Raw genomic sequence first — 115,343 nt, 5'->3', positions numbered from 1 at the left:
ATGTAATTCCTGTTTAAATCCTTCTTGTCATTTCGACAATATTTTTCTATACATTTCTCCTTGGTAAATGTTCTTGTAAAACAATATACCCTTCATAAGCTGTGTAACCGAGTATAGCCATTAATCCGATATAACAAGCAAAGACTGTCCATTTCGTTTTCATATCAACTTTATAATAGTTTTCCTGTTGTCTCTTTTCTGTCTCCCATTCCTGTAATTTTCTTTCTGACACTTCAAACGCTTCTCTTATATGAATAATATGCGTTTCTTTTTCATCTTCATATGGAACGTAATCAAGTGGCTCAAACTTTGGTAAAAGATACTCTAACACTTCAATCTTTTGAAGTTCTCCTATTTTTAATTCTTTCTCTCTTTCTTTTTGCCTCAATACATTCATTTCATGTTGCATCATATATATATTTCGATGCACCGCACCAGTTTCTTTTAATTCCTCTTCAAGCCTTGCAACATATTCTTTCATTCCATCAATTCTATATCCTAATTCCTTAATTGGCTCATCTCTCTTTATTACTCTATATAATTCCATACAGCCGATAATAAAAATAAATCCTCCCAAAATACTTTTAAAGTAAATGGAATAACCGAGCAATATAATAAGGCCCGCTCCCCAAATCTTTGTACTTACAACTGAGATAATTCGTCCACCATCTAACGGAGAAACTGGAATCAAGTTAAAGAAGTTAATCATACTTCCAAGTAAAATAATTAATGCCCAAAATGGCTCTTTCGTTATTACATAAAGTGGAATTGCAGGTAAAAATGACAATAATCCGAAAAGAGGTCCCATATAGGCGATGTAAGCTTCATCTTTTGCATTTTTCGGCATTTCTTTCATCCCAATAAGAGCGCCCATAAATGGAATAAATATTGCTGGCGATGTTGGTATCCCTTTTCTTTTCGCAGCCCATAAATGGCCCATTTCATGAATAAACAACAAATAAATGAGCGCTACTCCAAATTTCCAACCATATATAACTGCGTATGCACCAAGTGATAGAAACATACTAAATACCGTTGAAAACTTTGCTAATTTAAAAATTGCAAATACCCACTTTAACTTAGAAAGTAAAAATAGCCCTATTGCAACAATAATTCCCCATAATCCTTTTTTATTATTTTTCATATTCCTCTCCTTTATCTCGCATTAATGAGTCATATTCATTCATTAAAGCTTTTTCTTTTCTCTATTATGACATATTTTTTTCTATCGTTAGAAATAATGTTTATTTAATCCATTTTTAGCCAAAAATATAAAAAAAGGAGGTGTATACGAATGAATTTACAGTCTCTCATAATAGGCGCTCTATCGTTTTTAGCTTCAACTCTTATTTTTTATACCGTTAGCTACGTATTATTATTAGATTTGTTGCCCAATCACGTATTTATTGCTATTATCGTCCTTTCCGCTCTTATGATTTCTTTTCTTATTACACGAAAATCAATGAATGAGCCATCTGCAAAAGCAAAGTAATAGAGAGGGGTGTTTTCCCCCTCTCTATTATCATTTCCTAGGAAAGGCCATATAGAATCCCGCTATTTGAGAGCTCCTGACCAGCGGGGGCCGCCCCCACCGCTTAAAGTTTCACTTTATCTTTGTAAATTCATTTTTTCACCATACTCTTTAACAATTTGAATGATATTTTGAAAAACACCTATTTTTTCTTTTTTTCTATTTAATATTTTCAAATCATAATTTTCATAATATGTTTCTAATGACTTTAATTGTGATTCTGAAGCACCTTTTATCGGAACAGTAGCATGCAATTCATACTGTTTATACCCTTCCTTTACCTTTTCACCTAAAACCATTTCACTCTCTTTTGCTCCAATTAATTTTTGAACTTTTTCCGGGAAAATGACTTGTAAATAGTATTCTTGTTCCTTCTCTAATTTGTTGTATAGTGATTGTGAAATCGTATAGCGTACCATATAATTCATTTTTTGATCGCCAGCTTTAATATGAAACGCGGTAATCTGCAAATCTTTTTTTGTTACTTCCGTTAAAGGACCTACCTGCATCTCATCTTCTTTTTGTTCTGACACATTTGGAAATATAGCCAAAAGCTTTTCCGTATCTTTTTTATTCAGCATATACATAGCTTTCTTATATTGTACCCATCCCCGTCTGTCTTCTCCTCTTAACCATGCATAATATGTTTCTTTTTTTCCATCTCTACTAATTTGTATTTCATATTCCGGTTCACCGAAGCTACCTGTTATTTCTTGTTTCTCAGCTTTATCCAAAATGTCCATTACTAACTTAGCTTCTGATTCCTGTAACTTTTTCTCTTTATGTTTTTTTTGTATAACGGTTATCCCTATTGTTTCTTTCACTTCATTCACCGTCTCTTCCACTTTTTTTGGTTCTTTTTTTTGCTCAACTTGACCACAAGATGCTAGTAACATAGCAAATAACAACAATACATATTTCCTTTTCAATTTAATCCTCCTTTTACAATAAGAAATTCTTATAATCTTCATATAAAAAACAAAAACGTGACACACTATAAAATAAGCTATACTAAACATTGAAAGGAGGTCTTTTTCATGTCCATTAATTTTCATGATGCAAATAATAAATACACATACGCACAGCGAAACGCCCATATTTCCTGGGGGGAAATGATAAAAAGTATTACAAATATACAAAACAAGCAAATCATTGATATCGGCTGTGGTGGTGGGATTTATACGAAAGAACTCGCCCTTATGGGAGCAACGAGTGTTGTTGGACTTGATTTTTCAAAACAAATATTACAGGCTGCAAAAGAAAATTGTAGCAGCTTTCCAAACATTTCATTCATTCACGGTGATGCTCATAGCGTCCCATATCCTAATGATACATTCGACATTGTTATTTCGCGCGCAGTTATTCATCATTTACAAGATATTCCTACATTTCTACGTGAAGCTTCTCGTATATTAAAGAAAAACGGTGTACTTATTGTACAAGACCGAACTATTGAAGATTGTACAATTCCTGGAAGCCCCGAACACATTCGTGGATATTTTTTCTCTACCTTTCCAAAACTCATTGAAATAGAATCAAAAAGACGGCCAAAAACCACCACGATACAACAAGAATTACAAAAACATTTTCTTCATGTGCTCCCCACTCAAACACAATGGGAAGTACGAAAAATACATGATTCTGTAGAAGCATTGCTACAGGATTTATCACCTCGAACAGGTCGATCCATTCTATACGAATTAACAGATCATGAACTTTCTCAACTTCTACAACAGATCCAGATCGCATTACAAAACACCTCTCCTATTATTGAAAGAGATCGGTGGACAATTTGGAGTGCCATGAAATTGTAAGGAAGGAAGCCTCACAAAATAATGTGAGGCTTCCTTCTTTCATAATCTAATTTTGCAACACTCTTGATATCCTCCACTTCTGGCCTGTGCACTTCCACACTTCGGACATACTAAATATCTAGACTGATTTGTCAACAAACTACCTTTTTGAAAGAGTAAAACTTCTGCTTGTTTAAACGAACGCGAATAATATAACCACATAAAACCAATTATAGCAATAATGCCAAATAATACTCCCATCGCAAGCATTCTAGTCACCTCTTTTGGTTTGTTCTGTCCAGCAAGTGGATTGTTGTATTATTCTCTGTAAATTCAAACAATCCCTTCTTTACTCCTACAAATATCAACTTTCTCTACAAATTTTACAATTCTATAAAAATTTCCACTCCCTTTTTACAATCCGATATTCATCACCCATTCAATTCAAAATAACGAATATCACCTTCGATATTTCTATATATGAATATATATTTCAGAAAATATATTGACTTTCTAAAAAAAACATGCAACAATACTGTCAGAATACTTGAATAAAAATTCATTGACGAGAACGAGTACGTTATAGGACTGTCCCCCAGAGAGTTGGCGATTTGCTGAAAGCCAACGTTCAGTGCGTAGCCGAAAATCATCTCCGAGAAGTAGAACCGAATGTTACAGTAAGTTCTTACCGGCTGTCCACCGTTACAAGGAACACGTATCATGTTGTACGTTGTAAAGCCGTATACATATAGACTCATTTCTACATGTATAAATTAGGGTGGTATCGCGGGTAAATATAACTCGTCCCTTTCTTTAGGGACGAGTTTTTTGTGTTCTTACAAATGAATTTTAAAAAAGGAGGAAAAACAATGAACACTGTATCAAAAAAACATATTTTTTTCACGGGTCTTATGCTATTTTCTTTATTTTTTGGGGCAGGTAATTTAATTTTCCCTCCCATGCTTGGACAAAATGCAGGTGAAAATTTTTGGCCGGCAATGATCGGATTTTTATTAACAGGAGTCGGTTTACCATTATTAACTGTTATTGCAATTTCTTTATCAGGAAATGGTATGCAACAACTCGCAAGTCATGTTCACCCATTATTCGGAATTTTCTTTACTGTAGTTGTATACATTGCAATCGGTCCATCTATGGGAATTCCACGTGTTGCAAATGTCGCTTATGAAATGGGCGTTAGTTCTTTCTTTCCAGAAACAATTCGCTCTAGTAGCCTAGCACTATTTTTATATACAATCATCTTCTTTACTATCGTATTTTGGCTTAGTTTAAATCCATCTAAGCTCGTCGATCGTATCGGAAATGTATTAACACCTATTTTATTGCTCTCTATTTTCTTATTATTTGTTAAAAGTGTATTTACACCACTTGGGCAGTCAGGTCCAGCAATGCAAGCGTATCAAACTTCTCCAATCTTCAAAGGTTTTATGGAAGGATACTTAACGATGGATACAATTTCAGCACTTGCATTTGGAATTATCGTGGTAAATGCAATTCGCTCTAAAGGTGTGAATGATCGTAAATCCATCGCTATCGCAACAGCAAAAGCGGGACTTATTGCCGCTACTGGTCTCGTACTTGTATATGGCGCACTTGGTTGGCTTGGTGCGACTAGCGTCTCTCTCGGATACGCTAAAAATGGAGGACAGCTACTCACTGTTATCGTACAACAATTATTCGGTCCATATGGCCTACTTCTACTAGCATTAATTGTTACACTTGCTTGCTTAACAACATGTGTTGGACTTGTATCTGCATGTAGTCAATATTTCTCAACATTATTGACTACATTTTCATACAAAACGTTCGCGAGCATCATTTGTGCATTAGGATTATTAGTTGCCAACTTAGGTTTAACGAAAATTATTGCCATCTCTGTTCCAATTCTACTTGTTGTATATCCAGTTGCAATTGTACTTGTTCTACTATCGTTACTTCATAAATATTTCGGCGGATATCGCTCTGTTTATGTAGGTGCTTTAATTGGGGCTGCAATCGTAAGCGTATTTGACGGATTAAAACAAGGTGGTATTTCAGTTTCATTTATCACACCATATTTTGAATTTATCCCTTTATATAATGAAGGAATTGGCTGGCTAATACCTTCATTAGCCGGGGCTATTATCGGCCTTACAATCGCTAAGTTAAGCGGTGCGAAAAAAGTTCCCTTAATAACCGATTCCCGCGAAGTAAAAGCATCCTAAAAAAACTCCCGAAAGGGAGTTTTTTACTTTTGATAAGCAGTATGATTAAAACTGCTTATTTTATACGCTTTCGTATAATATTCGATATTTGTATCCACTGTTTCTACTTTAACAACATCATAGCAATCTTCTTGCTTTACTAAGAATAAATAGTACTCTTCTGTCGCCTCAACAATTGCAATTTTATCTGTTTCAACATTATATTGTTCACAAAGCGCTTGTAATGCGTTCACATAATCCCCTAATTTTTTAGACTTATCCATGCCAAATATCGTTTGAACTAACATACACTCTCTCCCCTTTGTATGTACTGTTAACAACTTAATGTTAACGCTTACATTTATTAACGTCAATAAAAAGATTTGGCGTAAACTAATAATCAGTGGGATAGCCCCCCACTGATTAAAGTTTCACTTTATCATTTCGTCAATTGATGTCTAAACGCATAAATAACCGCCTGTGTCCGGTCACTTACATTTAGCTTATTTAAAATATTACTCACATGTGTCTTTACTGTTTTGAGGGCTATAAACAATTCATCTGCAATCTCTTGATTACTTTTCCCCTCTGCAATTAATAACAAAATTTCAGACTCTCTTTCTGTTAACTCCTCATGCAAAGGTTGTTCTTTCTTCTGACGCATACGAGACATCATTTTACCAGTAACTTTTGGCTCTAATACCGTTTCTCCATCATAAGTAGCTCGTACAGCGTCTGCTATATCACTCGCTCTTGATGTTTTTAATAAATAACTTGTCGCTCCCGCCTCAATAACAGGATACAATTTCTCATCATCTAAAAAGCTCGTTACAACTACAATTTTCGCTTCTGGCCATTCCTGAATAATAGCACGTGTTGCTTCAACCCCATCCATCTCATCCATGACAAGATCCATCAAAATAATATCTGGTCTTAATTGCAGTGCTAACTCTGAACCTTTTCTTCCATTTTCAGCTTCTCCAACTACTTCGATATCTGGCTGCGTTGATAAATATGCTGATACACCCATTCGAACCATTTCATGATCATCGACAAGTAACACTTTTATCATGATTCTCCCCCTCTCTCAATCATAATCGGTACTTTTACTTCTATTTGCGTCCCTTTAGCCGGGAAACTAAGTACTTTTAATGTCCCACCAATTTCATGAACACGCTCTTGCATTGATCTTAAACCATATGAACCAGCCTTATTCACTCCGACTTCAAATCCAACGCCATCATCAATGATTTTTAGAATTGCATATTGATCAATTTTCCGAAGACGTACTTCCGTTTTCTTCGCTTTCGCATGTCGTAAAGTATTGGATAAAGCTTCTTGCACAATACGAAATAAATGATCTTCTACACCTTTTTTCAATTCTATTGGCTCGATTAGCCATTCAATTTTCATATGTTGCTTTCGCGATAATTCCGTCAATAATTCTTCTATACCTTGTGTCAGTTTCTTACCTTCTAATTGTACAGGGCGTAAATGAAGAAGCAATGCTCTCATTTCCGATTGTGCATTTACAACCATATTTTCAACGAGCTGCAACTGCTTTGTCGTCGTTTCTGGAATTTCAGCTACTTGTTCATTAATAGCCGACATCATCATTGACATTGCAAAAAGCTGCTGACTTACAGAATCATGCAGCTCCCTCGCCAATCGATGCCTTTCTTGGGAAATCGCTTCTTGTCTCATCTCTTCATTCCAATGAGCTCGTTCATTCGTTACTTTTTGAAAGAGTCCAGCTTGCTCCTCTAATCGACGAGCAAGACCGATTACTTTTCGTTCCACTTCATGAAATTCATCATCTGCAGTAAACGAAACATCACTCGGAAAATTCCCTCGCTCTACTTCAAATAGAAAAGTATTTAATCCTTGTATACGCTGCTCTATATAGTAACCGATTGCATACCCTACAATTCCCCCGATAAGTAAACTTGTAGTCATAATAAACAAGCCAATTGGAACAGAAGCGATGGATTCTTTCCATAATAAATCATAAACTTGTTGCTCACTTTTCCATACATATACAATTGTACAAATAAGTGCGATACTAACTGAGGACAACATAGAGTAACGAATATACATCCACGAAATATTTTTTTGTTTCTTCATTATACTTTCCTCACTTCCGTATCGCCTACGACAAGCGAAGAAATAATTTTAATACGACGAGGAGCTTCTTTATACTGCTCTGTTCTAAATGTAACATTGCGATTAAACCCTGTTTCCTCATGTCCTGGCAGGAGCACACGTCCGACAATAACAGAATGATTTAATGACAGTTCAATATCATACGGCACATATAAACGAATATTACCTACTACACCTCGAATAACAATTACCGTTTCTCCTTCTGGAATCATGGCAGTTGTTAAATCTATTTCAACATCACAAGCACCATATTGAACATTAATATCCTCAAGTTCATAAATATGATCCATCATTCGTACATTACCTACAAACATATTTTTTAAATATGGTTCTGTACGATATATTTGCTTCTCTTCATCTATAATCCCTTTTTCTTTAATTTCAACCTTCATTGCTTTTTGCTGATGCCCTTGTTGAATCAGTTGATAACCAATTAAAGCTAAACAAGCAAATACGACAAGAACAAATGCTGCTGATGAAAATAAGAAGAATAATAATACGATACCACCAACAAATAAAAATACATTTCCCCGTACATAACGATTCTTTTTACGATAATGCCTTCCAAACATAAGCATAATAAATGCAAAAATGAGACCACCTGGTTCAAAATGTCCAAGTATCATATCAAGAAATAGACCAAATCCAAATATGATGAGGAGCATCCCCATTAATTGTGTTTTTGAAAAATGCTTCTTCATTTCAGCTCCCCCCTTCTTGTCACATATACATAGAAGAAAAGGCATTGCTTTCCAACACCTTTTCTCCTATCACTATATCATAAGCCTGTTTTATAATATACTACTATTATTTTGTTAACTCTTTCGTTAACGATACATCATTCTTTTCTTTCATTTCACGCTCAAGCTTTGCAATCTTCATATCAAATGTGTCACGTTCATGCCCCTCATTCATACGAGTTTCTATATCGCGAATATGATCTTCAATTTCTTCAAAGCGTAAGAACGGATTATTTTCATCCATTTTATGCATCGCAGTATTCATACGGCGATTAGCATGTGCCATATTTTCACGTGCCATTAATTCCATACGTTTCGCGTGCATTTCTTTTAATTTATTTTTCATCTCAGCAAGACGACGCTCTAACTCATCAATTTGCTCTACAACACCTGCATACATTTCTTCTAATCGAGTTACTTGCCCTTCATAATAAGCTACTTCTTCTAACGCACGCTCATGCAGTTGTAGTTCGCCTGCTTCTTGTGCGATGATCGCTTGCTTTGATCTTTTATTAACGAAATAACGTGCTTGCTCAAGCTCACGAGCGAAATTAGATTTTAATGTTTTATGGCGCTGAATTAACTTCTCAATTTTTGTTATTTCACGCTCACTATCTCGTAAATATTGATTTAACATAGCGATTGGATTTTTTCTTTCTTTCTCATCTAACACATTATGAAAATCTGCTAAAATTGCATCGCGTACACGTCCGAATAAAGATTGTTTCATTATAATCTTCCTCTCTTCTACTTTATAAATTTGATTTATTTTATATTAGTTTTTCATTAACTTGTTCCACTCATCTTCAAAGTTACTATATGGTTTAGAACTTTCTGGAGCAGAATCAACAACTACATCTTTTTCTTTTTTCCACTCACGGTATCCGTAGTATAAAACTACTAATGCTGCGATACCGATTAGTGCTGGGGAATGAGAAAGTGCAATGGATAAACCGATTAAACCAACAATACCCCAAGCTAACTTTCCAAAAAATGATTTAGCTCGCACAAATGATTTATAGCTCCAGTACACAACTCCTGCTCCGATTGCGAATCCTACAATACCAGCAAGACTACCAAGAGCAATTAAAGCCAAAATACCGGCCGCGATAAACGCTAGAAATTGTTTCATCTTGTGCTTGCCTCCCTTCGATTTGATACTCTTATCTTAACTATTTTTTCATGTTTCCATAACGAGCTTAAGAACCGTTTTTGACTCAGACTTAAGACCGAGTTGCATTCAGCCTTTTGTAAAAACATGCGGTAAGATCGGATGCTTTACTCTTTTATCGCACATAAAAAGCCGTACAGAGAATATTCTCTGTACGGCTTTCGTTACTATTCATTATGCTGTTTTATGATACTCTTTCTTTCCCGCTACTTTAGAAAACCTCGGGAAACCAATTAATATAGAAATGATTCCACATACTCCAACTAAGATTGGATAAAACGCATATGGCAACAATTCAATTGGAGATAACGCCGCAAATCCTGCTGCCGTTAACATTTGCGCACCATACGGAATTAATCCTTGCACACAACATGAGAAAAGATCTAATACACTCGCTGATTTACGAGGATCAATTTCATATTGATCTGCAATATTTTTCGCAAGTGGACCTGTAAAGATAATAGAAATTGTATTATTCGCTGTACACATATTCGTCATACTCACTAAGCCAGCAATACCAAACTCTGCTCCTTTTTTTGAACGAATGTTACGCGTTAAAATATTCATTAAATATTGAATGCCACCATTATATTGAATCAGTTCGACCATACCGCCAATTAAAATAGCTAGTAATACTAACTCCATCATACCGCCCATTCCAGTCGTTACACTTTTAAAGAAACTCTCTAACGTGTAACTTCCATCTAAAAGACCGATAACGCCAGATAGTACAGTTCCACCAGTTAACACGATAAGTACATTCCAACCAAGTAGCGCTGTAATAAGTACTCCTGCATAAGGTAAAATCTTTATCCAGTCAAAGCTATGCGCTTTAATCTGCGTATCGCTTCCTAAAGTGACGATTACTAAAAGTACAATTGTAATAATAGCTGCTGGTAATACAATTAAAAAGTTCGTTTTAAACTTATCTTTCATTTCTGTTCCTTGTGAACGTACAGCTGCGATTGTTGTATCTGAAATAAATGATAAATTATCACCAAACATCGCTCCGCCTACGACAGTAGCCATCGTAAGTGCAATTGAGATATCAGTTTGCCCACTAATACCTACAGCAATTGGTGCTAATGCAGCAATTGTTCCCATTGAAGTTCCCATCGCTAATGAAATAAATGCCCCTATAACAAAAATTCCAGCTACGATAAATCCTTGCGGTAAAATTGATAACGCTAAGTTAACTGTAGAATCAACGCCGCCCATCCCTTTTGCTGTTTCAGAAAACGCTCCCGCCAGTACAAAAATCAAAACCATAATCATAATATCTGGGTTCCCTGCACCTTTAGCAAATCGTTCCACTTTTACATTAAAACTTTCTTTACGATTCATTGCTAAAGCGACTCCTACAGCAATTGAAATCGCTACAAGTATCGGCAATTTATAGAAATCACCTGTAATAATTCCAGAACCAATAAATAGCGCCAAAAATATTCCAAGTGGTAATAAAGCCAAACCATTTCCTCTCGTTTCTTTCAAAGTACCATCTCTCCCTAGTTTCAACCTTTTTCTAATGAATAACAAAAGACCTCTTCCAATGAGAAGAGGTCTTATACATCTATAAGAAACACTCTTCTCATCTTTCAAGCACATGCTTGCTGGATTTGGCACAGCACTCTGAAATCGAGTCCGCTGCCGAGGCATCGTAGGGCCAGTCCCTCCGCCTCTCTTTATAAGAAGGTTTCATATTTATTTTTTAATAATAATTTCTTCCCTAACTTTACTCGCTTACAAAACAAAAGTCAATTATTTTTTGTATAGATTTTTTTGGTAATTATGCAAAAATTTGAATACAACAATCATTTTAACTTTTTGATTTCTTCTTCCAATATTGAAATCCAATAAAATTCACTATTCTTTATTGCAGCTATTATCCATTTCGTAGTGTACCAAGCTAACTCGTACTCTTCTTTTGTAACATCGCCACTTTTATAGGCATCCTCTAGCTCATCTTCATCTAGTACATACATCTTACCGTTCGGTAATAATACTACATCTAAATATAAATCATCAAAATACGGTAAACTACGTTCGTCTATTTCATATTCTTTCGCCACATCGATATAATATTGTACTAATTTTTTCTGATCATCTAACATAGCCGTAATCGCAAAGTTTTTCCCGTCTATGAAATATTGAATCCACGTATACTGATTGCCTGCAATACAAAGTTCTTTACCATCATATTCTTTACAACTTGGTTCTTTCACCTTTTTTATTTCCAGTATTCCTAGCATTCCCTCTTCTATTTGCTTAACCGTATAATCCTTCTCTATTAGTCGCTTCCACGAAGAACCGTCACCATATTTACGTTTCATTACGTCTACTCCTCTTCTATATACAGAAAAGCTCCCACATATTATGTGAGAGCTTGTTCATATTATAATTAAGCCGCTTGACCTTTTTCAGAAATCTCTTTCAAATAAGCTTGTCCTTTTTCAGCGTCATATTGACCTTCCCACTTAGACATAACTACAGCTGCTAAAGAGTTTCCTACAACGTTAACTGCTGTACGAGCCATATCTAAAATACGGTCAATACCAGCGATGAATGCTAAACCTTCAGGTGGAATACCTACTGTACCAAGTGTCGCTAATAATACAACGAATGATACGCCTGGTACACCTGCGATACCTTTTGATGTAACCATTAATACAAGTAATAATGTAATTTGTTGTGTAATAGATAAATCAATACCGTACATTTGTGCTAAGAAAATAGCCGCAATTGCTTGATATAAAGTTGATCCATCTAAGTTAAATGAATAACCTGTCGGAATAACGAAAGATGTAATTGCTTTCGGACAACCGAACTTCTCCATTTTCTCCATGATTTTCGGTAAAACTGTTTCTGAACTCGCTGTAGAATATGCTAAGATCAGCTCGTCTTTTAAAATCTTAAAGAATTGGAAAATGTTAATTCCAAATATTTTCGCTGTAAGTCCTAAGACAACTACGACGAAGAAGATCATTGCTCCATATACGACAATTAGTAATTTCCCTAATGGAATTAATGAAGCTAGACCGAATGTAGAAACTGTAACACCAATTAGTGCAAACACACCAAATGGTGCAAATTTCATAACTTGGTTTGTTACATAAAACATTGCATCAGCTACACCTTGGAAAAATTGAAGAACCGGTCTTCCTCTTTCACCAATTGCTGCTACACCTAAACCAAATAATACAGAGAAGAAGATAATAGCAAGCATATCTCCGTCAGCTAATGACTTCATAATGTTCGTTGGAACAATATTTACAAATGTATCTGCAAATGAATGACTTTGCACTTGCTCTGTCGTATGTGTATATTTCGAAATATCTGTCTTCGTTAACTGATCCATATTTACGCCTTTTCCTGGTTGGAAAATATTCGCAATTAATAGACCGACAATAATTGCAATTGTTGTAATAATTTCAAAATAAAGAATTGTTTTTCCGCCTAGTCGGCCTAGTTTTTTAACATCGCCAACACCAGCAACCCCAACAACAATACTTGCTACAACAATTGGTACAACGATCATTTTAATTAATCGGATGAAAATATCACCAATTGGTTGTAAATATTTCACAACCGCTGGATTATCAAAGAAAATCGCCCCAACTGCAATACCAAGCGCAAGTCCTATTAATATTTGCCATGCAAGTCCTATTCTTTTCATATTTGTTGTAACCCCCTCTTCGATGTGTCACTCTATCTCTCATTCTATCTCTATAAAAACATGAAATTAAGAGTATTACATATTATTCGACAATTCACTACATTTTGTCCCTGTTAAAAATCATAAATCAAAATTTTAAATCTGACAACAAAATAAGTTTGCCCGAACGCAAATAATTTTCTTGACAAAAACAAAACCCATGTCAGAAAACCTCACATGAGAACGATTCCTTATCAGTGTTTTATTGGATTCTCATCTAATATTTCACTATATAAAACAAACGTATTTTTCCCTTTATTTTACAACAAAAATTAAATAATACATCCTTTTTACATGAATTTTAAAAATCCATCTGCCGTGAAAATTATCGTTAAAAGACGATAATTTCCTACAAAACTTAGCAATTTTATAAAATTTTCTTTACATTATGGTTACAACGATAGACACCCTTCTTCTTATGATATATAACATTCATAGGGAAAGGAGCCAGACAACCATGAAAAAGAAATTTGCAGCGTTCAGTGTTTTAGCAGCAGGAACGATTTTTGTTTCTCCGTTTCTTTCACCCGCATACGCTGAAACGAATCAAGATAAATTATCTAATATTCAATCTGAATTAGAAGGAAAACAAAATGACTTACAAAATAAATCAGCCGAGAAAGAACAAATAGAAAAGGAAATTCAAGAATTACAAAAGAAAATCGACGACCTAACTACTTCTATTAATAAAAACGAAGCTGAATTAAACGATACAAAAAAAGAAATTAGTAAAACACAACAAGTAATCGCTGAAAAAAAGAAACATATAGAGCAATTACAAACAAACATAGATACGCGTCAGGAAGTTATTAAGCAACGTTTACAATCTATGCAAGAAAAACCTCGTACAAATATTATTACAGAGGTATTAACAAATTCTACAAACATTGCAGATCTTGTTGATAATATGTACTCTGTAAGTTTAATTTTAAACAATGATACAGATATTGTGAAAAAGCAGACAACTGACCAAAATGCTGTAGCAACTGAAAAAGAGGCTGTTGAGAAAAAAGAGCAACAATTAAAAGAATCCGAACAGAAATTAGTTCAAAAACAACAAGAGTTGCAAACGAATCAGCAACAGCAGCAAACCTTTATTAGTGATCTACATACGAAAGTAGCAAAAGTAGATTCAGAGATTGAAGGATTAGAAGAATCCAAAGGTATTTTAGAAAACCAGCGTCAAGCTGTTCAAAAAGCAATTGAAGAAGAAAAACGTGCCGAAGAGGCTCGTAAAGCTGAAGAAGCCCGCAAGGCAGAAGAAGCTCGTAAACAAGCTACTACATCTGCTCAAAAAGCTCAAGCAGCTCCAACACCACACGATACAAATATTGGCGGCTTTATTAAGCCAGCAGCTGGATCAAAAACTTCTGGGTTTGGCGTGCGCTCTATAGATAACCATAAAGGAATCGATATCGCAGCTTCAGGAACCGTACCAATTATTGCTGCTGCTGATGGCGTTGTTATTCGCTCAGAATTATCATCTAGTTACGGAAATGTTGTGTACTTATCTCACCGTATTAACGGAAAAACATACACAACAGTATACGCTCATATGAGTAGCCGTTCTGTATCTAATGGACAAACTGTAAAACAAGGAACTCAACTTGGATTTATGGGGAACACTGGTCAATCCTACGGACAGCATTTACACTTCGAACTTCACCTTGGAGAATGGAATGTCGGCAAAACAAACGCAGTTGATCCATCTCCTTATATCGGATTATAAAAAAACTCGGTGCATACCGAGTTTTTTTATTTCCACTTCACACACTATAGGCATTCCACATAGACTACAACTAAATGCCTATATTTTACGAGGTGAATCATATGAATACGCAATTACAACAAAAAATCGAAGAGGCTAGAGAAACTTATATTGGCCGGCTATTTACATTTGGTGGTTCAGCATTATTTTTAATCGGATCATTCGTAGCAGTCGTAACAGCCTATAAAGCATATAATCGTTTATTAAATACACCTACAGCATAATAAAAAGACGGAGATTTCTCCGTCTTTTTATTATGCAAACATTTTAAGTACGCCTATTGCATTTAAAAATACAATAATCACAGTTACTGGAATAACATAACGAAGCAAGAAGAACCAAATATTAAATAATGTTTTCCCTTTCGTTTCTGTAACTTCTAATTCTTTCATTAACATTTCTTTACTCATTTTATTTGGTACAAATAGCGAAATAGCTAGTACTCCTAACGGCAGCAATACATTACTTACCGAAAAATCGACGAAATCAAAGAATGTCTTACCAAATATTTTCACATCACTCATAATTCCAAATGATAATGCTGACGGGATTCCAACTGCAAAAATAAGAATACCAATTAATAACGATGCTGACGGACGCTTTTTCTCATTATCTTTCGCAACAGATGCTACTACAATTTCAAGCATAGAAATTGCAGAGGTTAACGTTGCAAAGAAGAATAAAACTAAAAACATAATGAAGAAAAATTGTCCAAATGGTATTTTCGCAAATACTGCTGGAAGGACGATAAACAGTAGTCCTGGTCCTTCAGTCGGCTTAACGCCTAATGCGAAAATCGCCGGGAAAATTGCTAATCCTGCAAGTACTGTAATAAAAACAGTTAAACTTACAATAGATGTTGCTGATTTCGCCAAATGTTCTTCTTTCTTCAAATACGAACTATACGTTACCATTACTGAGGCACCTACTGTTAGCGAGAAGAATGATTGTCCCATCGCGTATAAAATTGTATCTGCTGTAAGCTTTGAAAAATCAGGTTTTAAGAAGAACTCTACTCCTGCAAAAGCACCATCAAGTGTTAATGCACGAACAATGATTGCAATAAATAAAATAAATAATAGCGGCATCATATACTTACTTGCCTTCTCTATCCCTTTTTCTACACCTTTACTTACAACAAAAATTGTGCAAAGCATAAAGATAAATTGCGCTCCAATCGCGCTTACTGGATTTGAAATCGTTTCACCAAACAATCTCCCATAATCAACAACACCATTCCAGAAGCTACCTGTAACACTATAGTATAAGTACAGTAAAATCCATCCACCTACAACACTATAAAAAGATAGTACACTAAAACAAGTAACAACTCCCATGCGACCAATCCAAGGATATAACTTGCTATTTGGCACTAATACTTTATACGCTGTAACTGCCTCTTTTTGCGTACTACGCCCAATAACAAATTCAGCTATTAGAAGGGGCATACCTATAAATAAAGTTAATAGTAAAAATACAAGGAAGAATGCGCCTCCCCCGCCATTACCTGCAACATACGGAAATTTCCATATTGCACCAAGACCTACTGCGGCTCCAGCTGCTGCGAGTACAAAGCCTATTTTCGACGTCCATTGCTGTGTTTCTTTCATCATAAATTCCCCTTTTCTGAATATTTAAACTTTTATCAATTATACACTTTCATTTCATACTCGCACACCTCCTTTAGAAAATAAAAAAGTCCCCTACACGCAAATATGCATGTAGAGGACGATATATGTAATGTTAATACCGTGGTACCACCTCAATTGGATTGATAAATCCCACTTGTTCAAGTACAGGAAAATTCCGATACTCTATCCTTTTAACGGCGGAACCCGGGTTGCCTACTACAATGTTCAACATACCTCTCGCAAGCCCATTCTGTATATTTTATCGTACCGGGCTCACACCTTACCCCAGCTCTCTGAACGTATCAAATATACATACTCTTCTTGCTCATCGATTTCATCTATTGAAGTTACTAGTGATTATAAATTATATTTTTATAGTTGTAAAGTACAATTTATTCATTATCCTATATGAACTCTTCTCTCTAATTCTTGTAAAAACAATTCTCTTTTTTGTTCATTTTGAACATATATCGACTTTAATACCTCTTGCAACAATATATTTCTCTGCCTTTTCTCTATTTGTAATGCTTTCACTTTTACTCTAACTTCGTATAAAAAATCAAGATACGCTTCATACGCCTCATCATATTTATTTGCGATATCATCACGAATTTTTTTTGCAAGTTTCGGGCTCGCTCCTCCGGTAGAAACAGCCACATTCAGTAATCCACGATGAATCGCTGCCGGAAAATGAACATTACCACTTTCCGGGTTCGTAATAACATTTACTAATTGATTCTCTGCGCTATCTTCAGCAATTTGTTCATTTAATACAGCATCACTACTCGCTGCAACAACTAAAAAAGCGTCTTTAATATCACTTTTTTCATACTCCCTTTGATACCAACGAATTTTCTTTTCTTCTACAAGTTTCACTAAATTCGCATCCAATTCAGGACTTACCACAACTATATCCGCACCTTGTTTTAGTAAAGGAATAATTTTAAATCCCGCGACTTTCCCTCCACCAATGACAACAACACGTTTCTTCTCAACTCGCACTGTAAGTGGATACATATTGATCTCCCTTCAATAATTTCTTCGTTTTCTGAATTAACATATACTGAAACGCTTCATTCTTTCCTAAATACGGACTTATTTTTATCTCATCCAACTCATATTGGCGCACTTCTTTTTCAATATGTTTCATAAGTAAACCTGTAAATAACAAGTAAGGCAGCACAACGATGTTCTTTTCTTTTCGTTCTACAACTTCCTTTAACTTCTCCTCAAATTTTGGCTCGGCAGCCGCTAAATAACAAACTTCTACTTTTTTAATCTTCTCTTCTGTTTGAAATAAAGAAGCAATCCAGTTTATATCTCTTAATACTTCAGGATCACTGCTCCCTCTTGCAACGAGAAGTAGCGTCACTTCATTCTTATCTTCCTGTTCAATGCCACTTCCGCTATACACCGATTTAACAAGTGTTTCTGATACACCAAACGGGTTACCATAGGTCACTTTAACATTCGAAAATTGCTTAGTTAACTTCTCCAATTCAAACGGGATATCTTTTTTCACATGACCTGCCGCTAATAAAAAAACTGGAATAACAATAATCTCTGTAGCACCACGCTTCACACATGTACGGAACCCTTCATCAATAGTTGGATTCGCTAACTCTAAAAAACAAACTTCTTGAATACTCGCCTCTACACGGTTCATACATGACGTAATAAACGCAACTGCTTCTTCTTTAGCCGCTTTCAAACGACTTCCATGACATATATATAAGATGGCCTTCATTTTATAACACTCCGCTTACTTGATACGTACTTTCTGTCTGTTTCTCAAACCAATGGATTCTTTCTCTAAAACGGACCACTTCTCCAATTACAATCATGCTCGGATTTTGAATTTGTTCTTTTTTCGCAATATCTACAATTGTCCCTAACGTCCCTACAACCGTACGTTGCATAGATGTCGTTCCCCGTTCAATAATAGCAGCAGGTGTACTTTTATCCTTTCCATGCTTCATCAGTTGTTCACATATGTAGGGTAAATTACTAACCCCCATATATACCGCCAATGTCTCTACACCTTTCGCTAAATTTTCCCACTTCACTTCCTCTGCAGCATCTTCTTTCCTATGTCCCGTCACAATAGCAAAACTCGCACTTGCATCACGGTGCGTCACCGGAATACCAGCATAAGCAGGCGCAGCTATTCCAGCTGAAATACCAGGAACGATTTCAAATGGTACACCTTGCTTTGCTAACGCTTCAGCTTCTTCTCCCCCTCTACCAAATACAAATGGATCACCGCCCTTAAGCCTCGTTACAACTTTTCCTTTTTTCGCATATTTAATAAGAAACGTGTTAATTGTCTCTTGCTTCATCGTGTGATAATTTGGTAGTTTTCCGCAATAAATTAAATCTGCTTCGGGCTTTGCATAGGAAAGCAACTCTTTATTTACAAGGCGGTCGTACAAAATAACATCTGCCTTCTCAATACATTTCAACCCTTTCACAGTGATTAAATCTGGATCACCAGGACCCGCACCAACGATATAAACCTTCCCCATCATCTCTCCTCATTTCTACTATTAAAGTGAAACTTCCATCCTTATATACGAATGGAAGTTTTCATTATTTCGTATTACCTTTTCCTTACTCATGAATAACAAATGCCGCACCTTTTCGAATCTTCTTTTTTTCAAATAGGGAAATCTCCTTTACTTCTGGCAGCGGTAAAAAATGCTTTTCAAGCTCCATCTCCGCGAGCTTAAACGCCTGTTCTTCACTTTGAGCAACGACAACAATCGGAACAATACTATTTACTAACACAGCTTCAAATCGATATAAATCCATATTGTCCCTCCTAAGACGCTATTACTTCTTCTAGCACGTTATTTAACGCTATTTGTAATGTCTCTACACCAACACGGCCGACAAAATCATAAAACGTTTCAGCTGGTAATTTATTCTCTTTGAAATAACTTATAAATGATGCAAGTACATCAGGTAGATCCTCGCCATCTATTTTTCCTTTTAACTTTTGATTATAAGCACCACCATCTAACAACGTTCCACCTACATATATTTCAAATGCCTCAACAATTCCTTTTTCCTTCGTTTTCATTTTCACCCCTTGTAATCCAATGTCAGCAATTTGACGTTGACCACATGAATTCGGGCATCCTACCATATGAATACGAACCGGAACATCGAGTGCAATTTGTGTATCTAAGTATTCGGCGATTTTTCGCAATCTTTCTTTCGTTTCTACTAAAGCAAGATTGCAATATTCAATACCAGTACAAGAAACCGCATGACCAATAAACGATTTCGGACTTGCTGATATTGCTTCAAACAACGGCTCATTTAGTAAACCCGTCACATTTTTTGGCGGAACATTCGGAATAATGAAGTTTTGCGAATTACATGTACGAATTTGTCCATTTCCATACTGCTTAGCAATTCTTGCAATCTCAAACATTTCTTCTGCATGCAGACGTCCTACCGGCACATTAAAACCTACATATTTTAGTCCATCTTGTTTTTGGTCTTGGACACCATAGAAGTATCCCGCATTCCAACCTTTGAGAGCACTTTCCCCTTTACTTTGCAATGGTCCTGTATACTCTATTAGTTTCTCTTTAAACTTCTCTGCTCCCCAGTCTGCAACAAGAAATTTCAAACGGGCTAAATGACGTTTTTCACGATATCCAAAATCACGGAATATTGTAGCAATCGCAATCGCTACCGTCTTTACTTCTTCTGGTAAAACAAATACATCTAATTCATCAGCTAAGTATGGACGAGCTGATAATCCACCGCCTACTTTTATATGAAAACCAACTTTTTCCTCACCATCTATCTCTTTCTTTGCAGGTGTAAATGCAACACAGTTAATCTCTGCATTTGCTGAGTTATAAATGTTAGAACTAATAGACATTTTAAATTTACGTGGTAAGTTAGAAAACTCTTCATTATGTTGGAAGTAGTCATATACTTCTTTCACAATACCAGTTGTATCCAACAGTTCATTCGCATCAATACCCGCAAGTGGATTCCCTGTAATATTACGCGTTATATCACCACACGCTCCAGCTGAAGATAACCCCACTCGCGCTAACCTTTTAAAAATATCTGGAATTTGATGAATTTCTAACCAGTGAAACTGAATCGCCTGTCTTGTCGTAATATCTATTACGTCACGCCCATAATCCTCAGCGATAGAAGCAAGCACTTCTGCCTGTGCATTCGTAATAATCCCTGAAGGAATATTGACACGCATCATAAAATAACCAGCTTCTTTCGGTCTTTGTAAATACAACCCTGCCCATTTAAATGCGTCCCACTCTTCTTTCGGAATAGATTCGAATCCATTTTCAGCATAGTAAGGAATATCATTAAAGATTTCCAAACCATCTTTTTTTAACTTATTTTTCTCAGTCTGATTTAATTTTTCATTGTTAGCCCATACTTTTTCATAACTCATTTTTAAATCCCCCTATATAAAACTACGCTCTTGTAAGTACTTAACAATTTGTTCTGCACATTCTTCAATAGAATACTTATGCGTTTCTACAATTAATTCCGCTTGCTTTGGTTCCTCATACGGTGAATCAACACCTGTAAATTCCTTAATATCACCTTTTCTTGCTTTTTTATAAAGCCCTTTTGGATCACGTTTTTCACACTCTTCAATTGGACATTTTACAAACACTTCTATAAACTCATCTGCAGCTAATAGATCTCTAACTTGTTTTCGATCTACTCGAAATGGTGAAATGAACGCTGTAAGAACAACAGTACCTTGATCTACAAATAGTTTCGCTACTTCGCCAATCCGTCTTATATTCTCCATACGATCACTTTCAGAAAAACCTAAGTCTTTATTTAAACCGTGGCGTATATTGTCTCCATCTAGTACATAGTTTCCAATATTCTTTTCAAATAGTTTACGAGCAACCGCGTTCGCTACCGTAGATTTACCTGAAGCTGATAATCCAGTAAACCAAACTACAAAACTATGATGCCCATTTTTTACTCTTCTCTCATCTTTTGAAACAGATGCTGTATGCCAAGTAATATTCGTATCCATCTCATTCTCTCCCTATTCTGTTACTACTTCTTTTTTCAAACCTTTAATTAGTACTTCCACTACTTCTTTACGACTAAATGTACTTGGCGGAACCTCACCGTTTCTTAATAGTTCTCTTACTTTCGTACCAGATAAAATGACATGATCTTCTTTTCCGTGCGGGCATGTTTTCGTCGAAGCCATCGCTTCACATTTCGTGCAGTAAAAACTATGTTCAAAAAATAACGGTGTAATCCCTAACTCTTCCACTGTAAAGTTTGTAAAAATTTCTTGCGCTTCATAAGTACCGTAATAATCTCCTACCCCTGCATGATCGCGCCCTACAATAAAGTGCGTGCATCCAAAATTCTTTCTGACTAATGCATGAAATATCGCTTCCCTCGGTCCTGCGTAACGCATTGCTGCAGGAAATACACTTAAAAAGACACGCTCTTTCGGATAATAATTTTGAAGTAATACTTCATAGCTTTCCATCCTTACATCAGCAGGAATATCGTCCGACTTCGTTTCCCCAACGAGTGGATTTAAAAAGAGGCCATCTACAATTTCAAGAGCAGATTTTTGAATATATTCATGGGCACGATGCACCGGATTTCTCGTTTGGAATCCAACTACTGTTTTCCAACCACGTTTTTTAAATTCTTCTCTCGTTTCAATTGGATCTAAATGATAAGAAGGAAACGGATTATTTTCAAAACGTTTCGTAAGAATAGTTGCTCCTCCAACGTAAACGTTCGGTCTTTCGTATAATTTTTTCACTCCAGGATGAGCCTCATCCGTCGTTTTATACACTAGTAACGCTTCTTTTTCCTTATCTGGTACAAAAATATCTTCTATTTGAATGACACCATATACATTTCCACCGTTAACAAGTTTTACTTCCTCTCCAGCTTTTAGAGTCTCTGCTACTTCTTCTGTTACTGGTAATGTAATTGGTATACTCCATACGCCCCCATTAGCTAAACGAAGCGTTTCTACGACCGAATCATAATCTTTCTTTCCTAAAAAACCAGTAAGAGGGCTATATCCCCCTGTCGCTAATAGCTCTAAATCACTTAATGCAATGTTATCTAGCTGAATTTCTTTTTCAATTTGTGATACGTCGTATGTCTCGTCTACACGATTTATTAATTTGTTTACTGTACTCATTTTTCTATACCCTCTCTTAGCTTTATTTTCAAATTCATCTTATTGGTAATGAAGACCACATTCAGTTTTCACTTTCCCGGCCCATCTACCATCTCTCGAATCGCCACCCTCTCCTACAGGTAACGTACATTTCTCACACCCAATACTTGGATATCCAACATCATGCAATGGGTTATACGGCAAGCTATGTTTGTATACATATCGCCATACCTCTTTCCACGTCCAATGAATGAGCGGACAAACTTTAATAGATTGAAAGCGATGATCTTGATTTATAAACTTTGTATGCTTACGCGTTTCTGATTGTTCCCTCCTTAAGCCCGATATCCATGCTTTTTCCGCTGCTAATGATTTTTCTAACGGTAAAATTTTTCTAATTTTACAACAAAGATTCGGATTACTTTCCCATAATTTCTCACCATGCAGCTTCGCTTGTTCATCAAGTGTAAGTTCTGGCTGTTTTTCTATAATATTTAATGAAGGAAATCGTCCCCGCACTTTTTGAATTAATTCATACGTTTCTTGAAAATGAACATTTGTATCTAAAAATACAACTTTAGCAGATGGATTTACTTGGTTTATAAGATGCAGTAATACCATACCTTCTACTCCAAAGCTACATGCGTATACGATTTCATCTTTATACTCTTTATAAGCCCAACTTAAAACTGACAACGCGCCTTTCGTTTCATCTTCTTCCGAAAATGAAATGCCATTTTCATCCCACGTTTCATACGTCAACATGTTTTTTCCCCCTGTAAAAGCAAAAAGACGGTTTTAACCTCATAAAATAGGTTAAAACCGCCTCTAGTTTTTCTAGTCAGCGCTTTTTTTACTTTAAACGTACTTTTTCACTTTTCTCTAATTGAATGACTTTCCCATCTTGCACAACAATTGTAATTGAACCATATTTCATATCAGCAAGCATCGCTTGAATTTTCTCAGATACTTCCTCAAAATGTTCCCGTACGCTCACGCGAACAGCCCCCCTTTTTTATTCATAAAAAAAATCTTTCCCATTTCGAAAAGACTGTTCGGTAATATATTTTACCTTATCTTTCAAAATGGATTCCATTTTGCTGGATTTAGCACCTTGCTTTCTATAAGCAGGTTGCCGAGCTTCGTTGGGCCAGTTCCCTCCGCTTCTCTTGATAAGCTTTGTATTTGTATTTTATCACAATTCTGATTTTTTTCAATCCTAGTTTTCCGATATATTTTATTTATTTTATACCACCATTTAGAGGCCGTACAATTCTTACCTCAAAATCCAGCAAGAGAAAAGTGCCTTGCTGCCTGTAAACGCCCAATTGATGGGGACTAATAATTAGTGGGGAATGCCCACACTGATTATAGTTTCACTTTATAAAAAAGGAATTGCCCCTCAGAACAACTCCCTTTCCTTACTTAAACAAGTTCTTTAATACGTATGCGATCGTTCCCAATAATATTTTCATATGTTTCACGCTCTACAACAATTTGTGATGTTCCGCCTTTCGCGAAGACGACAGCCGGTCTACGAATCCGATTATAATTATTTGCCATCGAGTACCCATATGCCCCTGTACAAGAAATCGCTAGTAAATCGGCAGAAGCCACTTTCGGTAGAGTAATATCCCAAATCAACATATCTCCACTCTCACAGCACTTCCCAGCAATCGAAACGATTTCCGCATTCTCATCATTCCCTCGATTCGCTAACATCGCTTCATAACGAGCGTTATATAAAGCTGGTCTTAAATTATCAGTCATCCCACCATCCACTGATACATATTTCCGAATACCAGGAATGTCTTTCACAGATCCGACTGTATAAATTGTCGTTCCAGCATCACCTACAATACTACGGCCTGGCTCAACCCATATTTCTGGCAATGGATAATTACATACTGTAAATTGTTCTCTCACTGCATTTGTTACAGCTCGCACATATGTCTCAAGAGTTAATGGTGTATCTGACTCTGTGTAGCGTATTCCGAATCCTCCGCCCACATTTAGCACTTTTACTACATAGTTCGTTCGCTCTCTCACTTCTTCTAAAAATTGATGAAGAACTTCAATCGCTCGAACAAATCCAGCCGTTTCAAATATTTGCGATCCGATATGTGAATGAATTCCTAACACATTATAATTTGATTTTTGTAAAGCAAGTTCAATTGCTTGCATCGCTTGACCATTCGAAACGCCAAATCCAAATTTCGAATCATCTTGACCTGTTGTAATATATTCATGTGTGTGCGCCTCTACTCCAGGCGTTACACGAACTAATATGTTCACAAATTTCCCGTGTTGCACTGCTAAATCATGCAAAATTTCTAATTCCAAGAAATTATCTACGACAAAACAACCAACATTAGCCTGAAGAGCCATCACGATTTCTTCTTCTGTTTTATTATTGCCGTGAAAATGAATACGCGATGCTGGAAATCCTGCTTGAAGCGCAGTATATAATTCTCCTCCAGAAACAACATCTAATGACATATTTTCTTCACGAGCTACTCGGCACATCTCCATGCACAAGAACGCCTTGCTTGCATATGCTACTTGATAAGAGAAACCACTTTCTTTAAAAGCACGATGAAACGCGCGGCACTTTCCTCGAATAGACTCTTCATCGTATACATAAAGTGGTGTGCCGTATTGTTTTGCTAGCTGCGTCGTATCGCACCCTCCAATTTCTAAGTGTCCTTGCCCATTGATTCGGCTCGTGCCGTGTAAATACATTTGAATTCCTCCCTTATTTCCTCTAAAACTCATAACCCCAATCTTCTATTCATTGCAGCACGCTTTTAGATAGACAAAAAACGCGCGGAACAATGTTCACACGCGTTTCTTATTAGGAAAAATATATATTGAAAAAATAAACGAGTTGTTATCTCCTCAAAATAAGAAACCGCATCAACATCTCCAAATAGCTCTCCATAAAATAAATCTTATGACAGTACTACATTTATTCAATGCAGTCCCAATATATGAATAAGATGGTTATTCTTATATTTCGGCAATAGTCCCTTTCAACCTATGATCACAGATTCCATTAAATCTCCCATAGCTTACTCTTTCCTATCGCGGCCTCTACCTTTGAGAGTAGATGAGGTAAGTCTATTTAATTTTCAAACATCTAATTGTTGCTATTAACAATACCAAAGGACCATTTTATTTGTCAAACAATTTTTTATATTGTTTTTTTACAGTTTAGTTTTGTATCATCTGGTAAGCGCTTTACTAAAATCTTTGTCACTTCCCATTCGCCTTCTTCGTTATTAAATATAATCGTTACCTTCTCAAATGGTGGAGCAATTTTCCCAGCAACTCGTTCATACTTCGTCACTTCAATACTCGCTTGAAATAAATATGTACCGCTATACACTTTTTTTAAACTAATAATTTTAGGGCATTGATAAGGCTTCAAACTCCCATATTGTTTTTCAATCGCTTTATTTATTTTCGGAAATAAAACAGAATAAAGGGCATCTTCCATAAGAGGTGCATCATATTGGGCTACTGACACACTCGGTGAAGCAAAAAGTATAACACTACTGCATACTATAAAATATAATAATTTTCGCATTATAACCTCCGTATTATTACACGATTCTTTCTGCGCACGATAATTATCATACATAGAAACTCCGTTTTATTGTCTCCCTCTGCCCTTTTTCTACTCAATTATTATAAAAAAGCCCACAACTCTCTTTTATTTTCGTATAATGATACTCATAGTATAATAAACATAATAACAAAGGACTGTTCGTATATATAAAATGAGGCGCTAATCAAACCGGCCCACAAGAACTGTCATGCTTTTAGGAGAGGAGTATATTATGCTACAACGTCTGTTTCCAAAACTGCGATTCGCACTCATTGCAGTCGTTTTATTATGGATAAAAACATATATTGTGTACAAGCTAGCATTTGATATTAAAATTGATAATTTCTTTGAAGAATTTATGCTTTTTATTAATCCGCTAGCTGCGTTACTTTTATTTTTCGGTTTTGCTTTATTCGCATCTAAGCACCGAAACAGAATTATAATTGGAATCAGTTTTATACTGTCCTTTATTTTATTTGGAAATGCAATGTTTTATGGGTTTTATAACGATTTCGTTACGTTCCCAGTTTTATTCCAAACAAATAATATGGCTGATTTAGGGACGAGTATAAAAGAACTCTTTACGTATAAAACATTACTTTTATTTGCAGATGCAATTATTTTAATGTTTCTTTCGCGTAAATTTCCGGCATTTTGTGACAAGACGCCGCTTTCTCGCTCTGAGAAGCGAACTTTCTTTAGCGGTGTAACAGCTTTATTAGCACTACAAATTGTTGTTTCAGTTATTTATAAACCACAAATGTTCTCACGCTCATTTGATCGTCAAACAGTCGTGAAAAATTTAGGTTTATACACATATCATCTATTTGATATTACACTTCAATCTAAATCTTCGGCTGAACGTGTATTTGCAAGTGGTGACGGGTTCTCTGAAATTAAAAACTATACAGACTCAAAAGATAAGCAAGTTGATAAAAACTTATTTGGAGCTGCAAAAGGTAAAAATGTAATTTTGATTTCAATGGAATCTACACAAAGTTTTGTTATTAATAAAAAAATAAATGGAAAAGAAATCACTCCATTTTTAAATGAATTTATTAAAGATAGTTTTTATTTCGATAACTTCTATCATCAAACGGGACAAGGTAAAACTTCTGATGCTGAATTTATCGTTGAAAATTCACTTTATCCGTTAGACCGCGGTTCTGTATTCTTTACTCACGCAACAAATGAATATACAGCTACACCAGAGCAATTAAAAAAATACGGATATTCTTCTGCTGTCTTCCATTCAAACGATAAAACGTTTTGGAATCGTGATGTAATGTATCCTGCACTTGGATATGATCGTTACTTTAATTTAAATGATTACACAGGTACAGAACAAATGTCTGTCGGCTGGGGATTAAAAGATAAAGAGTTCTTTGAACAATCTATGCCAAAGCTAAAATCTTTACCGCAACCGTTCTATACAAAATTTATTACTTTAACAAACCATTTTCCGTTTCTTCTAAATCCAGAAGATCAATATGTTGATGAGTTTAATTCGGAAAGTGGTGTTGTAAACCGCTACTTCCCAACCGTTCGTTACACGGATGAAGCTCTTAAATTATTTATTAAACAATTAAAAGACGAAGGACTGTATGATAATTCTGTTATTGTCATTTATGGAGATCATTACGGCATTTCTGAAAACCATAACGCAGCAATGGCTCAGTTCCTTGGGAAAGACGCTATTACACCGTTTGATTCTATGCAATTACAACGCGTCCCTCTCATTATTCATGTACCTGGTCAAGAAGGAAAAATCATTTCTAAAGTATCTGGTCAAATTGATATTAAACCAACGCTACTTCATTTACTTGGTATTAAAACAAATCAATCCGTTGAATTTGGAACTGACTTATTTATTAAAGAAGAAAACCCACTTATGGTAATGCGTGATGGTAGCTTCGTTTCGGAAGATTATGTTTATACAAAGAACATGTGCTATAAACGAAATACAGGTGAAGAAGCAGACATTTCATTATGTCAACCGAATATTGAAAAAGCAAAAACTGAATTGAAACTCTCCGACAAACTCATTTATGGAGATTTATTACGTTTCGATCCTAACAATCGATATAAAACCGGAACAATGACAACGAAATTTGAGTAGTGCAAGAAGCAACTTTTATAAAAGTTGCTTCTTTTTTTACTTATTTCCCCAATCATTTCGCTATGAAATCTTTCACAAATTGGGAATTTCTTTCGTATGAGGAAGAAATTTATGGTATGATAAAATAAGTAAAATTTCATACACTAATTAAGAATTTATTACAGAAAGCAAGGGATCAGATTTTGTATAGAGCAGCTATTCCAAACTTATTTACGCTCGGAAATTTATATAGTGGATTCTTGTCAATCGGCTATGCATCTTTAGGATATTATAAATCAGCTGCTATTTTAGTACTTATCGGGATGATGTTAGATAGTCTTGATGGGCGTGTTGCTCGTTTATTACGTGTTGATTCACAAATGGGTAAAGAGCTTGACTCGCTTGCGGATGTCGTAACATTTGGTGCAGCACCTGCTGTTCTCATGTATTACACATCTTTCTCCAATTATGGAATCATCGGACTATACATAGCGGGACTATTCCCTCTTTTCGGAGCATATCGCTTAGCACGATTTAATGTAACACCATCTTCTACTTCAATGAAATATTTCACTGGGGTACCGATTACAGCAGCGGGAGGGCTTGTTGCTTTCTTAACATTATTTTCACATACCATTCCAAAAATCGTTCTTATTACAGTATTTGTAACGTTCGCATTTTTAATGGTGAGTCGTATTCGTATCCCGAGTTTAAAAGATGTACCAATTCCACGATATAGCATCATTATTACACTATTTTTAGTTGGGATCATTATCACAATGTACCAAACAGGGTTCGGTAATTTTTCTGTTTTCTTATTCATTGCTATTCCACTATATATTTTGTATATGCTATCTCAATTTCTTAGACAAAGACCATCTAAAAGAGCCAATAAAGAAAAATAAGAAAAACCTTCCGATTCCGGAAGGTTTCTTTTTATTTTGTAACTACTGCTTTTTGATTTACAGGTGTTACAGGCTCTTCACCGTTTAATACGGCTAAAATATTTCTTACTGCCATTTCAGCCATCGCATCACGCGTTTCGAATGTTGCATTTCCTACGTGAGGAGCAAGTACTACATTCTTTAATCCTTTTAGGTCTTCTGTAATCTTCGGTTCAAATTCAAACACGTCAAGAGCTGCTCCTTCAATTTCATTTGTTTTTAATGCATGAGCAAGTGCCGCTTCATTCATAATTGGTCCACGTGAAGCATTTACAATATACGCTGTTTTCTTCATCATTTTAAACTGTTCTTCATCAATCATATGATGCAATGTCGGATTATAAGCACAGTTAATTGTAATAAAATCTGCTGTTTGTAGTAATTCTTCCAATGTTACATATGTTGCTTCCAGTTCACTTTCAGCTTCAGGCTTTCGATTTGGTCCTGTATATAAAACTTTCATTCCAAACGCTTTTGCACGCTTTGCAACTGCCTTTCCGATTTCTCCAAGGCCAATAATTCCAATTGTCTTACCATGTACTTCGCGGCCTAAGAAAAATAATGGTGCCCATCCGTTAAATCCAATTGTACGACATAGCGTATCACCTTCAGGAATTCTACGTGCCGCTGCTAAAAGAAGAGCAAATGTTAATTCTGCAGTGGCTTCAGTTGATACTTTCGGTGTATTCGATACTATAATTCCTTTTTCGCCCGCATACGTGTAATCAATATTATCGTAACCAGCACCATAGTTTGCAACAATCTTTAAATTAGGTGCCGCATCAATAACTTCTTTTGTTACTTTTGTAGAAAGTAGGCTTAACAATGCATCTTTATCTTGTACACGCTCTGTTAATTCATCTAAAGAAATTAACGCCTCTTTATCGTACATTTCTACATCATGATCTTTTAATAGTTCTAATCCGATTGATGGAATTTTTCCTGCTACTAATATTTTCGCCACTACTAACACCTCTTCTATAAAAATAAGATATCTCTTATCTTTCATTGTAAGAAATCCACATATAAAAACCAAGGAATTTGATTATAGTTTTGAAAATCGACACTTTTCCATTAAAAAAGAGGAGATGCAAGTCTCCCCTCTTTTTACGCTTTTTCTTGCGATTCTTTTCCAAGCTTCACATCAATTGTTCCCTCTGCAACTGTATCGCTAATTTGCTCCTCAATAACTGACTGAGCGGTATTCGTTGTTTCAGAAGTATACGATTGTTGCTCTGCACCTTGTACATTTTGTTTCTTTTGTTGTTTTTCCATTTCTTACCCTCCTTTTTATTCTTTCTTATTTTGAACAAAAAGAAGGGTTTTCATCAAAAAATCATGTTCATTTTGAAATTGTTACTTCTTCTAGTAATCTCATCGTTCTTACTCGTTTCGTAAATGTAGCTATGTGAGTAATATCATGATTACGTAATGTCTTCATATTCTCTTCCACGTATTTTCCTAAATCATTCGGATAATGGGCATCTGAGGAGAGAGTAATCGGAACCTCATGCTTAGCTAATACTTGTAAATATAGCGGACTCGGACACATTTCGTGCACAGGATAGCGATAGTACAATCCCGCATTTATTTCCGTTGCCGTATTTGTTTCTACTAACGCACGCGCAATTTCCTTATAATAAGAAAGTTGTTCATTCTCATCTAACCGATAATTAAATACTTTTATGTTATCAAGATGAGCTATAATATCAAATAACCCAGAGTGAACTGCACACTCAACCGTTTTGAAAAACGTATCATATAAAGCGTATAAGTCATGTTCCTCAAAATATTCTTTCGTATCTGGATTATCAAATCCCCAGCCATTCAAAAAATGAACAGAACCAATTACATAATCAAAATCTCCTAATGCCAGTAAAGATTGTAATTCTTGTTCACCACCAATAAAATAATCCGCTTCAATTCCAAGTTTAAGCGTAACGCCTCTTTTACTCCATCTTTCTTTCGCCTCTTCAATTGCTTTTGTAAAATCATATAGTGACGCTATCCTTACTTGGTCTAACCATTCCTTCTGTAAACGTCCCAGCTTGGAATCACTAATATCGACATATTTTTCATAGTATTCTTTTGCTTCATAAAAACGGTATAAATGATCGACAATACCAACTTCTTTTATACCTTTTCGCAGCGCTTCTTCTAAATATAGATCAATCCATTTCGTTGTAAACGGCCCTTCTTTCACACGTTTTTGCAGGCGTTCTTGTGTTTTCACAAGCCATTCCATAGAATGTTTTTTTTCTTTAAGCGGTTCATATTGTTGTAGGGCTTCATTTATTTTAGCTAGCCATCCTATTGAATATGGTCCTTCTTCTAAATGAATGTGATAATCCACCTTCATCTACATTTCCCCCTTATAAAGTATCTATTTCTCTTCTGTCCCCTACTCTCGAAAGCTTCCCATTTCTTTCTGTCACTTCCTCCATAATATCTTCTAACGATATATTTTTTTCGGCTAATAAAACGAAGCAGTGATACAATACATCTACCATTTCTTTCACTAATTCTTCTTTGTCATTATTTTTAGATGCGATAATTACTTCCGTGCATTCTTCACCAATTTTCTTTAAAATTTTATCTTCTCCCTTTGAAAATAAGTAATTTGTATACGATTCAGGAAGTGGATTTTCCTTTCGTTCTTCAATTGTTTCAAATAATAATTTAAAGGCATTTTCCATATGTATCCCCCTATATAATTTTGTAGTGAAAACATGTTTTCTCTCCCGTATGACAAGCAGGTCCCACTTGCTTTACGACAACAACGATTGAATCTTGATCACAATCTAAATAAAGAGATTGCACATATTGGACATTTCCTGATGTTTCTCCTTTATTCCATAACGATTGTCTTGAACGAGAATAAAACCATGTTCTTTTCGTTTCTAGCGTTTTTTCATATGCTTCTTCATTCATATAAGCTAACATTAAAACTTCTTTTGTCCCTTCTTCAATTACAACTGCTGGTAGTAATCCTTTTGAAAAGTTAGGTTTCATAACCGCACCTCAACGTTTTCATTTCTTAATTTTCTCTTTACATCCTGCACTGTCGCCTCACAATAATGAAAAATGGATGCTGCAAGTGCTGCATCAACTGTTGTCTTTTGAAAAACTTCTATGATGTGATCAGCATGACCACATCCACCTGACGCGATGACTGGTACGGAAACACCGTTTGAAATTTCTTCTGTTAAACGAAGATCATATCCGTTTTTCGTTCCATCGGCATCCATACTCGTTAACAAAATTTCACCTGCCCCTAGCTCGGTAACACGCTTTGCCCACCCGATTGCATCCATTCCCGTATCAACTCTTCCGCCGTTCACATATACATTCCACTTATCTTCTGCTACTTTTCTAGCATCAATTGCTACGACAATACATTGTGATCCAAAGTGTTCTGCCCCTTCTTCAATTAGCTTTGGATTTCGCACTGCCGCTGAGTTGATTGAAACTTTATCTGCTCCGGCTCTTAGTAAATTGTACATATCTTTAACACTTGAAACCCCTCCTCCAACTGTAAGAGGAATAAATACTTTTGAAGCTGTTTTTTCTACAACATCTATAATCGTTTTTCTTCCTTCATACGTTGCCGTAATATCTAAAAATACAATTTCATCTGCTCCCGCATCATTATATAAAGCAGCTATTTCAACAGGATCACCGACGTCTTGTAATCCTATAAAATTTACCCCCTTTACGACTCGCCCTTCTTTCACATCTAGACATGGAATAATGCGTTTCGCTAACATAACTTTGTTACCTCTAACACTTCTTCTAAATCAATCGTTTTCTCGTAAAGAGCCTTACCAATTATGACGCCGTATATATTCATATCATTTAATTTTTTCACATCTTGTATAGATGCCACTCCTCCAGAAACAACAAGACGAATGCCCACGCTTTTTTGTAGTAACTCTAATTGCTCTACATTCGGCCCTGCAAGTGTCCCGTCTTTCGAAATGTCTGTAAACACAATCGTTTGAACACCTACATTCTCCATTTGCTTTGCTAAATCAATGTAAGAAATTTCAGATATATCAAGCCAGCCTCTCGTTGCTACGAAACCATTTTTCGCATCAATTCCAACAATGATTTTTTCTTTATATAGAAGAACTGCTTCTTCTAAAAATGTCCTATCATAAAGAGCAGATGTTCCTAAAATCACTTTATCTACACCTACTGACAATAACTTCTCTACCGCTACAAGTGATCGAATTCCTCCTCCAACTTGCACTGGAATACATACTTCCTTGCAAATCCTTTCAATAACGGACAAATTTACTGACTCTCCAGCAATTGCACCATCTAAATCAACAATGTGTAGTGTTTTCGCGCCCAATTTTTCGAATATAATCGCTTGCGCAACTGGATCTTCATTCATTACTGTTTCTTTACTAAACTCTCCTTGATACAGTCTAACGCATCGTCCTTCTTTTAAATCGATAGCTGGGAAGATCTCCATGCTTCTACCACCCCTTTGAAATTTTTCAACATTTGCATTCCAATGTCACCACTTTTTTCAGGATGAAACTGTGCGCCGTATATATTTCCTTTTGCTACAAAACCAGGTACTTTCACTCCATATTCACTTATCCCATACACAATCTTATTTGGACAATCTGCATAATAAGAATGGACATAATATACATAAGAACCATCTTCTACTCCATTCCAAAGCGCTATTTCCCCCTCTTTCTTTAACTCATTCCATCCCATATGTGGAATTTTATAAGGAACCTTTAACTTTCGAATCACACCTGGTAATAAACTTAATCCGTTACAGTCTTGTAGTTCCTCACTTTTTTCAAATAAAAGCTGCATTCCTAAGCAAATGCCAAGAAGCGGTTTTCCTGAACGCCCGACCTCTTTTAACACACAAGCTAAATCTTTTTCTTCCAATACATCCATCGCTTTTGGAAATGCACCTACTCCTGGTAAAATCACTCCATCACTTCTAAGAATCTCTTCTTTATCACTCGTTACGATGTACTCTGCTCCAATATATTTTAATGCTTGTTCTACACTACGAATATTTCCCATTCCATAATCTATAATGGCAATCAATTACAACATCCCTTTCGTTGAATTTACACCAGTAATGTTGGCATTTCTTTCGACTGCTTCTCTAAGCGCTCTACCAAACGCTTTAAATAACGCTTCAATTTTGTGATGTGTATTGCTTCCGTATAAAATGCGAGCATGTAATGTAATATTGGCAGCATGAGCGACTGCCCTAAAAAATTCTTCTGTTAGTTCTGTATCAAAATCCCCTAGCTTCGGATTCGTTAATTCTCCTTGAAATACAATATATGAGCGCCCGCTAATATCAATTGCGACAAAACCTAAAGATTCATCCATCGGTACATATGCTGAGCCGTACCTGTTAATCCCCTCTTTATTTTGCAATGCTTCTTTCAAACAATTTCCGAGTACAATTCCAACATCTTCAACTGTATGATGCGCATCAACGAATACATCACCTTCCGCCTCCACTTGTAAACCGAATCTTCCATGCCGTGCAAATAAAGTTAGCATATGATCAAAAAATCCAACTCCCGTTTGTACAGAAACGCTCTTGCCTTGATCAAGCTGCAAACTTAATTTTATTTTTGTTTCTGTCGTCTCACGTATTTGACTGGACTCACGCATTATTCTTCCTCCTCAAATCTTATTTGAATTGCTCTCGCATGTGCATGTAATCCTTCTTTATTGGCAAGTTCTACAATATGATGTTGTACATCTCTTAACGCTTCCTCCGTATAAGACAGAAAGCTTGATTTTTTTACGAAATCATCGACTGATAGCGGTGAGAAAAACCTTGCCGTTCCACTTGTCGGTAACACATGATTCGGCCCTGCTAAATAATCACCTAGCGGTTCCGGTGCATATGGTCCCAGAAAGATAGATCCTGCATGTTTCACATAAGCTAGAGCATTCATCGGTTCTTTTATATGTAACTCTAAATGTTCTGGAGCGATTTCATTCGATAATTGTAGTGCCTCATCTAAAGAAGGAACGATAAAAATAGCTCCATTTCTATTTATCGATTCACGTGCAATTTCGCTTCTTGGTAATGTTTCTAACTGTCTTTCTATCTCTTTTTCTACTTCTTTTGCTAACTCTATATTCGTTGTAATACAAATTGCCGTTGCTCTCTCGTCATGTTCTGCTTGTGATAATAAATCAGCAGCGATATATTTTGCATTGCCGGTTTCATCAGCAATAACTACAATTTCTGACGGTCCAGCAATCATATCAATATTTACGATTCCGTATACTTCTCGTTTCGCCAGAGCGACGTACAAATTTCCTGGTCCAACTATTTTATCCACTTTCGGAATCGATTCCGTCCCATATGCTAAAGCAGCAATTGCTTGCGCACCACCTATCGTATAAATTTCATCTACTCCTGCAAGGCTTGCAGCCGCTAATATATGAGGATCCATTCCCCCTTGCCTTGGTGGTGTCACCATTACAATCTTTTTCACACCAGCGAGTTTTGCTGGCAATACATTCATTAATACTGACGAAGGATACGAAGCAGTTCCGCCTGGCACATATACACCTACATTTTCTAACGGCCGAATGATTTGTCCTCTAATGATGCCTTCACTCACGCAATCGAATATGGATTGCCTTTTTTGCTTTTCGTGATACGAAATAATGTTTTTCTTCGCCTCTTGTAACGCTTCTAAAAATGAATTCTCTACAAACGTACTCGCTTGTTTTATTTCTTCTTCACTTACACGAAACTCTTTCATCTCCACACCATCAAACTTTTTTGTATAAAAAGATAGGGCCTCATCCCTACTCTCCCTCACATTTTGAACGATTTCACTTACACTTCTTTGAACAGTTTCTTCTATTATATTGGCGTTTTCTCGTAGCAATTTTATTTTTGATAGCGCCTGTTGAAAATCTTCACAAACTATCTCCATTACAAGTCCCCCTATTTTTCTGACAAAATTTCTTGCTCCATCATATTTACAATACTGAATATTTCGTCTTTTTTAGTTTTTAATGCAGCCTTATTTACAATCATTCGAGCAGATATAGAACACATTTCCTCAAATACAATAAGTCCATTTTCTTGTAATGTTTTTCCTGTTTCAACAATATCAACAATCGCATCTGCCAATCCCAGAATAGGAGCGATTTCTACAGAACCTTCTATTTTTATAATTTCTACATCCTCTCCTTTATCATGAAAATAGTTAGAAGTAATATGTGGATATTTCGTCGCAATACGTTTCTTCCGGTAACTCTTTGGGTTATAAGTAGGAATAGAAGCAACACAAAACTTACACACGCCTACTCCTAAATCCAACATTTCATAAATATCTTTCTCGTTTTCCATTAAAATATCTTTTCCAACGACCCCAATATCAGCTACTCCATGTTCTACATAAGTAGCAACATCTACTGCTTTCACTAAAATAAATGAGATATCTGTATTTTTACTTTGAAAGACAAGCTTTCGTCCTTTATTTTTGAGCTCTGAACAATCAATTCCAATCTGCTCAAAGAGTGGAATCACATGTTTTTCTAATCTTCCTTTCGTTAACGCAATTTGAATGTTACGCATGAAGTTTCTCCTTCTTTCTGGACTACCCATTTCTCTTTCCATACATATTCCACTAACGATTCGTTCTTTGCCTCAACGACCGTTACTATTTGATTTTTTCTTGCAAATTGAAAGGTGTCGTTTACATTAGAGAATAAAGATAGCTCTACTTTTTTCCCGTCCTTTTGAAGTAAATTTCGTAATCTTTCCGCTTCTGCTAATCTATTTAACTCATAATGAATGATAATATCTATTCTCTTTCTTTCATATGGTTTTTGCTGCTCTTGCAGCGCCTTCACAATTTGATTGACTTGCACCGCGAGTCCAACGGCCGGCTGCATTTCCCCAAAATTCCCAATTAACTCATTATATCTTCCGCCACTAACAATTTCTTCTCCAATTTCATATATATACCCTTTGAAAATAACACCTGTATAATAATCCAAATGTTGAATCATACCTAAATCAATTGATATGTAAGATCCATAGCCTAGTTTTTCAATTGCTTCATATATATCTTTCACTCTTGCAATAGCCATTTTCATTTCATTACTTGAGGCGAGTTTTTCTGCTTCCTCAATCACTTCTAAATTCCCAAATAGCCTTGGTAATTTCTCAAGTAATCTTACGGTTTCATCACATCGATCTAATTTCTTTTCTCTAATAAAATTTGATAGAGCAGCATAATTTTTACTTTCTATATACGTTCTAAGTACTTTCTCTTCTTCTTCATGAATGGAGAGCTTTTTTACAATACATTTATATAACTGCACTTGCCCAATCTCTATGGTAAAAGATTTCACCTTCACCTTTTGAAGTGATTGAATGACGCTTATAACACATTCAATTTCAGCTCTTACATTATCAATCCCGATAATTTCAATACCACTTTGCACAATTTCATTATATTTTCCGGTAAGGGACTCATTCGCTCGAAATACATTCCCACTATACGTCAGTTTAAGCGGCGTATCCCACCTCTGCGTTCCCATTACTCTCGCTAAAGGAATTGTCATATCTGGACGCAAGACGATAATCCGTCCCTTTTCATCAAAAAATTTATACATCTTTTCTTCATCTATCGGCCTGCTTTGAAAGGCAAAAACATCATAAAATTCAATTGTAGGTGTCCTTATTTCCTCATAACCTCTCTCTAAAAAAGTACGTCTTAATTTTTGCTCCACTTCTTCAATTAACGTACATTCTTCGAATAAATAGTCTCTCGTTCCATTTGGGTTTGCCCGTTTCCATTTTGCCATCTAAATGCTCACACCTTTCCCTTTCTAATGTATGCCTATTTCATTCACCTAAACCGAAAATAAAAAGAGCCTTGTAGACAAAATACCTACAAGGCTCTTTAGTAGAGTGTAGGTACAACGGGAATAACCCTTGTGCCTACACGTTTTCACGCTAGGTTCAAGGGCTTTATGTATGATGATGTAGTTGTGTAAGCATTTCAATAGATTGCACGATATTCATAATACTTACTCCCTTTCTCCTCTGATTTTTACATAGTATATAATACTTAATTCTGAATGTAAATACATTTTGAACATTCCGTTATTTCTTAATATAAAGCTACTTCCCTTTCATACTCTACAATTTCCTGTTCATATTGCATCGTAATACTAATTTCGTCTAGACCGTTCAATAATTTCTCTTTCCACATTTTCTCGATTGTAAAATGAAACCTGTACGTACTCGTTGTAATTACTTCATTCTCTAAATCTACTTCTATTTGTTCTCTCGCATCCGTTTTGGCAAGTTTTTCTCGCATTTCTTTATCCATTACAATTGGCAACATACCATTTTTCATACAATTCATATAAAAAATATCTGCAAACCCTCCGGCGATAATAACGCGGAAACCATAATCAGCAAGTGCCCAAGGTGCATGTTCTCTAGAAGAACCACACCCAAAATTATTACCTGTAATTAATATACTTGCTCCTTTTCTGTCTTGTGCATTAAGTGGGAAATTAGGGTTTTCATGTCGTTCATTATCATATCGCCACTCGTCAAATAAATATTTTCCAAATCCCGTCCTTTCAATTCTCTTTAAGTATTGCTTCGGAATAATTTGATCTGTATCAATGTTATCATTCATAAGTACTGCAGCAGTACCTTTATGAATACGAAATGGCTCCATCATAACTCTCCTTTCGAGTATCAACAAAATGACCATATAACGCAGCTGCTGCCGCCATTGCTGGGCTAACTAAATGTGTTCGTGCGCCCTTTCCTTGTCTTCCTTCAAAATTACGATTTGAAGTTGAAGCACAATGTTCTCCTTCAGGTACTTGATCTGGATTCATTCCAAGACACATGGAACATCCAGGTTCTCTCCATTCAAATCCAGCTTCTTCAAATATGTGATGTAGTCCTTTTTGCATCGCAGCTTCTCTTACTCTTTTCGATCCAGGTACAACGAGTGCTCGCACACCTTCTTTTACCTTTCTCCCTTTCACAACAGATGCAGCAATTTCTAAATCAGATAATCGAGAATTTGTACAAGATCCAATAAAGACATGCTGAACTGGAATTTCATAAGTGCTTTGCCCAGGGCTTAATCCCATATATAAAAACGCTCTTTCATCGTTTCCATCCTGTGTTTCTGGCAACTTTTCATCAATACGAACACCCATACTTGGATTTGTTCCCCACGTAACGTACGGTGCTAAATCTGTCACATCTATCGAAATATGCAAATCATAAATTGCGTCTAAATCTGTATAAAGTTCAGACCATTTTTTCGTGAAAGATTCATAGTCTTTCGGTGCATATTTACGTCCATTTACATACGCAAATGTTTTTTCATCTGGTGCGATAATACCAGCCTTTGCTCCTCCTTCAATTGCCATATTACAAAGTGTCATTCTCTCTTCCATCTCCATTGCCCCAATCGTCTCTCCGTAAAATTCCATTACGTATCCAGTTCCAACTGCTACACCGTACTTTGAAAGGAGATGCAAAATAATATCTTTTGCGTAAACGCCTTTCTGTAATTTTCCGTTTAACTCAATGCCCATCGCTTTCGGTTTTCGTTGCCATAGCGTTTGCGTTGCCAATACATGTTCCACTTCACTCGTACCAATACCAAATGCTAGCGCGCCAAACGCACCGTGCGTCGCTGTATGACTATCACCACAAACAATTGTTTTTCCAGGCTGCGTGAGCCCAAGTTCTGGTCCGATAACATGAACGATTCCCTGGTCTTCATCCCCGATATCCGCTAATGGCACCTGAAATTGTTTGCAATTTTCCCTAAGGGTATCCAATTGCTGCTTCGCAATACGATCGGTAATATTCCAAACATCTTTCGTTGGAATATTATGATCCATCGTTGCGAATGTTAAATCTGGTCTGCGGACCGTTCGATTTGTAAGCCGCAAGCCTTCAAAGGCTTGCGGTGACGTTACTTCGTGAACAAGATGTAGATCGATATATAATAAATCCAATCCATTTTCGTTTGTCGTAACTACGTGTCTTTCCCAAAGTTTATCTAGCAATCTTTTCCCCATTATCTCCCTCTCCCTACTAACGCTTGCTCTTCCATTTCTTGCATAACTGCCTTCGTAAATGAAGTTGTCGTTTCAGTCCCCCCGATATCTGCTGTACATTTTCCTAATTTAAGAACTGCAGAGATTGCGGATTCAATTGCACACCCTTCTCTCGTTAATCCGAATGATTGCCCAAGCATCATTGCAACAGAGCGCATCATTGCAATTGGATTTGCCTTATTTTTCCCGGCAATATCCGGTGCTGATCCGTGAATAGGCTCGTATAATGAAGGGCCTTTTTCCGCGTGACTAGCTGATGGCAGCATTCCTAATGATCCAGCTAATACGGAAGCCTCGTCACTCAAAATATCACCAAATAAATTTTCCGTTACAATTACATCAAACCGTCCAGGATTCCGAATTAATTCCATAGCTGCGGCGTCCACTAAAATATGTTCTAATTCAACACCTGGATATCGAAGTGCTACCTCTTCTGTTACAGTTCTCCATAGTTTACTAGACTCTAAAACATTCGCTTTATCAATAGATGTTACTTTTTTCTTCCGCTTACTCGCTAATTGAAAAGCATAAGAAACGATACGTTCAATTTCATGACGATGATACGTAAGTGTATCTGTTGCTACTTCGTCCGTTCGTTCTTTCGGATAAGAAAAATAAATCCCACCTGTTAATTCACGAACGACAACGAAATCAATTTCATCAGCCTTTTTTAATGGCGATAAATGTGCCGTTGCACTTTCTACCGTTACAGGACGAACATTCGCAAATACTCCAAGTCCTTTTCTTAAAGCTAATAATCCTTTCTCTGGTCTTTCTTTCGCACCATCCCACCTTGGTCCACCAACTGCTCCTAGTAGAACCGCATCACTTGCTAAACAGGCGGCAAGTGTTCGTTGTGGTAATGGTTGCCCATTTAAATCAATAGCCACACCACCAAAGTACTCATCTTGCAAATGAAAATGATGCCCATATAGCCTCTCTACCATATGCAATACTTCCTTTGCACTCTCCATAACTTCTGGACCAACACCATCACCAGCTAAACAAACGATACGTTTTTCCAATTTCAACACTCCTTTTAACTGAATTTTCGGAACTTTAATTTGATAGGTGAGGAAAGCTTCTCTCACCTATCAAACACTTATTTCACAAGCGCTATAAGAGATTTTAATTTCCCTGCTGCATGGACATACGCTCTTGCCGACGCTTCCAATACGTCTTGGGCAACACCAAAACCCGATACTTGATGCGTTCCTTCTTTTAATTCAACATGAACATGAGCAAGTGCATCTTGACCTTGTGTAATAGATTGTATGCGATAATCTGCCAATTCACATTCTAATCCTAAAATTCTTTGGATTGCATTGTAAATCGCCTCAATACTACCAGAGCCAGTGGCTGCATCTTCGTATACATTTCCTTCCTCATCTTTTAGTACAACTGTCGCGCATTGTGTACTATTTGATACGAAATGTACTTGTAATTGCGTAATGTTATATTGTTGTGCTGCAAATGCTGCTTCACCAAGCATAAGCGCACGTAGATCTTCTTCAGTAATTTCCTTTTTACGATCAGCCAATTTTTTAAATGCTTCAAATACCGCATCCCGCTCTTCGTTTGTAAATTCATAGCCAAGCTCTTTCATTTTTTCTGTGAACGCGTGACGTCCAGAATGTTTTCCAAGTACGAATAGATTTTGAGATTCACCTATTAGCGCTGGTTCAATAATTTCATATGTTGTCACTTCTTTTAAAACACCATCTTGATGAATGCCTGATTCGTGAGCAAATGCATTCGCTCCTACAATCGCTTTATTTTTCGGTACTACCATACCTGTTAAACGACTTACTAACGTACTTGTCGATTTAATCTCTTTTAGTGTCATAGAAGACTCCGCTTTATAGAAATCTCTTCGAATATGAAGCGCAACTGCAACCTCTTCTAACGCCGCATTCCCTGCCCTTTCTCCAATTCCATTAATCGTTCCTTCTACTTGCAGTGCTCCGCCTTCAACCGCAGCTAAGGAATTTGCTACTGCCATACCGAGATCATCATGGCAGTGACAAGAGAAAATTGCTTTTTCATACGAAGGAACAGATTCTTGTAAGTATTTAAATAGAGAATAGTATTCTTCTGGGTTCGTATAACCTACTGTGTCTGGAATATTGATTACATTCGCTCCTGCACGAATTGCAACTTCTACTGCTTCCGCTAAAAAATCTCTTGCTGTTCTTGTCGCATCTTCTGCAGAAAATTGTACTGTCGGGAATAAAGATTTTCCGAGTGTAACCGAGCGATGAATACTATCTAATACATCTTCTTTTGACATACAAAGTTTATATTTCATATGAATATCACTCGTAGCTAAAAATACATGTAAACGAGGAGATACAGCACCTTTCACAGCTTCATATGCTCTTCGAATATCACTTTCTTTCGCTCTAGCTAAGCTCATAACTGTCGCATTTTGAATTGTATTTGCGATCCGCTTTACCGATTGAAAATCCCCGTCGGAAGCTGCTGCAAAGCCAGCTTCCATGACATTAATACCTAGTCTCTCTAATTGCCTTGCAATTTGCAATTTCTCTTGTTCATTTAAATTCACTCCTGGTGATTGTTCGCCATCACGTAGCGTCGTATCCATGAACAAAATCTGCTTCATATTATTTAATCCCTACCTTTACACGTGGTTGTACGAATGGCATCATTTCACGTAATTTACGTCCAACTACTTCAATTTCATGTTCATTCTCTTTCTCATTTGTAGCCTGGAAATTCGGTCTTCCTGCTTTATGCTCCGCAATCCAGCCTCTCGCAAATGTACCATCTTGAATTTCCGCTAGTACTTCACCCATCGCTTTCTTCGTATCTTCAGTAACAACACGTGGTCCTGATACGAAGTCTCCCCACTGCGCTGTATCCGAAACTGAATATCTCATATTTTCAAGTCCACCTTCATACATAAGGTCAACAATTAGTTTTAGTTCATGTAAACATTCAAAATATGCAAGTTCAGGTTGATAACCAGCATCAACTAACGTTTCAAACCCTGCTTTTACAAGCGCAGTCACTCCGCCGCAAAGCACAGCTTGCTCTCCAAATAAATCTGTTTCTGTTTCTTCTTTAAATGTCGTTTCTAATACACCTGCTCTCGTCGCTCCAATTCCGTCAGCATAAGAAAGCGCCTTTTCAGTCGCAACTCCTGTTGCATCTTGATATACTGCAAACAGTGCTGGAACCGCACCGCCCTCACTAAACGTACGGCGTACTAAATGTCCTGGACCTTTTGGTGCTACTAGAAATACATCTACATTCGCTGGTGGTTTCACTTGATCAAAGTGAACATTAAATCCGTGTGCAAAAACGAGAGAATTTCCTGCCTTTAGATTTGGCGCAATTTCCGCTTCATATACTTCTGGTTGCAGTTCATCCGGTAACAAAATCATTACTACATCAGCTTTTTCCGCTGCTTCTGCTACTGTATATACAGAAAATCCATCTTCTTTCGCTTTATCCCAAGACTTTCCTTTTCTTAAACCTACTACTACATCAAATCCGTTATCACGTAAATTTTGCGCATGTGCATGACCTTGTGAGCCATATCCGATAATCGCTACTTTCTTTTCTTTTAATACATTTACCGTTACATCTTTTTCATAATATACTTTTGCCATTTTCATTTCCCCCTATATTTAAATGATTATTGAATTAACATAATTTGCTTATCTTGTTTCTTCATACTACGCGTAAATGCTGTTACACCTGTTCTAGCAATTTCTTTCAAACCATATGGACGAAGTAATTCAATTAATGCTTCTACTTTTTCCTGTGTACCTGTTACTTGCACAACTATGGAATCCTTCCCAACATCTATTACAGCGGCTCGAAACGGTTCAATTAAACTATATAATTCTGCTCTTGCTACTGACGTTGCGACTTTAATAAGTGCAAGTTCTCTTGCAATCATCGCTTCTTCTGTAATATCTGATACTTTCAGAACATCAATTTGCTTATGAAGTTGTTTAATTAACTGCTCAACTTGCTGTTCATTTTCAACGTGTACAACAATCGTCATCCGCGATACGTCCGATGATTCCGTATGACCTACTGAAATACTTTCAATATTAAAATGTCTTCGTGTCATAACACCTGTAATTCGGTTTAACACACCACTTTGATTTCGAACTGTCGCTGTAACAATTCTCTTCACCTTTTTTCCACTCCCTCCATTTGGTGAACACCTTTCCCTGGCGCAACCATCGGCATTACCTTTTCTGATTGAAGTACACGGCAATCAATTACGACCGGTTCTTGTAATTCAATCGCATGCTGTATTTGCTTCTTTGCAAGAAGTGGATTATCTATACGCACTCCTTTTATGCCATACGCATTCGCAAGAGCGACGAAATCTGGTTGACACGCCAGTAAAGAATGCGAATATCTTTGATTATAAAATTCATCTTGCCATTGTCTTACCATTCCTAAAGCTTCATTATTTAAAATAAATACTTTAACAGGCAATGAGTGTTCTTTTAACACACTTAATTCTTGCAGGGTCATTTGAAATCCAGCGTCACCGACAATTGCAATAACTAATTCTTCAGGCTTTGCAATTTGTGCACCAATTGCTGCTGGAAATCCAAACCCCATCGTTCCTAATCCTCCTGAAGTTACCCATTTATCTGGAGTTTTGAGCGGATAGTATTGAGCTGCCCACATTTGATGTTGCCCAACGTCTGTTGTTACAATCGCTTCTCCTTTCGTAATTTCATATAACAAATCAATTGCGTATTGAGGCTTAATACTTTCAGAATTTCGTTTATAAGAAAGTGGATACTTTTCTTTTCTACTCTTTAATAAAGAAAGCCACTTATAATGATTTTCTTTCTTTCCTTCTGGTTGAAGTAATACTTCCAACGCACGCTTAGCGCTTGCAACGATAGGAATTTCAGTCGGCACATTTTTTCCGATTTCTGCTGGATCAATATCAATATGTGCAACAGTGGCCTCTTTAGCAAAATAAGCTAAATTTCCAGTAAGACGATCATCGAATCTTGCACCTATATTAATAAGTAAGTCGCATTCATATAACGCCATATTGGCTGTGTAAGAACCATGCATTCCTCCCATCCCTAGAAAAAGGTCATCATCTGGCGGAAACCCACCAAGACCAAGTAAGGTATGCACAACAGGGATTTCATATTTACGAGCAAAACTTGTTAACTCTTTTGATGCTTTCGCATGCAATACACCTGCTCCAGCTAAAATTAACGGCTTGTTTGCAGTCTCAATTGCTTGTAATAATTTGTTTATTTGGAGTAGATTTGGTTCATAATTAGGGTTGTATCCTGGTAAATCCATTTGTACGTCATTACATCGTTCTCCTTGCTCTACTACCATATCTTTCGGAAGGTCAATAACGACTGGGCCTGGTCTTCCTGTTCTAGTAATATGAAATGCTTCTTTAATAATTCGAGGTAAATCTGAAGCCTTTCGCACTTGATAGTTATGCTTTGTCACCGGCATCGTAAGCCCCATAATGTCCGCTTCTTGGAAAGCATCACTTCCAATTAACGTTGTTGCTACTTGCCCTGTAAATACAACAAGTGGTAATGAATCAATCATCGCATCTGCTAGACCAGTAATAACATTTGTAGCACCTGGTCCACTTGTTGCAATGACAACCCCTGGATTACCAGTAATTCTGGCATACCCTTCAGCGGCGTGAATAGCTCCTTGCTCATGCCTTGTTAAAATATGCGGAATTTCACAGTCATATAGTGCATCATAAAGAGGTAAAACAGCACCACCAGGATAACCGAAAATTACTTCTACTCCTTCCTTTTCTAGCGCTTCTAACAATAGCTGTGCACCAGTTGCCAGTTTCTCTTCCGTTTTTGAAGACATTGTTCTTATAAGCCCCCTTTTAAAAACTTTTATCAATAAAAAAAATCCTACGTCCACACTCCAGCTATGTGCTGAAGGGACGAAAGATTTCGCGGTACCACCCTTCTTCGCAAGAATACTCTTGCCTCAGTGACCCATAAATGAGTCTAGCTAATAACGGAGCTACCGTCTAAGCCTAGACAAACGCTTCAGCTTAGCACTCAAGGGCGATGTTCGTCGACGTGAACCATCGGTTTTCAGCAACCACCGACTCTCTGTAAGGCTTCACAATCAACTACTCCTCCCTCTCAACGCTTTCTTATGTTATAAAAAGTTGTTATCCAACTTTATTTTCTTCGTAGATCTTCTCTCCATCTTCTATAACTAACTTTCGGAATTCTTCTAATAAACGATTCGTATGTGGACCTGTTTGCCCTAAACCAATCGTTCTACCGTCTACTGTCGTAACAGCAATTACTTCAGCAGCCGTTCCTGTTAAAAATACTTCATCGGCTACATATACATCATGTCTTGTAAATAACTCTTCTCTAACGTCATATCCAAGTTTTTCACCGATTTCTAGAATAGCGTTTCGTGTAATACCTTCTAACGCTCCAGCAGAACTTGGCGGTGTAATTAATTTATTTCCTTTTACAATAAACACGTTATCTCCTGATCCTTCAGCTACGTATCCTTGATCATTTAACATAAGCGCTTCTTGTACGCCAGCTAATTTCGCTTCAATACGAACTAAAATATTGTTTAAGTAATTTAAAGATTTTACTTGAGGCGACAAAACATCTGGACGATTTCGGCGCGTTGCAACTGTTACAACCGGAATCCCTTTTTCATAATATTCTTGCGGGAATAAAGATAGTTGCTCTGCAATTACTACTACATTCGGTTTCTTACAAGAATCAGGATCTAATCCAAGATTTCCTGCTCCTCTCGATACAACTAGGCGAATGTATCCATTAGATAATTTATTTTGTCGAATCGTCTCAACAACAATATTCGTTACTTCATCTAAAGAGTATGGAATTTCTAACATAATGGATTTTGCTGATTCATATAACCGGACAAGATGCTCTCTCAAACGGAAAACATTACCGCTATAAACTCTAATTCCTTCAAATACTCCATCGCCATATAAATAACCATGATCATATACTGAAACTTTTGCCTCGTCTTTTGGAACAAATTCTCCATTTAAGAAAATCCATTGCTCGTTCACTGGAAAGCGCCTCCTATGTTCTATGAATTTTTTATTGTTTCCTAGTTTACTCTCCTTTCTAAATAAATCAAGTGAATTTTTAGAAAATTTATAATTTTTAATCGTACGTACATCTTTGATTATATTGATTTAACAGCATTGTTAACGTTTACAAAAAGTCAGAAAATTTTTTTCGCCAATTTTCACTAAAAAAAATATTTGTTTAAAAGAAGGATTTTCATCAATTGATACGAATCTATTGTATTCAATAAACGGACGTCCGTTTTTATAAATTCGGGAATATATAACGACTTTTGCTGAAAAAGGGGGAAAATAATAAAAATAACGCTGTCTAAAAATAACATTCATATTTTTCATTTCGTAATCATAATCCTATTTTTAAAAAACAATTTGTCAAAATGAAGGAGGAAAACAATATGGCGTGTGTACAAATTAAAGGAACGAGACAAGAAGTAGTAGAAATGCTTCAACTATTTAATCTAATGGATACGAAAGGTTTTTGTAAATTCGATAATTATGTAGAGGTAGAACCAAATAATAAAGAACATAATAATTTTATTGCTTCAATTGACATTCACTCAAATACTTCTTCCAGCCAAGATACTTTAAACGATCAATTCGTAAGTCAAATGCTTACTGGTGTATATAACGACTAAACAAAGATTTACTTCCTACCGTCTTTTCATAAATATATGCAGTGGATTTGAGCATACTAGCAACTAGATGGTAGGAGGTGAGAATTATGGCTAGAATTGGCGTTGAAAACTCATTAACAGATGTTCAACAAGCTCTTCAGCAACAGGGACATGAAGTTGTTACCCTGGGTTCCGAACATGATGCACAAGGGTGCGATTGTTGTATTGTAACTGGGCAAGATTCTAATATGATGGGTATTGCAGATGCATCAATTAAGGGATCGGTAATTACAGCTCATGGTTTAACAACAGATGAAATTTGTCAGCAAGTTGAGAGCCGCACTTAAATTTAATATACAAAAAGAAAGAGGACTCCTTTTCAAAAGGAGTCCTCTTTTTTATATTCACCTAACGGGAAAGTAACATATACTGGATGAAAGCCCTACCTCTCTCTCATCATTACGGTTCCACTGACCGCTCCTTGATTCACTAGTATATCTATAAAGCCTACAATTATAATTTATAGGGTTTGTTCACAAAAGTTGTTGGTAAGACTACCCGATCTTTCGCAAACTTTTCGTATTATATCTATAAGATTTATTTACTTTACACTAGCTGTAACCGAGACACGAATTAAAATTTTAACACCAATATAATGACTTGTCAACATTTTTTACAAATTTAAAACAGACAGTAACGGTTTGTCTGTTTTAGAATGGAGCTTTTTCTTTTATTACATATACAACAAAGCCGCTTACTAACATACATAAGCCAACTACTAAGTTTTTGATATTAATCATAAATTCCTCTCCCTTATTCCACACATCATATATATTTACAGTTCAATTATTCCGATCATCATAAAGCGCACTTTTTCTAATATATCATAATTCCTAAAAAATGCAAGTTCACTTGTGACGACTATTTACAAATTTATCTACAGTGCTTGGTACAGTATTTAAAGCCTTCTCAATTAAATGTGTACTACTATTGAGGTGTAATACTTGCACACCGTTAGAACCAACTACTAAAAAAGCAACTGGGCTAATGGAAACCCCAGCCCCGCTTCCGCCTCCAAACGGATGACTTTGCTTGTTCTCTTTATGCTGTCCTTGTCCGTTATTATGTTTTTCGGAAATAAAATCACCTTTAAAGTCACTTCCACCGGCACCAAAACCAAAAGCCACTTGAGATACTGTTAATACTACATTTCCATCAGCTGTTGAAACTGGACTTCCAACAATCGTATTTACATCTACCATCTCTTTTAAATTTGTCATTGCTGTTTTCATTAAATTTTCAATTGGATGTTCCATTATGTATTGCACCCTTTCCTCATTATTCCTTTTTATACTTTCCAAAATAGAGAAAGTCATACTAACTTTTCCTATTTCAAAAAAACAATTCCACTCTTCTAAATGGAATTACGCCTTGTACTCGCTCGGATAAAATGAAACTTTAATCAGCAATCACCCACTGATTATTAGCCTTCAGCAATCAGGCGTTTGCGGGCCACAAATAGCGGGATAAAAAAGAACAAGAGATGCATACTACTATTGAACCTTGTTATGAAAGGAGTCATGACTTTGACTGAGAAATTTGATGAGTATAAAAAAAGAGATAGAATAGATAGTGATTATAGTGACTACAAAGAAGAATATGCAGCTGAGGTTGCACCACAGCGCATTGATTATGATTACGATGAGAAAGATAATAAAGATGATGTAAGATCGTCCGCCGCTGGATCAACGGCTGGCTTTATCGCTCTTGCCTTATCTATCTTATCACTATTTACCTTCCCAACATTATTTGGTCTTGTTTCTGTATTACTAGGGATCTACGCTTATAATCGCGGAGCTACTGTAACTGGTGGTATCGCTGCGATTGTCGGCGGAATTGCAGCACTCATTGCAATTTTATTCCGAGTAGCGCTTATCGGTTTATTGTTCTCCCTTTTTTAAAAAGAAAAAGGTATCTCGCTTATGCGGGATACCTTATCCTGTAAATACATCTTCCGATGGATATTTAATTTTTTGTTTTGCTGGTGACGCTAAAGAAAAGACAAGTGTTAACGGTCCGATTAATCCACAAAACATAACAAACATAATAATACATTTTCCAAACGCTGATAACTTTGCAGTAATCCCCATCGTTAACCCTACTGTGCCGAACGCTGAAATTGTTTCAAATAGTAACTGAATAAAGCTGAAGTTTTCTGTAAGCATTAATACAAATACCGCTGCAAAAATGAGTATTTGACTGGCAACAGCAATGGCTAACGCTCTCGTTACTGTCGACATTTTAATTGTGCGCTGAAATAAAACGATTTCCTCTTTTTTTCTAAAGAAAGAAAGGACAGATGTAACTAAAATAACAAACGTTGTTAATTTAATCCCTCCACCCGTTGATACACTTCCTGCACCAATAAACATTAAAACCATCGTAAATAATATAGATGATTCTTCCATTCCCCCGTAGTCAACTGTATTAAATCCAGCAGTACGAGGAGTAATACCTTGGAAGAAAGAAGCCCATAACTTTTCATTTAAAGGTAAATTCCCTAACGTCTTCACATTATTATATTCCAATACAAAAATCACAATCATCGCTATAACATTTAGCGCTACTGTTCCGACAATCATGATTTTGGAATGAAGTGATAATTTTCGAAATCTACGACTATACCATATATCAATCAATACTGTAAAACCGAGACCACCTATTACGATTAATGAGCAAATCCCAATATTAATAATAGGATCTCCTACATACCTTGTTAAATTATCCGGCCATAGAGCAAATCCAGCATTATTATAAGATGCAATAACGTGAAAAATGCTATAATATACACCTTTTCCAAAACCAAACTCTGGAATAAAGCGAAACGATAAAAAAATGACTCCAATAAGCTCAATACAAATAGAAAATATAAAGACACGTTTTACTAATTTTACAAGACCACCTATATTTGTCTGATTAAATGCCTCTCCGATTAATAATCGATGGCGTAATCCGATTTTTTTACCTAATACCCAAACAATTAAAATGGCAATTGTCATAAGACCTAAACCACCCGTTTGAATTAAAAACATAATAACAATCTCGCCAAACATCGTAAACGTACTTGCAGTATCTACTACTCCCAATCCCGTTACAGTTGCTGCTGATGTTGCCGTAAAGAAAGCATCTACCCAGCTAATATGTACTTTCGTTGCAAATGGTAACTTTAATAACAAACCACCAACCACAATTAAACAGAAAAATCCTAATGCTAATATTTGTGGTGGATTTAATCGTATAAAACGATTATACAGACCTTGTCTTTTTGTTACTTCCATGTCACTAACTCCCTTTTCCCCTTATAAATAAAAGCTTATAAGAAACCTTAAACAGCGGGATAAACCTTATATTCTTATAATATAGTTGAGCATAATCCTTTTTTTCATAGTTTTCAACTTTTATTTATACTCGAACTCCACTGCATTTTATGACAAGACACTTTATATTATATTTCTTCTTACTCTACAACTCTCGCAATAATTATTTTATATGTATCATTTCTCAAATTCTCATATCTTTCACTCTATGTTCACATAGGGGTCACATCTACCTTTTATAGTATATGTATCGGAGCTGTTCCTCCCTAATTTATAAGACATTCCCCAGTGTCTTTGAATAGCTTCCATCCCTAATTAAATTGACATAAATTGTCCCCTTCCTTGACCATCTCATATGCGATGGTCTTATTTTTTTGTTTACTCTATCCTTTATGTAAAACTCCCTCTCTCTTTCACCCTATGTTCACATCAAGGTCACATCCACCTTTTATAGTATATGTATCGAAGTTGTTCCTCCCTAATTTATAAGACATTCCCCAGTGTCTTGAACAACTTCCATCCCTAATTAAATTGACATAAATTGTCCCCTTCCTTGACCATCTCATATGCGATGGTCTTATTTTTTTGTCTTTCTATCTTTTATTAAAAACTCCCTCTCTCTTTCACTCTATGTTCACACCCCGGTCACACTCATCTTTTATAGTATATGTATCGAAGCTATTCCTCCCTAATTTACAAGACATTCCCCAGTGTCTTTGAGTAGCTTCCATCCCTAATTAAATTGACATAAATTGTCCCCTTCCCTAGGCCATCCAATGTGATGGCCTATTTTGTTTTTCAAATATAAAATTTAACCCTTTCTACATTAAAATAGGTATTTTTATACAAAATATTCAGAAAATATTGTCAAAATAGGTATTTTTTCGGTACAATTAATGTAGAAAGCTACTTTACAAAAAATAAGGGGGGATTTTATTGAAACAAACAAAAGCAATCTTAATTGCATTATTTCTCGGTTTAGTTGTCGGACTCACTCTAAATTTAGCTGCACCATCCATTTTTGAACCATTAAATCAATATGTGTTCAATCCACTTGGTCAATTGTTTATTCGACTCATTAAAATGCTAGTTGTTCCTGTTGTATTCATTTCTATCGTGCTTGGAGCTGCTGGGCTTGGAGACCCGAAACAACTTGGAAGAATCGGCTTAAAATCCATTTCATTCTTTCTTGTAACTACAGCCGTTGCTATTTCTATTGCAGTTACATTTGCACTTATTATACAACCAGGATCTGGCGGTAACTTTAAAACCGAAGGGCTTAAATATGAAGGTGCAAAAACCGAAACATCTTTCGTCGATACATTGCTAAATATCGTACCAGATAATCCAGCACAAGCGATGGCTGATGGAAACATGTTACAAATTATTGCCTTTGCCGTATTAATCGGACTCGGTATAGCTATTTTAGGAAAACGAGTCCAAGGTATCCATTCATTACTTGAACAGGGCAACGAATTAATGATGTATCTTGTTAATCTCGTTATGAAATTAGCTCCAATCGGAACATTTGGATTGCTCGCTTCATCCGTTGGTAAAATGGGTCTTGCAGGCGTCGCTGCGATGTTCAAGTATATGATTGTCGTTATGCTAGTACTTATTATTCACGGCGTCTTCGTATATGGCGGATTATTAAAGGTATTAGCAAAAGAAAGTATTGTCCGTTTCTTTAAACAATTCGGACCGGTAATGGCAATTGGATTTAGTACATCTAGCTCTAATGCATCTCTTCCATTTGCAATGAAAACAGCACAAGAAAAACTGGGTGTTCCAAAAGCGATAAGTTCTTTTGTACAACCACTAGGTGCCACGATTAATATGGATGGTACCGCCATTATGCAAGGTGTAGCAACTGTGTTTATCGCTCAAGTATATGGCGTTGAACTTACTATGTCCCAATTAGCTGTCGTCGTATTAACTGCTGTACTAGCTAGTATCGGTACTGCTGGTGTACCAGGCGTTGGACTTGTAATGCTTACGATGGTTTTAAATCAAGTAAATCTACCCGTAGAAGGTATTGCCTTAATTATCGGTATTGACCGCATTCTAGATATGTCAAGAACAGCTGTAAATATTTCTGGTGATGCAATTTGTGCAATGATTGTCGCAAAATCAGAAGAAAAATATAATACGAATCAATCTGCAGTATCTTAAATCAAAAAAGGAGTGAAATGATTCACTCCTTTTTTGATTTACTTCCTTTTTTCGAACGATATTCTTTTCCTTTGTTATCATTACCAGTCTCAAATTCAGTACTAAACTCTTGCTGAAATTGCCCTGATTTCGGTGAGCCTTGATTTCCGCTCCCTTTACTACCATTACGATTCGTCATAATTTCTCCTCCTTCCTTTACTAGTAGTATGATACATATTTTCATTTTTATAATCTATTACGTACGAAAGAAGACCTTCCTCATATAAGGAAGGTCTTCTTCTTCAATGCGTAAGCGTTTTCTTACTTGTAATGACTTAAATAAGTTTTTTAGAAATAGATATCATTACATTCATTTCTTCTTCTGAAAGTGCGAAGAATCTTTCTTGTAAATATTTCTTTTTCTCACCTTCCATTTTCGCAACTAAATCTTTCCCTTGTTCTGTAATCTCCAAATATACAACTCGGCGATCTGACGTAGAACGTGAACGAGTTACAAAACCTTTATTAATTAATTTTTCTGTAACAGCTGTAATATGACTATTCGACACATTTAACTCATTGGCTACACGTGATACCATTTCTTTATTCGTACGATTCAATATTCTAAGGACGATGAACTCATTCCACGGTATGTAACCACCAAATATTTTTCCAATATCATTACGCAACGTGCGGAACATAGCAAAAACATTTGTCGATAGTTCTTCCATTAATTGCTCTCGATTTTGAGACAACTTTGACAGCCCCTTTATTTCATTTAGTTAAATAAAAACCTTATTAATAATTTTACATGAAATCTTACTTTTTGTCACCTTATTTTTCCATAATTCGTAGTTTTTTAATAGATATTTCATGATACAATAAAATTGAATTTCCAGAAAAAGGAGTTGGAGTAGTGAGTGAAGAAGACAAATTTTCTAACCTTAATCTAAAAGATAAGACTTTGATTATTGGTTTTGTTATTCTGTTTCTCATTATAGTTTTTTCATTTATATTTTTTGTATATGTAGGAATCTTTCATATTACAGGTGTAGAGTATAGATCGCGCACTGCTTTACTTCTATTTTTTTTATTAATTACTTTCTTAGACGGTATTACATTTTTTATCTTTAGTTTCTTGAAAGCACTGCTATATCCAATGACACAAAACATGCCAAATTGGCTTTCTATTACTCTTTTCGCAATTATGGAAATTACGCTAGATTGGTTCGTCATTCATACTGCCGACGATTGGATAGAGAGCGTACAACTGTCCAACATTGCTGAATTATGTGTCGTACTATTCCTTTTCCTATTCAATCAATTATTAAGTGATAAGAAAGAGTAAGAATACAAGCTTTTCTATATAAAAATTGGTACAATGAAAACAAATCATACTAAAGAGGTGTTACTTATGAACTTACAACAATGGGCTGATAAAGGTATGTCCTTTGATACATATGTGGATGAAATGAAAGTAAATCAATACGAACTACTGCACATTTACAATAACTTTTTAATTCCAAATGAATTACTTCCTGTATTAGAAGAACGCCAAAATGATGGCTGGCGTGTTATCGTATTAACAGCTGATTGGTGTGGTGATGCTCTTTTATGCGTACCTGTTATGAAACGAATTTCTGAAGTTGCAAATATTGATATGTCATTATTAATTCGCGATGAAAACTTGGAATTAATGGATCAATATTTAACAAATGGAACAGCACGCGCGATTCCAATCTTTATTTTCATTGATAAAGATGGAAATGAACAAGCCGTTTGGGGACCACGTGCTCCAAAAGTACAAGAGTTAGTAACTTCAATGCGCGCTACATTGCCTGAAAAAGAAGATCCAACATTCGAAGAGAAACAAAAAGAAATGTACGCTAATTTCCGTGCTACATTAGCTGATGATACTTCTCTATGGGAACATGTAATGGAAAACATGATGGAAAAAGTAGTAAAATAAAAAAACTGCCGAACTCGGCAGTTTTTTTATTACATAATGAAGAAATAGAATACCGCAGCTAAAATGAAACGATAGTAAGCGAACGGTGTTAGTTTTACACGAGATAATAATTTTAAGAATGAAACAATTGCAAGCATTGCAACAACGAATGCTGTAATAAATCCTGTTGCAAATAACGGTATATCAGCTGCACTTAATATATCCCAGCTTTTAATTAAATCTAATCCACTTGCAGCTACCATCATTGGTACTGCTAAAATGAATGTATATTCAGCTGCCGCTGTATGTGACACGCGAGCTAATAAACCACCACTTATTGTAGAACCAGAACGAGAAAATCCTGGCCAAAGTGCTAAACATTGGAACATTCCGATTGTAAATGCTTGCTTATATGTGATTTCATCTAATGTTCTTGCTGTACTTGGTTTCGAAAACTTCTCAGCAACAATCATTAAAATACCACCAGCCACTAAGCTAATGACAACTGGGCCTGGCCCAAATAAAACTTCTTTAATCGCACTATGGAACAATACGCCAAGTATGCCGGCAGGAATCATCCCGATAATAATATGTAATAAATTTAACGATGGTCCGTCTGTTACTTTCCCTATACCTACTAAAGACCATAGACGCTTCCAAAATATAACAACAACTGCTAAAATCGATCCCAATTGAATAACAACTTCGAAAACTTTCGCTCTCTCGTCGTCAAATCCAAGTAAATGACCTGTTAAAATCATATGTCCTGTTGATGAAACTGGTAAAAACTCTGTTAACCCTTCAACAGCACCCATGATTATTCCAATTAACCAATCAGCCACGAGTAGTGCCTCCTTAATAACGAATATGTAATTTTTCACACCTTATCATAATACCTTATCCCCTTTTAAAGTGCATCCTTTTTTTATTGATTGTACATGTTGTATGCGCGTATTTCTTTTCTATTTTTTAATTAAATTGTATGATAGTAAGAGTTTGTTTTTTTAGCGGAAAGGGGATTTTATGAAAGAAACTAATTCATTCTCACAAAAATTAAAGCAATTTGTATTACTATTTTTCCCGATTTTCGTAACGCAAATGTCATTATTTGCAATGAGTTTTTTCGATACGACAATGTCAGGGCACGCAAGTCCTATTGATTTAGCGGGTGTTGCTATCGGAACAAGTATATGGCTTCCCGTTAGTACCGGATTAACAGGAATTTTAATGGCTACTACTCCAATTGTTGCGCAGCTCGTTGGATCAAAGAAAAAAGAGGATGTTCCCCAAGTTGTCATACAAGCAGTATATTTAGCAATTTGTGCTAGTTTCGTGGTCATCCTTATCGGTTTCTTCGCTGTTTCACCTATTTTAAACGGCATGCGCCTGGAAGAACCTGTGGAACGTATTGCGGCACAATTTTTAAGTATTATCGCGATTGGAATTATCCCTTTATTTACTTACACTGTTTTACGTGGATTTATTGATGCATTAGGAAAAACTCGCACAACGATGATCATTACATTACTATCATTACCAATTAACGTAATATTAAATTACTTATTAATTTTTGGGAACTTTGGTTTTCCAAAACTTGGTGGTGTCGGTGCAGCAATTGCTTCTGCAGCAACCTATTGGTGCATTTTAATTATTACCGTCATTATTATTCGTACGAAAGCGCCGTTCGCATCTTTCAATATCTTTAAACAGTTATATCGTCCTTCTCTTTCGAGTTGGAAAGCATTCTTAAAACTTGGTGTCCCTATCGGATTTGCTATCTTTTTTGAAACAAGTATTTTCGCTGCAGTGACACTTATGATGAGTAATTTTAGTACAACAACAATCGCAGCTCATCAGGCCGCTATGAACTTCGCTTCCTTGCTATATATGACGCCTTTAAGCTTAGCGATGGCAATGACCATCGCTGTTGGATTCGAAGTTGGGGCAAAACGATATAATAACGCAAAACAATATGGATTTATCGGGATTGGCTTAGCACTTGCATTCGCCCTATTGTATTCAATTCTTCTTTACTTCTTTGATGATGAAATTGCTTCGATTTATACGACAGATATACAAGTTCATCATTTAGCAAAAGAATTTCTTATATTTGCGATTTTATTTCAAATTTCAGATGCAATTGCAACTCCTGTACAAGGGGCACTACGTGGTTATAAAGATGTAAATGTTTCCTTAATTATGACATTAATCGCTTATTGGGTAATCGGTCTACCTCTCGGTTACATATTAGCAACTTATACTGACTGGGCAGCAAAAGGATATTGGATCGGTCTTATTATCGGTCTAGCATTTGGCGCTATCTTCCTTCTTATCCGTCTATTTCAAGTTCAAAGAAAATATACAACAGAAAACCGCCACTTACGATAGAGGGGCGGTTTTCTTTATGCATATTTTTTCTTGTAACGTATAACATAATGAAAAAGAAAGGTGGATACATATGGACGAAAAAGAAAAAAATCAAGCATTCGATGAAGAATTCGCCCCTGAAATTTCACCTGGATATCGGCAAGATATACATAAGCCACCTAAATATAAAAACACCTCGTTTTTAATGGGCATTACCATTTTTGCTGCTGTATTACTTGTGCTTATCATTTTTGTTTATTTTTAAGGAAAGGTGACATATTATATGAAGAAACAAGATTTCAATCGTTCGAAAAGAACTGTAAAAACAGAAAAAGGGTATGCAGGTGATTCTGTTCTTACTCAGAAACAAGTCGAACAAGGAAATTTATACATTGCTCAAAAAGAACTTGGTCAACAAAATGAAAACCTTTAGAATCCCTCAAAGAACTGGGGGATTTTTTTATCCCTCTATTTGTAGCACTGATTCATGTTTCACTTTATTGTACATGCTGTTTTTGTTCTAACACCTTAAATATATTATTAACCTTTACAATTTTCATTTCATAATTCAATTTCATTTCGCTTCTCTTACCATCTTCAGTACCCACAACGTACGCTACAGTTTGATAGAGAAAGCTTTCATCCGTCACTTCACGTATGTCCTCGTTTATAAATTTATACTCTAAATCCCGAAAACGATTTGGATAATAACTTCCTATTAATTGTTCATACCCTCTATTTAAAAATATTTCTTCACCTTTTCGTTTCACATCTTCTTTATTATTAAACTCAAACACTGATAATTGCTCTGTCACAAAATGTTCTCCTACCTTTTTCATTTCATTATGAGTTAAAGTTTCTATACTTTTGTTCTTTAATTCCTTATTTAATCCGTACTGATCAATCGGTTTAAACCTAGCAAAAACCTCCTCTTTATATGACCAAAACAATCCAAAAGCGATACATAAAGAAGTAATTAGTATTCTTTTCTTCATAACAATCCCGCTCCCTCTTCATAATGATAGTTATATTTTAACATATAGAAAGAAAATTCTGATATCATAAAGTAGAATAAGTTAACTTAGAAACGAGGAACAATTATGGACTCTTACAAACAATATATAAAAGAAGCTCTGCCTAGACTTTCTATATATTCATATAAACAAAATGAAGAAGGATGGGATAATGTAGCGGTTATCGTAAATGATGAGCTACTGTTTCGTTTCCCGCGAAAACAGGAATACGCAATACGAATTCCGTTAGAAAAAGAACTATGCACACTTCTCTCTTGTTCACTACATAAAATTGAGGTTCCAAAGTATCACCTATTCTATAAAAAGGATACGGATACTATTCCGCTTTGTAGTTACTATACTCTCATTCATGGTGAACCGTTAAAAGCAGAAATAGTTGCGAAGTTAGATGAAAAAGAACGAAAAATAATTATTACACAATTAGCTACTTTCCTTGCGGCTCTACATAGTATCCCTTTAAAACGTGTGAAAACATTAAGGTTCCCTATAGAAAAAACACTTACCTACTGGAAAGAACTACAAACTAAGTTAAATCAGTATGTTACTAACAGTCTTACTTCGTCCCAGAAATTATCTTTAAATCGTTTATTCGAAAATTTCTTTACCTGTATCGATACATCCACTTTTCAAAATACACTTATTCACGCTGACTTTACACATCATCACATTTTATTTGATAACCAAAATAAAACCATTTCAGGAATTATTGATTTTGGTGATGCTCAAATTGGAGATCCCGCCTTTGACTTTGCTGGGCTATATTATGATTTTGGATGTGAATTTACTACATCAGTGTATGAACAATACAGCACGCTTATTTCTCATCACGATCCATTACTCATTCACCGCATCACTACCTTTTATCAATACAGCCCTTTACTACATAATATAATTTATAACTTTGAAACAAAGAATGAACTTGAATTCATAGCGGGTACAAAACAACTGAAAACAATATTACAGGGATGAGATTACATTCTCTCCCTATACTCTCTCTCCTCATACATCATTAACTTTTTATCCATTTCAACAATGACTTGATACAGTTGAAATGCTTGTAAAATTTGCAGTTGAATCCCAAAAGGAGCATTCTGTTCTTTTAACCATTGAAATACTTTCGTTTCATCTTTCATTGATTATTCCTCCCTTTATCCCGCTTTAATGGGCAGTAAGACCCCCACCTCCAAATTCAGCGAAAGCAAAGAAGTTAGGCGGGGGATCAACTGCCCATTAAAGTCCAATTGGTTCAACTAATAATCAGTAGGGGATGAAGAAAACCCCCACTGATTAAAGTTTCACTTTATTAAAATCTGCTACAAATATACCGTAAATGATGAAAAGCTTTTCATGTCAATAACAAAAAAGGATGCAACATTGCATCCTTTAGTGTACGATATTTTTCTTTTGCTTCGCTTCTTTCTTTACTTCTTCCCTTTGGCATTCACTACGAAACGCACAACTCATACACTCAGAACGAAAATGACGCTCTGTATAGTGTTCAGGTTGTTGCAACATTTCTTTCATTCTAGATAAATCAGCCATTCCGGTTATAATATCTTCCTGTTTTGGAATGTACTCATACTTAGTTCCTTCTATTAAATTAATAACTTCAATTTTTCCTGGAAGAATGCCGAAAGCTTTATAACTGAATACTGTCATTAACTTTTGACAAAGAGCAAGCATTTCCTCCTCCGCATCGACAACATACTTTTTAATTACAAACGACTCAGTACTCCACTCACCAACTTCTAATGTCAATGACATGTGGACACCTAACTCTTCCATATATGTTTGAAATTTTTCATATAAAAATAACGGCGGTGTCTGACTATCATCTCTTTCAACAAACTGTAATAAGTGATCTGTTAGCTTCGCTAACACAATATAATACTCCGTCTTCGAAGCAAACATATTAACCCTTACTTTTTTCCAATACTTTTCTATTAATATTAAAAGTACAATTTTCGTTTGTTGGCCTGCAGGTAGCGTGTAATACTCGTTAATAATTTGATTCACAATCATTTGTGCGATTTGTTGCCATTCAAACGAAGAAGGTTCTCTTCTTTTTATATGACGAAAATAAAATTTATGCGGACAACGCATAAAATCATACAAATGATAATCTGTCATCGTTTTGATTGCGATTTTCTCATGCACTTGCTCTTCATCTCCCTTCTGCCATTAAGAAAGGTGTTTTACAAATTCAGCTCCAAACTGTAAACATTTTTCTACATCTTCATCTTCTGGCGTTAATTCTACTTTTAGTCCTTCTAACACAACTGCTGCCCCGCGTTCTTGTACCTTTTCTATTAAAATGTCAACCGCCACGCCGTATTTCGGATAAGCCGAATCACATGATCCGAATACTGCCGCCTTTTTCCCAGTTAAATCAATAGAATCCATTGCGTCATAAAAATCTAAGAAATCATCAGGAAGGTCACCATCTCCCCAAGTGTATGCACCTAAAATAATTCCATCATACTGTTCTAATATAGAAGCTTCTGGTGAATCCATAATATCGATAACTTCAATTTCATTTTCTGTTTCACGAATTGCACCCGCAATATGATCAGCCATTTCCTCTGTATTTCCACTCATACTTGCAAATATCATTACTAACTTACTCAACTGAATCTCTCCTTTTACCTTGTATCTCTTTTTCTGTTGGAAGCGTACTCTTCTCATCTACATATTCAGAACGAATTACATTTCGTTGCCATTCCATATGCTGATCAACATCTTTATTTTTATCTTTTAATCCCCTCCGCAGAAGGTGAAATTTTTTTCTCATTAACATGTCGCATCCATCCTATTGATAATAATTATCAATTTCAACTACATTTAGATTAATTGACATTGATTATCAATGTCAATAACTTTTTTTTAAAAAATGATTAAAATGTACAAGCTTGTCCGTTAGCTATTCATATACTATAAATGAGCATAGTTCTTTCTCAGCCCTCTCTGACGGAAAGAAATAAAAGCAACTGCGATAGAGCGCAGTTGCCTTTTTTTATACTTTTCTATGATTTTAGTAGTCTTATCGCTGTCTCTAGAAATAATTCCACTCCATAAACTAGAGCTGATTCGTCTACATCAAATTTTGGATGGTGATGCGGATAGCAAGTATCTATCTTTTCATTACCGGTTCCTAGTTTAATGAAACAACCCGGTGCTTTCCGTAAATATGCTGAAAAATCTTCTCCTCCCATAGAAGGTTCCAGCTTCACAACACGCTCATCCCCGAACAAATGTAGTGCACTTTCTTCTACTACTTTTGTAATATATTCATCATTAATAACTGGATCATATCCGTACCGATACGTATATGTATAATCTCCTCCATGCGCTTCTGTAATTCCTTTCACGACTTGCTCAATTCTCTCTTCTGCTTCTTTTCTTAATGTTTGATTAAAAGAACGAACCGTTCCCATTAAAGTTGCTGCACTAGGAATAATATTATCAGCCATTCCCCCATGAAACTGCGTAACTGAAACGACCCTTTGCATGAAAGCACTTGTATTTCTTGATACAATATGTTGTAAATTTGTAATAATCTGCGCTCCGATAGCAATAGGATCTATCGTTTCTTCTGGCCTCGCTGCATGCCCTCCTTTCCCTTGAATTTCAACTGTAAATACGTCTGGTGCCGCCATCATCGGCCCATACGCAATGCCTATCTTCCCGCTTTCCAATCCAGACATAACATGTAAACCTATTACATAATCAACACCATCCATCACGCCTACCTCAACCATTTCTTGTCCACCACCAGGAAACACCTCTTCTGCATGCTGAAAAAACAGACGAATCTCACCTGCAAAATCTTCCTTTATATTTGATAGTGCCTCTGCTGTACTTAACAAAATAGCTGCGTGAGCATCATGCCCACATGCATGCATCATTCCTTTATTCACAGACGTATAAGATTTCCTTGTCTCCTCTTGAATTGGTAAAGCATCTATATCAGCTCGAATCGCAACTACTTTCCCTTGTTCCGTTCCTCTTTTAATTGCTAGTACACTATACTTCGTTGGCCTCGTTACTTCAAAAGAAGAAAATGAGCATAATGTATCATATATAAATTGCGAAGTTTCTTCTTCACGAAATGATAATTCCGGATATTTATGAAAATGCCGTCTCCATTTAATAATGTTTTCTTCTGAAATAATATCCCTCCACACGCCCTTCATCAGAAATTCCTCCTTTTAAGAAACTTTAGCAATTCATAAATTAACTATGAAAAATTCAAAGATACAAGCAAATATTACATTTCTATACATTCTCCCAGGCCACTTTTATACATTCACACAATCCACTTCCTATTTACATGTCAAACCCATTACAAATTCATGCTGAATGTAATATAATTGCTAAGTTAGGGATTTTCTTTTTTAGTATTTAGTGCTAATATCAGAAAAGAGCCTTTTGACTTATTTTTACCTAAAATGTGGGATTTTGTTTTTTTCACAATAATGTAGGACATGATACCTACAAAGAGCTATTATTTCATTAAGAGAGGGAAAGACATGGAAAGATTAAAAGAGATATGGTCTCAACCACTCACACAATGGGTTGCAAAGACGGTTTATTACCTTGCAATTTTATTTGCATTACTTTGGTTGTATGGATTCCATGATACAAACACAAGTACATTTATTTACAATGAATTCTAGGGTGGGAACGTTATGAAGTTATTAGAACAAATTGAAAAGTGGGCTGCAGAAACGCCTGATCAAACCGCTTTTGTTTGGCGAGATGCGAAAATTACGTACAAACAATTAAAGGAAGATTCTGATGCGTTAGCACATTGGATTTCTTCTGAGTATCCAGATGATCGTTCACCAATTATGGTTTATGGCCATATGCAACCTGAAATGATCATTAACTTTTTAGGGTGTGTAAAAGCTGGACATGCTTACATCCCTGTAGATTTATCTATCCCAGCTGATCGTGTACAACGTATCGCTGAAAATTCTGGTGCGAAATTACTTTTATCAGGAACAGAAGTAACTGTAACTGATTTACCAGTTCGCATTGTAAGTGAAGACAACTTAAAAGATATTTTCTTTACTCATAAAGGGAACACTCCAAATCCTGAACATGCGGTAAAAGGTGATGAGAACTTCTACATTATTTACACATCAGGAAGCACAGGTAATCCGAAAGGGGTTCAGATTACTTATAACTGCCTTGTAAGCTTTACAAAATGGGCTGTAGAAGATTTTAACTTACAAACAGGGCAAGTATTCTTAAACCAAGCACCTTTCTCATTCGATTTATCTGTCATGGATATTTACCCATCATTAGTAACAGGTGGTACACTTTGGGCAATCGATAAAGATATGATTGCACGTCCAAAAGACTTGTTTGCTTCTTTAGAGCAATCGGATATACAAGTATGGACTTCAACACCCTCTTTCGCAGAGATGTGTTTAATGGAGGCATCTTTCTCTGAGGGTATGCTACCAAACATGAAAACATTCTTATTCTGTGGTGAAGTGTTACCAAATGAAGTAGCTAGAAAATTAATTGAGCGTTTCCCAAAAGCAACAATTATGAATACGTACGGTCCAACAGAAGCTACTGTCGCTGTAACAGGTATTCACGTTACAGAAGAAGTGCTTGATCAATACAAATCACTTCCAGTTGGCTACTGTAAATCAGACTGTCGCCTTCTTATTATGAAAGAAGATGGTACGCTTGCACCTGATGGTGAAAAAGGTGAAATCGTAATTGTCGGTCCAAGCGTAAGCGTTGGATATTTAGGAAGCCCTGAATTAACAGAAAAAGCATTTACTATGATTGACGGTGAGCGCGCCTATAAAACAGGCGATGCTGGCTATGTTGAAAATGGTCTTCTATTCTATAATGGTCGTCTTGATTTCCAAATTAAGCTGCATGGTTATCGAATGGAATTAGAAGAAATTGAGCATCACCTTCGTGCGTGTTCTTACGTAGAAGGTGCAGTTATCGTTCCAATTAAAAAAGGTGAAAAATACGATTATTTATTAGCGGTTGTTGTTCCTGGAGAACATTCATTTGAGAAAGAATTCAAATTAACATCTGCAATCAAAAAAGAACTCAATGAGCGATTACCAAACTACATGATTCCACGTAAATTCATGTATCAATCTTCTATTCCTATGACACCAAATGGAAAGGTAGATCGCAAAAAATTATTGAGTGAGGTTACAGCATGACCGCATATGGATCATTTTATTTTTTCGCTATAGTGGGCATTTTATTAATACCTACTATCATAGCTGGATTAAAAGGTAAAATGTTGCGTAAATATAATGCCGTTTTAACATTAGTCATGATTGCTATTATCTTCTCGGATAAACCGAAGCAAGCGATTATGTTAGCCGCATTTATTATTTGGCAATACGCCCTTATTAAAGGCTATTTAATTTTAAGAAAACAAAATAATAGTACATTCATGTTTTGTATAGCTGTTATTTTATCGATTTTGCCACTTATTTTGGCAAAAATCGCACCATTTGTACCTGAATTGCATTTTATTGTTTTCGCAGGTATGTCTTACGTAACATTTAGAGCTGTACAAATGGTCTTTGAAGTTCGTGATAATTTAATTAAAGAACTTTCCTTCTTTAATTTCTGGGAATTCGTTTTATTCTTCCCTGCGATTTCAAGTGGACCTATCGATCGTTACCGTAGATTCCAAAAAGATATCCAAAAGCCGCCTAGTGCTGAGGAATATCAAAAGTTACTATATACAGGGCTTAACCGTATTTTCCAAGGTTTTCTGTATAAGTTTATAATCGCGCACTTGATAACAACATATCTTGTAAAGGCAGTATTCGCCAATCAAGATACACTTTTATCTAATGCGATTTTTATGTACGCTACTAGCATGCAATTATTCTTTGACTTTGCAGGTTATAGTGCGTTCGTAATTGGTATCAGTTACATGATGGGAATTAAAACTCCAGAAAACTTTAATAAGCCATTCCTTAGTCGTAATATTAAAGACTTCTGGAACCGCTGGCACATGAGTTTATCATTCTGGTTCCGTGATTTCATCTACATGCGTTTCGTCTTTTTTGCAACGAAGAAAAAGTTAATTAAGAACCGTTACACAATTTCGTATATCGGTGCATTTTTAAACTTCTTCATTATGGGAATTTGGCACATCCAAGGAAGCGCTGTTGCGCAGTATGTTATTTATGGTCTATATCATGCCGCATTGTTTATTTTATTCGACATTTTCGAACGAAAAAACAAGAAGCATAAGTTTTGGCCAAACAATAAATTTACACACGTCCTTGCGATTGTAATTACGTTCCACGTTGTATGTTTCGGTTTCCTCATTTTCTCTGGACACCTTAACAGATACTTTTAATGCACCCTTCTTATTCCATTAAGAAGTTGCACATATAATATATTCGGATATAAAGGAGATTTTAAAAATGGCAGAATTCAAAGAGCAAGTATTAGATATTTTAGAAGAAGTATGTGAAAACGATATTGTGAAAGAAAACTTAGATGTTCAATTATTTGAAGAAGGTATTCTTGATTCTTTCGCTGTAGTATCTTTATTAGTTGAATTCCAAGAGCGTTTAGATATTGAAGTTTCTATTTCTGATTTTGATCGTGATGAGTGGGCTACACCAAACATGGTTATTAAGAAGTTGGAAGAAATCCGATGAACAAAGCAAAATTTGGTCCGATGCTTTTAGCATTGGCCCTTTTTGCTGTATTCTTACTTATTCCAACGCGCTTCCTACTTCCACTTTTAAGTGATGAAAAAGTAGAACAAGCTGCCACTTCTTTAAAAGAAGAAAAGATTCAAAGTATGATTTTACAGCAAAAGATGTTAGCAGACCCGAAATATCTTCCGATGTATGGTTCATCGGAATTCGCACGTATGGATGCTTTCCATCCATCGAATTATTTCAAAGTAAAACCTGAAGGGTTCACCCCATTCCTACTTGGACGCGGCGGAACACAAGACCTTGTACATGTATTAAACTTTACATCTACAATGGATCAATTGAAAGATAAGAAAATGGTATTCGTTCTTTCTCCGCAATGGTTTGTACCACAAGGTATTGATGAAACACACTTTGCACCTAACTTTTCAAAACAACAAGGTTACCACTTCATTTTCAACGATGATGTAAAACCTGAAATGAAAAAGCAAATTGCAAAGCGTTTATTAAACTTTGAGATTGTTAAAAAAGAAACTTTACTTAAAATTTCGCTTGAAGGTATCGTTTATGATGATACAAAGCATAAAGTGAAAGCACTTGCTGCTAAACCTTTCGCTTATATTTATCGTAACATTTTAGATCGTAAAGATTTATTTACAGCTATGTTTGATATTAAACCGCATAAAGAAAAACTTGACCCTTCATTAAAACAAATGAATTGGGAAGAAGCTCGTAAACATGCAGATCAAACGGGTGCAGTAGAATCAGGATCTAACGAATATGGTATCGAAGATGATTACTTCAATAGCAAAATTAAGAAGAAGTTAAAGCAACGTGAAGGCTACTTAAAAAATGATGCTTATGATCAATCGCCAGAATATGAAGATTTACAAATCGTACTTGATTTATTAAAACAATCTGGTGCAAAACCACTCTTCATTTCTGTTCCTGTAAAAGGTCCTTGGTACGATTACGCTGGCTTCCCGAAAGAGCGCCGCGAATTGTACTACAAGAAAGTTCATGAGCAAATTGAGAAAGCTGGCTATCCAATTGCCGACTTCTCAAATCATGAGTATGATAAATACTTCTTAAAAGATCATATGCACTTAGGTTGGAAAGGCTGGGTTTATATCGATGAGGCCATCCAACAATTTTATAAAGCAAACTAATGAAAAGACCACTTGAATTATTCAAGTGGTCTTTTTCTATATACATTTTGTAATTGTTCGATGACGTTATCTGCTTCTTTCATAACTCGCTCCACTACATGCTGAGCTGATTCTATTCGTGCTAATGATGACGCTTGTCCTGCCCAAAGCGACATGTATTCTCCTTTATTTTGTTTTGCTGCCTCTTGGCGTATTTTAGATGTTAATACATTTTGCACTGGATACATCGGAAGCCCTTCTTCTTTCCCTTCATGTTTCTCTATAAATTCATTACGAATACCCCGTGCATATTTCCCAGAAAACGCACGAGTCACAGTTGTACTCGTATCTGTACTATGTAAAACCGCTTCTTTATACACATCATGCGTAATACTCTCTTCACTCGTTAAAAAGGCTGATCCCATTTGAACAGCTTCTGCTCCCAGTGTAAATGCCGCAACAAGCCCTTGTCCGTTCATTACACCACCTGCTGCAACAATCGGGATATGCGGGACTGCTGCTACTAGCTGCGGAATTAATGCAAACGTACCAATCATAGCATCCTGTTCTTTCCCGATAAACGTTCCTCTATGCCCTCCTGCCTCGCTGCCTTGGCCGACAATAAGATCTACTCCTAACTCAGCAAGCACTTTCGCCTCTGTCACATGAGTAGCTGTTCCGATGACTTTTATTCCCCTTCTTTTTAAGTCATCAATTTCTTCTTTTTCTAACGTTTGAAATGCAAAGCTAACAACTGGTACTCTTTCTTCTACTAACACTTGTAATTGTTCTTTATAGTTTTTTGGAAGTTTTAACGTCTCTTCTTCCTCTATACCGAATTCTCTATTCACTCCGCTAAGTAATCCCTTTGCCAAGTTTATCTTCTCTTCTTCTATCTGTATCTCTTTCGTTAACAGTAAATTAACACCGAAAGGCTTATCCGTTCGTTCCCTTATTTTATAAATCGCTTCACGAATTTGTTCAGGACTCATATAGCCTGCTCCAAGCGTTCCTAATCCTCCGCTATTACTTACAGCTGCAACAAGTTCTGGCGTCGTAATCGCACCTGCCATACCTGCTTGAATGATGGGATACTTAATTTGCAATATATCTATTACGCGACTTGTAAACATTATTCCTCCTCCTATTCCCCTTATATCTTCTTTATTTGACAAACTTTCCCCTTCTTTTACAAGGGTTGAACTTCCTATGAAGCGAATATATTGAAAGTGAAGGAGGCTGAAAACAATGATGTATCCAAATGCATTAAAACAAGGTGATACAGTAATGATTATTGCACCGTCCGGCCCACCAACAATTGAAAATGTATTAAAAGGTGTAAACGTATTACAAGAAATGGGTTTATCTGTAGTAATCGGGAAAAGTGTTTATGAGAAATATGGATATTTAGCTGGAAGTGATCAAGTTCGTCTCGATGATTTACATGAAGCATTTTTAAATAATGAAGTAAAGGCCATTTTCTGTGCACGAGGTGGTTACGGAAGTGCTCGTCTCCTCCCTCACATTCAATATGAAATCATTAGGCAAAATCCAAAAATCTTTTGGGGATATAGCGATATTACAGCTTTACATACTGCCTTTTTGCGTTATGCAAAGCTTATTACTTTTCATGGTCCAATGGTTGAAGAATTAGGTAAAGGTGTAGATTCTCTTTCTTTATCTTCTTTCAATCAACTATTCCATCCGTATTCAACTATCTTATCTGCTTCAGAATGTATCGTCCCTACCTCTCCCTGTACAGTTACAGGCACATTAGTGGGAGGGAATTTAACTGTATTAACAAGTATAATTGGCTCACCCTATGAGATAAATACGGCTAATAAACTTTTGTTGCTTGAAGACATTGGGGAAGAACCATATCGTATTGACCGTATGTTAAATCAGCTACTTTTATCTGGAAAGTTTAATGAATGTAGTGGTGTGATTTTTACAAGTTGTCACGACTGCACTCCTTCTAAACCATCTCAATCATTGCAAACAATATTATATGAATATTTCGCACCATATCATATACCTGTCCTATTCGGTTTACCAATGGGACATATAAGCCCAAACATCGGTATTCCTCTTGGGGCTACAGCGACAATAAGTACAAATCATAAAACACTCTCTATTTCTTCTGGCGTAGCCGCTCCGTGTTCAAATTAAAAAGGAAAAGCGATTCAGCTTTTCCTTTTATTTATAATAATTAAAAATTCGTCCAGATGCGATATCTGCAATTTCTTCTGGAATAAATGTTTTACTTATATCAGTTCCAACATTTAATACTGCTGTAGCATCTTTCTCAATGCTACCAAATAATTCTTTTCCACGTATCGTAATAAGGGGCGTTCCTTCTGGTAACACGTCTTTTACAAATTCCATTTGTGTAAAGAACGGCACGATCCATCTACCCTCTCCTTGAAAATGACGCAATCGAAGTATCCCTTCTGTTGCCCCGTCCTCTGCTTCTAGTGAACCAGCAACATAAAACTCAGTTGATAAGAGCAATTCATAAAATTCCTTTTGCTTCTGTTTATCGTCCCCTGCTCCAACAAGTACTTCTTCTATTCTCTTTACCGGAATTTGCTCCATATGATGCCACCCCTATTTCAAAATGATTGTACTTAGATTATACGAAATATTCTTATTTTTTTCTACATCATTCGCAATTATTTTCTTGAAATAATTTTAATACTTCTTTTGTCGTCACAATCGTAGCAAACTCTTCATGTAAATTTACAAGTGTCATATTGTGAATATCCTCTGCATTATACTCTTTACCATCTAGACCTTTACGGTTAAAAGTAGCCGTTGCATCACTCACTAAATACGTTGTAAATCCTAAATTTCCTGCCATTCGTGTCGTAGTCTCCACACAATGATTTGTCGTTAATCCTACAACCACTACTGCATTACATTTGTTCTCTCTTAATTGCTCTTCTAAATTTGTCCCAATGAACGCGCTGTTAACAGATTTCTGAATAATCACTTCGCCTGGTAATGGCTTCAGCTCTTCTTTAAAGTTCACCGTTTCCGCTCCTTCATAAAACATCGATTGAGCATTTTCTTTATTTACATGTTGAATATGAAAAACTGGTCGTTTCCTTTTTCTCCATTCTGCTAATAACATTCTCATGTTTTCTTCAGCAAAAAGATTATTTCTCTCGCCCCAGTATGGTAACTGAAACGCCTTTTGTACATCAATTATGATAAGTGCTATTTGATTAGTCATCATTTTCTCCTTCATTCGGCTGTAATTGAAACAGAAAACCAAGTTGTTGCGACGCAGTAATAAAACAAATATAAGCGCAAAGCTCTACAATTTCTTTTTCCGTCCAATATTGTTTCAATGCATGAAACATATTATCATCTATTGCCTTTTTATCATGAACAAATATATGTGCAAAAGTAACTGCTACACTCATTTCTTCTACCTTTTGCATATTATGAGGTCTTCCTTTTGCCATACAGTACGGACATTCATTCCCGTACGCTAATGTTCTCCTTACTTGTTCCTTCAACTCTGCCGAGAGAGTTCCCTTATTATACAGCGTATCCTCTACCGTACTCCATGAATGTAATAGATCCGGATTATGGCCTAATAACTTTTGAAACTTTGTATCTCCTACATTTGATAATGAAATTCTCTCCATCATTTCCCCTCCTATTTCTTTCTGTTTTATTGTAAAATAAATAAAGTTCACTTTACATTTCATATGAATCTTAATTTATATTTTTTCTTTACAAAAATTATTATTTTACTGGAGGTATATTTACAAATGCAACTAGATCGTGTTGATCGAAAAATTTTAAATGAATTATATAATGATAGTCGCCTTTCCATGCGCGAATTGGCGAAACGAGTAAACTTATCTGCTCCGTCTACTGCAGAACGTGTTCGTAAACTTGAAAGTGAAGGCGTTATTCAAAAATACACAATCGATATCGATTATAAAAAAGCAGGACTTGTTTTAGATTGTATTTTAGAAATCACTTTAAAAAATGGTGATACAACACGTATGCAACAGTTTATTCAGTCTTATCCATCTGCAAGTTTTTGCTACCGAGTAACAGGAAGCTTATGCTACATTGTAAAAATTTCTGTTCCTTCACTCGTTGAACTTGAAGATTTTATCAATGATGTTTCCTCATATGCAACGACTGTTTCTCATATCGTATTATCAGAAGTATCTCTTACTCCTGATATTGAACATATCTTCCCAGAAGCTTAATTTATTTTTATTCATAAAATATAGAAAAACCCCTTACAATAAGAATAAAAATAATATACTATGTATTAAAATACATAAAGTTCGAGAAAGGGGCTTTACATTGAAAATCTGGTTTTATGAAAAAACGGCACAATTAGATGACTTGCTTGGCATTTGGGACAATGTTCCGACTATCCCTCGAATTGGTGAAAAAGTGGAGATTTTAAAAACAGTCCGCACTGTTACAGATATTAAATATGTAAAGAACGGTAATAATTTTCGTGTAGAAATTATTACAAATTAAAAAGTAGCTCTTAAGGAGCTACTTTTTAATTATCTATCATGCACTTTCTTTATAACAATTTTATCTTCTTCTACAGATACTGTTACATAATCATTTTCTTCTAACCGGAGCTTATTTACAGCCTCATCTGGTAGCTCTACAGCCATCAATCTATCTGTTACGATCACTTGACTATACACTTCATTTTCTTGTGATGCACTCACTACTTTTTCCTCATTTATGAAGCGCACTGGTGGCACCCCCACTTCTTTTACTGTATGCCATTGTTTCCAAACGTAAGGAATTAACCAAAGCAACCCAACAACTGTAAGACCAATACCGATCCATAAATTACTTTGCGCTTGTAATTCAGGAATTGAAATTGCAGTACTTTCTTCTCCACCGACAAATTGCATACTTGTTGCAATCAAATTATTCAGAGCGTGTACAGCGATATTCGTCCATATATTTTTCGTCTTTATGTATAAAAGACACATCACAACACCAAACATAAATGCACCAATAACATCAAAATGTCCTAAACCAAAAATAATGGAAGATATAATGACAGCTTTTTTAATTCCCCATTTATAAGCCATTCGCTGTAAAAAGAATCCCCTAAAAATAACCTCTTCCATAATAGGTGCTAATACACATGCTGAAATGAAAGTAAATATCGTCATATATATGTTACTCGTGTTAATAACATTTCCGTCTTCTAACATAGTAACTAAGAAATTCGGTAACGTATGTGCTAATATGTAAAATTGAATATGAGATATACCAACTGAAAAAATCATTCCCATTATCGTTGCTAATACAATTAATCCCCACGGTAAACGTCCTGGCTTATCAAAAAAACTGTTAAATACAACATTATTTTTATTTGTTTTTACGTATAACCAAAATAACGGAAATACAAAAAATAATGTTATTTGTGAAATAACCTCCATCGTATTCTCAGAAACATTTGATAGACCTAATGGGATCATCGTAAGGAACACCCCTATAATCATCCATCCAAAAAAGCTACGTAGTCTTATACGTGAAAATGCATAGTGCATATAGAACACCCCCAAAGATAATAAAAGTAAATAGTCGGATAATTAAATTATAATATGAATATAGTTGAAATTCTTCCTATTTTTCTCAAATACTTTTGAACAACATATATAGTAATTTTATTTAAAATACCGTATCACTTTTCTTTCAGTTGAAATCTACGAGAAAGTTATGTAATAAAAAATCCCCGTTTCTACACGCGGGGATTTCTTTTATTATAATACATCACGTTTTTGGAATAATGCACTCGATGCTACAAGCAATACAACAAAGTATGCAGCTACAAGTAATAATGAAGTTGTAAATGTAAATTCTGTAAATGTAGGTTCTACTCCGCCACTAATTAATTTATTGCTGTCGTAAGCTCTTAAATCCAAATGGAAGAATACTACAAACTTCGCTACACCTTTTGCAAACATCATTAATACCATATTAATTGGTCCTTGTAAAAAGAAGAGGAACATCGTAATAATTAATGGTAATACAGATTTTCTAAATACGTTTGCTAAGAAAAATGCAAGCGTCGCAAAGAAGAACGGTGAAAGTACTTGATATAAAGTAGATTTCATTACGATTCCTAACGTTAATTCTGTTTTACTACCATCCATTACAATTCCGCCAATAATCATTGCAATTAACGTGCTAGCAAATATGATACATACTATAGTAAGTAACACTGTAATATATTTAGAGAATAAAACTGTCATTCTTTTTCTTGGACGGATTAATAACTGCTTAATTGTACCTTTTTGGAACTCATCAGTAATCATACGAGAAGCAATCGTAATTCCAAAAATTGTTGCAAACAAAGTAATTAAACCAATCTCTGAACTTGCAAAATCTAAATATGATCCTTTAAATTCACTTCCGTCTCCCCATTTCATCATCGCTAAAACTCCCAAAATCTCCAATACTGCAATGACACCAATTAAAATATACATACCTTTTTTCGCATGTAACTTTAAAAATTCATTTTGAATTAATTTAAACATTACGCTTTCACTCCCCCTGTAATCGCTAAGAACTCATCCTCTAACGTTTTATTTTGAACAGTAACTCCGTATACAAGCACATCGTCATTTACAAGTTTTTTTACAAGTTGTGGGATTTCTTCTTTCATTACAGATACTGCAATTACATTTCCTTGCGTCTTACCTTTAATGATTTCATTTGCTTTCTGTACTTGATCTACTTCAAACGCTACAACTACTGTCTCATCATGTTTCGCTTGTTCATGTAAGTTGTACTCTTGCACAAACTCACCTTGTTTAATAATAACGACGCGATCACACATGAGTTCAATTTCACTTAATAAGTGACTTGATACGATTACAGCAATATTCTCTTCTTTCGCTAAACGTTGTAAATAATCACGAATTTGGCGAATACCAGCTGGATCTAATCCATTTGTCGGCTCATCTAAAATTAAGATTTTTGGCTGATGAAGTAATGCCTGTGCAATTCCTAAACGTTGTTTCATACCAAGTGAATATGTTTTCACCTTTTTATGAATCGCATGCTCTAATTCAACAAGCTTTACAATCTCAGCAATGCGCTCTTTACTAATTGGTGTAATTGCCATATTCGCAAAATGCTTTAAGTTTTGCATTCCAGTCATATAATCATATAGTTCAGGATTTTCTACAATCGCTCCAATTTGCTCTAGCGCCTTTTCACGCTCCATGCGAATACTATGACCACAAATTGTAATATCGCCCTCTGTCATTGATATAAGACCTGTCATCATACGAATTGTCGTCGTTTTACCACTACCGTTCGGTCCAAGGAACCCGTACACTTCCCCTTCGCGAACTTCAAATGATAAACCGCGGATAATTTCCGTTCCACCAATCTTTTTTCGAACATTCTCTAACTTTACTACTACGTTTCCCAATGTCGATTCCTCCTTTAGACTTCTAGTTTTTTATCGATTATGCGACCTGTTATATATACAAGTAGAACAAATATACCGATTGAAAAAGTAAGACTATATAAATTCATAAGTCTTTCTGGATATAGTATGAGATTCATATCCGCTGATTCATCTATATAAACTAATTTTTTAATAAAAGTAGGTATAGGCGCAAGTCGGCCCAGCATTTCATATATCAGATTGATTACTTTCGTTACTAGTAAAAATAGGAAGAAAATAATTACGTACTCCATTTTTTTCTTTTTCAAAGAAAATACTTTCACACCAGCTACTGTAAAAAGTAAAACTAACAATATACTTGATAAATTAAATACATATAACACGCTACTAAATAACTGCTTTACCATATCTAGTGTAAGTGTAGTTTCGGTGAATAACAATTCATGGAGTTCTGTACCTTTTATTACTTTCATCGAAATACTATAGAAAAATATAGCACCTATTAATTCAAAACACATTAAGCAAATTGCTGCATATGACAATACTGCTAAAACAATTTTTTTACCAGATATCGGTGTTAACCGAAATAATTTACTTTCAGTCATTTTCCCAAACGCAGACATCGCCTGCAGAAATACTAATACCGCAAAAATTAAATAAACTAAGAATACTAAAGCAATTGTAATCATTTGCCTTACTTCTCCTGATTCTTGTTTAATATAATTCCCCATACTCACAAAAGCGACAGCTACAATAAATATGAATGACAATAACGAAATAAAAATTTGTTTTTTATTCGCATTGTACATATATATTAAACTGGCCTTCATCTACTAAACACCTCCTTAAACAAATCCGTAACAGCTTTTCCTCGTTGGAAGCGTAACTCCTCTACATTTTCATGAAGTACACTTTCACCATCTTTTAAAAAGATTACTTCGTCAAAAATGTTTTCCACTTCACCAATTAAATGTGTTGCAATTAAAATGGTACAATCTTCACGATAAAACTGTAAAATAAGTTCCAGTACGTGTTCTCTAGAAACAAGATCAATTCCGCCCAGTGGTTCATCTAGTACGTATAACTTCGCTTTCCGAGAAAACGTTAAAATAATTTGTAGCTTTTCAACCATACCTTTTGATAAAGCTGTAATTTTTTCTTCTAACGGTATTTTAAATTCCGCAATCGTATCTACCGCTTTTTGAATGTCGAAGTCTTTATAAAAATCTCGATAGAAAAATAAAGAATCTTTTACCGTCATCCAATCATCAAATACTGGTTTATCCGACATAAAAGAAACAATTTCTTTCGTTTCTAATCCGACCTTTTTACCAGCGATTGTAATACTCCCTTCGGAAGGATGCTGCAGACCGGCAATCATTTTCAATAACGTCGTTTTTCCGCTCCCATTATCTCCAACAAGCCCTATAATTTTCCCTTCCGTAATCTCTATGTTTAATTCACGAATCACTGCTTTTAATCCGTATCTCTTCCATAAGTTTTCTATTTTTAATAACGCTGTCATTCGCTCTCCTCCCTCTTCTCATGTAATGAAGAACGAAGGATTGTAAGAATTTCTTCTTCTGAAAAACCTAAATTGTCCATTCCATCTATAAAAGAATGAAGCAATTCTTTCGCCATCTCTTTTCGCAGCTCCATAATTTTCTCCCCTTCATTCGTTACATATCGTCCCATTCCTCTACGCGTTACAACAACCCCATCCCGTTCTAGCTCTTGAAATGTACGCTGAATCGTATTTGGATTTACTTGTAATTCACTCGCTAATTCACGTACAGAGGGAATTTTATCACCAGGCAATAAATGTCCTGTTACGATTTCTTTTTTTATGTATTCCATTACCTGAATGTAAATTGGTGTATTTGGAGAAAACTCTATTTTCATTTCTTCCCTCCTTTTGTATCGGTGTACTAGTTAAATAATACACTGATACAAAAAGATTGTAAATACCCATTTAATTACAAAAAAGTTCTATCCATTAGCCGGATAGAACTTTTTCAACAGAAATCGCTATACAAAAATAATAGTGTTATGTAAACAAAACCATAAAGAAAAGCTGTCTTATCAATGAATAAGACAGCTTTTCTTTATGATTATATATTAAAAATTAAACGCGAAGTCATCATCCGATAACTTTTCAACGTTCGTCGCTTTTACGTAACCATTTCCTTTTACAGAGAAGAAATCATGGTTTTTCGTATCTGTACGTAAACCATTTAAAACGATTGGGTTAATTTCTTCTTCTTCAAACTTCGGCTCAAGTCCTAAGTTCATAAGTCCTTTATTCGCATTGTAACGAACGAAACGATTTACATCCTCTACTAGACCGATAGAAGTGTAAATTTCTTCTGTGTATGCCATTTCAATTTCATATAGTTCCATTAATAACTCTTGTGTTTCTTTTTGCACTTCTTGTTGATCTTCTGCAGAAAGTTCTGCGAAGATTTGTTGTGCTAAAATACCGACGAATACGCCGTGAATTGATTCATCACGAATTATTAAGTTAATAATTTCGCCACTTGCCGTCAATTTACCTTGACCTGCTAAGTAAAGTGGATAGAAGAAACCACTATAGAATAAGTAACTTTCTAAGAACACACTGGCTACCATTGCCATGTATAATTCTTTTTTCGCTACTTCAGGCTTTAATAAACGACGATAGTAACTCGTGATAATGCCAGCCTTTTTCTCAAGTAACGGATGATTGTCTACCCATTCAAAAATATCATCAATTTCTTCTTCAGTAGCTAACGTTGTGAAAATATGACTGTAACTCTTCGCATGTACTTCTTCCATAGCTCCCATGAAAGCTAATACACTTTTCGCTTGTAAATTTTCAAGATGAACAAGTACAAGTGGCATCCCTTCGCCACCTTGTTTCGTATCTAAAAGTGTTAAACCACCTAATACACGCTTATAAGCAACCTGCTCTTCTTTTGATAATTGTGCCCAAGTATTTTTGTCAGAAGACACTGCGATTTCTTCTTCTGTCCAAAACTGAGCGATGTTTTGCTTCCAAAACATTAAACTAAAATCATCTTCTTTTTTGTTCCAGTTTACCGCACGCATTCAATCGCCCCTTCTCTAAATAAACATGAAAAATTGATAACTAAGCATGAGCAGGGTTCAGAAAACCCTGCTCATGATGTCTCACTTTTTATATTAAACGGTACAAGCTACGCACTCTTCCACGCTTAACTTACGTGTTCTCGTATAATACAGACTCTTTAAGCCTTTTTTATGTGCATAGATGTAGTAACGTGCTAATTCACGTGTTGAAATATCACTATTAACGTAAAGAATTGTACTAATTCCTTGGTCAATATGTTCTTGGATTTCTGCGATTAAATCAATTAATTTAAACTGATTCATATCGTAAGAAGATTTATAGTACCAGAACGTATCTTTTGATAAATACGGCATTGGATAATATGTTGTTGCATTCGCATACGTTCTTGATTCAATTTGACTTACGATCGGCATTACGCTTGAAGTTGCATTTTGAACGTAACTGATAGATTGTGTTGGAGCAATAGCAAGACGGTAGGAATTATATAATCCATTCTTCTTCACTTGCTCTTTTAAACTTGTCCAATCTTCTTTTGTTGGAATATGAATTCCTTCAAATAATTGCTGAACTTTTTCAGTTACTGGGCTGTAATCTGTCGTTTCATACTTTTCAAAGTATGTGCCGTTCGCATAATCAGACTTATCGAAGTCTTTAAATGTTTCGCCTTTTTCTTTAGCGATTTCCATACTTTTCTCAATAGAGTAGTAATTTAACATCATAAAGAATGTACGAGCGAACTCTTTCGCTTCTGCACTTTCATATGCGATTTTGTTTTTTGATAAATATCCGTGTAAGTTCATTGCGCCAAGTCCAACTGAATGAAGCTCATCATTTGCTTTTTTCACAGTTGGTGCATTCGGAATGATCGTCATATCAGAAACAGCTGTTAAAGCTTCCATTCCCGCATGAACGGCTTCACGAATTTCTTTATTTTCCATTACATTCACGATATTTAACGATCCTAAATTACAGTTAATATCACGACGGATAATATCATCTGTACCATAATCATTTATTTCAGAAGTTTCTTGAAGCTGGAAGATTTCTGTACATAAGTTCGACATCTTCACAGTTCCAATATCCTTCAATGGATGTTGATTATTTGCATTTGATTTAAACATTAAGTATGGGTAACCAGACTCAAGCTGAATCATAGCGATTTTAATAAGCATATCACGTGCACTAATATCTAGCGGCTTCTTCTTCACTTTCGGATTGCTCATTAATTCATCGTACATTTCATCGATATCAATATCATCTAAATGCTTTCCGTATTCTTTATACACCGTATAAGGCGCGAAAACATGGAAAGGTTCGTTTTTCTCAGCTAGCTCAAAGAACTTACTTGGCACGATAATTCCGATTGATAGAGACTGAATACGGCTCTTCTCATCAGCATTTATTTTTTTGGTCAACTCGTCTTCATATTTCTATGAAGGTTGGACTATATCATCAACCTGTAACTGGTTGCCTTGCACTTCGACTGGTACCTATTTCCAGCCTACTCTACTAGCTTTCGTCTAATGACGTGCGTTCGATAGTCTCTACACCTTCTTGAAAGTATTGATAATTAGGAAAGTTATTGGATAGTACTCTATATTTTATCGTATTAGCAGGCACATTAAACGCTCGGCCGGCTTCCGCTAAAGACTCATAGTAAATGTCATTTATAACAATTGGCTTTTTTTGTTTTTCTCTTCCAGAATTATATTGGTTTTTTTGAGCTTTACTTATCTTCATACATGTTTCTTTTGTATGTTTTTTACCTTTACGAGACCTAGACATTTTTTCTTTTGTTTCATCAGTATGTTTTCTACCGTGAAATCGTTTAGTAATCTTAGATCTCATATTCTCCATATGTTGAGGTTTATCATACCAATAATTATTAGGACCAGTATTAATTTCAGAAAGAAATTTTTTTACTTCCTTTGAGTGAGTTTTCCCATACATATGGTTCTTTTCCCCACTCAACGCCCCACCTCTAGCGATGGGATGTCCGTTGTAGCAATACTGTTTCCCATAATATTGACTTAGTAAACTTTGCTCTATCTTATGAAGAATGTTCTTATCATCTGGTAACTCGATTATCCCTTTAAACTCAAATTTATTCTCACCATATAAATTCCAGGCTGCTTGTAAATGTTTACTATGATGCCGATTAGCATTCAATTGATTTCTATGAGTTTTAAATCGTACTTTAAAATTATTAGAACTACCAATATAAAACTTCCTATTTTCCTTATTAATTATCAAATAAATTCCACAGTTCATGGAATCTCGCCTCCGGTGAATATAAGATTCCACTTCACCCAAGTAACATTTCTTTCAAGCTTGGCACGGTATTACCTGCTATCCATGTACATGGACCGTAGGCTCTCTTAGTCAGCTTCTTCGCGGGTTCTTTTTCTTTTACCCCTTATTCAACTGATACCGTTAGCCGCTACTGCGACACCCTATTGGTTAGGTTCACAAGGTTTTCTCATACACATTACTGCGTAGAGGGACTACCAATTAATCCAAGAATTCAATAATATCCCAATGGAAAATGTTTAAGTATACTGCGCCGGCACCTTTTCGTTGGCCAAGCTGATTCGCATATGAAAACGAATCTTCAAGTAATTTCATAACAGGTACTACACCACTTGCAGCGTTGTCGATACCTTTAATTTGCTCACCGCGTGCGCGTAGCTTAGATAAGTTTAAAGCTACTCCACCGCCAATTTTCGATAATTGCATTGCTGTATTAATGTTAAAGCCGATTGAATTTAAGCTATCATCCATCTCTAACAAGAAACAAGACACCATTTCTCCTCTTCTGCTTCTTCCCGCATTTAAAAAGGTTGGTGTCGCTGGTTGGTAGTTTTGTTTTACAATCATGCTTGCGAAGTGTTTTGCCTTCGCAACATCACCGCGTCCTAAGTATAATGACACAATTGCTACACGATCTTCATAGCTTTCTAAGTATTGTTTTTGATCATTCGTTTTTAACGCATAATCTTTGTAAAACTTAGATGCTGCCATATAAGATTGGAACTCGAAGTTTTCACCATAAGCGATGTTATATACCTCTTCTACTTCCTCCAAGCTATACTCGTCCAGAACGTTGTAATAGTAATCATGTTCTTTCATATACTCCATTCGCTCTGCCACGCTATTAAAAGAAACGGTATTCTCTCTAGCTTCTTCCATAAAGACTTCTAATGCCTCTTTATCCTTATGAAGCTGATAAAAACCGTCCTGCATTTGCGTGATTTCATTATTCAGTTCAATGTGTCGCAATCTCCCGCACCCTTTCCTTAAAATATTCTACATCGTTATTTGTTCCAGATAACTCAAATTTTGATACAATAGGCACTTCATATTTAGTAGAAATTTTGTCAGCACTTGCACCGAACATGTCTCCCCAGTTACGATTGCCGCTTGCAGATACGCCTTTTAATTTTCCATTATTGCGCTCTAAAAAGTCTAAAACACGTTCTGGTACATTGCCAAAACCTGTTGTATACGTAATAAGAATAAAGTCTTCATCTATTACTAGATCTTCATCAATTTGAACGGCCGGCATATTTAATTTGTGGATGAAACGCTTCACGTTTCCTGTCATAGAATCATATGCAACTAACATTTCCGACCCCTCCCTCTCCAATCTATATTCTCTATATGTTGTTCTTGATTTCTCTATATATTGTATTACGTTTCAAAATAAGACACAAGATATATGTATAAATTCTTTCTTTTTTTAACTTTTACTTTTCGACAAGACAGTCGATTTTTTTCAATACAATGACTATGAAACAACATTCTAAAACTCATGTCAATAAAGTGCTTTTCAAAAAAGTTGTCAACGAATTTAACCTTATTTTTAAAAAAGTTACCAATATATTTTGTCATAAAACGGCAAATGCTGGAGTAATATATTTCTCCAGCATCACGCAAAAAAGAACAGACATGAAACGATAATCTGTTCTAAAAAACGATTACATTTATCAATTTTACTTTATTAAATATTATACATATACTTTCGGTTCGCGTTACATACTAAAAGATAATTATTACAGAAAAAGATTATTATTATGGAAATTCAACTTATTTACGAAAAGATTATTCAGAGTGCTCAATACGCAAAATATCTTTTACAAATATATGATGTGGATTTTCATCTTTATCAATCATTGTACATACAGGTGCCTCTTCATCAAAGTATACAATCATTCCTTCTACGTACTGATATGTATGTTGAACTTGTACAGTTACTTTAATTTCTAAAGCCTCTTCATATGCTCTTTTTATTTTCTGAAGCATTTTTGCCGAACACTTTCGTTTCTCTGGATACATGACCATCCCCATAAATCTATTGCCGGCTCTATCTTTCCACATATAATCCCAATGTGGTAATATACCTTGTTTAAAATCGCCCATAATTCTCCCCCCTATATTCTTCTAGTTACGAACGTGGCGTTTCTGAATATGTATAAATTACTTGCCCGCCGCGCTGCGCGTTCCCTATAATATGTTTAAAATCTTCTCGACTTACTACAACTTTCCTAAACGTATAAAATACATCTTTCGTTGCAACATACTCCTTTATTTCACCATTTTTCAGCTGATCCAAAATTGTATTTGCTAATTGTTCATCCATGTATTTCACCTCTATGCAATATTTTATTTTATCGTATATTCTATAGGTCAACAACTGTAAAATTATCCAGGTGCTATACCTTCATTGCATTTTCATTATTTCGCAAACGATATCACTTTACTATATGTCCACTAAATATCATATACTAACATAGCTACTTCTCTATATCAAACATTTCGACATTCAATTATGCAAAGTTCCATACCACTATGCTACAATATATAAATAGAACTAGGAGGGATACTATGATTCGGAAAGCAAAAAAGACAGATGCAAAGGCAATAGCTCCTTTATTGTATAACGCTCTGCACGAAATTGCTGAAAAAATCACAGGTAGCACTGTTGAGACAGAAGTATTACTAGGACTTGAAACATGGTTCTCAAAAGAGAGTAATCGACTGAGCTATGAAAACTGTTTTGTATATGAACAAGACGGGAGTGCGGTCGGAATTATTGTCGCTTATCACGGTAGTGAAGCAACAAGGCTTGATGCACCAATTGTACGTCACTTAAGAAAATTACATAAAGATGAATCGATTACGTTAGAAAAAGAAGCTGAGATTGATGAATATTACATTGATACATTATCAGTTTCAAGTGCATATGGCGGAAAAGGCATCGGTTCTAAGTTAATTAAAGCTGCTGAAATCCATGCAACTGAAAAGGAGCATGAAAAAATCGCATTACTTGTTAATTTAGAAAATACACGTGCCTATTCATTATACGAAAAGCTAGGTTATACAAAGGACCAAATCGTTATGCTTGTGGGTGAACCTTATGCCCATCTAGTAAAACCATTAAATACAAAGGTTTCTATATCTTAAAAAGAAAGCACACGATTTATATAAATCGTGTGCTTTTATGTTAAATTCGTATTTAATATATTTCCATTCATCGCCTCGTGAAACGTATATGTTGTACATCCCCATGGCTCTCTGTGCAAAATAGGCGAACCAGACCATCCCATTGCTCTCAATTCTGCACCAACCATTGCATTAACATAATTATGCCCTACAAGAGCAATACTTCCATGTACGAGAGCGTAACGGTGTAATAAGTAAGCCGCTTGCCTTGCCCTCTCTCTTACTTCCTTATAAGACTCAACATCTTTATGGTAACCAAGTATCCATAATGTTCGTCCGATAAAAATCCATACGTTAGGTTTACATTTTAACCATGTTGGAGCATAAAAACTCGTCGGAATTTCAGCTTCTCTAAAAAGAGAATTTTGCATAAAAGATAAAGAATCCATTAATTCAGCTGTTGACTGTACAGCACACCTTTGATCACTCGTTAAAATCAATTTTGCTGCTTCAACCACTTCCATTGTTTCCGTTGGTATAGGTGCTTTTTCTATTATGGTATGTAAGTCATATCCCTTCATCCATTCATGAAAGGATGTAACCGTCATTGGTTCTATAGTACGGTCTAAGCGACCATGACGAATAAAAGAAATCTTCATTCTTTCCACTCTCCATTCATCACTTACGAACTCTATTATGTACTATTTTTAAATATCATACCACGCAAAAAAAGAAAGTTATACACCTTTACATATCCCCACCACTCTCATGTGTGACCCCAGCATGTATACCATCCATCCCATCAAAATATGTAGTTGTTTCATGATGACGAATCTTTTTTAAATGTATATAAGAAAATACAAATAAAATTAACGCTATAACACTCCCCACAAATTCAAACATCATTTTACCGCCTCTAATTTCTCCCACTTTAGTAGGTTATTGTATTTTTTATTATACCCCTATATAAAGATGCGCGCATTTAAACCGTTCTTTTTTTCTAATAACTTGAAGTTCTTGTATATTTTCTTACAAAAAGTGAATATTTTTCGAATTTTTACTTTGGAAACATTTACAAACTAGACAATATGGTTCAAAATAAGAGGAAATAAAAAAAAACCAAAATTATTCTTTTTTTGGAAAACTGTAACAAGGAGAGTTGCTTATGCAGATCGCAGAAACTGGAGATATCATTGAATTTAAAGGTGGAATGCAAGGCCGTGTTCAAAAAGTAAATCAAAACTCCGTTATTGTAGATATAACAATCATGGAAAATTTTAGAGAACTAGATATGGAACCTCTTACAGTTGTAAGTCATAAAAACTATACTGTCATTAATCAAAATGCATAATATAATAGAAAGAAAGGATCTGTATGTTATACAGATCCTTTCTTTCTATTATATATTAACGATTATCAATTGTTTCTGGATATAGATCATGGTTCATCATGCGGTAGTCTGCCATTTGTTCATATTTCGTTCCTGGGCGACCGTAGTTGCAATAAGGATCAATTGAAATCCCTCCACGTGGTGTGAATTTGCCCCATACCTCAATGTAACGCGGATCCATTAATTTAATTAAATCATTCATAATAACGTTCATGCAATCTTCGTGGAAGTCACCGTGATTGCGGAAACTAAATAAATATAGCTTTAAAGATTTACTCTCTACCATTCTTTGTTCTGGAATGTAGCTAATATAAATTGTTGCAAAATCTGGTTGGCCTGTTTTCGGACATAAGCTTGTAAATTCAGGACAATTGAATTTCACAAAATAATCACGGTTTGGATGATTATTATCAAATACCTCTAAAATTTCTGGGCTATATTCAAATAAATATTTTGTATTTTGATTTCCTAATAATGTTACATCTTTTAAATCTTCATCTAATCTTCCTGTCATTTTAAACATCCCTTCTCATTATACTCCGCGTTTATTTCCCCATACTAACGCATGAAGCTGCGGCAATACTTTTGCATTATTCATCTCTTTACAATTTACAGCTTTATCAATCAGCCACTCGTACTTATCTAATAATTTCTTAATCAGCATCGCATCATCCACAGTTTTTGTATCATCATTCCCTACTTGTAAGAAAAATGGTACATCGGGATAACGTTCGTGCATCTTAACTGCATATTCAAAATCTTGATCGTCGAATACTACTACTTTTAAACTAATATCTTTTCCTGCTAGTTTCTGAATCACATCATCTAACTTCTGAAAATCAGTATTCATCGCCGAACTTGGTGGTTTTGGAGAAATCGTTATCTCATCAATTTGAAGTAACCAATCTTGCCATTTACTCCCTTGCGTTTCGATTGCTGTTCGCATTCCATTCTCTTTTAATATAGAAAGAAGAAACTCAATATTTTTCAGCAATGCTGGATTTCCGCCTGAAATCGTAACATGAGAAAAATTTTCGCCACCAATTTCTACAAGCTCATTCCAAACGTCTTCTGCTGTCATCTGTCTAATTTGATCTTTAGCCGATCCATCCCACGTAAAAGCAGAATCACACCAAGCGCAGCTATAATCACAGCCAGCTGTACGGATAAACATTGTCTTTTGTCCTACAACCATTCCTTCACCTTGAATAGTCGGACCAAATATTTCTAAGACAGGGATTTTACTCATCGAGCATCCACTCCCGTCTTACTTCCGCATAACTAGTCGGAGTCTCAAATAGACGAACAAATTCAACGCGAGCTCCTTTATATTCGTTCGCACGATTATCTTTTGTTAACGCTTCTGCCATTTTTTCATAAATCCAAACGACCATATTTTCAGCAGTCGTATTCATTGCTGGTAACGTTTCGTTTAAATAACGATGGTCTAAATAAATTTCTATTTCATTCTTCCAAATTTCTTTTATATCTCCAAAGTCAATCGCAAGACCTATTTCATTTACATATCCACTAATTCCAAATACAACTTTATATGTGTGACCATGTAAGTTTTTACATTTTCCTTCATAACAGTGTAAATGGTGCGCTGCATCAAATGTAAATTCCTTGCTGACCATTACTCTTTTATTATGATATTTGAGCTGTTTACGCTGAATATCCTTGTCCATTTTTTGCAAATTTTCTACGATGCGAAATCCAAAGAAATTATCCATTAGTTGTTTGCTCCTTCGCGTTCTTGTAGGTACGTATCTAATCCTGCTTTACGAAGTTGACATGCTGGACATTCACCGCAACCATCACCAATGATTCCGTTATAACATGTTAATGTTTTTTCTCGAACAAACTCGAATGCTCCAAGTTCATCTGATAATTTCCACGTTTCCGCTTTATCAATCCACATAAGTGGCGTATGAATCACAAACGGATAATCCATGGATAAATTTAAAGTAACGTTTAACGATTTCACAAATACGTCACGGCAATCTGGGTAACCACTAAAATCAGTTTCACATACACCCGTTACAATATGACGTGCTCCTACTTGTTTTGCTAATACAGCAGCAAATGATAAGAATAGTAAATTTCGTCCATCTACAAATGTCGATGGCAATTCACCTTCTTCATGTGTAATCTCCATATCCGTTCTCGTTAACGCATTTGGAGCAAGTTGATTTAATAGACTCATATCTAGTACCGTATGCTTAATTCCTAGCTCTTTCGCAATTTCCGCTGCACAATCAATTTCTAACTTATGACGTTGATTGTAATTAAACGTTACAGCCTCTACTTCTGCAAACTGCTCTATTGCCCAAAATAAACATGTCGTACTATCTTGTCCTCCACTAAAAACAACAACTGCCTTTTCTTTTTTCATTTCACTCATTCTCCTTCTCTATTACGAATAAGAAGAAAGAACGTTCTTGAACTGTCACAATAAAAAAACAAAACAATACCTAAAGATATTGTTGTTTCCATAGTTTTTTATAGAGGGAGTTCGCGAACCTCTCCCGTGCATTGCACGGAATTCCTTCTTTCATTGACAAAGCTTATTGTAACATATTGTATACTACCAGAAAAAATTTCTGATTTTTCCGCTATTTCTCATTTCATTTCTTTCATTTTATAGTATGATTAATTTAATGTGAGAAGAGAGGAGGCATCCCACTGAAATCCTTTATTATTTATCTCTTTTTAAATATATTATTCATCCTTGTTACAATGCTCGTATACCATTTATTTTGGAATCAAAAAGGGAAACGTTCTCCTAAATTAAATTCAGCAATATTTATTGTATTGTGTTGCCTCGTTACTATACTATGTATCACTTTCGCAGCAAAAACAAATTATGGATTTCAATTTGATATGCGTCATATCGTATTAATTGTCGGTACATTAACCGGAGGTCCTATTGCTGGCGGCTCTATATTAATTGTATTAAATATATACCGCTTCTTATTAGGAGGAATAGGTGTTTTCCCATCGCTTATCGGTTCTATCCTTCTATTTATTGTCCTATTATTTACATACAAATTTTTCAATCGAACTTCTAATCGTATAAAAATAGCACTTGCTATTATCTACAGTCTCACATACGGATTTAGTTGGATACCTTTCTTCCTTTCAAAGGTTACAAACAAGGCTGATTATATACCACATATTATTGTGTATGAGTTATGTACGATACTTGGTACGATTCTTATTTTATATTTACTACACATATTACAAACTCAAATTCGTCTCCAAAACGAACTTATGAATGCTGAAAAATTTCATTTAATTGGTGAAATGGCAGCGTCTATCTCTCATGAAATTCGCAATCCATTAACTTCAACGAAAGGATTTTTGCAACTTTTACAATCAGATACATGCACTGAGCAGGAGCGAAAATTATATATCGACATTGCCATCAACGGAATCGAACAAGCAAACCACGTTCTTACAGATTATTTAACCTTTGCAAAACCAAGTATTGAAAAAGAACAAAGATTACAGTTAGAAGAAGAACTGCTACATGCATTATCGTTAATTACACCGCTTGCTAATTTAGCAAATGTGCGTACACATTATATAAAGCAAAGCACTTCTTTTTTTATCGCGGGAGAAAAACAAAAACTAAATCAATGCTTGTTAAATATTTTAAAAAACTGCATTGAGGCCATGCCAAAAGGCGGTGATCTTTATTTCACATTAGTTCCTGATCATAAGCATATTCAGTTATATATAAAAGATACAGGAGTCGGTATGGATACCGAACAAGTGAAACGTCTCGGCTCTCCTTTCTATTCAACGAAAGAAAAAGGAACTGGACTTGGAATGATGGTCGTATTCAGTGTTGTTCAAGCTATGAATGGAAAAATTGATATTATAAGTGAAAAAGGAATCGGTACAACCTTCTTATTAACTTTTCCACTCATACAAAAAACGTGATGAAATCATCATCACGTTTTTTCTGTTCCTTCAACTAATTCAGCAAAAGCTTTCACTTTTCCATGTGGCTTTTGATTTTCTTTACGTGCTTTCCAAGCGCGCTCTTCTTCTTTCTTTTTCTTGGACATACTTTTCAACTCCTTCTTTCCTTTCTCCATGTAGTATTCCAAAATAAGAAAGAAAACTATGCACATATCAAAAAAGAAGTGGTCTCCCACTTCTTCCTAATTATCGTTGTAAAATTGCGTGTTTCGCCTCTTTTAACTGCGTAAGATGTCTTTGTTCATGCAAATCAAGAAATTGAATCCATTGATACAAATTCAGATCATTAAAAACAGGATGCTTTAATCCATTTTCAAATAGATCTTTTTCATCTATAACACTATGAAGCGCGTGTAATAGTTCTTGTCGTGAATGTTCTAGTAATTGAATTCCTTGCTGTTTTTTCATTAACGTTTCTGTTGGTTGCATTTGCTGAGGAGCTTCTCGTTTATGTGTGCGATCAAGCGTAAGTTGGAGGTCTTTAAATGGAGTCGTGTTTCTTTCGTTTTTTTGTAAAGCATATACAAGGGCAGACGTGACAGATTGTTCAACTAAATGCAAGTGATGCAAAATTTGAATAATACTCCATTTATCACGGCGTGGCTTTACATTCACTTCTGTATCATTTAACATTTCAATTTCTGATAATAGCGTGCTTCGAGTAGACTGTAATGAGTTCACCAAACTTTCTAAACTCACATCCATATTAGATTGAAGCATATTTCTTTCCCCCCTTTTTGTTGGTGAAAAGAGGTGCTCCTTATGAGAAACACCTCTTTAGTATTCTGAATTTTCTTTTATTATCTCATCATTTTCCCATTATGTCGATGTTAAACATGTGAAAAAAAGCGCATGTTTTTTACAATTTTGTGTCGTCAATCGCATGTAACCATGCTTCAATTTCTGTAATGACACTTTTCACACAGCCTTCAGCAAATGGTGATGTTAAATTTGCAACTTCTACTAATTCCAAGAATGATTTACTTCCACCTTGTTGGCACAGATTCACATAATCTTCCCACGCCTCTTGTCTATTATCTCTTGCACGTTTCCAAAATTGCAGTGCACAAATTTGTGCTAACGTGTAGTCAATATAGTAGAACGGCGAGCTATAAATATGTCCTTGACGTTGCCAGAATCCACCGCGCTCTAAATAATCATTATCTTCATAATCACGATGCGGCAAATACTTTTTCTCTATATTACGCCATGCTGTCTTACGCTCTTCTGGTGATGCTTCTGGATTTTCATATACATAATGTTGATATTCATCAACAGATACACCATACGGTAAAAACAGAAGTGCTGAACTTAGGTGAGAGAAGTAATATTTATCTGCATCTTCTTCAAAGAATAATTTCATCCATGGCCATGTAAAGAATTCCATACTCATAGAATGAATTTCACACGCTTCATACGTTGGCCAATTGTATTCTGGAATTTCAAACTTACGACTTTCATATACTTGGAAAGCATGACCAGCTTCATGTGTTAATACATCAATGTCCCCAGATGTTCCATTGAAGTTCGAGAAAATAAATGGTGCTTTATAATTCTCGATATATGTACAATAACCGCCACCCGCTTTTCCTTTTTTCGCAACTAAATCTAATAAATCATTATCTAGCATGAAATTGAAAAATTCATCCGTTTCAGCCGATAACTCTTTATACATCGTTTTCCCATGATTAACAATCCAATCCGCATCTCCTTTGGGAGTTGGATTACCAGTAGCAAACTCAAAGTTTTCATCATAATATGCTAATTTTTCTACACCAATACGTGCTTGTTGTCGCTTTCTTAATTCCGTTGTAACTGGAACGATATAATCAAGTACTTGCTGACGATAATTCGCCACCATTTCCGCATTATAATCTGTACGGTACATTCTCGCATATCCAAGTTCAACAAAGTTTTTGAAACCTAAAGATTTAGCGATGTTCGTTCTCACTTTAACAAGCTCATCATAAATACGATCTAACTCTTCCTCATTCTCAGCTAAAAATCCGTAATATGCTTCACTTGCTGCTTTACGTTCACTTCTTTCTTTCCCTTGCATAAATGGAATAAGCTGTGATAACGTTCTTTCTTCTCCTGCAAAGTCAATTTTTGCAGATGCTAATAACTGCGTATATTGTGAAGACAATTTATTCTCTAATTGTAAATCTTTCACGACTTCATCAGAATATGTTTTCAAATCACACTCTGCTAGAGCAAACAATTGCTTCCCATAATACGCTTCTAATTCTTCACGAAATGGAGAATGAATTAACGCTTTATAATACTTTGTACCATATCCTTGTACAACTGGAGAGAATTCATCAAAGAAATCTTGCTCTTCCTTATAAAAAGCATCTGTCGTATCAACAGAATGACGAATGTAACAAAGATTCCCCATTGTACCAAAATCGTTGCGAATTTCGTTAATTGAATGAATGACTTGTTTTTGTTCTTCTACAGTTTTTGCGTTATCAAACTTCTCTAAAGCAACAGTAAACTTCTCTTTTAATTCTTCAATATTTGGCCGTTTATATTCATAGTCTTTAAATGACATGAACGAGCCTCCTCTCCATTATATACATCCTTACTATAATTCAATGCTTACTTACAAATCTCCTCTTATTCTTCAGCAAAATACGGCAGATGTTGTCATAATTACATGTAAACAAAAAAGCCTTGGATTTCTTTATCCAAAGCTCCTTTGGAACATACTATTATTTTTCATACTTTCCAATCTTTTTTAATAGATCAAGTAATTCATCCTTTTCTTCTTTCGTTAACATTTCAAAAGACTGATGTATAACTTGCTCATGCCCTGGAAAAATAGAAGCAATAAAGGTCTCTCCAGACTCAGTTAGTTGTGCATATATAACACGTCTGTCATTCGGGCACGGAATTCTCTTTACTAGTCCCTTTTTTTCTAGCTTATCTACAACATATGTAATGCTGCCACTAGCTATTAAAATACGCTCACCAATTTGCTGAAGTGGCTGACCGCCTTTATGATATAGCAGTTCTAATACAGCAAATTCAGTTGGATTTAACCCGTTACTTTGTATAGATTTATTTGTAGTATCCATAACAGAACGATGTACACGAGATAATGCAATAAATACTTTTAAAGATTGAGAAATATCTTCTCGTTCATTATTTGATGTCATACAACTTTCAACCCTTCACTTAAATTCTCAGTAATAAAAAGAAAAAAACAGCTTAGTACTTCATGTAATTCCCGAATGAGTATTCACTCATTCATTACCTCTCCCCAAATATATTATGAATGATTCTTGAATAAAAACATGACAATTTTAACATAGTTTATATATAATGATAATAAAAAAGAAGGAGTACCAAATTTGAAAGTCAAATTCCACAGCATAGTTTTATATATATTGCTTGTTATCCTACCAACGATAGGGATTGGTGCTACATTTTATTCATATCATTCGTATAAAATGAAACAGGAAAACAAACAATCTGCTCACACGGTTCTCTTTTTATATAGAGACTATTTAGATCATCACCTTGGTGAAGCAATCTCCGCATTAGAAATGCTCTCAAAAGTCGTAGGAACCGAGACTGGAAATATAAATGGAGTGAAACAAATTGTACATGATACAGATGGAAACGATGCACGCTTTTCTGGTCTATATTACGCTACACCAGAAGGAATCATTACAATCGCATCCGAAGGCGAACGACCACCTGTTGATGTCTCAGATCGCAAATATATTCAAGACGCGTTACAAACGAAGAAAACAACTGTATCATCAGCCATTACAGATCGTGTTCTTGGACATCAAGCGATTATGATTGCTTCTCCCATTTTCAATAAACAGAAGGAGCTCTCAGGCTTATTGTTAGCAAGTTTACGCTTTGATTACATTTCATCATCTTTAAATGCCATTAAGCCACAATACCATTTTGAAGTAACCGATAAACATGATGTAGTTTTTCTAACCGATGATAATAACGAAACAAGTGATGCGCATTCTAATATGCTTACTACTCCACTCCAACGATTAAATTGGAAGGTCTCTGTTTCTCCATTGCCTATCCATCAAAAAACTTTATACCAGTGGGTTTCAATAGAGTGTATAGCTACTTTATTTTTAATGTCTATTTTATTTTTACTTGCTCAATATATGTTGTTAAAACGTCAAACAAAACTGGAAAGACAACAAAATGAACTACAAAAAATTGAATTGGTTGGAACTTTTGCAGCTAGTACAGCCCACGAAATCCGTAATCCTCTTACCGGAATTAAAGGACTCGTCGCTCTATTAAAAGAAAAATATAAAGATGAACAAGATCAGTTCTATTTTTCCATCATTGAACAAGAAATAGAACGGATTAATGAAATTGTAAGCGAATTTCTTATTCTTGGAAAGCCAACCGCTATCATTGAACAAACATATGATGTGAGAACTATTTTAAATGAGGTAGCATTGATTATTCAATCTGAGGCGAATCTACATAACATTGTATTCCATTTACATTTGCCAGACCATCCTGTTCATATACGTTGCTCAAAAGACCATATGAAACAAGTGGTTTTAAACATTACAAAAAATGCAATTGAAGCCATGACTTCTGGTGACACACTAACTATTTCCGTAACAAACAATGAAACACATGCACAATTGCAAATTATAGATACTGGAAAAGGGATTCCAAAACATATTCAAAAACACCTCTTTCATCCGTTCTTTACTAATAAAGATACTGGAACAGGTCTTGGACTTGTCATATGTAAACGAATTGTAGAGATGTACAATGGGCATATTTTTATTGACAGTATAGAAAACGAAGGAACGACAGTTCATATCGAAATTCCGTTACACCTAGTATAATTATCCTTATCCCAAAAGGGTAATTATACTTATTTCATAAAACCAGCCACAAGCATTCGCCAAAAATTACTCGATTTTCCTTCATACCCAATTTGAAAAATAGGTACCTTTATAATTGATAACCATTTGGGTGTTTGTTTTTCTTTATAGCACTGGTACTGTAAAATAAGCTTGTCCAATTCTTGACTAACTTGAATTGTCTCCATACTATTTAACCCACTCGTTAAACCTAATTGAATCATTTCTTCACGCTTTATATGAATATCACGTGAAAGCTTTTCTAATGTGTACTTCCTTTTTACAGTAAACATTCATATCCCCCTTATTATACTTCCTTGCTCTCAACTTCACTTCTCCATTGGCCTTTTAACTACTTAATCATATTTGAATTTGAAGAATCAGAAAATTTAACATTTTCTCCCTGTAATTTACAAATCTTTACCCTCACTTTGAGAATTATTACAAATTATTCTATCTTTGTAAATACATTCGCAATAATAGACATTTTTTTCATCTTCTTTTTTTACAAATACCAATTAAATAGCGGATTCTCTATTTTCCATATACTTTTCTTCGACATTTTTTGTTTAATTTATATAAAAACGCAAAACATAATAATGATTGATAAAGTGCAAATTTAATCATTGGGGATTTTGTTCATTCCCTACTGCCCGCAAATAGCGGGATAAAATAGAAAGGAAATATTTATATGCGCAAATATACGATTGCATTACTTATGTTTACTATGTTCTTACCATCCTTCTTGTTCCCTGTTCAAGCAAAGGCCCATACAAACAAAGTAGCTATTGTCATTGATGACTTCGGCAATAATATGAAGGGAACTGATAAAATGTTATCACTTCCTATTCCACTGACTGTTGCCGTTATGCCTTTTCTTCCTTCTACAAAGGAAGATGCGATAGCGGCTCATAAGAAAGGACACGAAGTTATTATACATATGCCAATGGAACCTATTAAAGGTAAAAAAGAATGGCTTGGACCAAAAGCGATTACAACTGATTTAAGCGACGAAGAAATAAATAACCGACTCGAACAAGCAATTCAAGAAGTACCGCATGCAATTGGGATGAACAATCATATGGGATCAAAAGTGACCGCGGACGAAAGAATTGTACGCCTTATACTTGCAGCTTGTAAAAAACACGGTTTATTTTATTTAGATAGCAAAACAAATCCTAAGAGTGTTGTCCCAAAAATCGGGAAAGAATTAGGAGTACCTATTATTGAAAACCAATTATTTTTTGATGATGTGTATACAGCGGCACATATTTCAAAACAAGCTCAATTACTCATCAAAAAACTTCAAGAAAAGCCGATTATGGTAGCTATCGGACATGTTGGGCCTCCAGGTGAAATTACATCCCGTGTTATAGAAACTTCTATTCCTCAAATTCGCGAACATGCAGATTTTATTTTTTTATCTGATTTAGCATTATCTCCGCCTCCTGTTTCAAAATAGGATTCATTATTCAAACTAAAAAAGGTACCAATCTGCATATAGCAAATTGGTACCTCTCCTTTTTAACTTAAATATAATCTACATGACTCACTCGGAATCCTTTTCTCTCTATTTTTTCAATTAATTTCTTTATTTTTTTTTCATTTAACTCATCTGTTATATTTACGATAACACGGCGAATATATTGATCCCCGTTATCTAGCGTAAATAATCCACCGATATTAAATGCCTTCAACAATGTCCCAAGTTCTTTAATCGTTCCCTTACAATCTTGTGTTGCAATTGTTAATATATAACCACCCGTCCGCATACCGAATGAATCTTCAATAACATCAAATATATTAGAATGCGTTAAGATACCGACAAATTCATTATAATCATTTAGCACAGCTAAAAATGGAAGACGACGAATAACATAAAATGCTCTGAAAAAAGAATCCTTTTCAAAAATAAATGCAGAGGAATCTTCCAGCATATGTTCCGTACTTAATTTCTCTAATCCACTATTACACTTCTTTTCTAAAAGATCTACTTTATAAATAATCCCCATGAATTTCTTTTCATCTTCTGCTAATACAGGGATTGCTCGAAATCCCGTTTCATTCATAATGTGCAAAGCCTCTTCACCTGAATCGTTTATTTTGCAAAATGTTACTTGCTGTTTTGGCAGAAAATGATATTTAACTCGCAAAATATGTTCCTCCTTACATGTCAACATGTAATCTATATATAATAAGGAGACCTATATTTTATGAGTAAATTTATTTTTAAAACGCTTTCATTTATTTATTGACTTGTAACGAAATCACAAACATTTTATATAACAGAACTCTTGGCACCTTTTATCATTAACAATTTCACATGGTAATTCATTAAATATTCTATACCCTCTAGCCATTTTTTCGTATCTTCTGGAGTTTTCCCCCACACGATCATGCCATAATTATGAACAAGAACTACTCCTCCACCTTCAATAAAATTCGGCACATTATTTTCTAATAAATCAGCGAATTTTTTCTCATCTTCTACAATGGGAATTGTCATTTCTGTTATACCTTCTTTTCCAAAAACACGTTCCACGCTACGTTTATCGAATGTTACTTCCCCTTCTTCTCCATATAACTCTGATATTAAATGACTATCTACAGTCTGCACTTGTAAAATACATTCTGCACTACTTTTTTTATAAATATCCGCATGCATAAATGATTCCGCAGCTGGTTTTTCTTCATTTTCAAATACTGGCTCACACATACAATTCACAACAATAAAATCTTCTTCTGAAAATAACCCTTTATCTCTTCCCTCAACGTTTACTAAAAAAGTTAACGGCTCTTTTGACGTACAGAGTGATAAACTAATTTTTGTACCATAAAACCAATCACGAAGTGCCAACTCAGATTTCACATCTTTTAATTCATTCCATTTCTTTAGAAAAAATAACATTTCGTCACCCCCGGCGTAATAGTTATATAATGTTCGAATCCTTTATATGTAAAAGGAATATTTTTTGATTATTCTAAAAATTTAATTGAATTATCACATGAGAACGCTTTTTTGTCAATATGGTTTCACAGCTCTTCTATAAAATGGGCCATCTATATTTCTATACTCCTGTCTATTTCCTATTTCATTTTATACATAAAAAATACGTTATTCTTTTTAAATCAAAGAATAACGTATTTTCTCATCTTTTATTTCGTGATTGCGTTATATAAAAACTGTGCATATTGTTCGCGTGTTACGAAGTCATCGCCTAAAAAGTTTCCTTTTCCATCACCTTTTGATATATTATTATCCGCTAAAGCTTTTACATATCCTTCTGCCCAATGACCCTTTGGTACATCTTTAAAGCTCACTACACTCTTTTCTATTTCCTTTAATTGGAATACCTTTTGTAATACTACTGACATTTCATATCGAGTTAACACTCCATCTGGACGGAACGTACCATCACCATCTCCCGTCATAATTCCAGCTTGTGTAACTGCCTCAATAGCTCCTTCATACATATTTCCTTTCGTATCTGTGAACTTCGTTTTCTGTTCTAAATTACGCTCCAACTTCAAATATTTTTGTATTAAAACTGCTACTTGACCGCGCGTAATGTTGTCACCAAATCCAAATTTTCCATTTCCATAACCTACAAATAATTTTTCTTTTGCTAAATGATTAATTGCTTGCTCTGACCAATGGCCTTTTGGTACATCTTTAAATTCCATTACTTCTTCGGCTACTTTTCCATTTACAACATTTTGAATCACAGAACCAGTGAAGAAAATCCCTGTATCCGCAAATGGATCTTTCACACCAAATTCATATACTTTCTCACCTGGTGTACTCCACTTAACTGCATCGTTACTATACGTCCCACCTTCGCTCTTCAAACTAATTTTTGTAGAGATTTTACCATCTTTTTCGTATACAGGTACTTTCACTTCTTTATTTACTTCTGTTTCCTCTAAAAATACTTTTTGGTTTTGAACATTGATGTAAGCTGTTTTACTTAGTTCTATAACTGGTCGAACATCGCGGATTTCATTTGCAACAAAACTTAGAAATACTAACTTTTTCAAATTGCTAACTGGTGTTAAGTCTGAAATATAATTTGCTTCTAAATCAAGCTTTTGTAAGTTTACTAGATTTGATAATGGAGTAATATCCTTTAACTCATTGTGAGGTAAATCTAATTCTGTAAGTTGAGTCATTTTAGCAAGTGGTGTCACATCTTCTATTTGATTTTTCCCGATAAATAACTTACTTAATTGATTCATTTGATCAATGCCCGATAAATCTTTAACTTTATTACGTGTTAATACTAAGTCTGTTAAAGGTAATGAATATAACGGTTTAATATCTTCAATTTGATTACCTGCTAAAGTCAAGTATGTTACATTTTTTAACGCGCTTAATGGAGCAACATTCATAATTTTATTATTTGCTAAATTCAAGTAATCTAGTTGTTCCATTTTCGCTAATGCTGTTACATCTTCTATTTGATTTCCTGATAGATATAAACTTTTTACATTTTTCATTTCCACTAATGGTGCAACGTTTGTAATTTTATTATTACTTAAATCAAGAGATTCTAAATTATCCATCTTAACAAGTGGCGTTACATCTGAAAATTCATTACCACGCAAAGCTAAATGATTTAATTGCTTTAAGTTCGTAAAGAACGACGGATCTTTTATCTTCGCATTTGCAACTGTTAAAGATTTTAAATTTGGCATATATTTTAATGCACTATAATCAAGAATCTCATTCGTATTTAAAAACAAGTCCTTTACTTGTAATAACTCTTCTTTCGTAATTGGTGTATTTAAATCTTTTCTATTAAATACTTTTTTATTAACAAGTTCTCTTAATTTCTTATCTGTTATCACGTTTTGACTATCAACTGGATTATCCGTTTCCGTCTTACCTGAATTAGAGTTGTCATCTGGTTTCTCTGTTTCTTGGTCACCTAATGTTGGATCTTTAATTTCAAATTGAACTTGATATTTGTGATCATATCCAATAGCCGGAATAAGTATGTGCATTTGCATATTGTGCTTCTTCTCAAATTCGCCAATTTCAAATTGGACTACTTTCGTTCCATTTTTCCTCTTATCTTCTGATAGAACTTTCACATCATGAAATACACCAGGTTGGTTTTTATCCTCTATTCTAAGATATTGAAAATAATCGCTATCTTGCATTGTTACAGTAACAATTTTTTTCCCGGCTACAATCGCTACTTTAGGATCTTTTATATATTGAGAAACCATAGATGGTTCATCTTTTTGATCCTTATATATTTTAATCTCAGTATCGTATGTACGTTCACTAGCTGCTGCCACCGACTGGTTTGCTTCAGCTTTTAGTGCTGCTAATGCTGGAGTAGAGTATGTAGCAAATGGAATTGCTAATGTTGTGGCTACTACTAGCGCCTTAATATAACTTTTTTTCAAAATAATATCCCCTATCATATATAATTTTCATAATTGATAACACTTATCAATTACTTACAAAATAAATGATAATGAATCTCATTATCATTGTCAATGATAATCTTACATTAAGTTTATATTTCCATGGATAAAAAATAAAAAACCCTTGATTCAAAGGGCTTTTTTGCTTATCGTATGAAGAATTTCACTTTTTTCTTTTTCATTAATAACACCAATTTTTTGCAAAATATTTGCATACAATACAAGTTTATTATATATCCGTTCTGACATCCTTCTCCCTTCTTTCCTTCGACCAACTTTTTTTGTATTGGTAAATTATATGAAAGAGATGAGAAAATGTGTCCACTTTTTGCATAAATACAAATCTTTTATCCTGCTATTTGCGAGCAGTAAAACTCCCACCTCAAAATTAGGTGGGAGTTCAATTTATTTAGCAAATTGTCCATTGAATATTATGCTTTTTGACTTCCTCTTCAAAACTGTAGGGCATTTTCTTATCACAAATTACATGTTCAATACGCGAAAACGCTGCTATTCGGTAATTTCCTTTTACCCCTACTTTTGTATGATCGCATAAAATATATGTTTTTTCCGCTAATTTCATCATCGCTTCTGACAGTTTTGCCTTTTCTAATTCAAAACTAGAAACCCCAAAACCAGGCAACAATCCATCAATCGAAACGAATGCTTTATGAAAATGAAATTGGTGGATTACTTGCTGCGAAATAGAACCTGACACACGTGAATGCTTTGGAGATACTTTTCCACCAATAAATAAAACTTCTCCGTGAAACATCTTTTTATTAATAGAAGAAATTAATTGTGTTGCTACTGGAAATGAACTTGTTACAATCGTTAAATTTTTGCGATGAACAAGATAGGGCACCATTTGAAGTGGTGTACTTCCATCATCAATCGCAATAACATCTCCATCTTCCACGAACGTTGCTGCTTTATACCCAATTCTCTTCTTCTCTTCTATATGTAGCATCTCTCGCTCTAACATTGGTGCCTCTATTCCAGCTCCCGGAAGTTGGACAGCTCCACCATACACTTTCTTCAACTTCTTTTCACGATCCAACTCTTCTAAATAACGGCGAATCGTCTCTGTTGATACAGCAAACTCTCTCGCTAATTCTGAAACTTTTACTTTCCCTTTAAACTCTACCTTCTCAAGAATGGTTCGCTTTCTTTCTTCACCTACTACAGACATAACCTCACCCCATTAATTTCTACCTCATAAACTGCCTTACTTATACAAAGTTCTAACTTTCTTTGTAAGTAGAAACTTCTTCATGAATATGAATACCACGCTTTTTTAGTTCATCAAAAATAATTTGTGGATTTACAAAAGCTTCCTCAGGTGTAACAACACCAACTTTATTTACATTCCCTTTTGCGATTAACTCTGTAGCAATCCCAAATGGAATACCGACGTTTCTCGTATAAGCTCTTAATTTTTCCCATCCTACAACAGATCCATCAGATAACGGGTGTGTATGATATAATACGTGCCTTTGTTTCTCATTATTTTTCATACCTATTACTTCTACATGAAGTGCATAACCGTAAATTTCTGTTTCTTGTCCTTCTTTCGATTGCAATAAATACTTCGAAATACAATCCATAATGCCAATTTCTTTCCCATTTATATCAACTCGATCATTACGCAATATACCATAATCATATAAAGCACGTACGAGCTGCATATTTTGCTGTGGCCAAGTCCCTCTCGTCTCTATCAGCTTGACACCTTTATTTTCTAGTGCTTTTGCTAACGTAATCGTTTCAGAATGCGGGATTATATACTGCGTTTCCTTACCATAAGGCGCCGGTAATTCAATTTCTCTCGGACGCGCAAACGGAGGTACTTGCTTAAACTCACCATCTTCATATACTGTACGCGATGGTAAATGTGGATCATATTCATATGTCGTTGTCTCTGTAATGGATGCAGAAAAAGCAATTGGACGATACGAGCCGTGACTGACACGAACTGACTCTACAGTATCTAGCTGATTTGCTGCATGCATCGCCATCATTTGCGTTACACCTGGCGTCATACCAAAACCAGGTAAACACGTTTTTCCGTTTTGAACAAATATAGAATGCGAATCATTTTCTTCACCAAATCCATTCAAATTCACACCGTGACAACCTGCTTCTGCAATACATCGAGTAGACAAGCCATTTAACTTTATCGTCGTGCCATCCATTACAATGTCATAGCCTTTCATTTTTGCAACTGTATCCTCGTGATTCGTTACATCTACTTTCACAAAATCAACACGAGGATCGTTGAGCCATTCTACTACTTTAAGGCCCTCTTCTTCATTAAAATCAGCTACTGTAATCGTCTCAAAAGATGAAAATTGCACTAAATCTAAAATTGCTTCACGACAAATTTCACCTGCTCCACCTAAGCAAAATACTCTCACCCTATAACAACTCCTTTAGCGATACTATTAACTAAGCGATTGATATCTGCCTCATGTACATCACCGATATTTCCAATGCGGAACGTATCTACTTTCGAAATTTTACCAGGATAAATGACGAATCCATATTGCTTTAATTCATTATATAACTGTTGAAATTCAAATCCTTTTTCTGGATAAATAAAAGATGTAATAATAGGAGATTGATATTTTTCATCTACTAGTGGCTTAAATCCGATTTCTCTCATTCTATTCACTAATAGTTTTTGATTGTTATAATATCGATTGTAACGCGCTTCTACTCCGCCCTCTTTTTCTAATTCAAGTAGTGCTTGATAAAAAGCGTGTACAACATGTGTAGGTGACGTAAAACGCCATTTCCCATTTTGATTTTCCATCGTTGCCCACTGATCGTATAAATCTAATGATAATGAACGTGCCTGCCCTTTACATTTCACCAATTCAGCGCGCTTTGCAATAACAAAGCCGAACCCAGGAACCCCTTGAATACATTTATTCGCACTACTAATTAGAAAGTCAATTTGCAATTCAGCAATATCTATTTCAATACCACCAAAACTACTCATTGCATCAACTAGTGTTACTTTTCCGTATTTCTTCCCTAATTTACATATATCTACAATTGGATTGATAATACCTGTTGTTGTTTCACAATGAACAACTGCAATATGTGTAATCTCTTTATCTTGTTGCAATATCTTTTCTACTTCTGCAATATTAGTAGGCTCCCACTCTTCTGTTTGACTGACCACCACATCTATATGTAACATCTCTGCCATTTGTACAATTCGCTTACCGTATGCACCATTTATACAAACGAGCAGCTTTCCGTTTTTAGGAATGACAGAACCAATTACTGCTTCAACTGAAAACGTACCGCTTCCTTGCATGAGAACAGTTGTATATTTCTCTTCTTCCTTCGTTGCTAACGATACAAGTTTAGCTCTTACCTCTTGCACCATGGTGTTATATTCAGCATCCCACGTACACCAATCGTATAACATAACTTCTTTTACTGTTTTTGTTGTTGTTAATGGTCCTGGCGTTAATAATAAGTAGTGATTTTCAGTCATGATCCTATTCCCCTTTTATGAAATAATAAGCTCTTGTTTCTCGATATGTTCCATTACGTTTTCGAGTTCCTGCATCGTTTCCATCGTAAAGTGCGCCCCATTTTCAACGAAACGATTACGAACTACTTCTATTTTTTCACGAAGTTCTACCGGATCCATATTCTCCACTTCTTCTTCAGTTAAGCCGAGTTCGCTACTGCCAAGAATTACACCAACTGTCCACATACCGGCATTTCGCCCTTCTTTCATATCTGATACCGTGTCTCCAACTTTTATCATATGATTCATCGGATATACACCAAGTTCCATCGCATTTTTATAGCACATCCACGGATACGGACGACCCGCTGGAACATCATCTGGTGTAACGAGGAAATCAGGTTTATATCCTTGTAGTGCTGCTTCTCTTGCTACAATGTCCATCATTTCTCTCGTATAACCAGTCGTTGAACCAATTTTAATTCCTCTTTCACGTAAAGAAGCAATTACTTCTTTTACTCCATGAATTGGCGACGCATAGACCGGTAAAATAGCGAAGAGAATCTCTTCAAATTCTTCATACATATCCTGAATGTCTGCTTCTGTTGGTAATTGTCCGAAAACATGCTTCCACTCATTCGCAATACGAGGCATTTCTATTAGTGCCCTTACATGATCTATTTTTAATAATCCCATTGGCTTACGTGCTTCTTCTGCTGTAATTTCAACACCACGTTTATGAAAAATCTTCATGAATACTTCTAATGGTGCAAAACATCCATAATCAACTGTCGTACCTGCCCAATCAAAAATTACTGCTTCTATTTTCATTCAATCCATCACCCTTCTTATTTATCTTTTTTGCCATTGTGACGTTCGGTTACGAAGTGCTTTCGTTCCCCATTCATATACAACTCTTACTACAATATTTGTAACAACAATAAGCACACTCATTGCAGCTGCTGGTGCCACATTTCCTGCATCATCCATATTTACAATTGATACGGCAGCTAGTTTAAAATCAGCTGCGTATAGGAATACAACTGCCGAGACAGTTACCATTGAATTTACGAAGTAGTACATGACCATTTCTAAAATGGCTGGTAGACACATCGGTACCGTAACTCGAAAGAATGTTTTATAAAACGGAATCCCCATCGACTGTGAAACAAGTTCAAACTCTCGATCTAATTTCTTTAAAGCTGTCGTTGCCGTAACAAATGTTACCGAATAAAAATGAATGATATTGACTAGTACTAGCACAACGATTGTTCCGTATAGAGAATGAAACGGGTTCGTTACGGAAAGTCCAAAGATTTGTATGGTTGGTTGACTAAAGAAGAAGACGTAGCCTAACCCAAGTACTAAACCTGGTATCGCTAAAGGGACGATAGAGAAAAAGTAACCTGCTTTTCGGAAAAATTGTAGCTGATCTATTTTCTCAATCGCATAAGCGAACATAAATGTTAAAACTGCTCCAATAACCGCTGTGATTGCTGAAACAATTACGCTATTTTTAAACGCTTCAAGTCCATCTCCTGTTAAACTGGAAAAATTAAAATGCTCGAATGTAAAGCTCATATTATACGGCCATACTTTCACACTTGCAGCAATACCAACTGCCACAAATAATAAAATGATCATAAGCGTTACTACGCTACAATATACGAATGAAATAACATCTCGTTTCTTATTATTTATTATTCTGTAAGGTACTGATTTGGAAGATAAGAGATTCGCCTGCTTTCTTTGCGTAATGCGATCAACTGCAAATGCAAATATAGCTGGGATTAATAAAATCATTCCGACGGTTGCACCCATCGGCATATTTTGCTGCCCAATTACTTGCTTATATACGTCCGTAGCAAGTACATTATATTGCCCACCAACAATTTTTGGTGCCCCAAAATCAGTGAAACTAAGTGTAAACACAACGAACATCGCACTAATTAATCCGTACTTTACATTAGGTAAAGTAACAGTGAAAAATTGCTTTGTTTTACTCGCTCCTAGCATATTAGAAGCTTCATATAAACGATAATCAGAGCCTTGAAAAGCAATTAATAATATAAGAAATGCTTGCGGAAATGTATACATGACTTCAGCCATTACAATTCCTACTGGTCCATATAAAGGAATTTGTATCCCTTCAAACAAACCAAACATCCCTTTCGTTACTAACCCTTGATTACCAAATAAATATGTAAGTGCGATACCATGCATCATCGTCGGTGCGAATAATGGTAACAACGCGACATATTGAAATACACGCTTCCCAAACACATTCGTACGAGCGATCGCATAGGCGTAAGCAAAAGCGAGTGTCGCTGCAATAATTGTTGTCGCACCCGAAATCCATATCGTATTTTGTAATGATTGAACTAGCGTTGGAGTTGTGAAATATTTACTGAAATTCGCAAGACCAATGAAAGCTCCATCTTTATCATAAAAAGCTTGTGTAAACAATTGTAATAGAGGTAATACAAGCATGATCAAAAATGCAAGAAGCATACCAATAATTAATAGTCTTTGTATCCACTCTTCTTTACCGATACGTCTCTTAATCTTTTTTTTCGTACTTTCTACCTTGAAATCTTCTAACATCTCCATCTATACAATGACCTTCTTTCCATATGACAACATATGATTTTCTGAGAAAGAGATTTGAAGCGGCTTTCCTTTTCTAATTGCGGTTGCTTCTACTTCTGATGCCAATATATCCACTACGATTTTCTCGTTATAAAGATGTGTTTTTTCTTCTACGACTCGCACTTCTGTCCGATATACAGATCCACGAAATTCCATACTTTCCACAACCGTTTTAATACCATCCTTTTGTACCACGGTTACATGTTCAGGACGAATTGCATGTTCTTCATTATTTCTCGAAAAGAAATTAATAGAACCAATAAAATCTGCCACAAACGGATTGGCGGGTCTTTGATAAATCTCCTCTGGTGTGCCAATCTGCATAATTTCCGCATGATTCATTACAACAATTTTATCAGCCATCGTTAATGCCTCTTCTTGATTATGCGTGACCATAATAGTTGTTACTCCCACTTTTTCTTGCAAATCACGCATTTCTCTACGTAACTTTTCACGCACTTTTGCATCTAAAGCAGATAACGGCTCATCAAGTAACAAAATATCCGGAGACAGAGCGAGCGCACGTGCAAGTGCTACTCGCTGCTGTTGTCCCCCAGACATTTGAGCAGGATATTTATCTTTTACATTCAGCAAATCTACAAGTTCTAACGCCTCTAGCGCTTTCTCTTTTACTTCTGCTTTTCCATATTTTTTTGTCTTTAAGCCGTATTCAATATTTTCAAGTGCTGTTAAGTTCGGAAATAATGCATACGATTGAAACACCATTCCGAAATTCCTCTTTCCAGGAGGTAATGCTGTAATATCTTTTCCATCCACAGCTATACTACCTGTTGTTGCCTCTTCTAGCCCAGCTAAAATTCGAAGCAATGTTGTTTTCCCACAACCACTTGGGCCTAATAAACATACAAACTCATTTTTTTTCACAGTAAAAGAAATATCTTTTAACGCTGTAAATGCATCAAACTGTTTTTGAATGTGTTGAATTGATAAATATTCGCTCATTTTTTCTCTCTCCCACTCACTTACTTTTTCGGTTCTGCTTTTTGGCCAAACTCTTTTTCCCATTTTTCTAAAATTTTGTCCCGATTTTCTGCTGCCCATTTAAAGTCATTCTTTTTGTATAACTTTTCTGTCACATCTTTAGGGAATCCATCTGGAAGCTTATAATCATTTTTAATTGTCGCAAATCCATTTTTCTCGAAGTATAACTTCATTACATCATCAGTAATTGCCCAATCTAAAAATGCTTGCGCTAATTTTTCATTTTTTGCATTATCTTTCTTAATAAGTGCGTTCGCTTCTACTTCCCAACCTAATCCTTCTTTCGGCAATACAACTTCAACTGGTGCACCTTTTTGTTTCTCTTTCAAAGCACTATAAACCATTGAGACGCCAACTGGATATTCACCCGCGCCTGCTAATTTCGCTGGTTTTGAACCTGAATGAGTATAAGTTGCCATATTATCATGAAGTTTCTTCATGTAATCCCAACCCTTATCTTCACCCATAATTTGTAACCATGCAGAAACTGTTAAAAATCCTGTTCCAGAAGAAGCCGGATGTGGCATAACAAGCGTTCCTTTATACTCTGGTTTCGTTAAGTCTTCGTATGATTCTGGCATCGGTAAATTTTTCTTCTTTAATTCTTCTTTATTTATAGCAATCCCCGTCATAAATGCAGTATTACCTACCCATTTTTCTGGTTGCTTATCATCTTTAAATTGTGGAAGAACACGATTTGCTCCTTTTGGAGAGTATCCTTTTAACATATCTTTTTTATCTAAAGCTAATAGACTTGACGCAGCAGTTCCCCATACAACATCTGCTTGTGTATTTTTTCCTTCAGCTAGCAATTTGGCTGTAATAACTCCAGTTGAATCACGAACAATGTTCAGCTTCACATCTGGATACTTCTTTTTAAAAGAATCAAGATAAATTGGTACAAGTTCTTCTTCAATCGCTGTGTAAACAGTTAATGATCCAGATAATTTATCATCTTTTACTTTTGCCCCAGCACTTTCTTCTTTTTTTGCACCACACCCCATTAATAACGAAAATACCATTCCAGTTGCTACAGCTTTAAAGATTGTTTTTTTCACTGTCTCTCTCTCCTTTTACAAATCTTATGTACAACTCAAATATAAACAACTAGTGTAAAAGCAGTATTAAACCAACATTAATCTTTTGTTTGTTGTTTGTTTTTGTGTAATACGTTGCTACTTCTATGTTTTTTCGCATTTTTCTGCTAATAGTGAACGCTAAATTTACAAATAATTAAAAAAACCTTTATAATCCCACAAAAAAATGAGGCGTTTGTAAAAAACGCCTCATTTTTGTTTACCTTTTTTTGAATTACGATTTGCATACTTCGCGCTATTTTCTCCTTCATACTCTAATGCAAATTCTGCATCTGGTAAGCTTTCTTTCGGAGTTTTATTATTGTTGATTGCCGCATTTTGTTTCACTTTTCTTTTTACCAATACATTCACCTGCTCTCAAGAATTCACTTTCTACTCTAGTTTGAAGCAACATAAAATAATTATTACTGGCAAGTGTTAACAAGTACATAAGAGCCGCTAAATGGAAATACTACCTATAAAGAAAACATTATAAAAAGGAGCGATTATTTTGAAGAAAAAAGATAAAATTCAGTCACCAATTTTAGATGAAACGCTCCCGCATCAAATGAATTTTCCATCTTTTAAAGGAACAGGAAAGAAGATGCAACAACCTTTCATAAATCAATATGACGTCGTAATCGGCGACAGTAAATATGATTCCGAGAATAGTCCACTTCACAATTGGAGCGATGAAGTAGATCCTGCCATTATGGCTGGAGAAGAATGGATCCATCCTACAAATGATATTGGCTGGATTTCAGAGGAAAATCAAGAGTTGCTAAAAAAAGAAGTAGATAATAAGAATGACTCTTTTATGCATCCGCAATTTGGCATTAACGACTAAAAAACCATTCTACCTAAAATAGGTAGAATGGTTTCATACTATCCAATAATAATTCTCTCTTTCGGGTATTTATAGCGAGGTGGCTGTTCTCTTCCACCACTAGCCAGTATAAATGTTAAAATACCGACACGCCCAATAAACATAAGTACAATAAGTACAAGTTTACCAACAGTTGTTAAATCTGGCGTAATACCTGTTGATAGCCCTGTCGTCCCGAAAGCAGAACACACTTCAACAATTAAACTCATAAGTGGTACATTTTCCGTAATAGATAAAATAAATAGCGCTGTGGCACATAATAAAATCCCCATCGTCATAACGACAGATGCTTTCAGCACGTCCTCTTCATGTAGCTGACGCTTGAAGACTCTAACCGTTCTCCCACCTCTTGCAAAAGTGTATAGCGATAATATACTAACAGCAAATGTTGTTGTACGTATTCCGCCCCCAACCGAACTTGGAGATGCTCCTATAAACATTAATATACTCATAAATAAAAGCGTCGGTTGTGACAATTCACGTATATCCATTGTAGCAAGTCCACCACTTCGCGTCGTCACAGATTGGAATAATGTATAGAAAACTGTTTCATGCCATGACTTTCCTGCTAAAAACTGATTTCGTTCTAGTAAAAAAATCATGATTGTTCCAACGATAACGAGTGCAAAAAATGTTGTTGTCGTCAATTTTGTAAATAACGAAAAACGAAATAGTTGCTGTCTCCTTTTACTAAGGAATTGTTTCACTTCCATTAATACAGGGAAACCGATCGCTCCTAAAATAATGAGTAACATATGAATCATTTGAACAATATAATCTTTCTTATACGGAATTAGCGATTGTCCTGTTAAATCAAATCCGCCGTTCGTGGTTGCACTAACAGCTGCAAAGAAACCGTGAAAATAAGCTTCTTGCCAAGTTGGAAAATAAAGTAGGAATCTTGTACCTAATAGTATTGCTCCAATAAGTTCTATCGAAATAATTACAATTAAAATAGAACGCATCAATTCTACAAGGCCTGATAAATTCCCTTGATTATGATCTGCCATAATGAGTCTTCTTCTCTGCAAACCGATCTTTTTCCCCGTTATAATCCAAACAAATGTACCAAGTGCCATAATTCCTAAGCCGCCTAATTGTAAAATAAGGGCTAAAATAATAATTCCTGCCGTAGTAAATGTATCTGAAATCGTAACAACAGACAGTCCCGTAACACTTACCGCACTAACAGATGTAAAAAGGGCATCGATAAATGTCCATTTCACACCAGACTTCGTAACAAACGGTAAACTAAGCAATATCACCGATACAACTACTGCTAATAAATAAAACAAAACAATGAGTTGTACAGGACGTAATTTTTGTAAAAACTTTTTTATATCTCTCATTCCATCACTTCGCTACCTTTTTTCTATCGATTAAATAAAGAAAAATCTTCACTTTCTTTATTTGTAAATAACTGCTCAAATAATTTGGCAAATACCATTCCATACACAGTTCCATTACCTCCATACGGCAATGCGTAAAATAAATTATGTATCTTTTTATCTTCTTTTAAAATAGGAAGACCATCATGACTACCACCAAATGCTGCCGCCCAATAGTAGTCTGCCTGTATATTTTTATACTGCGGGAACATCTCTTTTACAATGTTAATAAGGATATCACGCTTATGCAATAATTTCGTATCACCGATTGTTTGAATTTGCATCGCTTCATCTAATCCACCTACAATAATACGGTTTTCATACGTTCGAAAATATAAGTAAGGTCGTGCTGTTTCCCAAATTAATGATTGTTCATGCCAACCTTCAAATGAATCTATCTTATTTGTCACAATCGCATAAGATGTTTCTACTGTTGTATTTTTTTCTTTCTTCCCGAAAAGCGTTTCATAACCTGTTGCCATAATAATATTCTTTGCTACAATTTGATTTCCTGTTTTTGTGTAACAAATTAAATTATTTTGGCGTTTTTTTATATGTATGGCCTCTGTATGTTCATGCACAGTAGCTCCCATTTGATTTGCTTTATGCAAAAGGCTATGCGCTAATAAATACGGATTCACCTCGGCATCACCATGCGTATATAACGCTGCTTGTTTTGTAAATGAATACTTCTTTTTAATATCTAAATCGGTAAAATATTCAACCGGGAATCCATGATGACGTAACGTATTATATTCTTCTTGTAAAAATGAAACGTCCTCATTTCTACTTGCATAATATAAACTACTTCGCGGAATAAAATGGGGATCAATATCAAGAGTCGGTACAACCTTCTCCATTGTTCTGAGCGCTTCGTAACAAAGGCTATATGCTCTTACCCCTTTTTCTTTACCAAATGTATGAATAAGAGAGGTTAACGATTTATCATGAAGAAATTGTAATAAGCCTGTATTCGCAGCTGTACTACCACATGCGATTGCGCTTTTTTCAATGAGTGTAACACTCATTCCAATTTTCGCTAACGAATACGCTATATGAGCACCTGCTTCTCCACTTCCAACTACGAGCACATCACATATCATATCATTTTCTAATGGTGGATAACAAGGTACAGAAACTCCTGTATTCCAAAACAATTTACCAGTCATAAGTTTCATAATTATACTCCTAAAATGTAGATTTCTCCTTTCTATGTTTTGTTATTTTCCATAAAAAAATCCAACTAACACAACGCTAGTTGGATTTTTTATTTTTACTTCGAACGCTCTTCAAGCCAATTTCCAATCATCGGATACGTTTGTTTTACAGCTGTTCCGCCGTAAACGATAGACATATGCCCTGTCGGTAAACATACATATTGTTTATCTGTGCTAGAAATATGATCTAGCAATGCTTCTACTTGGCATGGCAGGGCGATATGATCACGTTTCCCGGAAATATTTAAGACATTCGCCTTAATATTTGCAAGGTCTACCTTTTGTCCGCGAATAACGAGTTCACCCTTAACCAATTTATTATTTTGATAAAAATCGCGAATCCACTGTCTATATGATTCACCTGGGAACGGAATACCGTCGCCAACCCACTTTTGAACCAATCTCCAGCTTTCAACAAAGCGCTCATTCTCTGAACGATCCACTAAAGCCACATACGGACCAACAAAGTTCGTAATCGGTTTTAGCATTTTGTTCCCGAAATCAATCATTTCTGGCGGAATATTTCCAAATGTATCAACCGCTTTATCTAAATTGAAGTATTTCTCATCTAATAAAGGACCATATAATCCTGTTTCAGAGAAATCAAAAGGACTTGTCATAAAGATTAAGTTACGAATTGGCATGTGCGGATGAAGTGCCGCATAAATAGAAGTTAGCGTTCCGCCCATGCAATAACCAAGTAAAGAAATCTCGTCCGATTTTGCAGTTCGCATTACTTTTTTCACTGCTTTTGCAATATAATCAAACACGAAATCATCAAATTTCAAATGACTATCTTCTAAACCAAATGTGCCCCAATCAAGCATATACACGTCAAAACCACGGTCCACTAGATATTCCACTAAACTATTTCCAGGAGTTAAGTCCATAATATATGGTTTATTAATAAGAGCATATATTAATAGAATTGGAACTCTTTGTGTTTTTTCTTGTTTTGGAATGTAGCGATAAAGCTTCGTCTTATTCTTCGTCCAAATAACCTCTTTCGGTGTTAACCCTACTTGCGGCTCTGGTTCACGTAATAAAATTTCACTCGCCCTTTTCACACGGCGATATGCTTTTCGGTACTCTTCTGGGTATAACTCTAATTGCTTTTCCCATTCTGTTACGAATGTAGTCATTTTTCTATCTCCTTTTTGGTCGATTTCCTTTTAAAAAAAGAAGTGCATTCCTGCTATGGATATGCACTTTTTTCTTACTTCATTACATGTATAATCCACCGTTAATGTTTAATTGCTGACCTGTAATATATGCACCGTCACGGCATAGGTATACTACACCTTTTGCAATTTCATCAGCTTGACCAAAACGTTTTTTCGGGATTTTCGCAACGATTTTTTGACGTACTTCTTCTGGTACTTCAGCTACCATTTCAGTATCAATAAATCCTGGGCAAATTGCGTTTACAGTTACATTTGTTTTTGCAAGCTCTAACGCTAATGATTTTGTAAATCCTAACATGCCTGCTTTTGCTGCTGAGTAGTTTGTTTGTCCAAATCCACCAGCTTGACCAATAATAGAAGAAATACTGATGATTCTTCCTTCTTCTGCTTCCGTTATGTATGGAAGTACAGCGCTTGTCGTATTAAATACGCTGCTTAAATTCACGTCAATTACGCGTTCCCAATCTTCACGATTTAACTTTTTAAATGTACGGTCTCTTGTAATACCAGCGTTATTAACAAGAATATCAACTTGACCAAAATGATTCATAGCTTCTTCTACAAGTCGGTTTGCGTCTTCTACTTTAGAAACATCCGCTTGAACTGCATAAACGTCATGACCTTCTTTTCCTAGTTCATTTACTAAGTTTTCGGCTGCTTCTTTACTGCTGTTATAGTTAATAACTACTTTTGCTCCCTCTTGTGCTAACGCTACTGTAATCGCTTTTCCAATTCCTTTTGCCCCACCTGTTACGATTGCTACTTTGCCATTTAATTGAACCATTTCTTTTCCCCCTTAAATGAATTTGTGAACGATTGTTATGAATCATTTTGGTACTCATAGTAATAGAGTCCATATATTAATTATGTTGCGTTGTTTATACATGAAAAAGAGATTCTCCCCTTCTCTTTTACACGTTATAAACAAACGCTATTATCATTTTTTATTTTCCGGCTTATTCGCAGGTTTTGTTTCTTCTTTTACAGGTTCTTGTAGTTTTGCTAGTACTGCATTTTGCTTTTCTAGCAATTCTAAGATTTGATCAACTTTCGTTTCTAACGTGCGAATATCTTGTTTTACTTTCGTAACATCACGCTTTAATGTAGGAGCTTGTCCTAAAGAATCTACTTTCTCCTCTAGAAATTCCTCGATGTTATCTACTTTATTTTCCAAGTTAATAACAAGCGTAGCCACTCTTGCAATATCCTCTTTCGTAGGCACATTCACCTGCTCTAGATAATTTTTTGTTGTATCATTTAATGCTTTTTGATAAAACAAATTTAAATCTAGAACGCTGCCCATCCAAGCAGAATATTCTTCTGTTTTAATTGTTTCATTGAGCGCTTTTCCCCAAAATGTTTCGGTTTGTTCATAAGCATTTTTCCATGCTTGTAGTGGATCGAATTTTTGATCAATCACTTTACCTACACTCCCTTTTTCGTTTTTGAAACAATTCAACCTATTCACTATTTTCTAATATTCTGAATAAAACTTCAAGTCTATATTTTATTTTTCTTTATTTTCCAACAAATGTATTGACATTAAAAACAGATAGGTGTAAATTGCACTTATAAGCAAAAAATTCCATCTAACTGATTCATGAGGTGATGCACAATCATGCTACAAAATGAACCAGAACAACGCGAAAGTTTGGAGAATAACCAAGCGAAACAACCAAACTCCATGCCAAAAAACTTCTTAGTTCCCTTCTTACTTCTCTGTCTAAAAGACTGGAGTCTTCATGGTTACAAACTTATTCAAATGCTAATGGACATCGGCTTTTCTTCTGTTGACCAAGGTAATGTGTATAGAACATTGCGCAAATTAGAAAAAGAAAACCTTATTTCTTCTACTTGGGATACAAGCGACGGAGGGCCAGCAAAAAGAATTTATTCTTTAACTGAATATGGAGAGCAATATTTAACAACATGTGCGACTTCTTTTGAACATTATCAAAATATGTTGCGGACGTTTTTTACGTTATACACCAATGCATTCTTTCCATTTTCTACTTCTCCAGAAAAGGATGAAAAGGATTCTTCATCTTCACCTGGTGGTACAGCAGATTAATCTGCGTTCATAATATGCAAAAAAACATTTGGAGGTCAAACAATGGAAACTAAGCCATACGAATTAGTCGATGCATTTTGGAAAAACTGGTCTCAATCTCTTTCCCTCTTCTCTTCAGCTGGGAAACAATTAGAGCAACTTACTTTAGAAACTTTAAAACAACAACAAGACGCTCTGCATAAATTAACATCAGGAGTAGATGAACTAGAAAAAGAACTACAACAATTCACTGCTCAGTTCAATAACCAATATACAGATTATGTGAAGCAATTAACTGGAAACTCCTTAAATGATCAAATTAACGAGTGGCAAGGGAAATGGAATGAACTTTCTACTCAAATGCACCAACTTACTGTTTCTCCTACGAAAACATCTTTGTCTATTCTTACTCAAACTAGTGGTCAATTTGAAGAAACAACAAAACAATTTATTGAACAGCAACAATTACAACGTGAAGAGGTTCAAAAACAATTTGAAGTTTTTTTGGGAGAGTTCAAGTCCAAACAACTAGAACTCGCAAAGCAGTTCGAGGAAAACTCAAAAAATTTATTTACTTCCATCAAGTAAGAAAAATGTGGGAGCTAACTGCAGCACAAACAAAACTCTTTCTTCCTCCTACTACATCAAGA

Annotated in this window: 132 protein-coding genes, 2 pseudogenes, 4 riboswitches and 3 other annotated features; of the genes and pseudogenes, 33 read left to right on the top strand and 101 right to left on the bottom strand. The window is 35.4% G+C overall.

The features are described from left to right. Positions 1-46 precede the first annotated feature (46 nt). Positions 47-1,144: a site-2 protease family protein gene (locus tag ACXY7N_RS06085; RefSeq protein ID WP_016088689.1), complete on the bottom strand. Its 1,098-nt coding sequence runs from the start codon at positions 1,142-1,144 to the stop codon at positions 47-49. A gap of 150 nt (positions 1,145-1,294) precedes the next feature. On the opposite strand from ACXY7N_RS06085, the gene ACXY7N_RS06080 reads away from it, so the two are divergent. After that, a complete protein-coding gene (locus ACXY7N_RS06080; RefSeq protein ID WP_016088690.1) occupies positions 1,295-1,492 on the top strand; it encodes a hypothetical protein in 198 nt (65 codons plus the stop codon). A 116-nt stretch (positions 1,493-1,608) separates the two neighbouring features. Here the strand turns inward: ACXY7N_RS06080 and ACXY7N_RS06075 are convergent, their stop codons facing one another. After that, positions 1,609-2,460: a YhfM domain-containing protein gene (locus ACXY7N_RS06075; protein ID WP_016088691.1), complete on the bottom strand. Its 852-nt coding sequence runs from the start codon at positions 2,458-2,460 to the stop codon at positions 1,609-1,611. A gap of 108 nt (positions 2,461-2,568) precedes the next feature. Here ACXY7N_RS06075 and ACXY7N_RS06070 point away from each other — a divergent pair, with 108 nt between their 5' ends. Then, a complete protein-coding gene (locus tag ACXY7N_RS06070; protein WP_016088692.1) occupies positions 2,569-3,345 on the top strand; it encodes a class I SAM-dependent methyltransferase in 777 nt (258 codons plus the stop codon). A 39-nt stretch (positions 3,346-3,384) separates the two neighbouring features. Here ACXY7N_RS06070 and ACXY7N_RS06065 read toward each other — a convergent pair whose 3' ends face one another. Further along, positions 3,385-3,594 (bottom strand): hypothetical protein, encoded by a 210-nt coding sequence (locus ACXY7N_RS06065; RefSeq protein ID WP_000880630.1) that lies wholly within the window; start codon positions 3,592-3,594, stop codon positions 3,385-3,387. Positions 3,595-3,877: 283 nt separating this feature from the next. Then, positions 3,878-4,136: a binding site (T-box leader), on the top strand. 57 nt (positions 4,137-4,193) lie between these two features. Here ACXY7N_RS06065 and brnQ3 point away from each other — a divergent pair. Then, positions 4,194-5,549, top strand: a complete 1,356-nt coding sequence (brnQ3, locus tag ACXY7N_RS06060) for a branched-chain amino acid transport system II carrier protein BrnQ3 (protein WP_488592327.1) — start codon at positions 4,194-4,196, stop codon at positions 5,547-5,549. 23 nt (positions 5,550-5,572) lie between these two features. On the opposite strand, the gene ACXY7N_RS06055 is transcribed toward brnQ3, so the two are convergent. The 9 genes from ACXY7N_RS06055 to gltP form a co-directional block, all read right to left on the bottom strand. Then, a complete protein-coding gene (locus ACXY7N_RS06055) occupies positions 5,573-5,869 on the bottom strand; it encodes a DUF3922 domain-containing protein (protein ID WP_116329309.1) in 297 nt (98 codons plus the stop codon). 98 nt (positions 5,870-5,967) lie between these two features. Beyond that, positions 5,968-6,600 (bottom strand): response regulator, encoded by a 633-nt coding sequence (locus tag ACXY7N_RS06050; RefSeq protein WP_000598709.1) that lies wholly within the window; start codon positions 6,598-6,600, stop codon positions 5,968-5,970. After that, positions 6,597-7,652 (bottom strand): sensor histidine kinase, encoded by a 1,056-nt coding sequence (locus tag ACXY7N_RS06045; RefSeq protein ID WP_016088694.1) that lies wholly within the window; start codon positions 7,650-7,652, stop codon positions 6,597-6,599. The genes ACXY7N_RS06050 and ACXY7N_RS06045 overlap by 4 nt, the downstream gene beginning before the upstream one ends. Next, entirely contained in the window at positions 7,652-8,392 is a 741-nt protein-coding gene (liaF, locus tag ACXY7N_RS06040) for a cell wall-active antibiotics response protein LiaF (RefSeq protein WP_016088695.1), read from the bottom strand. Before liaF ends, ACXY7N_RS06045 begins: the two co-directional genes overlap by 1 nt. A gap of 106 nt (positions 8,393-8,498) precedes the next feature. Further along, a complete protein-coding gene (locus ACXY7N_RS06035; RefSeq protein ID WP_016136605.1) occupies positions 8,499-9,161 on the bottom strand; it encodes a PspA/IM30 family protein in 663 nt (220 codons plus the stop codon). Positions 9,162-9,206: 45 nt separating this feature from the next. Next, the gene (locus ACXY7N_RS06030) at positions 9,207-9,563 is read right to left on the bottom strand and encodes a lmo0954 family membrane protein (protein WP_016088697.1); all 357 of its coding nucleotides are present in this window, start codon (positions 9,561-9,563) and stop codon (positions 9,207-9,209) included. 213 nt (positions 9,564-9,776) lie between these two features. Then, on the bottom strand, positions 9,777-11,093 hold the full coding sequence (locus tag ACXY7N_RS06025; RefSeq protein ID WP_033659650.1) for a Na+/H+ antiporter NhaC family protein: 1,317 nt from the start codon (positions 11,091-11,093) through the stop codon (positions 9,777-9,779). 94 nt (positions 11,094-11,187) lie between these two features. After that, positions 11,188-11,293, bottom strand: a riboswitch (SAM riboswitch). A gap of 120 nt (positions 11,294-11,413) precedes the next feature. Next, positions 11,414-11,932, bottom strand: a complete 519-nt coding sequence (locus ACXY7N_RS06020) for a ribonuclease FAU-1 family protein (protein ID WP_088083473.1) — start codon at positions 11,930-11,932, stop codon at positions 11,414-11,416. A gap of 68 nt (positions 11,933-12,000) precedes the next feature. Then, positions 12,001-13,275: a glutamate/aspartate:proton symporter GltP gene (gene gltP / locus ACXY7N_RS06015; RefSeq protein ID WP_016133985.1), complete on the bottom strand. Its 1,275-nt coding sequence runs from the start codon at positions 13,273-13,275 to the stop codon at positions 12,001-12,003. Between the two features lie 496 nt (positions 13,276-13,771). Between gltP and ACXY7N_RS06010 the strand changes: the two genes are divergently transcribed. Both ACXY7N_RS06010 and ACXY7N_RS06005 read left to right on the top strand, forming a co-directional pair. Further along, on the top strand, positions 13,772-15,043 hold the full coding sequence (locus ACXY7N_RS06010) for a murein hydrolase activator EnvC family protein (protein WP_016088701.1): 1,272 nt from the start codon (positions 13,772-13,774) through the stop codon (positions 15,041-15,043). A gap of 101 nt (positions 15,044-15,144) precedes the next feature. Next, complete coding sequence (locus ACXY7N_RS06005; RefSeq protein ID WP_016088702.1) at positions 15,145-15,306, top strand: hypothetical protein; 162 nt, start codon at positions 15,145-15,147, stop codon at positions 15,304-15,306. A 30-nt stretch (positions 15,307-15,336) separates the two neighbouring features. Here the strand turns inward: ACXY7N_RS06005 and ACXY7N_RS06000 are convergent, their stop codons facing one another. The 12 genes from ACXY7N_RS06000 to ACXY7N_RS05945 all read right to left on the bottom strand — a co-directional run bounded on the left by ACXY7N_RS06000 (position 15,337) and on the right by ACXY7N_RS05945 (position 26,480). Beyond that, positions 15,337-16,692, bottom strand: coding sequence for a sodium-dependent transporter (locus ACXY7N_RS06000; RefSeq protein WP_488592326.1), 1,356 nt, complete (start codon positions 16,690-16,692; stop codon positions 15,337-15,339). A gap of 111 nt (positions 16,693-16,803) precedes the next feature. Next, positions 16,804-17,051: a binding site (T-box leader), on the bottom strand. A gap of 61 nt (positions 17,052-17,112) precedes the next feature. Then, positions 17,113-17,730, bottom strand: a complete 618-nt coding sequence (locus tag ACXY7N_RS05995; RefSeq protein ID WP_016088704.1) for an NAD(P)-binding protein — start codon at positions 17,728-17,730, stop codon at positions 17,113-17,115. Beyond that, entirely contained in the window at positions 17,705-18,460 is a 756-nt protein-coding gene (locus ACXY7N_RS05990) for a sirohydrochlorin chelatase (protein WP_016088705.1), read from the bottom strand. The genes ACXY7N_RS05995 and ACXY7N_RS05990 overlap by 26 nt, the downstream gene beginning before the upstream one ends. 1 nt (position 18,461) lies before the next feature. Further along, positions 18,462-19,238, bottom strand: a complete 777-nt coding sequence (cobA, locus tag ACXY7N_RS05985) for a uroporphyrinogen-III C-methyltransferase (protein WP_016133983.1) — start codon at positions 19,236-19,238, stop codon at positions 18,462-18,464. 85 nt (positions 19,239-19,323) lie between these two features. Next, the gene (locus tag ACXY7N_RS05980; protein ID WP_000366917.1) at positions 19,324-19,524 is read right to left on the bottom strand and encodes a DUF3906 family protein; all 201 of its coding nucleotides are present in this window, start codon (positions 19,522-19,524) and stop codon (positions 19,324-19,326) included. 10 nt (positions 19,525-19,534) lie between these two features. Next, positions 19,535-21,157 (bottom strand): nitrite/sulfite reductase, encoded by a 1,623-nt coding sequence (locus tag ACXY7N_RS05975; RefSeq protein WP_016133982.1) that lies wholly within the window; start codon positions 21,155-21,157, stop codon positions 19,535-19,537. Positions 21,158-21,169: 12 nt separating this feature from the next. Further along, positions 21,170-21,763, bottom strand: coding sequence for an adenylyl-sulfate kinase (gene cysC, locus ACXY7N_RS05970; protein WP_016133981.1), 594 nt, complete (start codon positions 21,761-21,763; stop codon positions 21,170-21,172). A gap of 12 nt (positions 21,764-21,775) precedes the next feature. Continuing rightward, complete coding sequence (sat, locus tag ACXY7N_RS05965; protein WP_488592325.1) at positions 21,776-22,912, bottom strand: sulfate adenylyltransferase; 1,137 nt, start codon at positions 22,910-22,912, stop codon at positions 21,776-21,778. A 39-nt stretch (positions 22,913-22,951) separates the two neighbouring features. Continuing rightward, positions 22,952-23,656: a phosphoadenylyl-sulfate reductase gene (locus ACXY7N_RS05960; RefSeq protein ID WP_016133979.1), complete on the bottom strand. Its 705-nt coding sequence runs from the start codon at positions 23,654-23,656 to the stop codon at positions 22,952-22,954. Between the two features lie 88 nt (positions 23,657-23,744). Continuing rightward, positions 23,745-23,888 carry a YezD family protein gene (locus ACXY7N_RS05955; protein ID WP_000116163.1) on the bottom strand — a complete coding sequence of 48 codons (144 nt, stop codon included), beginning with the start codon at positions 23,886-23,888 and terminating at the stop codon, positions 23,745-23,747. A 73-nt stretch (positions 23,889-23,961) separates the two neighbouring features. Then, positions 23,962-24,070, bottom strand: a riboswitch (SAM riboswitch). Positions 24,071-24,316: 246 nt separating this feature from the next. Continuing rightward, complete coding sequence (gene lysA / locus ACXY7N_RS05950) at positions 24,317-25,633, bottom strand: diaminopimelate decarboxylase (RefSeq protein ID WP_016133978.1); 1,317 nt, start codon at positions 25,631-25,633, stop codon at positions 24,317-24,319. Positions 25,634-25,813: 180 nt separating this feature from the next. Then, positions 25,814-25,995: riboswitch (Lysine riboswitch) on the bottom strand. A gap of 89 nt (positions 25,996-26,084) precedes the next feature. Next, positions 26,085-26,480, bottom strand: a complete 396-nt coding sequence (locus tag ACXY7N_RS05945) for a DUF3888 domain-containing protein (RefSeq protein WP_033659649.1) — start codon at positions 26,478-26,480, stop codon at positions 26,085-26,087. Between the two features lie 253 nt (positions 26,481-26,733). Between ACXY7N_RS05945 and ACXY7N_RS05940 the strand changes: the two genes are divergently transcribed. Next, positions 26,734-28,620 carry an LTA synthase family protein gene (locus ACXY7N_RS05940; RefSeq protein ID WP_016133977.1) on the top strand — a complete coding sequence of 629 codons (1,887 nt, stop codon included), beginning with the start codon at positions 26,734-26,736 and terminating at the stop codon, positions 28,618-28,620. A 182-nt stretch (positions 28,621-28,802) separates the two neighbouring features. After that, entirely contained in the window at positions 28,803-29,504 is a 702-nt protein-coding gene (pssA, locus tag ACXY7N_RS05935) for a CDP-diacylglycerol--serine O-phosphatidyltransferase (protein WP_000285422.1), read from the top strand. A gap of 31 nt (positions 29,505-29,535) precedes the next feature. Here the strand turns inward: pssA and ACXY7N_RS05930 are convergent, their stop codons facing one another. From ACXY7N_RS05930 to ACXY7N_RS05830, 21 genes are all read right to left on the bottom strand, one after another. After that, entirely contained in the window at positions 29,536-30,507 is a 972-nt protein-coding gene (locus ACXY7N_RS05930; protein WP_033659648.1) for an NAD(P)-dependent oxidoreductase, read from the bottom strand. Positions 30,508-30,650: 143 nt separating this feature from the next. Further along, positions 30,651-30,818 (bottom strand): DUF4025 domain-containing protein, encoded by a 168-nt coding sequence (locus tag ACXY7N_RS05925; RefSeq protein ID WP_016088715.1) that lies wholly within the window; start codon positions 30,816-30,818, stop codon positions 30,651-30,653. A 67-nt stretch (positions 30,819-30,885) separates the two neighbouring features. Further along, positions 30,886-31,902 carry a histidinol phosphate phosphatase domain-containing protein gene (locus tag ACXY7N_RS05920; protein ID WP_088083470.1) on the bottom strand — a complete coding sequence of 339 codons (1,017 nt, stop codon included), beginning with the start codon at positions 31,900-31,902 and terminating at the stop codon, positions 30,886-30,888. A 13-nt stretch (positions 31,903-31,915) separates the two neighbouring features. Continuing rightward, positions 31,916-32,239, bottom strand: coding sequence for a phosphoribosyl-ATP pyrophosphatase (hisI, locus tag ACXY7N_RS05915; protein WP_016088717.1), 324 nt, complete (start codon positions 32,237-32,239; stop codon positions 31,916-31,918). Positions 32,240-32,249: 10 nt separating this feature from the next. After that, positions 32,250-32,555 (bottom strand): phosphoribosyl-AMP cyclohydrolase, encoded by a 306-nt coding sequence (gene hisI, locus ACXY7N_RS05910; RefSeq protein ID WP_016088718.1) that lies wholly within the window; start codon positions 32,553-32,555, stop codon positions 32,250-32,252. After that, on the bottom strand, positions 32,552-33,310 hold the full coding sequence (gene hisF, locus ACXY7N_RS05905) for an imidazoleglycerol phosphate synthase cyclase subunit (protein ID WP_488592324.1): 759 nt from the start codon (positions 33,308-33,310) through the stop codon (positions 32,552-32,554). Before hisF ends, hisI (ACXY7N_RS05910) begins: the two co-directional genes overlap by 4 nt. After that, a complete protein-coding gene (hisA, locus tag ACXY7N_RS05900) occupies positions 33,304-34,023 on the bottom strand; it encodes a 1-(5-phosphoribosyl)-5-[(5-phosphoribosylamino)methylideneamino]imidazole-4-carboxamide isomerase (RefSeq protein WP_488592323.1) in 720 nt (239 codons plus the stop codon). Before hisA ends, hisF begins: the two co-directional genes overlap by 7 nt. Further along, positions 33,996-34,625 carry an imidazole glycerol phosphate synthase subunit HisH gene (hisH, locus tag ACXY7N_RS05895; RefSeq protein WP_016133972.1) on the bottom strand — a complete coding sequence of 210 codons (630 nt, stop codon included), beginning with the start codon at positions 34,623-34,625 and terminating at the stop codon, positions 33,996-33,998. The genes hisA and hisH overlap by 28 nt, the downstream gene beginning before the upstream one ends. Then, positions 34,626-35,210 carry an imidazoleglycerol-phosphate dehydratase HisB gene (gene hisB / locus ACXY7N_RS05890; RefSeq protein ID WP_488592322.1) on the bottom strand — a complete coding sequence of 195 codons (585 nt, stop codon included), beginning with the start codon at positions 35,208-35,210 and terminating at the stop codon, positions 34,626-34,628. It lies immediately after the preceding gene. Beyond that, positions 35,210-36,499: a histidinol dehydrogenase gene (hisD, locus tag ACXY7N_RS05885; RefSeq protein WP_016133970.1), complete on the bottom strand. Its 1,290-nt coding sequence runs from the start codon at positions 36,497-36,499 to the stop codon at positions 35,210-35,212. The genes hisB and hisD overlap by 1 nt, the downstream gene beginning before the upstream one ends. A gap of 11 nt (positions 36,500-36,510) precedes the next feature. Continuing rightward, complete coding sequence (hisG, locus tag ACXY7N_RS05880) at positions 36,511-37,146, bottom strand: ATP phosphoribosyltransferase (protein WP_016088724.1); 636 nt, start codon at positions 37,144-37,146, stop codon at positions 36,511-36,513. After that, positions 37,122-38,384 carry an ATP phosphoribosyltransferase regulatory subunit gene (gene hisZ, locus ACXY7N_RS05875; protein ID WP_488592321.1) on the bottom strand — a complete coding sequence of 421 codons (1,263 nt, stop codon included), beginning with the start codon at positions 38,382-38,384 and terminating at the stop codon, positions 37,122-37,124. Before hisZ ends, hisG begins: the two co-directional genes overlap by 25 nt. Positions 38,385-38,692: 308 nt before the next feature. Beyond that, positions 38,693-39,274 (bottom strand): 3-isopropylmalate dehydratase small subunit, encoded by a 582-nt coding sequence (leuD, locus tag ACXY7N_RS05870; protein ID WP_488592320.1) that lies wholly within the window; start codon positions 39,272-39,274, stop codon positions 38,693-38,695. Beyond that, positions 39,252-40,646: a 3-isopropylmalate dehydratase large subunit gene (gene leuC / locus ACXY7N_RS05865; protein WP_488592319.1), complete on the bottom strand. Its 1,395-nt coding sequence runs from the start codon at positions 40,644-40,646 to the stop codon at positions 39,252-39,254. The genes leuD and leuC overlap by 23 nt, the downstream gene beginning before the upstream one ends. After that, complete coding sequence (gene leuB, locus ACXY7N_RS05860) at positions 40,646-41,710, bottom strand: 3-isopropylmalate dehydrogenase (protein WP_488592318.1); 1,065 nt, start codon at positions 41,708-41,710, stop codon at positions 40,646-40,648. The genes leuC and leuB overlap by 1 nt, the downstream gene beginning before the upstream one ends. 77 nt (positions 41,711-41,787) lie before the next feature. Then, on the bottom strand, positions 41,788-43,308 hold the full coding sequence (gene leuA / locus ACXY7N_RS05855; protein ID WP_016088729.1) for a 2-isopropylmalate synthase: 1,521 nt from the start codon (positions 43,306-43,308) through the stop codon (positions 41,788-41,790). A gap of 1 nt (position 43,309) precedes the next feature. Next, entirely contained in the window at positions 43,310-44,320 is a 1,011-nt protein-coding gene (ilvC, locus tag ACXY7N_RS05850; protein ID WP_016133965.1) for a ketol-acid reductoisomerase, read from the bottom strand. A gap of 26 nt (positions 44,321-44,346) precedes the next feature. Further along, positions 44,347-44,856, bottom strand: a complete 510-nt coding sequence (gene ilvN / locus ACXY7N_RS05845) for an acetolactate synthase small subunit (protein ID WP_016088731.1) — start codon at positions 44,854-44,856, stop codon at positions 44,347-44,349. After that, complete coding sequence (gene ilvB / locus ACXY7N_RS05840) at positions 44,853-46,553, bottom strand: acetolactate synthase large subunit (protein WP_488592317.1); 1,701 nt, start codon at positions 46,551-46,553, stop codon at positions 44,853-44,855. Before ilvB ends, ilvN begins: the two co-directional genes overlap by 4 nt. A 72-nt stretch (positions 46,554-46,625) precedes the next feature. Beyond that, positions 46,626-46,853: a binding site (T-box leader), on the bottom strand. Positions 46,854-46,869: 16 nt separating this feature from the next. After that, positions 46,870-47,766 carry a branched-chain-amino-acid transaminase gene (gene ilvE / locus ACXY7N_RS05835; RefSeq protein ID WP_001005497.1) on the bottom strand — a complete coding sequence of 299 codons (897 nt, stop codon included), beginning with the start codon at positions 47,764-47,766 and terminating at the stop codon, positions 46,870-46,872. A gap of 141 nt (positions 47,767-47,907) precedes the next feature. Then, positions 47,908-48,123 carry a hypothetical protein gene (locus ACXY7N_RS05830; protein WP_016136600.1) on the bottom strand — a complete coding sequence of 72 codons (216 nt, stop codon included), beginning with the start codon at positions 48,121-48,123 and terminating at the stop codon, positions 47,908-47,910. Positions 48,124-48,182: 59 nt separating this feature from the next. On the opposite strand from ACXY7N_RS05830, the gene ACXY7N_RS05825 reads away from it, so the two are divergent. Together ACXY7N_RS05825 and ACXY7N_RS05820 are read left to right on the top strand one after the other, a co-directional pair. Then, the gene (locus ACXY7N_RS05825; protein WP_488592316.1) at positions 48,183-48,422 is read left to right on the top strand and encodes a DUF3911 family protein; all 240 of its coding nucleotides are present in this window, start codon (positions 48,183-48,185) and stop codon (positions 48,420-48,422) included. 86 nt (positions 48,423-48,508) lie between these two features. Next, on the top strand, positions 48,509-48,748 hold the full coding sequence (locus ACXY7N_RS05820; RefSeq protein ID WP_000101009.1) for a YkuS family protein: 240 nt from the start codon (positions 48,509-48,511) through the stop codon (positions 48,746-48,748). A gap of 363 nt (positions 48,749-49,111) precedes the next feature. Here ACXY7N_RS05820 and ACXY7N_RS05815 read toward each other — a convergent pair whose 3' ends face one another. Beyond that, complete coding sequence (locus ACXY7N_RS05815) at positions 49,112-49,201, bottom strand: hypothetical protein (protein ID WP_000608225.1); 90 nt, start codon at positions 49,199-49,201, stop codon at positions 49,112-49,114. A 108-nt stretch (positions 49,202-49,309) separates the two neighbouring features. Beyond that, a complete protein-coding gene (gene ytfJ, locus ACXY7N_RS05810; RefSeq protein WP_016088733.1) occupies positions 49,310-49,777 on the bottom strand; it encodes a GerW family sporulation protein in 468 nt (155 codons plus the stop codon). A 192-nt stretch (positions 49,778-49,969) separates the two neighbouring features. On the opposite strand from ytfJ, the gene ACXY7N_RS05805 reads away from it, so the two are divergent. Further along, on the top strand, positions 49,970-50,362 hold the full coding sequence (locus ACXY7N_RS05805) for an imidazole glycerol phosphate synthase (protein WP_074651135.1): 393 nt from the start codon (positions 49,970-49,972) through the stop codon (positions 50,360-50,362). Positions 50,363-50,395: 33 nt separating this feature from the next. Here the strand turns inward: ACXY7N_RS05805 and ACXY7N_RS05800 are convergent, their stop codons facing one another. Then, positions 50,396-51,739: a TrkH family potassium uptake protein gene (locus ACXY7N_RS05800; protein ID WP_016133963.1), complete on the bottom strand. Its 1,344-nt coding sequence runs from the start codon at positions 51,737-51,739 to the stop codon at positions 50,396-50,398. Positions 51,740-52,714: 975 nt separating this feature from the next. Between ACXY7N_RS05800 and ACXY7N_RS05795 the strand changes: the two genes are divergently transcribed. Continuing rightward, entirely contained in the window at positions 52,715-53,950 is a 1,236-nt protein-coding gene (locus tag ACXY7N_RS05795; protein WP_016088735.1) for a dicarboxylate/amino acid:cation symporter, read from the top strand. A gap of 22 nt (positions 53,951-53,972) precedes the next feature. On the opposite strand, the gene ACXY7N_RS05790 is transcribed toward ACXY7N_RS05795, so the two are convergent. Further along, positions 53,973-54,128 (bottom strand): hypothetical protein, encoded by a 156-nt coding sequence (locus ACXY7N_RS05790; protein WP_000184933.1) that lies wholly within the window; start codon positions 54,126-54,128, stop codon positions 53,973-53,975. A 136-nt stretch (positions 54,129-54,264) separates the two neighbouring features. Beyond that, positions 54,265-54,684: a MarR family winged helix-turn-helix transcriptional regulator gene (locus tag ACXY7N_RS05785; RefSeq protein ID WP_116349195.1), complete on the bottom strand. Its 420-nt coding sequence runs from the start codon at positions 54,682-54,684 to the stop codon at positions 54,265-54,267. Between the two features lie 161 nt (positions 54,685-54,845). On the opposite strand from ACXY7N_RS05785, the gene ACXY7N_RS05780 reads away from it, so the two are divergent. Continuing rightward, positions 54,846-55,277, top strand: coding sequence for a regulatory YrvL family protein (locus ACXY7N_RS05780; protein WP_016088737.1), 432 nt, complete (start codon positions 54,846-54,848; stop codon positions 55,275-55,277). 33 nt (positions 55,278-55,310) lie between these two features. Continuing rightward, positions 55,311-55,898 (top strand): thioredoxin family protein, encoded by a 588-nt coding sequence (locus ACXY7N_RS05775; protein ID WP_098412641.1) that lies wholly within the window; start codon positions 55,311-55,313, stop codon positions 55,896-55,898. A gap of 29 nt (positions 55,899-55,927) precedes the next feature. On the opposite strand, the gene uppP is transcribed toward ACXY7N_RS05775, so the two are convergent. Continuing rightward, complete coding sequence (gene uppP / locus ACXY7N_RS05770) at positions 55,928-56,719, bottom strand: bacitracin resistance undecaprenyl-diphosphatase (protein WP_016088739.1); 792 nt, start codon at positions 56,717-56,719, stop codon at positions 55,928-55,930. Positions 56,720-56,900: 181 nt separating this feature from the next. On the opposite strand from uppP, the gene ACXY7N_RS05765 reads away from it, so the two are divergent. The 3 genes from ACXY7N_RS05765 to ACXY7N_RS05755 all read left to right on the top strand — a co-directional run bounded on the left by ACXY7N_RS05765 (position 56,901) and on the right by ACXY7N_RS05755 (position 58,677). After that, the gene (locus ACXY7N_RS05765) at positions 56,901-58,265 is read left to right on the top strand and encodes an MATE family efflux transporter (RefSeq protein WP_016088740.1); all 1,365 of its coding nucleotides are present in this window, start codon (positions 56,901-56,903) and stop codon (positions 58,263-58,265) included. A 70-nt stretch (positions 58,266-58,335) separates the two neighbouring features. Next, the gene (locus ACXY7N_RS05760) at positions 58,336-58,509 is read left to right on the top strand and encodes a hypothetical protein (RefSeq protein WP_016088741.1); all 174 of its coding nucleotides are present in this window, start codon (positions 58,336-58,338) and stop codon (positions 58,507-58,509) included. Between the two features lie 18 nt (positions 58,510-58,527). Next, positions 58,528-58,677, top strand: coding sequence for a hypothetical protein (locus ACXY7N_RS05755; RefSeq protein ID WP_016088742.1), 150 nt, complete (start codon positions 58,528-58,530; stop codon positions 58,675-58,677). Between the two features lie 64 nt (positions 58,678-58,741). Here ACXY7N_RS05755 and ACXY7N_RS05750 read toward each other — a convergent pair whose 3' ends face one another. Then, the gene (locus ACXY7N_RS05750; RefSeq protein ID WP_016088743.1) at positions 58,742-59,239 is read right to left on the bottom strand and encodes a hypothetical protein; all 498 of its coding nucleotides are present in this window, start codon (positions 59,237-59,239) and stop codon (positions 58,742-58,744) included. 105 nt (positions 59,240-59,344) lie between these two features. Between ACXY7N_RS05750 and ACXY7N_RS05745 the strand changes: the two genes are divergently transcribed. After that, positions 59,345-60,247: an aminoglycoside phosphotransferase family protein gene (locus tag ACXY7N_RS05745; RefSeq protein WP_016088744.1), complete on the top strand. Its 903-nt coding sequence runs from the start codon at positions 59,345-59,347 to the stop codon at positions 60,245-60,247. 2 nt (positions 60,248-60,249) lie between these two features. Here ACXY7N_RS05745 and ACXY7N_RS05740 read toward each other — a convergent pair whose 3' ends face one another. The 5 genes from ACXY7N_RS05740 to ACXY7N_RS05720 form a co-directional block, all read right to left on the bottom strand. Then, positions 60,250-60,411, bottom strand: coding sequence for a hypothetical protein (locus tag ACXY7N_RS05740; protein WP_016088745.1), 162 nt, complete (start codon positions 60,409-60,411; stop codon positions 60,250-60,252). Positions 60,412-60,661: 250 nt separating this feature from the next. Then, positions 60,662-61,435, bottom strand: a complete 774-nt coding sequence (locus ACXY7N_RS05735; protein WP_016133961.1) for a hypothetical protein — start codon at positions 61,433-61,435, stop codon at positions 60,662-60,664. Positions 61,436-61,459: 24 nt separating this feature from the next. Next, the gene (locus ACXY7N_RS05730) at positions 61,460-61,906 is read right to left on the bottom strand and encodes a flavodoxin (protein WP_016088747.1); all 447 of its coding nucleotides are present in this window, start codon (positions 61,904-61,906) and stop codon (positions 61,460-61,462) included. Beyond that, positions 61,899-62,075 carry a hypothetical protein gene (locus ACXY7N_RS05725; protein WP_016088748.1) on the bottom strand — a complete coding sequence of 59 codons (177 nt, stop codon included), beginning with the start codon at positions 62,073-62,075 and terminating at the stop codon, positions 61,899-61,901. Before ACXY7N_RS05725 ends, ACXY7N_RS05730 begins: the two co-directional genes overlap by 8 nt. 226 nt (positions 62,076-62,301) lie before the next feature. Beyond that, positions 62,302-63,471: an amidohydrolase gene (locus tag ACXY7N_RS05720; protein ID WP_016088749.1), complete on the bottom strand. Its 1,170-nt coding sequence runs from the start codon at positions 63,469-63,471 to the stop codon at positions 62,302-62,304. Positions 63,472-63,807: 336 nt separating this feature from the next. On the opposite strand from ACXY7N_RS05720, the gene ACXY7N_RS05715 reads away from it, so the two are divergent. From ACXY7N_RS05715 to dltD, 5 genes are all read left to right on the top strand, one after another. After that, positions 63,808-63,954 (top strand): teichoic acid D-Ala incorporation-associated protein DltX, encoded by a 147-nt coding sequence (locus ACXY7N_RS05715; RefSeq protein ID WP_002011626.1) that lies wholly within the window; start codon positions 63,808-63,810, stop codon positions 63,952-63,954. Positions 63,955-63,966: 12 nt separating this feature from the next. Continuing rightward, a complete protein-coding gene (gene dltA / locus ACXY7N_RS05710) occupies positions 63,967-65,481 on the top strand; it encodes a D-alanine--poly(phosphoribitol) ligase subunit DltA (RefSeq protein ID WP_016088750.1) in 1,515 nt (504 codons plus the stop codon). Continuing rightward, on the top strand, positions 65,478-66,644 hold the full coding sequence (gene dltB / locus ACXY7N_RS05705; RefSeq protein ID WP_000127922.1) for a D-alanyl-lipoteichoic acid biosynthesis protein DltB: 1,167 nt from the start codon (positions 65,478-65,480) through the stop codon (positions 66,642-66,644). Before dltA ends, dltB begins: the two co-directional genes overlap by 4 nt. Before the next feature lie 67 nt (positions 66,645-66,711). Next, positions 66,712-66,951 carry a D-alanine--poly(phosphoribitol) ligase subunit DltC gene (gene dltC, locus ACXY7N_RS05700; RefSeq protein WP_000807310.1) on the top strand — a complete coding sequence of 80 codons (240 nt, stop codon included), beginning with the start codon at positions 66,712-66,714 and terminating at the stop codon, positions 66,949-66,951. After that, a complete protein-coding gene (gene dltD / locus ACXY7N_RS05695) occupies positions 66,948-68,123 on the top strand; it encodes a D-alanyl-lipoteichoic acid biosynthesis protein DltD (protein WP_016136599.1) in 1,176 nt (391 codons plus the stop codon). Before dltC ends, dltD begins: the two co-directional genes overlap by 4 nt. Before the next feature lie 17 nt (positions 68,124-68,140). Here dltD and ACXY7N_RS05690 read toward each other — a convergent pair whose 3' ends face one another. Further along, the gene (locus ACXY7N_RS05690) at positions 68,141-69,235 is read right to left on the bottom strand and encodes an NAD(P)H-dependent flavin oxidoreductase (RefSeq protein ID WP_016088752.1); all 1,095 of its coding nucleotides are present in this window, start codon (positions 69,233-69,235) and stop codon (positions 68,141-68,143) included. A gap of 115 nt (positions 69,236-69,350) precedes the next feature. Here ACXY7N_RS05690 and ACXY7N_RS05685 point away from each other — a divergent pair, with 115 nt between their 5' ends. Next, positions 69,351-70,271 (top strand): S66 peptidase family protein, encoded by a 921-nt coding sequence (locus ACXY7N_RS05685; protein WP_088083458.1) that lies wholly within the window; start codon positions 69,351-69,353, stop codon positions 70,269-70,271. A gap of 27 nt (positions 70,272-70,298) precedes the next feature. Here ACXY7N_RS05685 and ACXY7N_RS05680 read toward each other — a convergent pair whose 3' ends face one another. The 3 genes from ACXY7N_RS05680 to ACXY7N_RS05670 all read right to left on the bottom strand — a co-directional run bounded on the left by ACXY7N_RS05680 (position 70,299) and on the right by ACXY7N_RS05670 (position 71,821). Continuing rightward, positions 70,299-70,697, bottom strand: coding sequence for an SseB family protein (locus tag ACXY7N_RS05680; RefSeq protein WP_016088755.1), 399 nt, complete (start codon positions 70,695-70,697; stop codon positions 70,299-70,301). A gap of 67 nt (positions 70,698-70,764) precedes the next feature. Next, entirely contained in the window at positions 70,765-71,337 is a 573-nt protein-coding gene (locus tag ACXY7N_RS05675) for a cysteine hydrolase family protein (RefSeq protein ID WP_488592315.1), read from the bottom strand. Continuing rightward, the gene (locus ACXY7N_RS05670) at positions 71,330-71,821 is read right to left on the bottom strand and encodes a carboxymuconolactone decarboxylase family protein (protein ID WP_098412870.1); all 492 of its coding nucleotides are present in this window, start codon (positions 71,819-71,821) and stop codon (positions 71,330-71,332) included. The genes ACXY7N_RS05675 and ACXY7N_RS05670 overlap by 8 nt, the downstream gene beginning before the upstream one ends. A 63-nt stretch (positions 71,822-71,884) precedes the next feature. On the opposite strand from ACXY7N_RS05670, the gene ACXY7N_RS05665 reads away from it, so the two are divergent. Both ACXY7N_RS05665 and ACXY7N_RS05660 read left to right on the top strand, forming a co-directional pair. Further along, positions 71,885-72,337: an Lrp/AsnC family transcriptional regulator gene (locus tag ACXY7N_RS05665; RefSeq protein ID WP_001175491.1), complete on the top strand. Its 453-nt coding sequence runs from the start codon at positions 71,885-71,887 to the stop codon at positions 72,335-72,337. Between the two features lie 100 nt (positions 72,338-72,437). Further along, positions 72,438-72,620, top strand: coding sequence for a DUF3913 family protein (locus ACXY7N_RS05660; protein WP_000707107.1), 183 nt, complete (start codon positions 72,438-72,440; stop codon positions 72,618-72,620). 29 nt (positions 72,621-72,649) lie between these two features. On the opposite strand, the gene ACXY7N_RS05655 is transcribed toward ACXY7N_RS05660, so the two are convergent. From ACXY7N_RS05655 to ACXY7N_RS05595, 13 genes and pseudogenes are all read right to left on the bottom strand, one after another. Beyond that, a complete protein-coding gene (locus ACXY7N_RS05655; RefSeq protein ID WP_016088758.1) occupies positions 72,650-73,663 on the bottom strand; it encodes a CPBP family intramembrane glutamic endopeptidase in 1,014 nt (337 codons plus the stop codon). 213 nt (positions 73,664-73,876) lie between these two features. Then, entirely contained in the window at positions 73,877-74,653 is a 777-nt protein-coding gene (locus ACXY7N_RS05650; protein ID WP_016088759.1) for an ABC transporter permease, read from the bottom strand. Beyond that, positions 74,653-75,555, bottom strand: coding sequence for an ABC transporter ATP-binding protein (locus tag ACXY7N_RS05645; protein WP_016088760.1), 903 nt, complete (start codon positions 75,553-75,555; stop codon positions 74,653-74,655). The genes ACXY7N_RS05650 and ACXY7N_RS05645 overlap by 1 nt, the downstream gene beginning before the upstream one ends. A 14-nt stretch (positions 75,556-75,569) precedes the next feature. Then, positions 75,570-76,364 carry a hypothetical protein gene (locus ACXY7N_RS05640; RefSeq protein ID WP_016088761.1) on the bottom strand — a complete coding sequence of 265 codons (795 nt, stop codon included), beginning with the start codon at positions 76,362-76,364 and terminating at the stop codon, positions 75,570-75,572. Next, positions 76,361-77,059: an ABC transporter ATP-binding protein gene (locus tag ACXY7N_RS05635; RefSeq protein ID WP_016088762.1), complete on the bottom strand. Its 699-nt coding sequence runs from the start codon at positions 77,057-77,059 to the stop codon at positions 76,361-76,363. Before ACXY7N_RS05635 ends, ACXY7N_RS05640 begins: the two co-directional genes overlap by 4 nt. Further along, on the bottom strand, positions 77,056-77,436 hold the full coding sequence (locus tag ACXY7N_RS05630; RefSeq protein ID WP_000687513.1) for a GntR family transcriptional regulator: 381 nt from the start codon (positions 77,434-77,436) through the stop codon (positions 77,056-77,058). The genes ACXY7N_RS05635 and ACXY7N_RS05630 overlap by 4 nt, the downstream gene beginning before the upstream one ends. A 216-nt stretch (positions 77,437-77,652) precedes the next feature. After that, positions 77,653-78,621 carry a class 1b ribonucleoside-diphosphate reductase subunit beta gene (gene nrdF, locus ACXY7N_RS05625; RefSeq protein ID WP_016088763.1) on the bottom strand — a complete coding sequence of 323 codons (969 nt, stop codon included), beginning with the start codon at positions 78,619-78,621 and terminating at the stop codon, positions 77,653-77,655. 93 nt (positions 78,622-78,714) lie between these two features. Beyond that, positions 78,715-80,034 (bottom strand): annotated as a pseudogene (locus ACXY7N_RS05620) (ribonucleoside-diphosphate reductase subunit alpha); the annotation flags it as partial. 97 nt (positions 80,035-80,131) lie between these two features. Further along, positions 80,132-80,893 (bottom strand): group I intron GIY-YIG endonuclease, encoded by a 762-nt coding sequence (locus tag ACXY7N_RS05615; RefSeq protein WP_000995589.1) that lies wholly within the window; start codon positions 80,891-80,893, stop codon positions 80,132-80,134. A gap of 243 nt (positions 80,894-81,136) precedes the next feature. After that, positions 81,137-81,901, bottom strand: a pseudogene (locus ACXY7N_RS05610) (ribonucleotide reductase N-terminal alpha domain-containing protein); the annotation flags it as partial. Then, on the bottom strand, positions 81,888-82,247 hold the full coding sequence (nrdI, locus tag ACXY7N_RS05605) for a class Ib ribonucleoside-diphosphate reductase assembly flavoprotein NrdI (protein WP_016088765.1): 360 nt from the start codon (positions 82,245-82,247) through the stop codon (positions 81,888-81,890). The pseudogene ACXY7N_RS05610 and the gene nrdI, both read right to left, overlap by 14 nt. Before the next feature lie 476 nt (positions 82,248-82,723). After that, entirely contained in the window at positions 82,724-83,041 is a 318-nt protein-coding gene (locus ACXY7N_RS05600; protein WP_016088766.1) for a hypothetical protein, read from the bottom strand. 25 nt (positions 83,042-83,066) lie between these two features. Beyond that, positions 83,067-83,261 carry a hypothetical protein gene (locus ACXY7N_RS05595; RefSeq protein WP_000344284.1) on the bottom strand — a complete coding sequence of 65 codons (195 nt, stop codon included), beginning with the start codon at positions 83,259-83,261 and terminating at the stop codon, positions 83,067-83,069. Positions 83,262-83,506: 245 nt separating this feature from the next. Between ACXY7N_RS05595 and ACXY7N_RS05590 the strand changes: the two genes are divergently transcribed. Further along, positions 83,507-84,085, top strand: a complete 579-nt coding sequence (locus ACXY7N_RS05590) for a GNAT family N-acetyltransferase (protein WP_088083457.1) — start codon at positions 83,507-83,509, stop codon at positions 84,083-84,085. Between the two features lie 35 nt (positions 84,086-84,120). Here the strand turns inward: ACXY7N_RS05590 and ACXY7N_RS05585 are convergent, their stop codons facing one another. Both ACXY7N_RS05585 and ACXY7N_RS05580 read right to left on the bottom strand, forming a co-directional pair. Then, positions 84,121-84,723: a hypothetical protein gene (locus tag ACXY7N_RS05585; RefSeq protein ID WP_016088768.1), complete on the bottom strand. Its 603-nt coding sequence runs from the start codon at positions 84,721-84,723 to the stop codon at positions 84,121-84,123. 88 nt (positions 84,724-84,811) lie between these two features. Then, entirely contained in the window at positions 84,812-84,994 is a 183-nt protein-coding gene (locus ACXY7N_RS05580; protein ID WP_001997014.1) for a hypothetical protein, read from the bottom strand. A 235-nt stretch (positions 84,995-85,229) separates the two neighbouring features. Between ACXY7N_RS05580 and ACXY7N_RS05575 the strand changes: the two genes are divergently transcribed. Continuing rightward, a complete protein-coding gene (locus ACXY7N_RS05575; RefSeq protein ID WP_001165081.1) occupies positions 85,230-85,415 on the top strand; it encodes a YkvS family protein in 186 nt (61 codons plus the stop codon). A 55-nt stretch (positions 85,416-85,470) separates the two neighbouring features. Here the strand turns inward: ACXY7N_RS05575 and queF are convergent, their stop codons facing one another. From queF to queC, 4 genes are read right to left on the bottom strand one after another with little or no spacing between them, the layout of a single operon-like run. Next, a complete protein-coding gene (gene queF / locus ACXY7N_RS05570; RefSeq protein ID WP_000147752.1) occupies positions 85,471-85,968 on the bottom strand; it encodes a preQ(1) synthase in 498 nt (165 codons plus the stop codon). A gap of 18 nt (positions 85,969-85,986) precedes the next feature. Then, on the bottom strand, positions 85,987-86,703 hold the full coding sequence (queE, locus tag ACXY7N_RS05565) for a 7-carboxy-7-deazaguanine synthase QueE (protein ID WP_016088770.1): 717 nt from the start codon (positions 86,701-86,703) through the stop codon (positions 85,987-85,989). Then, positions 86,696-87,187, bottom strand: coding sequence for a 6-carboxytetrahydropterin synthase QueD (gene queD, locus ACXY7N_RS05560; RefSeq protein WP_000368412.1), 492 nt, complete (start codon positions 87,185-87,187; stop codon positions 86,696-86,698). The genes queE and queD overlap by 8 nt, the downstream gene beginning before the upstream one ends. Then, positions 87,187-87,849: a 7-cyano-7-deazaguanine synthase QueC gene (queC, locus tag ACXY7N_RS05555; protein WP_000711595.1), complete on the bottom strand. Its 663-nt coding sequence runs from the start codon at positions 87,847-87,849 to the stop codon at positions 87,187-87,189. The genes queD and queC overlap by 1 nt, the downstream gene beginning before the upstream one ends. A gap of 93 nt (positions 87,850-87,942) precedes the next feature. Then, a riboswitch (PreQ1 riboswitch) is annotated at positions 87,943-87,986 on the bottom strand. Between the two features lie 207 nt (positions 87,987-88,193). Between queC and kinB the strand changes: the two genes are divergently transcribed. Then, on the top strand, positions 88,194-89,402 hold the full coding sequence (gene kinB, locus ACXY7N_RS05550) for a sporulation sensor histidine kinase KinB (RefSeq protein WP_088083455.1): 1,209 nt from the start codon (positions 88,194-88,196) through the stop codon (positions 89,400-89,402). Between the two features lie 11 nt (positions 89,403-89,413). Here kinB and ACXY7N_RS05545 read toward each other — a convergent pair whose 3' ends face one another. The 4 genes from ACXY7N_RS05545 to ACXY7N_RS05530 form a co-directional block, all read right to left on the bottom strand. Next, positions 89,414-89,530, bottom strand: a complete 117-nt coding sequence (locus ACXY7N_RS05545) for a DUF6254 family protein (protein ID WP_000038254.1) — start codon at positions 89,528-89,530, stop codon at positions 89,414-89,416. 100 nt (positions 89,531-89,630) lie between these two features. Then, positions 89,631-90,164: a DinB family protein gene (locus ACXY7N_RS05540; RefSeq protein WP_016088772.1), complete on the bottom strand. Its 534-nt coding sequence runs from the start codon at positions 90,162-90,164 to the stop codon at positions 89,631-89,633. A gap of 139 nt (positions 90,165-90,303) precedes the next feature. Further along, positions 90,304-91,998: a M3 family oligoendopeptidase gene (locus ACXY7N_RS05535; protein WP_016088773.1), complete on the bottom strand. Its 1,695-nt coding sequence runs from the start codon at positions 91,996-91,998 to the stop codon at positions 90,304-90,306. Between the two features lie 160 nt (positions 91,999-92,158). Further along, positions 92,159-92,605: a MarR family winged helix-turn-helix transcriptional regulator gene (locus ACXY7N_RS05530; protein ID WP_000203348.1), complete on the bottom strand. Its 447-nt coding sequence runs from the start codon at positions 92,603-92,605 to the stop codon at positions 92,159-92,161. Positions 92,606-92,800: 195 nt separating this feature from the next. Between ACXY7N_RS05530 and ACXY7N_RS05525 the strand changes: the two genes are divergently transcribed. Beyond that, entirely contained in the window at positions 92,801-94,297 is a 1,497-nt protein-coding gene (locus ACXY7N_RS05525) for a DUF3149 domain-containing protein (RefSeq protein ID WP_016088774.1), read from the top strand. A gap of 29 nt (positions 94,298-94,326) precedes the next feature. On the opposite strand, the gene ACXY7N_RS05520 is transcribed toward ACXY7N_RS05525, so the two are convergent. Further along, positions 94,327-94,608 carry an aspartyl-phosphate phosphatase Spo0E family protein gene (locus ACXY7N_RS05520; RefSeq protein WP_016088775.1) on the bottom strand — a complete coding sequence of 94 codons (282 nt, stop codon included), beginning with the start codon at positions 94,606-94,608 and terminating at the stop codon, positions 94,327-94,329. Between the two features lie 398 nt (positions 94,609-95,006). Between ACXY7N_RS05520 and ACXY7N_RS05515 the strand changes: the two genes are divergently transcribed. Then, positions 95,007-95,777, top strand: a complete 771-nt coding sequence (locus ACXY7N_RS05515; protein WP_016088776.1) for a divergent polysaccharide deacetylase family protein — start codon at positions 95,007-95,009, stop codon at positions 95,775-95,777. Positions 95,778-95,844: 67 nt separating this feature from the next. Here the strand turns inward: ACXY7N_RS05515 and cbpA are convergent, their stop codons facing one another. The 11 genes from cbpA to ACXY7N_RS05460 form a co-directional block, all read right to left on the bottom strand. Then, positions 95,845-96,468, bottom strand: coding sequence for a cyclic di-AMP binding protein CbpA (gene cbpA, locus ACXY7N_RS05510; RefSeq protein ID WP_016133949.1), 624 nt, complete (start codon positions 96,466-96,468; stop codon positions 95,845-95,847). A 125-nt stretch (positions 96,469-96,593) separates the two neighbouring features. Further along, positions 96,594-97,223 (bottom strand): class II aldolase/adducin family protein, encoded by a 630-nt coding sequence (locus tag ACXY7N_RS05505; protein WP_016088778.1) that lies wholly within the window; start codon positions 97,221-97,223, stop codon positions 96,594-96,596. 248 nt (positions 97,224-97,471) lie between these two features. Then, complete coding sequence (locus tag ACXY7N_RS05500; protein ID WP_033660047.1) at positions 97,472-99,748, bottom strand: NEAT domain-containing leucine-rich repeat protein; 2,277 nt, start codon at positions 99,746-99,748, stop codon at positions 97,472-97,474. Between the two features lie 412 nt (positions 99,749-100,160). Beyond that, positions 100,161-100,943: a DeoR/GlpR family DNA-binding transcription regulator gene (locus tag ACXY7N_RS05495; protein WP_016133947.1), complete on the bottom strand. Its 783-nt coding sequence runs from the start codon at positions 100,941-100,943 to the stop codon at positions 100,161-100,163. Between the two features lie 52 nt (positions 100,944-100,995). After that, the gene (locus ACXY7N_RS05490; RefSeq protein ID WP_088083453.1) at positions 100,996-102,168 is read right to left on the bottom strand and encodes a saccharopine dehydrogenase family protein; all 1,173 of its coding nucleotides are present in this window, start codon (positions 102,166-102,168) and stop codon (positions 100,996-100,998) included. Continuing rightward, positions 102,165-103,262, bottom strand: coding sequence for a 2-aminoethylphosphonate--pyruvate transaminase (gene phnW, locus ACXY7N_RS05485; RefSeq protein ID WP_088083452.1), 1,098 nt, complete (start codon positions 103,260-103,262; stop codon positions 102,165-102,167). Before phnW ends, ACXY7N_RS05490 begins: the two co-directional genes overlap by 4 nt. Before the next feature lie 15 nt (positions 103,263-103,277). Further along, entirely contained in the window at positions 103,278-104,072 is a 795-nt protein-coding gene (gene phnX / locus ACXY7N_RS05480) for a phosphonoacetaldehyde hydrolase (RefSeq protein ID WP_016133944.1), read from the bottom strand. A gap of 21 nt (positions 104,073-104,093) precedes the next feature. After that, positions 104,094-105,851 (bottom strand): putative 2-aminoethylphosphonate ABC transporter permease subunit, encoded by a 1,758-nt coding sequence (locus ACXY7N_RS05475; protein ID WP_488592314.1) that lies wholly within the window; start codon positions 105,849-105,851, stop codon positions 104,094-104,096. After that, positions 105,852-106,853, bottom strand: coding sequence for a putative 2-aminoethylphosphonate ABC transporter ATP-binding protein (locus tag ACXY7N_RS05470; RefSeq protein WP_488592313.1), 1,002 nt, complete (start codon positions 106,851-106,853; stop codon positions 105,852-105,854). It abuts the gene before it with no gap. Positions 106,854-106,873: 20 nt separating this feature from the next. After that, complete coding sequence (locus tag ACXY7N_RS05465; RefSeq protein ID WP_088083450.1) at positions 106,874-107,950, bottom strand: putative 2-aminoethylphosphonate ABC transporter substrate-binding protein; 1,077 nt, start codon at positions 107,948-107,950, stop codon at positions 106,874-106,876. Between the two features lie 228 nt (positions 107,951-108,178). Next, entirely contained in the window at positions 108,179-108,331 is a 153-nt protein-coding gene (locus ACXY7N_RS05460) for a hypothetical protein (RefSeq protein WP_000240799.1), read from the bottom strand. Positions 108,332-108,479: 148 nt separating this feature from the next. On the opposite strand from ACXY7N_RS05460, the gene ACXY7N_RS05455 reads away from it, so the two are divergent. Further along, a complete protein-coding gene (locus ACXY7N_RS05455; RefSeq protein WP_016088787.1) occupies positions 108,480-108,815 on the top strand; it encodes a DUF3905 domain-containing protein in 336 nt (111 codons plus the stop codon). A gap of 38 nt (positions 108,816-108,853) precedes the next feature. Here the strand turns inward: ACXY7N_RS05455 and ACXY7N_RS05450 are convergent, their stop codons facing one another. The 5 genes from ACXY7N_RS05450 to phaR form a co-directional block, all read right to left on the bottom strand. Next, positions 108,854-110,203 (bottom strand): TrkH family potassium uptake protein, encoded by a 1,350-nt coding sequence (locus ACXY7N_RS05450; RefSeq protein ID WP_001204718.1) that lies wholly within the window; start codon positions 110,201-110,203, stop codon positions 108,854-108,856. Positions 110,204-110,226: 23 nt separating this feature from the next. After that, complete coding sequence (locus ACXY7N_RS05445) at positions 110,227-111,420, bottom strand: NAD(P)/FAD-dependent oxidoreductase (protein ID WP_016133941.1); 1,194 nt, start codon at positions 111,418-111,420, stop codon at positions 110,227-110,229. Between the two features lie 95 nt (positions 111,421-111,515). After that, positions 111,516-112,601 (bottom strand): class III poly(R)-hydroxyalkanoic acid synthase subunit PhaC, encoded by a 1,086-nt coding sequence (gene phaC, locus ACXY7N_RS05440; RefSeq protein WP_016133940.1) that lies wholly within the window; start codon positions 112,599-112,601, stop codon positions 111,516-111,518. A gap of 82 nt (positions 112,602-112,683) precedes the next feature. Beyond that, a complete protein-coding gene (locus ACXY7N_RS05435; RefSeq protein ID WP_488592312.1) occupies positions 112,684-113,427 on the bottom strand; it encodes an acetoacetyl-CoA reductase in 744 nt (247 codons plus the stop codon). Positions 113,428-113,580: 153 nt separating this feature from the next. Beyond that, positions 113,581-114,063: a polyhydroxyalkanoic acid synthase subunit PhaR gene (gene phaR, locus ACXY7N_RS05430; protein WP_016088792.1), complete on the bottom strand. Its 483-nt coding sequence runs from the start codon at positions 114,061-114,063 to the stop codon at positions 113,581-113,583. Between the two features lie 198 nt (positions 114,064-114,261). Between phaR and phaQ the strand changes: the two genes are divergently transcribed. Further along, positions 114,262-114,714, top strand: coding sequence for a poly-beta-hydroxybutyrate-responsive repressor (phaQ, locus tag ACXY7N_RS05425; protein ID WP_016088793.1), 453 nt, complete (start codon positions 114,262-114,264; stop codon positions 114,712-114,714). A 42-nt stretch (positions 114,715-114,756) separates the two neighbouring features. Continuing rightward, a complete protein-coding gene (gene phaP / locus ACXY7N_RS05420; RefSeq protein ID WP_016088794.1) occupies positions 114,757-115,281 on the top strand; it encodes a polyhydroxyalkanoic acid inclusion protein PhaP in 525 nt (174 codons plus the stop codon). The last annotated feature ends 62 nt before the right edge of the window (positions 115,282-115,343 follow it).

It is taken from the genome of Bacillus sp. 5w2 (assembly GCF_054353775.1).
Note: the sequence above shows the minus strand (reverse complement) of the source record. Positions and strands in the feature narration are given on the sequence as shown.

Bases quoted from the DNA above. Each gene is read 5' to 3' on its own strand.
- ACXY7N_RS05515 (WP_016088776.1), top strand. From the start codon at position 95,007: ATGCGCAAATATACGATTGCATTACTTATGTTTACTATGTTCTTACCA.
- leuC (WP_488592319.1), bottom strand. From the start codon at position 40,646: ATGGGGAAAAGATTGCTAGATAAACTTTGGGAAAGACACGTAGTTACG.
- ACXY7N_RS05640 (WP_016088761.1), bottom strand. From the start codon at position 76,364: ATGAAGGCCAGTTTAATATATATGTACAATGCGAATAAAAAACAAATT.
- phaQ (WP_016088793.1), top strand. From the start codon at position 114,262: ATGCTACAAAATGAACCAGAACAACGCGAAAGTTTGGAGAATAACCAA.
- ACXY7N_RS05590 (WP_088083457.1), top strand. From the start codon at position 83,507: ATGATTCGGAAAGCAAAAAAGACAGATGCAAAGGCAATAGCTCCTTTA.
- queF (WP_000147752.1), bottom strand. From the start codon at position 85,968: ATGACAGGAAGATTAGATGAAGATTTAAAAGATGTAACATTATTAGGA.
- ACXY7N_RS05975 (WP_016133982.1), bottom strand. From the start codon at position 21,157: ATGAGTTATGAAAAAGTATGGGCTAACAATGAAAAATTAAATCAGACT.
- ACXY7N_RS06045 (WP_016088694.1), bottom strand. From the start codon at position 7,652: ATGAAGAAACAAAAAAATATTTCGTGGATGTATATTCGTTACTCTATG.
- ACXY7N_RS05630 (WP_000687513.1), bottom strand. From the start codon at position 77,436: ATGAAAATAGAGTTTTCTCCAAATACACCAATTTACATTCAGGTAATG.
- dltD (WP_016136599.1), top strand. From the start codon at position 66,948: ATGAACAAAGCAAAATTTGGTCCGATGCTTTTAGCATTGGCCCTTTTT.
- ilvB (WP_488592317.1), bottom strand. From the start codon at position 46,553: ATGTCTTCAAAAACGGAAGAGAAACTGGCAACTGGTGCACAGCTATTG.
- ACXY7N_RS06070 (WP_016088692.1), top strand. From the start codon at position 2,569: ATGTCCATTAATTTTCATGATGCAAATAATAAATACACATACGCACAG.
- ACXY7N_RS05925 (WP_016088715.1), bottom strand. From the start codon at position 30,818: ATGGAAAAACAACAAAAGAAACAAAATGTACAAGGTGCAGAGCAACAA.
- ACXY7N_RS05635 (WP_016088762.1), bottom strand. From the start codon at position 77,059: ATGACAGCGTTATTAAAAATAGAAAACTTATGGAAGAGATACGGATTA.
- ACXY7N_RS05815 (WP_000608225.1), bottom strand. From the start codon at position 49,201: ATGATTAATATCAAAAACTTAGTAGTTGGCTTATGTATGTTAGTAAGC.
- phnW (WP_088083452.1), bottom strand. From the start codon at position 103,262: ATGACTGAAAATCACTACTTATTATTAACGCCAGGACCATTAACAACA.
- ACXY7N_RS05945 (WP_033659649.1), bottom strand. From the start codon at position 26,480: ATGCGAAAATTATTATATTTTATAGTATGCAGTAGTGTTATACTTTTT.
- ACXY7N_RS05740 (WP_016088745.1), bottom strand. From the start codon at position 60,411: ATGAAAGATGAAACGAAAGTATTTCAATGGTTAAAAGAACAGAATGCT.
- sat (WP_488592325.1), bottom strand. From the start codon at position 22,912: ATGAGTACAGTAAACAAATTAATAAATCGTGTAGACGAGACATACGAC.
- dltC (WP_000807310.1), top strand. From the start codon at position 66,712: ATGGCAGAATTCAAAGAGCAAGTATTAGATATTTTAGAAGAAGTATGT.
- ACXY7N_RS05520 (WP_016088775.1), bottom strand. From the start codon at position 94,608: ATGTTTACTGTAAAAAGGAAGTACACATTAGAAAAGCTTTCACGTGAT.
- ACXY7N_RS06080 (WP_016088690.1), top strand. From the start codon at position 1,295: ATGAATTTACAGTCTCTCATAATAGGCGCTCTATCGTTTTTAGCTTCA.
- ACXY7N_RS05755 (WP_016088742.1), top strand. From the start codon at position 58,528: ATGAAGAAACAAGATTTCAATCGTTCGAAAAGAACTGTAAAAACAGAA.
- ACXY7N_RS06005 (WP_016088702.1), top strand. From the start codon at position 15,145: ATGAATACGCAATTACAACAAAAAATCGAAGAGGCTAGAGAAACTTAT.
- ACXY7N_RS05685 (WP_088083458.1), top strand. From the start codon at position 69,351: ATGATGTATCCAAATGCATTAAAACAAGGTGATACAGTAATGATTATT.
- ACXY7N_RS05600 (WP_016088766.1), bottom strand. From the start codon at position 83,041: ATGGGCGATTTTAAACAAGGTATATTACCACATTGGGATTATATGTGG.
- ACXY7N_RS05990 (WP_016088705.1), bottom strand. From the start codon at position 18,460: ATGAAGGCCATCTTATATATATGTCATGGAAGTCGTTTGAAAGCGGCT.
- ACXY7N_RS05500 (WP_033660047.1), bottom strand. From the start codon at position 99,748: ATGATAGGGGATATTATTTTGAAAAAAAGTTATATTAAGGCGCTAGTA.
- ACXY7N_RS05595 (WP_000344284.1), bottom strand. From the start codon at position 83,261: ATGGATGAACAATTAGCAAATACAATTTTGGATCAGCTGAAAAATGGT.
- ACXY7N_RS05920 (WP_088083470.1), bottom strand. From the start codon at position 31,902: ATGAAGGTGGATTATCACATTCATTTAGAAGAAGGACCATATTCAATA.
- ACXY7N_RS06020 (WP_088083473.1), bottom strand. From the start codon at position 11,932: ATGAAACGTAAATATGGTGACGGTTCTTCGTGGAAGCGACTAATAGAG.
- ACXY7N_RS05775 (WP_098412641.1), top strand. From the start codon at position 55,311: ATGAAAACAAATCATACTAAAGAGGTGTTACTTATGAACTTACAACAA.
- hisF (WP_488592324.1), bottom strand. From the start codon at position 33,310: ATGTTAGCGAAACGCATTATTCCATGTCTAGATGTGAAAGAAGGGCGA.
- ACXY7N_RS05800 (WP_016133963.1), bottom strand. From the start codon at position 51,739: ATGGAAGTAACAAAAAGACAAGGTCTGTATAATCGTTTTATACGATTA.
- ACXY7N_RS05805 (WP_074651135.1), top strand. From the start codon at position 49,970: ATGAAAGGAGTCATGACTTTGACTGAGAAATTTGATGAGTATAAAAAA.
- brnQ3 (WP_488592327.1), top strand. From the start codon at position 4,194: ATGAACACTGTATCAAAAAAACATATTTTTTTCACGGGTCTTATGCTA.
- dltB (WP_000127922.1), top strand. From the start codon at position 65,478: ATGACCGCATATGGATCATTTTATTTTTTCGCTATAGTGGGCATTTTA.
- ACXY7N_RS06035 (WP_016136605.1), bottom strand. From the start codon at position 9,161: ATGAAACAATCTTTATTCGGACGTGTACGCGATGCAATTTTAGCAGAT.
- ACXY7N_RS05830 (WP_016136600.1), bottom strand. From the start codon at position 48,123: ATGAAAAATATGAATGTTATTTTTAGACAGCGTTATTTTTATTATTTT.
- ACXY7N_RS05725 (WP_016088748.1), bottom strand. From the start codon at position 62,075: ATGTTAATGAGAAAAAAATTTCACCTTCTGCGGAGGGGATTAAAAGAT.
- queE (WP_016088770.1), bottom strand. From the start codon at position 86,703: ATGAGTAAAATCCCTGTCTTAGAAATATTTGGTCCGACTATTCAAGGT.
- ACXY7N_RS05655 (WP_016088758.1), bottom strand. From the start codon at position 73,663: ATGCACTATGCATTTTCACGTATAAGACTACGTAGCTTTTTTGGATGG.
- ACXY7N_RS06050 (WP_000598709.1), bottom strand. From the start codon at position 6,600: ATGATAAAAGTGTTACTTGTCGATGATCATGAAATGGTTCGAATGGGT.
- ACXY7N_RS05615 (WP_000995589.1), bottom strand. From the start codon at position 80,893: ATGAACTGTGGAATTTATTTGATAATTAATAAGGAAAATAGGAAGTTT.
- ACXY7N_RS05765 (WP_016088740.1), top strand. From the start codon at position 56,901: ATGAAAGAAACTAATTCATTCTCACAAAAATTAAAGCAATTTGTATTA.
- leuD (WP_488592320.1), bottom strand. From the start codon at position 39,274: ATGGAGCCATTTCGTATTCATAAAGGTACTGCTGCAGTACTTATGAAT.
- hisA (WP_488592323.1), bottom strand. From the start codon at position 34,023: ATGGAGATCTTCCCAGCTATCGATTTAAAAGAAGGACGATGCGTTAGA.
- nrdI (WP_016088765.1), bottom strand. From the start codon at position 82,247: ATGTTAGTTGCATATGATTCTATGACAGGAAACGTGAAGCGTTTCATC.
- phaC (WP_016133940.1), bottom strand. From the start codon at position 112,601: ATGACTACATTCGTAACAGAATGGGAAAAGCAATTAGAGTTATACCCA.
- ACXY7N_RS05575 (WP_001165081.1), top strand. From the start codon at position 85,230: ATGCAGATCGCAGAAACTGGAGATATCATTGAATTTAAAGGTGGAATG.
- ACXY7N_RS05650 (WP_016088759.1), bottom strand. From the start codon at position 74,653: ATGTTTAAATTAATTCAAAATGAATTTTTAAAGTTACATGCGAAAAAA.
- ACXY7N_RS05820 (WP_000101009.1), top strand. From the start codon at position 48,509: ATGGCTAGAATTGGCGTTGAAAACTCATTAACAGATGTTCAACAAGCT.
- ACXY7N_RS06065 (WP_000880630.1), bottom strand. From the start codon at position 3,594: ATGCTTGCGATGGGAGTATTATTTGGCATTATTGCTATAATTGGTTTT.
- ACXY7N_RS05745 (WP_016088744.1), top strand. From the start codon at position 59,345: ATGGACTCTTACAAACAATATATAAAAGAAGCTCTGCCTAGACTTTCT.
- ACXY7N_RS05540 (WP_016088772.1), bottom strand. From the start codon at position 90,164: ATGCTTCAATCTAATATGGATGTGAGTTTAGAAAGTTTGGTGAACTCA.
- ACXY7N_RS05790 (WP_000184933.1), bottom strand. From the start codon at position 54,128: ATGACGAATCGTAATGGTAGTAAAGGGAGCGGAAATCAAGGCTCACCG.
- ACXY7N_RS05470 (WP_488592313.1), bottom strand. From the start codon at position 106,853: ATGAGCGAATATTTATCAATTCAACACATTCAAAAACAGTTTGATGCA.
- hisZ (WP_488592321.1), bottom strand. From the start codon at position 38,384: ATGGCAAAATGGAAACGGGCAAACCCAAATGGAACGAGAGACTATTTA.
- ytfJ (WP_016088733.1), bottom strand. From the start codon at position 49,777: ATGACTTTCTCTATTTTGGAAAGTATAAAAAGGAATAATGAGGAAAGG.
- queC (WP_000711595.1), bottom strand. From the start codon at position 87,849: ATGAAAAAAGAAAAGGCAGTTGTTGTTTTTAGTGGAGGACAAGATAGT.
- ACXY7N_RS05690 (WP_016088752.1), bottom strand. From the start codon at position 69,235: ATGTTTACAAGTCGCGTAATAGATATATTGCAAATTAAGTATCCCATC.
- ACXY7N_RS05585 (WP_016088768.1), bottom strand. From the start codon at position 84,723: ATGAAGATTTCTTTTATTCGTCATGGTCGCTTAGACCGTACTATAGAA.
- ACXY7N_RS05720 (WP_016088749.1), bottom strand. From the start codon at position 63,471: ATGAAGGGCGTGTGGAGGGATATTATTTCAGAAGAAAACATTATTAAA.
- gltP (WP_016133985.1), bottom strand. From the start codon at position 13,275: ATGAAAAGAATAGGACTTGCATGGCAAATATTAATAGGACTTGCGCTT.
- ACXY7N_RS05940 (WP_016133977.1), top strand. From the start codon at position 26,734: ATGCTACAACGTCTGTTTCCAAAACTGCGATTCGCACTCATTGCAGTC.
- ACXY7N_RS05665 (WP_001175491.1), top strand. From the start codon at position 71,885: ATGCAACTAGATCGTGTTGATCGAAAAATTTTAAATGAATTATATAAT.
- ACXY7N_RS05505 (WP_016088778.1), bottom strand. From the start codon at position 97,223: ATGTTATTTTTTCTAAAGAAATGGAATGAATTAAAAGATGTGAAATCT.
- ACXY7N_RS05495 (WP_016133947.1), bottom strand. From the start codon at position 100,943: ATGTCTGTAGTAGGTGAAGAAAGAAAGCGAACCATTCTTGAGAAGGTA.
- ACXY7N_RS05715 (WP_002011626.1), top strand. From the start codon at position 63,808: ATGGAAAGATTAAAAGAGATATGGTCTCAACCACTCACACAATGGGTT.
- kinB (WP_088083455.1), top strand. From the start codon at position 88,194: ATGCTCGTATACCATTTATTTTGGAATCAAAAAGGGAAACGTTCTCCT.
- ACXY7N_RS05980 (WP_000366917.1), bottom strand. From the start codon at position 19,524: ATGGATTTATATCGATTTGAAGCTGTGTTAGTAAATAGTATTGTTCCG.
- ACXY7N_RS05450 (WP_001204718.1), bottom strand. From the start codon at position 110,203: ATGAGAGATATAAAAAAGTTTTTACAAAAATTACGTCCTGTACAACTC.
- ACXY7N_RS05445 (WP_016133941.1), bottom strand. From the start codon at position 111,420: ATGAAACTTATGACTGGTAAATTGTTTTGGAATACAGGAGTTTCTGTA.
- phaP (WP_016088794.1), top strand. From the start codon at position 114,757: ATGGAAACTAAGCCATACGAATTAGTCGATGCATTTTGGAAAAACTGG.
- ACXY7N_RS05680 (WP_016088755.1), bottom strand. From the start codon at position 70,697: ATGGAGCAAATTCCGGTAAAGAGAATAGAAGAAGTACTTGTTGGAGCA.
- ACXY7N_RS05760 (WP_016088741.1), top strand. From the start codon at position 58,336: ATGGACGAAAAAGAAAAAAATCAAGCATTCGATGAAGAATTCGCCCCT.
- ilvC (WP_016133965.1), bottom strand. From the start codon at position 44,320: ATGGCAAAAGTATATTATGAAAAAGATGTAACGGTAAATGTATTAAAA.
- hisI (WP_016088717.1), bottom strand. From the start codon at position 32,239: ATGGAAAATGCCTTTAAATTATTATTTGAAACAATTGAAGAACGAAAG.
- hisB (WP_488592322.1), bottom strand. From the start codon at position 35,210: ATGCGTGAGTCCAGTCAAATACGTGAGACGACAGAAACAAAAATAAAA.
- ACXY7N_RS05670 (WP_098412870.1), bottom strand. From the start codon at position 71,821: ATGAAATGTAAAGTGAACTTTATTTATTTTACAATAAAACAGAAAGAA.
- ACXY7N_RS06030 (WP_016088697.1), bottom strand. From the start codon at position 9,563: ATGAAACAATTTCTAGCGTTTATCGCGGCCGGTATTTTGGCTTTAATT.
- lysA (WP_016133978.1), bottom strand. From the start codon at position 25,633: ATGTATTTACACGGCACGAGCCGAATCAATGGGCAAGGACACTTAGAA.
- hisI (WP_016088718.1), bottom strand. From the start codon at position 32,555: ATGAAACCTAACTTTTCAAAAGGATTACTACCAGCAGTTGTAATTGAA.
- ACXY7N_RS06000 (WP_488592326.1), bottom strand. From the start codon at position 16,692: ATGAAAGAAACACAGCAATGGACGTCGAAAATAGGCTTTGTACTCGCA.
- ACXY7N_RS05535 (WP_016088773.1), bottom strand. From the start codon at position 91,998: ATGTCATTTAAAGACTATGAATATAAACGGCCAAATATTGAAGAATTA.
- nrdF (WP_016088763.1), bottom strand. From the start codon at position 78,621: ATGCGTGCGGTAAACTGGAACAAAAAAGAAGATGATTTTAGTTTAATG.
- ACXY7N_RS05545 (WP_000038254.1), bottom strand. From the start codon at position 89,530: ATGTCCAAGAAAAAGAAAGAAGAAGAGCGCGCTTGGAAAGCACGTAAA.
- ACXY7N_RS05995 (WP_016088704.1), bottom strand. From the start codon at position 17,730: ATGTATCCACTTACAGTGCGAGTTGAGAAGAAACGTGTTGTTGTCATT.
- leuA (WP_016088729.1), bottom strand. From the start codon at position 43,308: ATGAAGCAGATTTTGTTCATGGATACGACGCTACGTGATGGCGAACAA.
- ACXY7N_RS05960 (WP_016133979.1), bottom strand. From the start codon at position 23,656: ATGTTGACGTATGAAACGTGGGATGAAAATGGCATTTCATTTTCGGAA.
- cysC (WP_016133981.1), bottom strand. From the start codon at position 21,763: ATGGATACGAATATTACTTGGCATACAGCATCTGTTTCAAAAGATGAG.
- ACXY7N_RS05750 (WP_016088743.1), bottom strand. From the start codon at position 59,239: ATGAAGAAAAGAATACTAATTACTTCTTTATGTATCGCTTTTGGATTG.
- ACXY7N_RS05475 (WP_488592314.1), bottom strand. From the start codon at position 105,851: ATGGAGATGTTAGAAGATTTCAAGGTAGAAAGTACGAAAAAAAAGATT.
- queD (WP_000368412.1), bottom strand. From the start codon at position 87,187: ATGGATAATTTCTTTGGATTTCGCATCGTAGAAAATTTGCAAAAAATG.
- ACXY7N_RS06010 (WP_016088701.1), top strand. From the start codon at position 13,772: ATGAAAAAGAAATTTGCAGCGTTCAGTGTTTTAGCAGCAGGAACGATT.
- liaF (WP_016088695.1), bottom strand. From the start codon at position 8,392: ATGAAGAAGCATTTTTCAAAAACACAATTAATGGGGATGCTCCTCATC.
- ACXY7N_RS05825 (WP_488592316.1), top strand. From the start codon at position 48,183: ATGGCGTGTGTACAAATTAAAGGAACGAGACAAGAAGTAGTAGAAATG.
- ACXY7N_RS06085 (WP_016088689.1), bottom strand. From the start codon at position 1,144: ATGAAAAATAATAAAAAAGGATTATGGGGAATTATTGTTGCAATAGGG.
- hisD (WP_016133970.1), bottom strand. From the start codon at position 36,499: ATGGAGATAGTTTGTGAAGATTTTCAACAGGCGCTATCAAAAATAAAA.
- hisG (WP_016088724.1), bottom strand. From the start codon at position 37,146: ATGCGTAACATTCAAATTGCGTTAACGAAAGGAAGATTAGAAAAACAT.
- ACXY7N_RS05435 (WP_488592312.1), bottom strand. From the start codon at position 113,427: ATGGTTCAATTAAATGGCAAAGTAGCAATCGTAACAGGTGGGGCAAAA.
- ACXY7N_RS05530 (WP_000203348.1), bottom strand. From the start codon at position 92,605: ATGACATCAAATAATGAACGAGAAGATATTTCTCAATCTTTAAAAGTA.
- ACXY7N_RS05675 (WP_488592315.1), bottom strand. From the start codon at position 71,337: ATGACTAATCAAATAGCACTTATCATAATTGATGTACAAAAGGCGTTT.
- phnX (WP_016133944.1), bottom strand. From the start codon at position 104,072: ATGAAAATAGAAGCAGTAATTTTTGATTGGGCAGGTACGACAGTTGAT.
- dltA (WP_016088750.1), top strand. From the start codon at position 63,967: ATGAAGTTATTAGAACAAATTGAAAAGTGGGCTGCAGAAACGCCTGAT.
- cobA (WP_016133983.1), bottom strand. From the start codon at position 19,238: ATGGGGAAGGTTTATATCGTTGGTGCGGGTCCTGGTGATCCAGATTTA.